Annotated in this window: 97 protein-coding genes and 6 pseudogenes (1 of these 103 cut by a window edge); 41 read left to right on the top strand and 62 right to left on the bottom strand. The window is 72.8% G+C overall.

The genetic code is table 11. The annotated features are described in order from the left end of the window. Positions 1-656, bottom strand: the 5' end (the start) of a protein-coding gene (locus ACWC94_RS22770; RefSeq protein WP_450798723.1) for a glycoside hydrolase family 2 TIM barrel-domain containing protein. The gene continues 2,458 nt to the left of window position 1, outside the view; only the first 656 of its 3,114 coding nucleotides appear in the window; its start codon is at positions 654-656; the stop codon falls past the left edge of the window. A 265-nt stretch (positions 657-921) separates the two neighbouring features. On the opposite strand from ACWC94_RS22770, the gene ACWC94_RS22765 reads away from it, so the two are divergent. Further along, a complete protein-coding gene (locus tag ACWC94_RS22765) occupies positions 922-3,303 on the top strand; it encodes a SpoIIE family protein phosphatase (RefSeq protein ID WP_450798722.1) in 2,382 nt (793 codons plus the stop codon). Positions 3,304-3,306: 3 nt separating this feature from the next. On the opposite strand, the gene ACWC94_RS22760 is transcribed toward ACWC94_RS22765, so the two are convergent. Further along, positions 3,307-3,855 carry an RNA polymerase sigma factor gene (locus ACWC94_RS22760; RefSeq protein WP_450798721.1) on the bottom strand — a complete coding sequence of 183 codons (549 nt, stop codon included), beginning with the start codon at positions 3,853-3,855 and terminating at the stop codon, positions 3,307-3,309. A 45-nt stretch (positions 3,856-3,900) separates the two neighbouring features. Between ACWC94_RS22760 and ACWC94_RS22755 the strand changes: the two genes are divergently transcribed. From ACWC94_RS22755 to ACWC94_RS22745, 3 genes are all read left to right on the top strand, one after another. Continuing rightward, positions 3,901-5,292 carry a serine/threonine-protein kinase gene (locus tag ACWC94_RS22755; RefSeq protein WP_450798720.1) on the top strand — a complete coding sequence of 464 codons (1,392 nt, stop codon included), beginning with the start codon at positions 3,901-3,903 and terminating at the stop codon, positions 5,290-5,292. Between the two features lie 150 nt (positions 5,293-5,442). Continuing rightward, positions 5,443-6,132, top strand: coding sequence for a DUF4232 domain-containing protein (locus ACWC94_RS22750; protein ID WP_450798719.1), 690 nt, complete (start codon positions 5,443-5,445; stop codon positions 6,130-6,132). 200 nt (positions 6,133-6,332) lie between these two features. Further along, a complete protein-coding gene (locus ACWC94_RS22745) occupies positions 6,333-7,571 on the top strand; it encodes a hypothetical protein (RefSeq protein ID WP_450798718.1) in 1,239 nt (412 codons plus the stop codon). Between the two features lie 150 nt (positions 7,572-7,721). On the opposite strand, the pseudogene ACWC94_RS22740 reads toward ACWC94_RS22745, so the two are convergent. From ACWC94_RS22740 to ACWC94_RS22730, 3 genes and pseudogenes are all read right to left on the bottom strand, one after another. Beyond that, positions 7,722-7,890: pseudogene (locus ACWC94_RS22740) on the bottom strand (universal stress protein); the annotation flags it as partial. A gap of 44 nt (positions 7,891-7,934) precedes the next feature. Then, positions 7,935-10,220 carry a ricin-type beta-trefoil lectin domain protein gene (locus tag ACWC94_RS22735; RefSeq protein WP_450798717.1) on the bottom strand — a complete coding sequence of 762 codons (2,286 nt, stop codon included), beginning with the start codon at positions 10,218-10,220 and terminating at the stop codon, positions 7,935-7,937. A gap of 281 nt (positions 10,221-10,501) precedes the next feature. Further along, positions 10,502-11,109, bottom strand: a pseudogene (locus ACWC94_RS22730) (AraC family transcriptional regulator); the annotation flags it as partial. On the opposite strand from ACWC94_RS22730, the pseudogene ACWC94_RS22725 reads away from it, so the two are divergent. Continuing rightward, a pseudogene (locus tag ACWC94_RS22725) lies at positions 11,059-11,166 on the top strand (phytanoyl-CoA dioxygenase family protein); the annotation flags it as partial. The pseudogenes ACWC94_RS22730 and ACWC94_RS22725 sit on opposite strands and share 51 nt — an antisense overlap. Positions 11,167-11,187: 21 nt before the next feature. Here ACWC94_RS22725 and ACWC94_RS22720 read toward each other — a convergent pair. Continuing rightward, positions 11,188-12,156 carry an aldo/keto reductase gene (locus ACWC94_RS22720; protein WP_450798716.1) on the bottom strand — a complete coding sequence of 323 codons (969 nt, stop codon included), beginning with the start codon at positions 12,154-12,156 and terminating at the stop codon, positions 11,188-11,190. A gap of 317 nt (positions 12,157-12,473) precedes the next feature. On the opposite strand from ACWC94_RS22720, the gene ACWC94_RS22715 reads away from it, so the two are divergent. Beyond that, positions 12,474-13,331 (top strand): hypothetical protein, encoded by an 858-nt coding sequence (locus ACWC94_RS22715; protein ID WP_450798715.1) that lies wholly within the window; start codon positions 12,474-12,476, stop codon positions 13,329-13,331. A 35-nt stretch (positions 13,332-13,366) separates the two neighbouring features. On the opposite strand, the gene ACWC94_RS22710 is transcribed toward ACWC94_RS22715, so the two are convergent. Both ACWC94_RS22710 and ACWC94_RS22705 read right to left on the bottom strand, forming a co-directional pair. Continuing rightward, positions 13,367-13,900 (bottom strand): flavoprotein, encoded by a 534-nt coding sequence (locus ACWC94_RS22710; protein ID WP_450798714.1) that lies wholly within the window; start codon positions 13,898-13,900, stop codon positions 13,367-13,369. Between the two features lie 9 nt (positions 13,901-13,909). Further along, positions 13,910-14,368: a nuclear transport factor 2 family protein gene (locus tag ACWC94_RS22705; protein WP_450798713.1), complete on the bottom strand. Its 459-nt coding sequence runs from the start codon at positions 14,366-14,368 to the stop codon at positions 13,910-13,912. Positions 14,369-14,504: 136 nt separating this feature from the next. Between ACWC94_RS22705 and ACWC94_RS22700 the strand changes: the two genes are divergently transcribed. Continuing rightward, positions 14,505-15,092: a TetR/AcrR family transcriptional regulator gene (locus ACWC94_RS22700; RefSeq protein WP_450798728.1), complete on the top strand. Its 588-nt coding sequence runs from the start codon at positions 14,505-14,507 to the stop codon at positions 15,090-15,092. On the opposite strand, the gene ACWC94_RS22695 is transcribed toward ACWC94_RS22700, so the two are convergent. After that, complete coding sequence (locus ACWC94_RS22695; protein ID WP_450798712.1) at positions 15,067-15,267, bottom strand: ferredoxin; 201 nt, start codon at positions 15,265-15,267, stop codon at positions 15,067-15,069. The two genes, ACWC94_RS22700 and ACWC94_RS22695, sit on opposite strands and share 26 nt — an antisense overlap. A 12-nt stretch (positions 15,268-15,279) precedes the next feature. After that, positions 15,280-16,509, bottom strand: coding sequence for a cytochrome P450 (locus tag ACWC94_RS22690; RefSeq protein WP_450798711.1), 1,230 nt, complete (start codon positions 16,507-16,509; stop codon positions 15,280-15,282). A 380-nt stretch (positions 16,510-16,889) separates the two neighbouring features. Between ACWC94_RS22690 and ACWC94_RS22685 the strand changes: the two genes are divergently transcribed. Beyond that, positions 16,890-17,339, top strand: coding sequence for a nitroreductase family deazaflavin-dependent oxidoreductase (locus tag ACWC94_RS22685; RefSeq protein WP_450798710.1), 450 nt, complete (start codon positions 16,890-16,892; stop codon positions 17,337-17,339). 103 nt (positions 17,340-17,442) lie between these two features. Here ACWC94_RS22685 and ACWC94_RS22680 read toward each other — a convergent pair whose 3' ends face one another. Beyond that, on the bottom strand, positions 17,443-18,408 hold the full coding sequence (locus tag ACWC94_RS22680) for a cation diffusion facilitator family transporter (RefSeq protein WP_450798709.1): 966 nt from the start codon (positions 18,406-18,408) through the stop codon (positions 17,443-17,445). A 202-nt stretch (positions 18,409-18,610) separates the two neighbouring features. On the opposite strand from ACWC94_RS22680, the gene ACWC94_RS22675 reads away from it, so the two are divergent. Together ACWC94_RS22675 and ACWC94_RS22670 are read left to right on the top strand one after the other, a co-directional pair. Further along, positions 18,611-19,627 carry a glutathione S-transferase family protein gene (locus ACWC94_RS22675; RefSeq protein ID WP_450798708.1) on the top strand — a complete coding sequence of 339 codons (1,017 nt, stop codon included), beginning with the start codon at positions 18,611-18,613 and terminating at the stop codon, positions 19,625-19,627. 28 nt (positions 19,628-19,655) lie between these two features. After that, entirely contained in the window at positions 19,656-19,955 is a 300-nt protein-coding gene (locus ACWC94_RS22670; RefSeq protein ID WP_450798707.1) for a DUF4235 domain-containing protein, read from the top strand. A gap of 96 nt (positions 19,956-20,051) precedes the next feature. Here ACWC94_RS22670 and ACWC94_RS22665 read toward each other — a convergent pair whose 3' ends face one another. The 3 genes from ACWC94_RS22665 to ACWC94_RS22655 are packed head-to-tail and all read right to left on the bottom strand — an operon-like array spanning position 20,052 to position 21,723. Continuing rightward, complete coding sequence (locus ACWC94_RS22665) at positions 20,052-20,444, bottom strand: VOC family protein (RefSeq protein WP_450798706.1); 393 nt, start codon at positions 20,442-20,444, stop codon at positions 20,052-20,054. Between the two features lie 50 nt (positions 20,445-20,494). Further along, complete coding sequence (locus ACWC94_RS22660) at positions 20,495-20,959, bottom strand: pyridoxamine 5'-phosphate oxidase family protein (RefSeq protein WP_450798705.1); 465 nt, start codon at positions 20,957-20,959, stop codon at positions 20,495-20,497. A 44-nt stretch (positions 20,960-21,003) separates the two neighbouring features. Then, the gene (locus ACWC94_RS22655) at positions 21,004-21,723 is read right to left on the bottom strand and encodes a TetR/AcrR family transcriptional regulator (protein WP_450798704.1); all 720 of its coding nucleotides are present in this window, start codon (positions 21,721-21,723) and stop codon (positions 21,004-21,006) included. Positions 21,724-21,847: 124 nt separating this feature from the next. On the opposite strand from ACWC94_RS22655, the gene ACWC94_RS22650 reads away from it, so the two are divergent. Then, a complete protein-coding gene (locus ACWC94_RS22650) occupies positions 21,848-23,353 on the top strand; it encodes an APC family permease (protein ID WP_450798703.1) in 1,506 nt (501 codons plus the stop codon). 17 nt (positions 23,354-23,370) lie between these two features. Then, entirely contained in the window at positions 23,371-24,996 is a 1,626-nt protein-coding gene (locus ACWC94_RS22645) for an amidohydrolase (protein ID WP_450798702.1), read from the top strand. Positions 24,997-25,029: 33 nt separating this feature from the next. Here the strand turns inward: ACWC94_RS22645 and ACWC94_RS22640 are convergent, their stop codons facing one another. Beyond that, positions 25,030-25,998: a GlxA family transcriptional regulator gene (locus tag ACWC94_RS22640; protein WP_450798701.1), complete on the bottom strand. Its 969-nt coding sequence runs from the start codon at positions 25,996-25,998 to the stop codon at positions 25,030-25,032. A gap of 71 nt (positions 25,999-26,069) precedes the next feature. On the opposite strand from ACWC94_RS22640, the gene ACWC94_RS22635 reads away from it, so the two are divergent. Next, the gene (locus ACWC94_RS22635) at positions 26,070-27,020 is read left to right on the top strand and encodes an NADP-dependent oxidoreductase (RefSeq protein WP_450798700.1); all 951 of its coding nucleotides are present in this window, start codon (positions 26,070-26,072) and stop codon (positions 27,018-27,020) included. Positions 27,021-27,174: 154 nt separating this feature from the next. Beyond that, positions 27,175-27,555 (top strand): anti-sigma factor antagonist, encoded by a 381-nt coding sequence (locus ACWC94_RS22630; RefSeq protein ID WP_450798699.1) that lies wholly within the window; start codon positions 27,175-27,177, stop codon positions 27,553-27,555. A gap of 3 nt (positions 27,556-27,558) precedes the next feature. Here the strand turns inward: ACWC94_RS22630 and ACWC94_RS22625 are convergent, their stop codons facing one another. Further along, positions 27,559-28,506: a ribose-phosphate diphosphokinase gene (locus tag ACWC94_RS22625; protein ID WP_450798698.1), complete on the bottom strand. Its 948-nt coding sequence runs from the start codon at positions 28,504-28,506 to the stop codon at positions 27,559-27,561. A 97-nt stretch (positions 28,507-28,603) separates the two neighbouring features. Here ACWC94_RS22625 and ACWC94_RS22620 point away from each other — a divergent pair. Next, positions 28,604-28,828: pseudogene (locus ACWC94_RS22620) on the top strand (DUF4230 domain-containing protein); the annotation flags it as partial. A 21-nt stretch (positions 28,829-28,849) separates the two neighbouring features. Here ACWC94_RS22620 and ACWC94_RS22615 read toward each other — a convergent pair. The 6 genes from ACWC94_RS22615 to ACWC94_RS22590 are packed head-to-tail and all read right to left on the bottom strand — an operon-like array spanning position 28,850 to position 32,651. After that, positions 28,850-30,622 carry a complex I subunit 5 family protein gene (locus tag ACWC94_RS22615; RefSeq protein WP_450798697.1) on the bottom strand — a complete coding sequence of 591 codons (1,773 nt, stop codon included), beginning with the start codon at positions 30,620-30,622 and terminating at the stop codon, positions 28,850-28,852. Beyond that, positions 30,622-30,972: a sodium:proton antiporter gene (locus ACWC94_RS22610; protein ID WP_450798696.1), complete on the bottom strand. Its 351-nt coding sequence runs from the start codon at positions 30,970-30,972 to the stop codon at positions 30,622-30,624. The genes ACWC94_RS22615 and ACWC94_RS22610 overlap by 1 nt, the downstream gene beginning before the upstream one ends. Before the next feature lie 7 nt (positions 30,973-30,979). Then, positions 30,980-31,717 carry an MnhB domain-containing protein gene (locus tag ACWC94_RS22605; RefSeq protein WP_450798695.1) on the bottom strand — a complete coding sequence of 246 codons (738 nt, stop codon included), beginning with the start codon at positions 31,715-31,717 and terminating at the stop codon, positions 30,980-30,982. After that, positions 31,714-31,974, bottom strand: a complete 261-nt coding sequence (locus tag ACWC94_RS22600; RefSeq protein WP_450798694.1) for a Na(+)/H(+) antiporter subunit B — start codon at positions 31,972-31,974, stop codon at positions 31,714-31,716. Before ACWC94_RS22600 ends, ACWC94_RS22605 begins: the two co-directional genes overlap by 4 nt. 33 nt (positions 31,975-32,007) lie before the next feature. Then, positions 32,008-32,460: an MrpF/PhaF family protein gene (locus tag ACWC94_RS22595; protein WP_450798693.1), complete on the bottom strand. Its 453-nt coding sequence runs from the start codon at positions 32,458-32,460 to the stop codon at positions 32,008-32,010. Further along, a complete protein-coding gene (locus ACWC94_RS22590) occupies positions 32,457-32,651 on the bottom strand; it encodes a hypothetical protein (RefSeq protein ID WP_450798692.1) in 195 nt (64 codons plus the stop codon). Before ACWC94_RS22590 ends, ACWC94_RS22595 begins: the two co-directional genes overlap by 4 nt. A 241-nt stretch (positions 32,652-32,892) precedes the next feature. On the opposite strand from ACWC94_RS22590, the gene ACWC94_RS22585 reads away from it, so the two are divergent. Together ACWC94_RS22585 and ACWC94_RS22580 are read left to right on the top strand one after the other, a co-directional pair. Beyond that, positions 32,893-33,528 carry a VanZ family protein gene (locus tag ACWC94_RS22585; protein ID WP_450798691.1) on the top strand — a complete coding sequence of 212 codons (636 nt, stop codon included), beginning with the start codon at positions 32,893-32,895 and terminating at the stop codon, positions 33,526-33,528. Between the two features lie 112 nt (positions 33,529-33,640). Next, complete coding sequence (locus tag ACWC94_RS22580; RefSeq protein ID WP_450798690.1) at positions 33,641-34,876, top strand: RICIN domain-containing protein; 1,236 nt, start codon at positions 33,641-33,643, stop codon at positions 34,874-34,876. Between the two features lie 9 nt (positions 34,877-34,885). On the opposite strand, the gene ACWC94_RS22575 is transcribed toward ACWC94_RS22580, so the two are convergent. From ACWC94_RS22575 to ACWC94_RS22565, 3 genes are read right to left on the bottom strand one after another with little or no spacing between them, the layout of a single operon-like run. Further along, positions 34,886-35,131, bottom strand: a complete 246-nt coding sequence (locus tag ACWC94_RS22575) for a hypothetical protein (protein ID WP_450798689.1) — start codon at positions 35,129-35,131, stop codon at positions 34,886-34,888. A gap of 35 nt (positions 35,132-35,166) precedes the next feature. After that, the gene (locus ACWC94_RS22570) at positions 35,167-36,192 is read right to left on the bottom strand and encodes a DNA topoisomerase IB (protein WP_450798688.1); all 1,026 of its coding nucleotides are present in this window, start codon (positions 36,190-36,192) and stop codon (positions 35,167-35,169) included. Between the two features lie 4 nt (positions 36,193-36,196). Continuing rightward, positions 36,197-37,000: an SDR family oxidoreductase gene (locus ACWC94_RS22565; protein ID WP_450798687.1), complete on the bottom strand. Its 804-nt coding sequence runs from the start codon at positions 36,998-37,000 to the stop codon at positions 36,197-36,199. 170 nt (positions 37,001-37,170) lie between these two features. Here ACWC94_RS22565 and ACWC94_RS22560 point away from each other — a divergent pair, with 170 nt between their 5' ends. Further along, positions 37,171-38,211 carry a PHP domain-containing protein gene (locus ACWC94_RS22560; protein WP_450798685.1) on the top strand — a complete coding sequence of 347 codons (1,041 nt, stop codon included), beginning with the start codon at positions 37,171-37,173 and terminating at the stop codon, positions 38,209-38,211. Positions 38,212-38,261: 50 nt separating this feature from the next. Further along, positions 38,262-38,927 (top strand): HAD family hydrolase, encoded by a 666-nt coding sequence (locus ACWC94_RS22555; RefSeq protein WP_450798684.1) that lies wholly within the window; start codon positions 38,262-38,264, stop codon positions 38,925-38,927. 228 nt (positions 38,928-39,155) lie between these two features. Here the strand turns inward: ACWC94_RS22555 and ACWC94_RS22550 are convergent, their stop codons facing one another. After that, positions 39,156-40,034, bottom strand: a complete 879-nt coding sequence (locus ACWC94_RS22550; protein WP_450798683.1) for an alpha/beta fold hydrolase — start codon at positions 40,032-40,034, stop codon at positions 39,156-39,158. A gap of 175 nt (positions 40,035-40,209) precedes the next feature. On the opposite strand from ACWC94_RS22550, the gene ACWC94_RS22545 reads away from it, so the two are divergent. After that, positions 40,210-41,241 carry an SDR family oxidoreductase gene (locus tag ACWC94_RS22545; RefSeq protein ID WP_450798681.1) on the top strand — a complete coding sequence of 344 codons (1,032 nt, stop codon included), beginning with the start codon at positions 40,210-40,212 and terminating at the stop codon, positions 41,239-41,241. A gap of 33 nt (positions 41,242-41,274) precedes the next feature. Continuing rightward, positions 41,275-41,514, top strand: a complete 240-nt coding sequence (locus tag ACWC94_RS22540; RefSeq protein WP_450798679.1) for a hypothetical protein — start codon at positions 41,275-41,277, stop codon at positions 41,512-41,514. Positions 41,515-41,966: 452 nt separating this feature from the next. On the opposite strand, the gene ACWC94_RS22535 is transcribed toward ACWC94_RS22540, so the two are convergent. After that, the gene (locus ACWC94_RS22535; RefSeq protein ID WP_450798677.1) at positions 41,967-43,259 is read right to left on the bottom strand and encodes an ROK family protein; all 1,293 of its coding nucleotides are present in this window, start codon (positions 43,257-43,259) and stop codon (positions 41,967-41,969) included. Positions 43,260-43,459: 200 nt separating this feature from the next. After that, the gene (locus ACWC94_RS22530) at positions 43,460-46,675 is read right to left on the bottom strand and encodes a cytochrome P450 (RefSeq protein WP_450798676.1); all 3,216 of its coding nucleotides are present in this window, start codon (positions 46,673-46,675) and stop codon (positions 43,460-43,462) included. Positions 46,676-46,924: 249 nt separating this feature from the next. Between ACWC94_RS22530 and ACWC94_RS22525 the strand changes: the two genes are divergently transcribed. Both ACWC94_RS22525 and ACWC94_RS22520 read left to right on the top strand, forming a co-directional pair. Further along, a complete protein-coding gene (locus ACWC94_RS22525) occupies positions 46,925-47,566 on the top strand; it encodes a PAS domain-containing protein (protein ID WP_450798674.1) in 642 nt (213 codons plus the stop codon). Between the two features lie 160 nt (positions 47,567-47,726). Further along, positions 47,727-48,221: an FBP domain-containing protein gene (locus ACWC94_RS22520; RefSeq protein ID WP_450798673.1), complete on the top strand. Its 495-nt coding sequence runs from the start codon at positions 47,727-47,729 to the stop codon at positions 48,219-48,221. Between the two features lie 98 nt (positions 48,222-48,319). On the opposite strand, the gene ACWC94_RS22515 is transcribed toward ACWC94_RS22520, so the two are convergent. After that, entirely contained in the window at positions 48,320-49,690 is a 1,371-nt protein-coding gene (locus ACWC94_RS22515; RefSeq protein WP_450798672.1) for an erythromycin esterase family protein, read from the bottom strand. 292 nt (positions 49,691-49,982) lie between these two features. Continuing rightward, complete coding sequence (locus ACWC94_RS22510) at positions 49,983-50,591, bottom strand: TIGR03086 family metal-binding protein (protein ID WP_450798670.1); 609 nt, start codon at positions 50,589-50,591, stop codon at positions 49,983-49,985. Between the two features lie 155 nt (positions 50,592-50,746). On the opposite strand from ACWC94_RS22510, the gene ACWC94_RS22505 reads away from it, so the two are divergent. The 3 genes from ACWC94_RS22505 (at position 50,747) to ACWC94_RS22495 (ending at position 54,538) form a co-directional block, all read left to right on the top strand. Beyond that, positions 50,747-52,000 (top strand): FUSC family protein, encoded by a 1,254-nt coding sequence (locus ACWC94_RS22505; protein ID WP_450798669.1) that lies wholly within the window; start codon positions 50,747-50,749, stop codon positions 51,998-52,000. A 104-nt stretch (positions 52,001-52,104) separates the two neighbouring features. Further along, positions 52,105-53,193: a hypothetical protein gene (locus ACWC94_RS22500; protein WP_450798668.1), complete on the top strand. Its 1,089-nt coding sequence runs from the start codon at positions 52,105-52,107 to the stop codon at positions 53,191-53,193. A gap of 112 nt (positions 53,194-53,305) precedes the next feature. Further along, on the top strand, positions 53,306-54,538 hold the full coding sequence (locus tag ACWC94_RS22495) for a lactonase family protein (RefSeq protein ID WP_450798667.1): 1,233 nt from the start codon (positions 53,306-53,308) through the stop codon (positions 54,536-54,538). On the opposite strand, the gene ACWC94_RS22490 is transcribed toward ACWC94_RS22495, so the two are convergent. Further along, on the bottom strand, positions 54,506-55,231 hold the full coding sequence (locus ACWC94_RS22490) for a DUF2470 domain-containing protein (RefSeq protein ID WP_450798666.1): 726 nt from the start codon (positions 55,229-55,231) through the stop codon (positions 54,506-54,508). The genes ACWC94_RS22495 and ACWC94_RS22490 overlap by 33 nt on opposite strands. A gap of 80 nt (positions 55,232-55,311) precedes the next feature. Next, entirely contained in the window at positions 55,312-55,917 is a 606-nt protein-coding gene (locus tag ACWC94_RS22485; RefSeq protein ID WP_450798665.1) for a TetR/AcrR family transcriptional regulator, read from the bottom strand. Between the two features lie 147 nt (positions 55,918-56,064). On the opposite strand from ACWC94_RS22485, the gene ACWC94_RS22480 reads away from it, so the two are divergent. After that, positions 56,065-57,684: a cytochrome P450 gene (locus ACWC94_RS22480; RefSeq protein ID WP_450798664.1), complete on the top strand. Its 1,620-nt coding sequence runs from the start codon at positions 56,065-56,067 to the stop codon at positions 57,682-57,684. Here the strand turns inward: ACWC94_RS22480 and ACWC94_RS22475 are convergent. The 6 genes from ACWC94_RS22475 to ACWC94_RS22450 form a co-directional block, all read right to left on the bottom strand. Then, positions 57,646-58,503, bottom strand: a complete 858-nt coding sequence (locus ACWC94_RS22475) for a pentapeptide repeat-containing protein (protein ID WP_450798663.1) — start codon at positions 58,501-58,503, stop codon at positions 57,646-57,648. The genes ACWC94_RS22480 and ACWC94_RS22475 overlap by 39 nt on opposite strands. Positions 58,504-58,556: 53 nt before the next feature. Next, complete coding sequence (locus ACWC94_RS22470; protein ID WP_450798662.1) at positions 58,557-59,774, bottom strand: glycosyltransferase; 1,218 nt, start codon at positions 59,772-59,774, stop codon at positions 58,557-58,559. Continuing rightward, complete coding sequence (locus tag ACWC94_RS22465) at positions 59,771-60,562, bottom strand: MerR family transcriptional regulator (protein WP_450798727.1); 792 nt, start codon at positions 60,560-60,562, stop codon at positions 59,771-59,773. The genes ACWC94_RS22470 and ACWC94_RS22465 overlap by 4 nt, the downstream gene beginning before the upstream one ends. A gap of 91 nt (positions 60,563-60,653) precedes the next feature. Continuing rightward, entirely contained in the window at positions 60,654-61,397 is a 744-nt protein-coding gene (locus ACWC94_RS22460; protein WP_450798661.1) for a PIG-L deacetylase family protein, read from the bottom strand. A 183-nt stretch (positions 61,398-61,580) separates the two neighbouring features. Then, on the bottom strand, positions 61,581-62,882 hold the full coding sequence (locus ACWC94_RS22455; RefSeq protein WP_450798660.1) for an alpha/beta fold hydrolase: 1,302 nt from the start codon (positions 62,880-62,882) through the stop codon (positions 61,581-61,583). 289 nt (positions 62,883-63,171) lie between these two features. Next, positions 63,172-63,465: an L-rhamnose mutarotase gene (locus tag ACWC94_RS22450; protein ID WP_450798659.1), complete on the bottom strand. Its 294-nt coding sequence runs from the start codon at positions 63,463-63,465 to the stop codon at positions 63,172-63,174. A 6-nt stretch (positions 63,466-63,471) separates the two neighbouring features. Here ACWC94_RS22450 and ACWC94_RS22445 point away from each other — a divergent pair. The 5 genes and pseudogenes from ACWC94_RS22445 to ACWC94_RS22425 form a co-directional block, all read left to right on the top strand. Then, a pseudogene (locus tag ACWC94_RS22445) lies at positions 63,472-63,840 on the top strand (FGGY-family carbohydrate kinase); the annotation flags it as partial. An 88-nt stretch (positions 63,841-63,928) separates the two neighbouring features. Then, positions 63,929-64,684 carry a (Fe-S)-binding protein gene (locus ACWC94_RS22440; RefSeq protein WP_450798658.1) on the top strand — a complete coding sequence of 252 codons (756 nt, stop codon included), beginning with the start codon at positions 63,929-63,931 and terminating at the stop codon, positions 64,682-64,684. Continuing rightward, positions 64,681-66,159 carry a LutB/LldF family L-lactate oxidation iron-sulfur protein gene (locus ACWC94_RS22435; protein ID WP_450798657.1) on the top strand — a complete coding sequence of 493 codons (1,479 nt, stop codon included), beginning with the start codon at positions 64,681-64,683 and terminating at the stop codon, positions 66,157-66,159. The genes ACWC94_RS22440 and ACWC94_RS22435 overlap by 4 nt, the downstream gene beginning before the upstream one ends. Next, a complete protein-coding gene (locus tag ACWC94_RS22430) occupies positions 66,156-66,797 on the top strand; it encodes a LutC/YkgG family protein (protein WP_450798656.1) in 642 nt (213 codons plus the stop codon). Before ACWC94_RS22435 ends, ACWC94_RS22430 begins: the two co-directional genes overlap by 4 nt. 269 nt (positions 66,798-67,066) lie before the next feature. Continuing rightward, a pseudogene (locus ACWC94_RS22425) lies at positions 67,067-68,220 on the top strand (betaine/proline/choline family ABC transporter ATP-binding protein). 38 nt (positions 68,221-68,258) lie between these two features. On the opposite strand, the gene ACWC94_RS22420 reads toward ACWC94_RS22425, so the two are convergent. From ACWC94_RS22420 to ACWC94_RS22405, 4 genes are all read right to left on the bottom strand, one after another. Beyond that, on the bottom strand, positions 68,259-69,176 hold the full coding sequence (locus tag ACWC94_RS22420; RefSeq protein ID WP_450798655.1) for an ABC transporter substrate-binding protein: 918 nt from the start codon (positions 69,174-69,176) through the stop codon (positions 68,259-68,261). Between the two features lie 110 nt (positions 69,177-69,286). Next, on the bottom strand, positions 69,287-69,958 hold the full coding sequence (locus tag ACWC94_RS22415; protein WP_450798654.1) for an ABC transporter permease: 672 nt from the start codon (positions 69,956-69,958) through the stop codon (positions 69,287-69,289). A gap of 64 nt (positions 69,959-70,022) precedes the next feature. Then, positions 70,023-70,766 carry an ABC transporter permease gene (locus ACWC94_RS22410; protein WP_450798653.1) on the bottom strand — a complete coding sequence of 248 codons (744 nt, stop codon included), beginning with the start codon at positions 70,764-70,766 and terminating at the stop codon, positions 70,023-70,025. Between the two features lie 189 nt (positions 70,767-70,955). Beyond that, the gene (locus ACWC94_RS22405; protein ID WP_450798652.1) at positions 70,956-71,528 is read right to left on the bottom strand and encodes a TetR/AcrR family transcriptional regulator; all 573 of its coding nucleotides are present in this window, start codon (positions 71,526-71,528) and stop codon (positions 70,956-70,958) included. Positions 71,529-71,688: 160 nt separating this feature from the next. Between ACWC94_RS22405 and ACWC94_RS22400 the strand changes: the two genes are divergently transcribed. From ACWC94_RS22400 to ACWC94_RS22390, 3 genes are all read left to right on the top strand, one after another. Next, the gene (locus ACWC94_RS22400) at positions 71,689-72,546 is read left to right on the top strand and encodes an AAA family ATPase (RefSeq protein ID WP_450798651.1); all 858 of its coding nucleotides are present in this window, start codon (positions 71,689-71,691) and stop codon (positions 72,544-72,546) included. Further along, a complete protein-coding gene (locus ACWC94_RS22395) occupies positions 72,543-73,895 on the top strand; it encodes a VWA domain-containing protein (protein ID WP_450798650.1) in 1,353 nt (450 codons plus the stop codon). Before ACWC94_RS22400 ends, ACWC94_RS22395 begins: the two co-directional genes overlap by 4 nt. A gap of 96 nt (positions 73,896-73,991) precedes the next feature. After that, entirely contained in the window at positions 73,992-74,966 is a 975-nt protein-coding gene (locus ACWC94_RS22390) for a pyridoxal-phosphate dependent enzyme (RefSeq protein WP_450798649.1), read from the top strand. Positions 74,967-75,124: 158 nt separating this feature from the next. Here the strand turns inward: ACWC94_RS22390 and ACWC94_RS22385 are convergent, their stop codons facing one another. Continuing rightward, positions 75,125-75,481 (bottom strand): cupin domain-containing protein, encoded by a 357-nt coding sequence (locus ACWC94_RS22385; protein WP_450798648.1) that lies wholly within the window; start codon positions 75,479-75,481, stop codon positions 75,125-75,127. 252 nt (positions 75,482-75,733) lie between these two features. After that, positions 75,734-76,378: a transmembrane-type terpene cyclase gene (locus tag ACWC94_RS22380; RefSeq protein WP_450798647.1), complete on the bottom strand. Its 645-nt coding sequence runs from the start codon at positions 76,376-76,378 to the stop codon at positions 75,734-75,736. Between the two features lie 794 nt (positions 76,379-77,172). Here ACWC94_RS22380 and ACWC94_RS22375 point away from each other — a divergent pair. The 6 genes from ACWC94_RS22375 (at position 77,173) to ACWC94_RS22350 (ending at position 83,515) form a co-directional block, all read left to right on the top strand. After that, positions 77,173-77,874 (top strand): RNA polymerase sigma factor, encoded by a 702-nt coding sequence (locus ACWC94_RS22375; RefSeq protein ID WP_450798646.1) that lies wholly within the window; start codon positions 77,173-77,175, stop codon positions 77,872-77,874. Beyond that, on the top strand, positions 77,871-78,212 hold the full coding sequence (locus tag ACWC94_RS22370) for a hypothetical protein (protein WP_450798645.1): 342 nt from the start codon (positions 77,871-77,873) through the stop codon (positions 78,210-78,212). Before ACWC94_RS22375 ends, ACWC94_RS22370 begins: the two co-directional genes overlap by 4 nt. 92 nt (positions 78,213-78,304) lie before the next feature. Beyond that, a complete protein-coding gene (locus ACWC94_RS22365; RefSeq protein WP_450798644.1) occupies positions 78,305-79,270 on the top strand; it encodes a pirin family protein in 966 nt (321 codons plus the stop codon). Between the two features lie 761 nt (positions 79,271-80,031). Next, a complete protein-coding gene (locus ACWC94_RS22360) occupies positions 80,032-81,831 on the top strand; it encodes a M6 family metalloprotease domain-containing protein (RefSeq protein ID WP_450798643.1) in 1,800 nt (599 codons plus the stop codon). Then, the gene (locus tag ACWC94_RS22355; protein ID WP_450798642.1) at positions 81,828-82,574 is read left to right on the top strand and encodes a hypothetical protein; all 747 of its coding nucleotides are present in this window, start codon (positions 81,828-81,830) and stop codon (positions 82,572-82,574) included. The genes ACWC94_RS22360 and ACWC94_RS22355 overlap by 4 nt, the downstream gene beginning before the upstream one ends. Next, the gene (locus tag ACWC94_RS22350; RefSeq protein ID WP_450798641.1) at positions 82,571-83,515 is read left to right on the top strand and encodes an ATP-grasp domain-containing protein; all 945 of its coding nucleotides are present in this window, start codon (positions 82,571-82,573) and stop codon (positions 83,513-83,515) included. Before ACWC94_RS22355 ends, ACWC94_RS22350 begins: the two co-directional genes overlap by 4 nt. Here the strand turns inward: ACWC94_RS22350 and ACWC94_RS22345 are convergent. The 18 genes from ACWC94_RS22345 to ACWC94_RS22260 all read right to left on the bottom strand — a co-directional run bounded on the left by ACWC94_RS22345 (position 83,496) and on the right by ACWC94_RS22260 (position 112,760). Beyond that, positions 83,496-85,802: a DUF6519 domain-containing protein gene (locus ACWC94_RS22345; protein ID WP_450798640.1), complete on the bottom strand. Its 2,307-nt coding sequence runs from the start codon at positions 85,800-85,802 to the stop codon at positions 83,496-83,498. The genes ACWC94_RS22350 and ACWC94_RS22345 overlap by 20 nt on opposite strands. Beyond that, positions 85,799-88,015, bottom strand: coding sequence for a hypothetical protein (locus tag ACWC94_RS22340; protein ID WP_450798639.1), 2,217 nt, complete (start codon positions 88,013-88,015; stop codon positions 85,799-85,801). Before ACWC94_RS22340 ends, ACWC94_RS22345 begins: the two co-directional genes overlap by 4 nt. Further along, positions 88,012-90,537: a putative baseplate assembly protein gene (locus ACWC94_RS22335; protein WP_450798638.1), complete on the bottom strand. Its 2,526-nt coding sequence runs from the start codon at positions 90,535-90,537 to the stop codon at positions 88,012-88,014. Before ACWC94_RS22335 ends, ACWC94_RS22340 begins: the two co-directional genes overlap by 4 nt. Next, on the bottom strand, positions 90,534-92,945 hold the full coding sequence (locus ACWC94_RS22330) for a putative baseplate assembly protein (RefSeq protein ID WP_450798637.1): 2,412 nt from the start codon (positions 92,943-92,945) through the stop codon (positions 90,534-90,536). The genes ACWC94_RS22335 and ACWC94_RS22330 overlap by 4 nt, the downstream gene beginning before the upstream one ends. Further along, positions 92,933-93,292, bottom strand: a complete 360-nt coding sequence (locus ACWC94_RS22325) for a GPW/gp25 family protein (protein ID WP_450798636.1) — start codon at positions 93,290-93,292, stop codon at positions 92,933-92,935. The genes ACWC94_RS22330 and ACWC94_RS22325 overlap by 13 nt, the downstream gene beginning before the upstream one ends. Continuing rightward, positions 93,289-93,633 carry a PAAR-like protein gene (locus tag ACWC94_RS22320; RefSeq protein ID WP_450798635.1) on the bottom strand — a complete coding sequence of 115 codons (345 nt, stop codon included), beginning with the start codon at positions 93,631-93,633 and terminating at the stop codon, positions 93,289-93,291. The genes ACWC94_RS22325 and ACWC94_RS22320 overlap by 4 nt, the downstream gene beginning before the upstream one ends. Beyond that, complete coding sequence (locus ACWC94_RS22315) at positions 93,633-94,142, bottom strand: phage baseplate assembly protein V (RefSeq protein WP_450798634.1); 510 nt, start codon at positions 94,140-94,142, stop codon at positions 93,633-93,635. Before ACWC94_RS22315 ends, ACWC94_RS22320 begins: the two co-directional genes overlap by 1 nt. Next, positions 94,139-95,305: a hypothetical protein gene (locus tag ACWC94_RS22310; protein WP_450798633.1), complete on the bottom strand. Its 1,167-nt coding sequence runs from the start codon at positions 95,303-95,305 to the stop codon at positions 94,139-94,141. Before ACWC94_RS22310 ends, ACWC94_RS22315 begins: the two co-directional genes overlap by 4 nt. Beyond that, positions 95,298-95,666, bottom strand: coding sequence for a hypothetical protein (locus tag ACWC94_RS22305; RefSeq protein WP_450798632.1), 369 nt, complete (start codon positions 95,664-95,666; stop codon positions 95,298-95,300). Before ACWC94_RS22305 ends, ACWC94_RS22310 begins: the two co-directional genes overlap by 8 nt. Then, entirely contained in the window at positions 95,663-96,319 is a 657-nt protein-coding gene (locus ACWC94_RS22300) for a hypothetical protein (protein ID WP_450798630.1), read from the bottom strand. The genes ACWC94_RS22305 and ACWC94_RS22300 overlap by 4 nt, the downstream gene beginning before the upstream one ends. Further along, positions 96,316-97,704, bottom strand: coding sequence for an eCIS core domain-containing protein (locus tag ACWC94_RS22295; protein ID WP_450798629.1), 1,389 nt, complete (start codon positions 97,702-97,704; stop codon positions 96,316-96,318). Before ACWC94_RS22295 ends, ACWC94_RS22300 begins: the two co-directional genes overlap by 4 nt. After that, positions 97,701-104,993 (bottom strand): eCIS core domain-containing protein, encoded by a 7,293-nt coding sequence (locus ACWC94_RS22290; RefSeq protein WP_450798628.1) that lies wholly within the window; start codon positions 104,991-104,993, stop codon positions 97,701-97,703. The genes ACWC94_RS22295 and ACWC94_RS22290 overlap by 4 nt, the downstream gene beginning before the upstream one ends. Next, the gene (locus ACWC94_RS22285) at positions 104,990-105,256 is read right to left on the bottom strand and encodes a hypothetical protein (protein WP_450798627.1); all 267 of its coding nucleotides are present in this window, start codon (positions 105,254-105,256) and stop codon (positions 104,990-104,992) included. Before ACWC94_RS22285 ends, ACWC94_RS22290 begins: the two co-directional genes overlap by 4 nt. Then, complete coding sequence (locus ACWC94_RS22280) at positions 105,253-107,175, bottom strand: ATP-binding protein (RefSeq protein ID WP_450798626.1); 1,923 nt, start codon at positions 107,173-107,175, stop codon at positions 105,253-105,255. The genes ACWC94_RS22285 and ACWC94_RS22280 overlap by 4 nt, the downstream gene beginning before the upstream one ends. A gap of 2 nt (positions 107,176-107,177) precedes the next feature. After that, the gene (locus tag ACWC94_RS22275) at positions 107,178-108,494 is read right to left on the bottom strand and encodes a DUF4255 domain-containing protein (protein WP_450798625.1); all 1,317 of its coding nucleotides are present in this window, start codon (positions 108,492-108,494) and stop codon (positions 107,178-107,180) included. A gap of 1,012 nt (positions 108,495-109,506) precedes the next feature. Further along, a complete protein-coding gene (locus tag ACWC94_RS22270) occupies positions 109,507-110,244 on the bottom strand; it encodes a hypothetical protein (RefSeq protein ID WP_450798624.1) in 738 nt (245 codons plus the stop codon). 4 nt (positions 110,245-110,248) lie between these two features. Continuing rightward, a complete protein-coding gene (locus tag ACWC94_RS22265) occupies positions 110,249-110,770 on the bottom strand; it encodes a phage tail protein (protein ID WP_450798623.1) in 522 nt (173 codons plus the stop codon). A 10-nt stretch (positions 110,771-110,780) separates the two neighbouring features. Next, positions 110,781-112,760, bottom strand: a complete 1,980-nt coding sequence (locus tag ACWC94_RS22260; RefSeq protein WP_450798622.1) for a phage tail sheath family protein — start codon at positions 112,758-112,760, stop codon at positions 110,781-110,783. Positions 112,761-112,964: the final 204 nt, after the last annotated feature.

Here is a 112,964-nt window from a genome sequence, read left to right as displayed (position 1 = left end):
GTGCCCCAGCGGGCCACGTGCACCGGTTCGGTGATCACGAGCCGGGCCTCGCGGTAGATGCCGCTGCCGGAGTACCAGCGGCTGCTCGGCAGTCGGTTGCGCACCTGGACCGCGAGCACGTTCGGGGTGCGGCCGTCGGTGTGCACGAGGTCGGTGAGGTCGAGGGCGAAGCCGGTGTAGCCGTAGGGGTGGTGGCCCGCCAGGGTGCCGTTGCAGGAGACGTACGCGTCCATGTAGACGCCGTCGAACTCGACCGATATCCGCCGGCCGGCACAGGCCGGCGGCAGGGTGAAGGAGAGCCGGCACCAGCCGAGGCCGCCCGGGAGGAATCCGGTGCCGCTGGTGGTGCCGTGGTCGGTGGTGGGGGTCTGCTCGATGGACCAGTCGTGCGGGACGGCGACCTCGCGCCAGGCCGAGTCGTCGAAGTCCGGCTCGGCGGCTCGCGCGTAGGCGCCGGTCGGGTCGGTGATGCCGCCCGGGTCGACCAGGGCGAAGCGCCAGCCGTCCCGCAGGGGGACGGTGTGGCGTCCGACGCCGCCGGCGGACGCCTCGGCGGCGTCGGCGGCCACAGCCGCAGCCGCCGGGATGCTCAGCAGCGCTCCGGCCGCGGGTGTCGCGGTGGCGGCGACCAGAACCGATCGGCGAGTGACCGTCATGGCGGCTCCCCCTCATCAGGGCCCAGAAGTACTCACAACTCATCGCGAACAAACAGATTCTGACGGGCCGCCCTACACGATCGTCAAGGGTGCGGCAGCCACGACCGCCGCCGGGCCGCAGATCGGCCGGATCACCGCCTCGACCGTGTTCGACCGACCGGCCAGGTCAGCGGAGGTTGTGGTTCACAGGAGTCCCGGAAGCACTACGCTGGAACACGAGAGGTGCCACCTGTTCACTGTGAGTGTGCGCTTGGGAGCGGCGACGATGAGCCGGGTCTATCCGTTCGACGACGCGGCGACGGCCCGGGCTGTCATCGACGACGACGGCACGCTGGTCGAGTGGAACGAGGGCGCCAGGCGCCTGCTCGGCCACCCCGCGGACGCCGTCCTGGGCCGCCCCGCCGCCCGGCTGCTCGCCGGCGACCACCCCACGGCCCTGCCCACGGGCACGCGCTGGGAGGGGACCGTCGGACTGCGCCACCGGGACGGCCGTACCGTGCCGGTCTGGCTGCTCGCGCACCGCCGGCCGCCGCACGACGGACACGGCGGCGGCTGGCTCGTCGTCACCCCGCTGCCCGCCGCGCAACCGCCCGCCGAGGACGATCCGCTCGCCGAGGCGGGACTGGTCCAGTCGCCGTGCGCGGTCGCCGTGTACGACGCGGAACTGCGGCTGCGCGGGATGAACGAGGCGATGGCCGAGGTCGTCGGGCTGCCGGAGGAGCGCCTGCGCGGGCTGCGGCTCGCGGAGATCGGCGGCAAGCCGCAGACCGACGAGCTGGAGCAGGGCATGCTCCGGGTGCTGACCACGGGCCGGCCGCTGGACGTGCAGACCTTCATGCGCACCGGCGGCGAGGACCGCGCTCATGCCTGGCTCGCCCGGATGGCCCCGGTCAGGGACGCGCGGGGCCGGGTGCGCGGGGTGTGCCTGGCCGCGCACGACATCACCGACAACCACCGCGCCCGGCAGCGGCTGCAGCTGGTGAACGAGGCGAGCGTACGCGTCGGCAGCACGCTGGACGTCACCCGCACCGCCCAGGAGCTGGCGGACGTGTGCGTGCCCGCGCTCGCCGACTTCGTCACCATCGACCTGCTGGACCCGCAGGAGTACGGCGGCGAGCCCCCGGCCCGCCTCTCGGCGCCGGTCACCCTGCGCCGGGCCGCCCATCGGTCGGTCCTCGACGGCGTGCCGGAGGCGGTGATGGAGCCCGGGCAGACCGAGGAGTACCCGGCCGGCTCCCCCCAGGCGGACTCGCTGACCGCGGGCCACACGATCACCGCCACGGTGGCCGCCGGCGACCTGCAACCGTGGCTGACCTGGAACCGCGCGCGGGGCGAGCAGGTGCGCAGATTCGGCATCCACTCCTCGATGTCGGTGCCCATCCGGGCCCGCGGGCTCACCCTCGGCGTCGCCGTCTTCACACGTCACCGGCGCCCGGACCCGTTCGCCGCGGACGACCGGCTGCTCGCCGAGGAGATCACCACCCGGGCCGCCGTCTGCATCGACAACGCCCGCCGCTACTCCCGCGAACGCGAGACCGCGCTCGCGCTCCAGCGCAGCCTGCTGCCCCGCACCCTGCCGCGCACGGCCGCGCTGGAGGCCTCCTCCCGCTATCTGCCGGCCGCGCGGGCCGGTGTGGGCGGCGACTGGTTCGATGTGATCCCGCTGTCCGGGATGCGGGTCGCGATGGTCGTCGGGGACGTCGTCGGACACGGCGTGGAGGCCTCGGCGACCATGGGCCGGCTGCGGACCGCCGTGCGCACCCTCGCGGACATCGACCTGGCCCCGGACGAGCTGCTCACCCACCTGGACGACCTGGTGGTCCGGCTGTCGGAGGAGTCCGGTGGCGACGGCAGCCCCGGCGAGGTCGGCGCGACCTGCCTGTACGCCGTCTACGACCCGGTGTCGCGGCGCTGCACCCTGGCGCGCGCCGGGCACCCGCCGCCCGTGCTGCTGCGGCCGGACGGTCGGCCGCACCTGCTGGACCTGCCCGCCGGTCCCCCACTGGGCCTGGGCGGGCTGCCCTTCGAGTCCGCCGAGGTGGCACTGCCCGAGGGCACGGTCCTCGCGCTGTACACCGACGGTCTGGTGATGTCGCGGGGGCGGGACGGGGACGCCGGCCGCGAGCTGCTGTACGAGGCGCTCGCCGGGCACACGGGCTCCCTCGACACGACCTGCGACCGTGTGCTGCACGCGCTGCTGCCGCCGGGCGGTGTCCCCGACGACGTGGCGCTGCTGCTGGCCCGCACCCAGGGCCTACCGGCCTCCCAGGTGGCGACCTGGGACATCCCGGCCGACCCGGCGCTGGTGGCACCGATCCGCAAACAGGTCGTGGAGCAGCTGGACGCCTGGGGGCTGAGCGAGGCGGCGTTCACGGCGGAACTGGTGGTCAGCGAGCTGGTCACCAACGCCATCCGGTACGGCTCGCATCCCATCCGGCTGCGTCTGATCCATGACGCGACCACGCTGATCGTCGAGGTGTCCGACACCAGCCACACCGCTCCGCACCTGCGCCGGGCCAAGACCTTCGACGAGGGCGGCCGTGGCCTGCTGCTGGTCGCCCAGCTCACCCAGCGCTGGGGCAGCCGGCACACTCCGGAGGGCAAGACGATCTGGGCGGAACTGCCACTTTTCGAGGAGGACCAGTAGGGTTCAGGACCCCGCCAGCCAGGGCCGCACCTGTTTGCGGGCCTCGTGCAGGCGGGACTTGAGCGTGCCGAGCGGGACGCCGATGCGCTCGGCCACGTCGGCGTAGTCCAGCTGGCAGATGTCCCGGTAGACCAGCGGCGCGACCAGGTGCGGATGCGTCCGCTCCAGCCGGTCCAGCGCCTCCAGCAGGTCCACCCGGGAACCGGCGATGACGCTCGTGGTGCGCGGGTCGACGGCGTACGACGGCTCGATGGCGGCCGGCTGCTCGGCGGCCCGCCGCTTCAGCTCGCGGTACTTCTGGCGGGCGCAGTTGGCGACCACCGTGTACAGCCAGGTGCTGAAGCGGCTGCGGCCCTCGAAGCCGGAGATGTACCGGGCCACCTGGAGCAGCACGTCCTGTGCGGCCTCCTCGGCGTCCTCCCGGCACGGCAGGAAGCGCCCGCAGCGGCGCAGGACCTCCGGCTGGATCTCGGTGAGCAGCCGGTCCAGGGCCGCGCTGTCGCCGGCGGCGGCCCGCCGGGCGAGGTCTTCCATCGGCGCCTGGTCCTGCACCAGGGTCCCCCTTCGAGTCGATCTCAGGCCAGGCATGATAGCCGTATGCACTACCTGGAGCGGATCGGCCGCTACCGCCTCGAACGGCCGCTGGGCACCGGTGGCTTCGCCACGGTGTGGCTCGCCCATGACGACGAGCTGCAGGCTCCGGTCGCGGTCAAGGTCCTCGCCGACAACTGGGCCCACCGGCTCGACGTCAGGGACCGCTTCCTGTCCGAGGCGCGGCTCCTGCGCCGGGCCGGCTCCAGCCGGGTGGTGCAGGTCTACGACATCGGTGAACTCCCCGACGGCAGGCCGTACTTCGTCATGGAGTACGCCGACGGCGGCACCCTCGCCGACCTGCTGGCGGGCGGGCCGCTGCCGGTGGGGCACGCGCTCGCGCTGACGGCCGAGGCCGCCCGGGCCGCCGCCGCGCTGCACGAGGCGGGCATCGTGCACCGGGACATCAAGCCCACCAACGTGCTGCTGCACACCGCCCCGGACGGCACCCGGCGGGTGCTGCTGGCCGACCTGGGGCTCGCCAAGAGCCTCGCGCAGGCCTCCGTGCTCACGCTGGCCGCGGGCTCGGCGGGCTATCAGCCACCGGAGCAGGCCGAGCCCGGTGAGGGCATCGACGAGCGTGCCGACGTCTACAGCCTGGGGGCGGTCGGCTACGAGCTGGTCACCGGGAGCGTGCCGGGCCCGCCGGGCAGGGTCGTACCGCCCGGGCGGCTGCGGCCGGACCTCGGCGAGGACGTGGCGCGGGCGCTGCTGCGGGCCCTGGAGCCGGACCGGGCGCGGCGCTGGCCGGGCGCACAGGTGTTCGCGGACGAGCTGGACCGGCTGGCGGCGGCCTCGCCGGCGCACCGGTCCACCCGGCGGCTGGACGGGGTCCGCGGCCGGCTGAACGCGGTGACGCTGACCCTGGCCGCGGTCCTCGCCGCGGCGGTCACCGCGGCCGCGGTGACCGTGCTGATCCACCACGGCGGCTCCTCGGACGAGATACGGCTGACGGACTCGACCGGGCGCGTCGTCGTCAGGGTTCCCGCCGGCTGGAGCCGCGAGCTGCGCGACTCCGGCTGGGACCCGAGCGCTCTGGGACTCGGCAAGGGGCACGAACCGGGGCTGGTGGTCGCCGACGACCTGAGCCGGTGGCCCGATCTGGGTCAGCCGGTGGACGGCGTGTTCGTCGGGATGAGCGAGCACGGCGACGTCAGCGCGAAGGTGAAGGCCCTCGCCCACTCCGGCTGCCACTACTCCGGCAGCCGGACCTTCGCCGACGGCGACTGGCACGGCCTGGTGCGGGCCTGGAGCGGCTGCCCGGACGGCGGCTCGGTCACGGAGTCGGCACTCGCCCCGGCGGACGGCGCCGCGCAGCCCCAGGTGTACGTACAGGTGCGCGAGCGGGGCGCCACGGACGCGACCGACGGGGTACTCCGTTCGCTGAGCGTGACCTGACGCGCGGCTGGCGGCGGTCACGGCGGGGAAGAAGTCCCTCCGTGCCGAACTTTTCCGGCGTTCGGCGCATCGGAGTGTGAGGACGGCGCACTCGGCGCCGTCAGGCACGCGGTCCCCGCGTGCCGTGACCATCCAGGAGTGTTGAGCGACATGGTGTACACACCCCGGTCCGCGCGGCGCGGGACCCTGCTCGTGGGCACGGTCGCCGTGCTGGGCCTCCTGACCGCCTGCGGCAACGGCCAGGACGTCCACAGCAACCCACCGATCACGGCCTCCGGGACGGCCGCCCCGGCGACCGGCACCACGAAGACCCCGGAGTCCACCACGTCCGCCCCGGCGACGCCCCCGAGTGCCGCCCCCTCGTCCTCGACCACGAAGGCCACGGCGTCCACGGGCGGCGGTACGGCCACGCCCGCGGCGAGCACCCGCTGCCACACCTCCCAGCTGCGCGCCTCGGTGGGCCGCAACGACCCGGGCGCCGGCCAGGAGAACTTCCCGGTCGTCCTCACCAACAGGTCCGGCCGGACCTGCACCCTGCACGGCTATCCGGGCACGGCGTTCGTGACCGCCTCCGGCGCCCAGCTCGGCCCGGACCCCCGGCGCGGGTCGGGCTCCCCGGCCACCGTCACCCTCAGGCCCGGGCAGAGCGCCTGGGCCGGGCTGACCTTCTCCAACCCCGGTGTCAGCGGCGCCCGGACGGCCACCCCGGCCGCGCTGCTGGTCACGCCGCCGGACGAGCGGGACGCGCTGAAGGTCGTGTGGACGGGCGGCGCGGTGCCCGTCTCCGGCGACTCCTCGTCCGTCTTCCTGTCGGTGCTCAGCCCGGGCACCGCTCCCTGACCCCTGCCGACACCCCCGGGACGAACCCCGCTGCCCCGCTCCCCCGGCAGCGGGGTTCGTCATGAGCGCGCCACAACTGTCACAGGACGGCAACAGGCTCCGTGGGCCGCGATCTTTCCGCCGGACCGCCTCATCGAACCCGTCGACCCACACCGGAGAGCAGGCCCCCAAGGGCCGTGATGAAGGAAATCGGGGAGAAGATGAGCGGGATCTCACGCAGGCGGGTGCTGACGGCGGGCGCGGCGGCGGGCGCCCTGGGCACGCTGGCCGCGTGCTCGTCGGGCACCGGCCTCTCGGTCGACGGCCCGGCGGACGGCAAGGGCACCGCCCAGGCCCGGCCGGCCAAGCCGATAGGCGACGGCTCCACGGCCGACACCGGCGCCCAGCCGCACCAGCCGAAGCCCGAGCGGCTGAAGCCGGGCCAGAAGCCACCGCAGTTCGTGGTGTTCTCCTGGGACGGCGCGGGTGAGCTCAGCAACAACCTGTTCTCCCGGTTCCGCAAGGTGGCCGCCGACCACGGCGCGAAGATGACGTTCTTCCTCAGCGGCATCTACACGCTGCCCGAGTCCAAGAAGCACCTGTACCGTCCGCCGCAGCACCCGGTCGGTGCCTCCGCCATCGGCTACCTCGCCGACCGGCACATCCACGCCACGATCCAGCAGGTGCGGGCCGCCTGGCTGGAGGGCCACGAGATCGGCACCCACTTCAACGGGCACTTCTGCGGCGCGACCGGTGTGCGCAACTGGTCTTCGGCGGAGTGGCGCAGCGAGATAGACCAGGCGGTCGGCTTCGTCACCAAGTGGAAGACCAACACCGGTTTCACCGACCTGGAGCCCCTCCCGTTCGACTACCGCAAGGAGCTGATCGGCGGCCGTACGCCGTGCCTGGAGGGCCAGTCCAACCTGCTGCCCACGGCCGCGGCCCTCGGCTGGAAGTACGACGCCAGCTCCCCCGGCGGGCTCCAGATCTGGCCGGGCAAGGTGCAGGGCGGGAAGATCTGGGACTTCCCGCTGCAGTCCATACCGTTCCCCGGGCACTCCTTCCAGGTGCTGTCGATGGACTACAACATGATGTTCAACCAGTCCGGCGGCAACCCCCTCGGCGACCGCACCCACTACGACGCCTGGCGCGCCCAGGCCCGCGACGCCTATGTCGCCGGTTTCCAGCGGGCGTACACGACCAACCGCGCGCCCTTCTTCATCGGCAACCACTTCGAGCGCTGGAACGGCGGCATCTACATGGACGCCGTCGAGGAGGCGATCGGAAAGATGGCCGCGTACGGCGACGACGTGCGGTTCGTGTCGTTCAAGCAGCTCGTGGCCTGGCTGGAGGCACAGGACCAGGCGGTGCTGCGCAAGCTGCGCACGCTGGTGCCCGGGCAGTCCCCGGCGGGCGGCTGGGCGGAGTTCCTGGGTCCGGCGGGCAGCCGGTCTTCGTAACGCGCTCGTCGCCGTGCTCGCTGGTCGGGTTCCTCGCGGCGGTGCTGGTGCTCGCTCACTTCTGTGATGCGGAGGGGATGTTCCAGGCCTGCGGGGCGGGGACGGCCCGAGGGGCGCGGGGCCGTCCGGTGCGGCTCGGCGGGACTTCGGCGGCCGATCTGCTGGAGGCGGCGGAGCGGCTGGACCGGCCGTGTGCACGCGAGGGCGCCGGTTCCGGCCAGACCAGCAGCACCGGGCAGGGCGCTTGGTCGACGGCGAACCGGACGGCCGGGCCGAGGCTCCTCGGCCCGAGGCGGGACCGGTCGCCGTCCCGGGCCACGGAGCTGGGCACGATCCCGCCGCCACCGCCGCGCCGTCCCTGAGTCAGCGGCGGCGGTGCCCGCTGTCTCCGTAGCCTCCGTAGCCCCCGCCGCAGTAGTACGGGTACGCGGAGCAGGGATCGACCGTGGCGGACGGGGTGGACGACGGGGCGGACCCGGTCGCCTTCGGGGTCGGGCTCGGGGCCGGCGACGAGGCGGTCCCGGAGGCCCTGGACGTCGGTGTCGCCCGGGGAGCCGACCGGTGCGGGGTGGTCGGCAACGGGCTGCTGCCGCTGTCCCAGTTGACGTTCTGCATCTGCAGATCGGGCTTGGCGGTGTCGACGGCCCAGCGCTGGGCGGTGCCGGCGGCGCGGGTCTTGAGGACCAGGGCGCCGGAGCCGTCGGTGGCGGCCGGGGTGAGGGCCAGGTCCTGGTTCCAGCGGGGGACCAGGGCGCCCTGGAGGGTGAAGTCGTAGCGGATGTTCCGGGCGTCCTTGCCGGTGGCCGAGCAGGGGGCGAGGCGGACCGAGTAGCCGAGGTGGGAGTCCAGGCACAGGTCGGGGGCGGCGGAGTTGCGCAGCAGTCCGTCGGTCTCGTACGTCCACTGCTGGTCCGGTGCCGCGGAGCAGGTGGCGAGTTCGGTCTCGGCGCCGTTGACGGCCTTCTTCCCCACGACACCGACGCACAGGCCGGAGGCGAGGTTGTGCAGCCGGCCGTGCAGGGTGCCCTGGCCCGCCGCGTTGGCCCCGGCCCAGGACGCGCCGGGACTCGCGGTGCCCTTCCCCGGCGCCGGCGAGGAGGTGCCGTCGCCGGCCGGTGCGGGGCCGTCGCCGGAGCCGAGCACCGACCACAGGACCAGGGGCAGCACGACCAGGCCACTGACGGTGCCGACGGCCAGGACGAGATTGCGCCGCCGGGCACGCCGAGCACGGGCGGCTCGCTGGGCCGAGCGTCCGAGGACGACGGTTTCCCCACCGCCGGCCTCCGTTCCGGACCCATCGGTACGACCGACCGCACGGCGAGGCGAGGCCTCAGCCCCCGCACGTGCCGGCGCGCCGGAGCCACCCCCCGGCCCGGCCTCGGCGGGGCCACCCCGATGCCCGGCCCCGGCAGGGCCACCACCCTGGTGCCCGGCCTCAGCGAAACCGGCCCCACCCGGTGCCCCGCCAGTGCTGGCTCCGCCCGTCGATTCCGCAGGTCCACGCCGACGCGACGGCTCGGCGGAGCCGCCCCGGCGCCCCAGCCGCCCGGCGAAACCGCCTCCGCCCGGCACCCCGGCAGAACCGGCCCCGCCTGTCGCCCCGGTGGCGGGACGCCGATGCCCGGACTCCCCCGAACCACCACGACGCGTGAACCCGCCAGCCCCGTCCGGACTCCCGGTCCCGGCGATCCCACCCCCGCCCGGCGCCCCGGCAGAACTGGTTCCACCGGTGGAACCAGCCCCGCCCGGTGGCTCGGTGGGGTCGGCGTCGTCGGGTGGGCCGGGTGCCCAGAAGGACTCTCCCGGTGGGGGTGCGAGCGTCGTCGGTCGAGGGGGCGGGGCCGCCGGGTCCTCGGCGCGGCTTGCCCGGGAGTCCAGGTAGGCGCGGGCGCCCCAGCCGAGGACCGCCTCGGCGAGGGCGAGGCCGAGTCCGGTGTTGAACGCGGCGAGCTGGTCGGCGGTCCGGCTGCAGTGGCCGCACCGCCCCAGGTGCTCACGCAGATCCGGGTCGATGTCGACGCCGCCGCGCCGGAACGTCACGTCGAGCATGCGCAGGTAGCGCTGGCACTCGTCCTCCGGAGCGAGTTCGCGGTGGACCTGGAGGCACTCCTCGCGCAGCCGTTCACGGGCCCGGCGCAGCTCGACCGCGGTGTCCTCCTCGTCCAGGCCGAGCAGGGCCGCGGGTACGGCGAGCGGTTCGGCCTCGACCTCCGTGTGCCACAGCACGGCCCGGGAGGTCTGGGGCACCCGCTGGAACGCGCGGGACAGCAACCGCCGGCCGGGCGGCGGCAGCAGCCGGGCGGCGGCACGTTCACCGGTGGCGCCGGACCGCAGGCCCGGGTGGAGCAGTTCCTGACGGCCGTCGGCGTCCCACTCGGCCGCGATCCTGCGGACCGCGACCAGTACCTGGGGCCGCCAGGCGGCGGTCGGGCCGACCTGCCGGAGCGATTCCCCGAACAGCCGGGTGAAGGCGGCGGTGGTGAGCATGCCGGCGGCACGCGTCCCGTCCGTGCACAACCGGGCGTACGCGAAGGCCGCTTCCCAGTGCCGGTCGAGGAGTTCACCGACGGGATGGAGCGCGGGCGTCCCTCCCGTCCACTTCTTCAGCTCGGCACTGAGTCGTTCGTCCGACAGGCCTGCCTCATTCACGACCGCATTCCTCCAGACGGATACGTAAATTAGTCCATACCAAATGGTATGGAAGGCGGTGGGCTGCTCGAACGTCCACCTGAGGCAGCTCTTTTGAAGCGTGGGGGGTGTACGGGGGAGCGGCCTGGCGCATACAGCGGAATTGCCCTCTGCCTGCGCGCCGACGGTGCACACTTTTACACAGCCGCACACGCGCGAACAAGGGATCTTTCGACAATCGACAAATGCGTGCGAGAACTTCCCTTATTGACATGCGGTCAATTGAATCCCTTTTCCTCCCCCTACCGCCTTTCGCCCGTCCGGTAGGCGCCGGGCGGCACTCCGTAGCGCTCCCGGAAGACCCGGCTGAAGTGGAAGGGGCTGGTGAATCCGGAGGCCACCGCCACTCGTTCCACCGGGACGGGGACAGCGCGACGCTCCCGGCGAGCGAGCGGACGGTGTGCGGGGCGCCGGGGTCGGCGGCGATCAGTTCCTCGGCGCGCCGCACCCGGGCGTCGGCATCCGGCGCGGGCGGCGTGTCCGGGCGCCGGCGGCGAGCAGGACGGCCTCCTCCAGCGCGCACAGGGCGAGTTCCCGCGCGAGGCTGCCGTGCGCCACCCCCACCGGGTCCGGCTCGCGCGTGGGTGTCCTCGGCCGGCCCGCGGGGGTCGGCGAGCATCCGGCCGAACACCGCCTCGATCCGCCCGTGCGGGGCACCGGGTACGGCCGTCACGGCGTCGGACACGGCCTACGGGGCGAGCCAGGGCGTCCAGGGCGGCCGGGCCCGGCAGTGCGCCCACCAGAACCGCCAGCACTCGGCGCCGGACGCCATGCCGTAGCGGTGGCCGGTCCCCGGTGCGGGGGGTACTACCGGACGCTCACGATGTCGGGTGAGCGGGTGCCGCTGCCGGAGAGCGAGGGGGCCGGCCCGTGCGGCACCGGGTTCGAACCGCACGGACCGCACTGAGCACTCGCCCTTTTCAGCTTTTCAGTGGCCGCTGATCGCGCGCGCCGTGTAGGGCTCCTGCAGTTCCTCGGTCTCCTTCTCGGTCAGCTCCAGGTCCACGGCGGCCACCGCGTCCTCGATGTGGTGGGGCTGGGCGGCGCCGACGATCGGGGCGGCCACCGTGTCCTGGTGCAGCAGCCAGGCGAGGGCCACCTGGGCGCGGGGCACGCCGCGGTCGTTCGCGATCCGGGTCACGGCCTCCACGATCGAGCGGTCGCTCTCCAGGTACAGGCGGCTGCCGAAGTTGTCCTGGGCGCTGCGCTCGGTGACCGTGCCCCAGTCGCGGGTGAGCCGGCCGCGGGCGAGCGGGCTCCACGGCAGCGCGCTCACCCCCTGGTCCGCGCAGAGCGGCAGCATCTCCCGCTCCTCCTCGCGGTAGAGCAGGTTGTAGTGGTTCTGCATGGACACGAACTTCGTCCAGCCGTGCCGCTCCGCCGTGTACTGCAGCTTGGAGAACTCCCAGGCGTACATCGAACTCGCCCCGATGTAGCGGACCTTGCCCGCCTTGACCAGGTCGTGCAGCGCCTCCAGGGTCTCCTCGACGGGAGTCGCGTGGTCGTAGCGGTGGATCTGGTAGAGGTCGACGTAGTCCGTGCCGAGGCGGCGCAGGCTGTGGTCGATCTCGGCCATGATGGCCTTGCGGGACAGTCCGGCTCCGTTGGGGCCCGGCCGCATCCGGCCGTTCACCTTGGTGGCCAGCACGATCTCGTCGCGGTGCGCGAAGTCGCGCAGGGCCTTGCCGACGATCTCCTCGCTGGTGCCGTCCGAGTAGACGTTGGCGGTGTCGAAGAAGTTGATGCCCGCCTCCAGCGCCTGCCGGATGAGCGGGCGGGACGCCTCCTCGTCGAGGGTCCACTCGTGGACGCCGCGGTCGGGCAGGCCGTAGGTCATGCAGCCCAGACAGATCCGCGACACGTCCAGGCCCGTCGAACCGAGCTTCACGTACTGCATCGTTGCTGCTCCTGCCTTCGGGACGATGGTCACCGACGAGCGTACGACGGGGCCCGGCGGTGGCTTGGGCCGTTGGCCTGTCGGCGCCGGCCGGCTGCGGTCCCAGTGGTTCCGGCGACTCGGGAGCCTCCGGTGGTCGTGGCGGTGGGGAGGAACCCGGCCGGCCCGCCGCCCGCGGCGGAGCCGCATCTGGGCGCGTGCGTTGCTGCCCCCAGGTGACCGTCCGGCGTGGGAGCCGGGGATTGTCGTACCGTCGGATCATCCTCGGCGCAGACGACCGGCATCCGGCCGGTCTCGGCCGCCCGGAGGAAAATGCGGTGCCGACTCGTCCCACCACCCTGAGAACCCTGGCCGGAGCAGCGCTGCTGCCCCTGGCTCTGGTCACCCCCGCCTGGGGGCACCCCGCTGCCGCACCGGCGCCGGCGCCCGAGAGCCCGGCCACGCTGTGCGCGGCCGCCGGCACCCTGCGCGGCGCACACGGTGAGGAGGCGCAGGTCAGCCTGTGCACGGACACCGGCTCCCCGAGACTGACCATCGCGGCCCCGGCCAGCTGCCGGCGCGCGGGTGTCCGGGTCCGGTACGCCTGCCGCACCGAGGGCACCTGGACGGTCCGCCACGCCGGCAAGACGCTGGACACCGGAACCCTGCCCGGCTCACGGGTGTATCCGGGTCCGGGCACGTACGACATCAGCGCCACCGTACGGGTGCGGTCGACGCCCTCCGGAGTCGACCTGAAGGGCACGGTGCAGACCACCCTGTCGCTGACCACGCCCAAGGCCAAGGCCACGCACGGCATCACCGTCGACCGGACCACACTGCGCCGCAATGCCACGACGACGCTGACCTACACCGTCCGCCGGGACGCAGACCAGGGCGACGGCAACGCGCGGCTCGGGCTGATCGGCGAGGAGGACACCCGTGTGCGGATCGCCACGGCCGACCGGCGCTGTGTCAACCCGCTGGTCGGCCGCTACCCGGCGAAGACCCGGCTGGCGCACTCCGTGGACTGCGCGCTGACCGAGCTGCAGCCCGGCCACCCGGAGAAGGTGACGGTCCGCATCACGGTCGGGGCGAAGTGCTCCACGGTGGTGTCGAAGCTCGGCTACTGGCTGCCGAAGGGCCAGGACCTGGAGACCGGGGGCATGCTGGCGGGACCGACGCTGACCTGTCGCTAGGCTCTCTCGTTTGGATCATCCCGGCGTCGCAGGGCCTAGCGCGGCGGGAGCAGGTCCAGGGCCCGTTCCCACGCGAAGTCCGGCCGACGGCCGTCCGGCCGGACGTCGCCGTCGTAGGCGTCGCCGAAGCGGACCCCCATCCCGCGCAGTCGTCGCAGGCTGTCCTGGTAGGCGGGATGCGCGGCCAGCGCGTCGGCGACACAGGGCAGGACGGCGATCGGTACGCCCAGGCCCACGGCCTCGCACAGGGTGCCGAGCGCCAGGGTGTCGGCGATGCCGGCCGCCCACTTGTTGACGGTGTTGAAGGTGGCGGGTGCCACCACGACGGCGTCCGGCGGCGGGAAGGGGCGGGGGTCGGCCGGCGTACGCCAGGCCGACCTGACGGGACGGCCCGTCTGCGCCTCCGCGGCGCCGCTGTCGAAGAAGCCGGCCATCGCGACGGGGGTGGCGATCACCCCGACCTCCCAGTCCCGTTCCTGGGCGGCGGTGATCAGCTTGCTGACGCCCGCGGCGATCCCGGCCGCGCACACGACGACGTAGAGGAAGGGCTTCTCGGCCTGTTCGGTCATCCGGGAACCCTACTGAAGCGGGAAGGACACCCCTCGCTCGGCCTCGGGGCGGGGTCCGTGGATGCGGCGCTCCTTCTCCTCGATGGGTACGTCGTTGATGCTCGCCTCCCGCCGGGTCATCAGGCCGTGCTCGTCGAACTCCCACAGTTCGTTGCCGTACGAGCGCCACCACTGGCCGTCAGCGTCGTGGGACTCGTACTGGAAACGGACGGCGATGCGGTTGCCGTCGAAGGCCCACAGGTCCTTGCGCAGCGCGTAGTCCAGCTCCCGCCGCCACTTGGCTGTCAGGAACGCGACGATCGCCTCGCGGCCGGTGACGAAGGTGTCGCGGTTGCGCCAGACGGAGTCCTCGGAGTAGGCGAGGGCCACCTTGTGCGGATCCCGGGTGTTCCAGGCGTCCTCGGCGGCCTGGACCTTCTGCGCTGCGGTCTCGCGGGTGAACGGCGGCAGGGGCGGGCGGTCGGCCATGGTCTCCTCCTGGGCTCGTACAGTATCGGAGAACGAGCGTTCTCCAGATGGCTGCTACCGTAGGAGAACGATCGTTCTCTCGTCAAGGAACGCAGCGGTCCGTCAAGGAACGCGGTGAGGAGTCGTGGTGTCGCCGATGGACAGCGCGGTCGCCCGGGACCGGGCGCTCGACGCCGCCGAAGACCTGTTCTACGCCCGCGGTGTCCAGTCCGTGGGCATGGACGAACTGCGCGGCGCCTCGGGTGTCTCGCTCAAGCGGCTCTACCAGCTCTTCCCCGCCAAGGAGCAGCTCGTGGCGGCCTGGCTGGCGCGACGGGACGAGCGCTGGCGCGGGCGGCTCGCCGCGCACGTGGCAGGGCGGCGGGACCCGCGGGAGCGGATCCCGGCCGTGTTCGACTGGCTGGAAGAGTGGTTCGGCGAGGACGGGTTCCGGGGATGCGCCTGGATCAACGCCCACGGCGAACTGGGCGCCACCTCGGCCCTGGTGGCCGAGCAGGTGCGCGCCCACAAGGAGGCGTTCCGCGGCTACCTCGCCTCGCTCGTGGACGACGCCGGGCTGCCCGCCGCGCTGACCGGGCCGCTGTTCCTGCTGGCCGAGGGAGCCATGGTGACGGCGGGCATCACCGGGAGCACCCGGCCGGCGGCCGAGGCCCGCGACGCGGCACGGGCACTGATGGCGGCCGGCGGCCGGGGCGGACTCAGCCGGCCGTCTCCGACACCGTGATGGCGCCCACCGGGCAGGCGCGGGCCGCCTCCCGGACCATCGGGTCGCCCGCGCCGTCCTCGCGTCCGGGCAGCAGGGTGCTGTAGCCGTCGTCGTCCTGGGTGAAGACGCCCGGTGCGGCCAGCGCGCACTGGCCGGCCCCGATACAGACGTCCGTGTCGATGTCGATGCGCATGAGGAGAGCCTCTTACCAGGTCACGGGGAGTTCCAGCATCCCCTGGATCGTGTCGCCGGGTTTGAAGCGGACGTTCTCGGCCGGGACGGCCAGCCGCAGCCCCGGCAGCCGGGCCAGCAGGGTACCCAAGGCGATCTCCAGCTCCGCGCGCGCGAGGTTCTGGCCCAGGCACTGGTGGATCCCGAAGCCGAAGGCCACGTGGTGGCGGGCGGGGCGGTGGAAGTCCAGGCTGTCGGGGTCCTCGTACTGGGCCGGGTCACGGTTGATCACCGAGGTCGAGAAGAGCACGCCCTCCCCGGCCCTGATGGTGGTACCGGCGATCTCGATGTCCTCCCGTGCCACCCGCAGCATGCCGTCCGCGATGGACAGCATCCGCATCAGCTCCTCGACGGCGGCGGGCAGCAGCGCCGGGTCGGCGCGCAGCTCGGCCAGCCGGGCGGGGTGCTGAAGCAGGGTGTAGGTGCCGAGAGAGATCATGTTGGCGGTCGTCTCGTGGCCCGCGACCAGCAGGATGATGGCCAGCAGGACGATTTCCCCGCGGTCGAGGGTGCCCTCGCGCAGCTGGTGGTGGACGAGCTCGTCGAGGATGCCGTCGCCGGGTTCGGACTGCTTCGCCTTGTCGTCGACCAGTTCTCCGAGGTAGCTCTCCAGGCGGTCGCGGGCGTCCCGGGTGTCGGCGGCCGTGGGACCGCGCAGCAGCCGGCGGGACTGTTCCTCGAAGTACTCGTGGTCGGCGTACGGCACTCCGAGCAGGCGGCAGATCACCATCGAGGGCACGGGCAGCGCGAACGCGGAGACCAGTTCGGCGGGCGGCCCCTCGGCGATCATCGCGTCCAGCAGCCCGTCCACGGTCCGCTGGATCCACGGCCGCAGCTCGGTCGCGCGCCTGACGGTGAACGACGGGATCATCACCCGCCGCTGCCGCTGGTGTTCGGGATCGTCCACCCCGAGCAGGGCCACCCGGCGGTCGCGGACGCCCGCGAAACGCTCGGTGGGCACGGGGAAATCGGGGCGGCGGCGGTCGCTGGACAGGCGGGGGTCGGCGAGCAGGGCGCGGGCGGTGGCGTGTGCGGTGACCGCCCACACCTCGCGGCCGTCGAAGAGGGTGACACGGGACAGGGCGCGCCCGTCGCGCAGCGGCGCGTATCCGGTGGGTGGGTGGTACGGACAGGTGCGGTCCTGCGGGAAGGCGACGGGGTCGGCCGGGGTCGCCGGGCCGGTGATGTCCGTCAGTTCCGTCATGGAAAGACCTCGCAGACGAAGAAGTGCGTGGTGCCGATCTTCATTAGATGCCTCAGGCACCTATGGGTCGACGGCAAGTTCGGCCACTTCGGTGATGTGCGTGATCTGGCCGAAGACGAGTGGCCGCGGGGGCGGGATCCGGTCGAAGTGCGGACACGTCCGCCCGGTCGGGGACGCCGGTCGGGAAGCCGGTCGGGGCGGCCGACGGCGCTCGTCGGGCGGGGCGAGGGCACGCGCGACGGCGGGACCGTCCCCGTCCGCGTGACGCCAGGTCGTCACCCCCTCGGCCCAACTGGCCCGCGGTGCGGATGATTCGTGGGGCCGCCGGTGTTGAATGCCGGTGGCAGACAGCTGTTGGACCGACGAAGGGGACGGATCCCATGCCTCTTGAGGGCGAGTACGAGCCCAGCCCGACGCAGTGGGTGCGCGAACAGGTCGAGCTGTACGAGAGCTCCGGCGGGACGAAGGGCACGACGCTGCTGGACACCGGGCTGCCGGTCGTCGTGCTGACCTCGCGGGGCGCGAGGAGCGGGAAGATCCGCAAGACGCCGCTGATGCGGGTGGAGCACGACGGCACGTACGCGGTGGTCGCCTCGCAGGGCGGCGCGCCCAAGCATCCGGTGTGGTACTTCAACATCACCTCCGATCCGCATGTCGAGCTCCAGGACGGGCCGGTGAAGCGGGACATGAGGGCTCGTGAGGTCACCGGTGAGGAGAAGGCGCGGTGGTGGGAGCGGGCCGTCGCCGCGTATCCACCGTACGCCGACTACCAGGAGAAGACCTCGCGGGAGATCCCGGTCTTCGTGCTGGAGCCCGTCGAGGAGAGCTGACCGAAGGGGGCTGACGGGGCGGAATTCGCGCCGCGCACCGGCCGGTTTCAGAAATATCCGCGCCGGTCAGGTGTGAACCCGCCTCGGGGCGGGCACCCGTGCCTCAGGCCCCGCCGCGTTCCCCCGTCGCGGCGGGGCTCTGCGCTGCCTCGCCCGCCGGCCGGTCGGTCACGTCCAGGAAGATCTGGTCGGCCTCGGGGAAGGTCCTCGCCAGGGACCGCTTGATGCGTACGGCGACCTCCTCCACCCGCTCGCTGTCCAGGCCCGGCACCAGGTCGATGCGGGCGGCCACCAGGGTGGAGTGCAGGCCCATCTTCATCGTGAACAGCGCCTCCACGCTGTCGATCTCCGGCTGCGCCTGCAGCAGCGAGCGGATACGGCCGCTCAACTCGGGGTCGGCGGCCTCGCCGATGAGCTGGTCACGGGCATCGCGGCCCAGCCGGTAGGCGACGTACACCAGCAGCACGCCGATCGCCAGCGAGGCCGAGGCCTCCCAGGCGACCTGCCCGGTCACCATGTGCAGGGCCATCCCGGCGAGGGCGAGCGTCACGCCGAGCACCGCGGTGCCGTCCTCGGCGACCACCGTGCGCAGCGCCGGGTCGCTCAGCGAGCCGAGGCCGCCGCCCTGCCGGCGCACCTGGTGCAGGGCACGCAGCAGCGATGCGCCCTCGGCGACGAGGGCCACGCCCAGCACGACCAGGCCCGCCACATAGCCGTCGAACGTCTCCTGGACGCCCTCGCTCAGCGCCTCGGCGCCCTGGAAGAAGGAGAAACAGCCGCCCATGACGAAGATGCCGACGGCGGCGAGGAGGGACCAGAAGAAGCGTTCCTTGCCATAGCCGAAGGGGTGCCGCCTGTCCGCGGGGCGGCGGCTGCGGCGCAGCGCGGCCAGCAGGAACACCTCGTTGAGGCTGTCGGCGACGGAGTGCGCGGCCTCCGACAGCAGCGCGGGCGAGCCCGCGAGGACACCGCCGACGGCCTTGGCGACGGCGATCACCAGATTGGCGGCGAGCGCCACGAGGACGGTGACCCTCGTGTGCCGGTCGGACGTGGGGCCGGCGCCGGGCACGCCACAGCTCCGCCCGCCGCGGTGCGCGGTGGCCGGTGTCGTGGACGTGGCGCCGGCCTCGGCCGTCCGTGCCGCCTGCTTCCGTTCCGGGGATGTCCCGCTCACCTGACGACGACTGCCCCCCAGCGGGCGGATCACACCGTGCGGGCGGCGGAAAACGGGGAACGCGAAACCGGGGAGTACCGGGCGACGAGGAGGAGACATGGGCGGCGACGGCAACCGTGCCTACGGGCACAAGACGTTCAGCCGGTCCAGGAGCCATTTCACGGACCGGATCACCGCCGACGGACGGGACGGCTGGCCGGTGGAGGGGGGCCGTTACCGGCTGGTGGTCTCCCGCGCCTGTCCGTGGGCGGGCCGCGCGGTGATCTCCCGGCGGCTGCTGGGCCTGGAGGACGCACTGCCGATGGCCGTCGCGGATCCGATCCAGGACGACCGCAGCTGGCGGTTCACCCTGGACCCCGGCGGCCGGGACCCGGTGCTCGGCATCCGGTACCTGAGCGAGGCCTACGACCGTCGCGAACCCGGTCACCCGGGCGGGGTCAGCGTGCCCGCGGTCGTGGACGTGCCCAGCGGACGGCTGGTCACCAACGACTACCAGCGGCTCACCCTGGACCTGGCCACCGAGTGGACGGCCCTGCACCGCCCCGGCGCGCCCGACCTGTACCCACGGGCCCGGCGCGAGGAGATCGACCGGGTGATGGCCGAGGTGTACGAGGACGTGAACAACGGTGTGTACCGGGCCGGGTTCGCCACGCACCAGAAGGAGTACGAGGAGGCGTGCACGGGTGTGTTCCGACGGCTGGAACTGCTCGCCGAACGGCTGGCCGGACAGCGGTATCTGGTCGGCGACACCCTCACGGAAGCCGACATCCGGCTGTTCACCACGCTGGTCCGGTTCGACGCCGTCTACCACGGCCACTTCAAGTGCAACCGCTGGAAGCTGGCGGAGAACCCGGTGCTGTGGGCGTACGCCCGGGACCTCTTCCAGACACCCGGGTTCGGTGACACCGTCGACTTCGACCACATCAAGCGGCACTACTACCAGGTGCACACCGGGATCAACCCGACCGGGATCGTGCCCGTCGGCCCCGATCTCGACGGGTGGCTGATTCCGCACCACCGCGAGGAGCTGGGCGGCCGGCCGTTCGGCGCCGGCACGGCGCCGGGACCGGTGCGCCCCGGCGAACGGGTGGCCCCCGAGGGGCGGCCCGCTTGAGGACCGTCCGACAAGGAAGGAGTCACACATGGCCAAGAAGAAGAAAAAGCTCCCGTTCGTCTACCAGCCGATCGGATTCGTACTGAGCTGGGCGAGTGGCGCGCTGGCCGGAATCGCCTTCCGGCAGGCCTGGAAGGCGATCCGGCACGAGGACGACGCGCCCGACGCCCTCGACCTGGACCGCGGCTGGGGCGAGATCCTGCTGGCCGCGGCGGTCGAGGGCGCGATCTTCGCCGTGGTCCGCAGCGCGGTGGACCGCACGGGTGCGAAGGCCATCGCCCGGTCGACCGGGCAGTGGCCGGTGGTCGACGCAGGGGGCCGGGACTGAGGTGCTGTCCGGCACAGCGCCGTAGGGGTGCGGGGCCTGCCCGGCCGGCCGTGCTGGAGCGGGCCGGGCCCCGCGCCCCTTCCGGCACTCTTGTCCTCAGCCCTGTTTCGGAGCTGCCCTGGGCGCCAGGCGCAAGGTGAAGGAGTGGCCGGCGGGGTCGGCGTAGCCGCGTTCCTCGTACGGGCCCGGCGCGTCCTTGGTGTCCAGCGGGCGGCCGCCGAGGCCCACGACCCGGCGCTCGGCCGCGTCCAGATCCTCGACCAGGAAGTCCAGATGGACCTGGAGGGAGTTCTCCGGGCGCGGCCAGCTGGGCGGGGTGGCGTTCACATCGCGACGGAAGGCCAGCCGGATGCCGTCGGCCCCCCGGACCTCCACCAGGTCGGCCGACGCGTCCGTGCACTCACCCGCCAGCAACTCCTTGTAGAACTGGGCCAGTTTCTCGGGCTCGGCGCAGTCCAGCACCACGACGCCCGCTTTCACCACTGCCATGCTTCCTCCCGGGGATGTCCTCCTCCTGCGGATATCCCCGCTCACCGCGTTCAGTCGGCGAGCAGCCACCGTCCGTCCCGCATCAGCTCCCTGCCACGCAGCTCGTTCTCCTCGCGCCAGGCCTGGACGCGCTGCGGAAGGATCCTGAAGTACAGGTAGCGGGTGGACAGCTGACGGGGGTCGAAGCCGGTCTTGCCGGCGAACACCTCGGCGTCCTCCTCGGGCAGCTCCTCCGGAATGACCGCCTGGGCCGTACCCTCGATCATGACGACGTCCCGCGTCGGGCCGAGGCCGAGACGGGCCCGGCCACTGGCCACGAGGTTGCGTCCGGTGGGGCTCTCGGCCGGGGTGGCGATGAGCAGGGTGGCGCCGTCCCACACGAAGGACAGCGGCACGAGATAGGGAGCTCCGCCGTCGGAACCGGCGGTGGCGACCCAGACGTCGACGTCGTGCTCCAGCCGGTGCAGGGTGTCCTTCTTGCGCTCCGCGGGGGTGCGGGCGGGTGGCGGGGTCATGTCGTACTGCCTCCTCACGATACGGATCCCGTCCAGTGTGGCCGTCACTCCCCCGTCCCCGCACGAAGGTGATCAAGGCGTGTCCGAGCGGCCGTCAGCAGCAGTTCGAGGGCTGCCGGGTAGGAGCTGGAGCGCATGCTGGCGACCAGATGGGGGGCGGTGGCCGCGATGTGCGGGTGCGTGTCGGCGGGCAGCCGGCCGTAGGTACTCCGCCACACCTCCGCCTCCGCCTCGCGCGCGGCCTGCGGCAGGGCGGTGCCCGCGGAGTCCAGGGCGCCGAAGGCGAGGGCCTGGTCGACGAACGCGTGGTAGATCCGCACCGCCTCCGGGCCCGGGAACCCGGCCCGGCGCAGCACGCCGAGGATGCTCTCCACGGCCTGGATCTCATGGGTGCGCCCGGTGACGCGGTGGGCGCTGAGCATCGCCGCCCGGGGATGGGCGAGGGCGTCCGCGTGCATGCGCAGGCCCAGGTCGCGCAGGTCGGCCGGCCAGTCACCGGTGGGCCGCCAGGTGCGCAGGGTACGGCCGATCAGTTCGTCGGCGACGGCCAGCATCAGGTCGTCGGTGTGCCGGAAGTACCGGTACAGGGAGCTGGGGTCGGCACCGAGGGCCCGGCCGAGGCGGCGCACCGAGAGGGCGTCGGCGCCGTGCTCCTCGATGAGCCGCAGGGCGGTGGCGACGATCAGTTCCTCGGACAGCACGACGCCCTGTTTGGTGGGGCGGCGACGCTGCCGCGCGGCGGACGGGACGACACGGTCGGTCATGGGGCCTCCCAGGGGACGTGCCCGGCACCTTACGACAACACCGTTGACCTGGGGAGTGCTCCGGCAGTTTCATGTCCGGTCACCGGGGCCGTCCGGTGCCCCGCGTGCGAGCGGAGAGCCGGCCATGAGCGAAAGACCCTTCGGAGTGGATCCCCCCGCGCGGCCCGAGCTGCGCAGGTCCCTGAGCGTGGTGGACGGCGTCGCCGTCGCCGCCTCCAGTACGGCCGCCACGACCAGCATCGGCATCGGGCTGGGGGTGACCGCGGGCGTGGTCGGCCCGCATCTGCCGGCCATCATGCTGCTGGCCTTCCTGCCGGTCCTCGGTATCGCCGGGGCGTACTCGCGGCTGAACCGGGTGGAGCCGAACGCGGGCAACGGCTATGCGTGGGTGGGCCGTTCCCTCAGCCCCTGGCTGGGATTCCTGGTCGGCTGGGTGAACGTCGTGGCGAGCGTGGCGTTCCTCGCCTACACCACGGCGGTCACGGGTTCGGCGCTGCTCCAGCTGGCCGGCGAGGCGGGCCTGCACCGGATCGGCCCCCTCGGTCTCGACGCGGACTCGACGGCGCAGACGACGGCGGTGGGCGTCGTCGTCCTGGTCGCCGTCACCCTGACCGCCGTGACCGGTGTCCGCACGGCGGCCCGGCTGCAGACAGGGCTGCTGGTCTTCGAGTACCTCGTCCTGCTCGGGTTCTGCGGCTACGGCATCGTCACCGGACCGCACTCCTTCCGCCTCTCCTGGTTCGACCCGCTCGCGATCCCCTCGGCGACCGCGCTGGCGCAGGGCCTGCTGCTGTCGGTGTTCTGCTACTGGGGGTTCGAGGCGGCGTTCACCGTCAACGAGGAGGTGCGCGACCCGGGGGACGCCTCCCGGGCCGGAACCATCACCCTGGTGACCATGCTCGGGCTGTTCCTGCTCGGCTCGGTCGCCTTCCAACGGGTGCTGTCCCCACAGGAGTTGGCCGGTCACGGGGCGCAGGGGCTCGCGTACTACGGAGACCGGCTGGCCGACCGGCCGCTGGCCGCGCTGCCCCTCGTGGCGCTGATGTTCTCGGCGGTGGCCTCGCTCCAGGCCGGGGTCATCCCGACGGCACGCGGCATGTTCGCGATGAGCCGGGACCGTACCCTCGGTCCGGTGTGGTCCAAGGTCAGTGCCCGGTACGGGACTCCGGCGGCCGGGACGCTGCTGATCGGGGCGCTGTCCGTCACGGTGGCGGCGGGCGCGCTGGTGATCCCGCGCCTCGCCGACATGATCGACGCCGTCGTGAACGCCGTCGGTGTCGTCGTCGCCCTGTCCTACGCGCTGACCGCGCTGGCGGCCGCCGCACGCTTCCGCGCCCTGCTGCGCACCGACTGGCGGCAGGGTGTGCGAGCGGTGCTGCTGCCCACGCTCAGCGCGCTGGCCCTGCTCGGCCTCGGCGGCTATCTCGGGTGGTCCTTCTACACCTCCGCCGACCACTTCGCAGTGCGCGCCGACAACGGATGGTTCCTGCTGCTCATGCCGGTCGCGATGGTCGCGTCCGGGTTCGTGGCGGCGGCGTATGCCAAGTGGGTGCGCGGGTCGGCCTACTTCCGTACGGGTGCGGGCACCGACACCGACTCGCCCGAGCTGCTCACCACCTCCTCCCACTGACCGACAGGAAAGGCATCATGCACGCTGATCTGCTGTTCACCGGCGGCCCCGTCCTCACCCCGCACGGCCGTACCGCGACCGCCGTCGCCGTCACCGGGGGCCGCATCACCGCGGTCGGCGGCGACGAGCTGCGCGACCTGGCCGGGCCGGGCACGGAGGTGGTGGACCTCTCCGGACGGCTGCTGCTGCCCGGCTTCCAGGACGCGCACGTCCATCCGGTGCCGGCCGGGCTGGAGCTGGCCCAGTGCGACCTGAGCGGCGCCACGACCGCCGAGGAGACCGTGGCCGCCGTACGCGCGTACGCCGAGGCGCACCCCGAGCGGGAGTGGATCCTCGGCGGCGGCTGGTCGATGGAGGCGTTCGCGGGCGGTACGCCGACGAAGGAGCTGCTGGACGCGGCCGTACCGGACCGGCCGGTGTATCTGCCCAACCGGGACCACCACGGCGCCTGGGTCAACAGCCGCGCCCTGGAGCTCGCCGGCATCGACCGGGACACGCCCGACCCGGCCGACGGACGGATCGAGCGGGACGCCTCCGGGGAGCCGGCCGGCACGCTGCAGGAGGGCGCGATGCAGCTGGTCGCCCGGCTCACCCCGCCCGCCACACCGGCCGACCGGCTGGCCGCGCTGCTGCACGCCCAGCGGCATCTGCACGCGCTCGGCATCACCGCCTGGCAGGACGCGCTGGTCGGTGACTTCCTCGGCATGGACGACCCGGCCGAGGCGTATCTGACAGCGGCACGGGACGGCTCGCTCACCGCCCGGGTGGTGGGCGCCCTGTGGTGGGACCGGGACCGCGGGGCCGAGCAGATTGCGGAACTCCAGGACAAACGAGCCGAGTTGACTCACGGCCGGTTCCGGGCCGGCGCCGTGAAGCTGATGCTGGACGGGGTCGCCGAGAACGGCACGGCGGCGCTGCTGGACCCCTATCTCGACGGGTGCGGCTGCGTGACCGCCAACCGCGGCAAGAGCTTCCTCGACCCGGCTCAACTGCCCAAGTACGTCACGGAGTTGGATGCCATCGGCTTCCAGTGCCACTTCCACGCGCTGGGCGACCGGGCCGTACGCGACGCACTGGACGCCATCGAGGCGGCCCGTGCCGCGAACGGGCCGAGCGACACCCGGCCGCACCTCGCGCACCTGCAGGTCGTGCACCCGGACGACGTGCCGCGTTTCGCCCGGCTCGGCGCCACCGCGAACATCCAGCCGCTGTGGGCCACGCACGAACCGCAGATGGACGAGCTGACGATCCCCTTCCTCGGTCCCGAACGGGCCGCCCGGCAGTATCCGTTCGGCGCTTTGCTGCGGTCGGGGGCGCGGCTGGCGGCGGGCAGCGACTGGCCGGTGAGCAGCCCCGATCCACTCCAGGGCGTCCACGTCGCGGTCAACCGGGTCGAGCCGGGCGGTACCGGACCGGTGTTCCTGCCTGAGGAACGGCTCGGCCTCGCGGACGCGCTGACCGCGTACACGGCCGGATCGGCGTACGTGAACCATCTGGACGACACCGGCCGGGTGGCCGTCGGAGCGCTCGCCGATCTGGTGGTGCTGGACCGCGACCCGTTCGCCGGACCGCCGGAGGCGATCGAGGGGACGGCCGTGGCGCTCACCTATGTGGGCGGGGAGCGGGTGTACGCGGCCGAGTGAGCCCGGGGGCGGGCCCGGCCCCGCCGCAACGGCTCATCGGGCCTGCTGGAAGGTGCGGCGGTACGCCTGCGGGGACACGCCGATCGCCGCGTGCAGGTGCTGCCTCAGCGAGGCGCCGGTGGCGAAGCCGACCTCGGCGGCGATCCGGTCCACCGGCAGGTCGCTGGCCTCCAGCAGGTGCCGGGCGCGGGCGACGCGCTGCTGGATCAGCCAGCGGCCGGGGCTGAGGCCGACCTCGTCGCCGAAGCGGCGGGCGAAGGTGCGCAGGCTCATCCGGGCGTGTCCGGCGAGGTCGGACAGGGTGAGCGGCTCGTCCAGGCGTTCCAGGGCCCAGGCCCGGGTCGCGGCCGTGCTCGCGGCGCCGCTGACCGGGACCGGCTGCTCGATGTACTGGGCCTGGCCGCCGTCCCGGAACGGCGGGACGACACAGCGGCGGGCCACGGAGTTGGCGAGCTCACTGCCGTGGTCGGTGCGCACGAGGTGCAGGCAGATGTCGACACCGGAAGCGGCTCCGGCCGAGGTGAGGATGCGGCCGTCGTCGACGAAGAGGACGTCCGGGTCCAGGTCCACCGCGGGGAAGCGGCGGCGGAACAGGTCGGCGACCTGCCAGTGCGTGGTCGCGCGGCGGCCGTCGAGCAGGCCGGCCTCGGCCAGCACGAAGGCTGCCGTGCAGATCGACACGATCCGCGCGTCCGGGCGGATACGGGCGAGGGCCGCGGCGACCTCGTCCGGCAGCCGTGCGGGGATGTACGCGGGCGGCATGGAGGTGACCACCACCGTGTCCGCCGTCCCGAGGATCTCCGGGCCGTGCGCGACACCGATGGTGAAGTCGGCGTTGGTGCGCACGGGGGCGCCGTCGACCGAGCAGGTGAGTACCTCGTAGTGGCCGTCGGCGGCGCCGAGGATGCGGCTGGGGATGCCCAGCTCGAAGGGGTAGACGCCGTCCAGGGCCAGGACGACCACCCGCTCCGGCCGCCGGGTGCGCAGCTCCATGTCATGCATGGCACGATCCTATCGAAGCTTGGCAATCATGCCATTTCCCGAGCGGGCGGCGCCCGGCAGGCTGGGTGACCATGAGCGATGTGAACACGATGCGAGCCATCAGCCAGGACGTCCTCGGCGGTCCCGAGGCCCTGAAGGAAGTACGGGTCGAGCGGCCGGAGCCGGGCCCGAACCAGGTGCTGGTCCGGGTGCGGGCCGCCGGGGTCAATCCCACCGACTGGAAGCACCGGGCCACCGGCGGGTTCCTGGGCGAACCGCCGTTCGTCCTCGGCTGGGACGTCTCCGGCGAGGTCGTCGCGACCGGGATCGGCGCGGCCGCCTTCCGGCCCGGCGACGAGGTCTTCGGCATGCTGCCCTACCCCTACGGCCACGGCTCGCACGCCGAGTACGTGATCGCCCCGGTCCGCGCCCTGACGCACAAGCCGGCCACGATCGACCACACCCAGGCGGGCGCGCTGCCGCTGGTGTCCCTGACCGCCTGGCAGGCACTGACCGAGCACGCGGACCTGCGGCCCGGGCAGCGGGTCCTGATCCACGCGGCGGCCGGCGGCGTCGGGCACGTCGCCGTGCAGATCGCCAAGGCGCGCGGCGCGTATGTGATCGGCACGGCCAGCGCGGGCAAGCACGACTTCCTGCGGGAGATCGGCGTGGACGAGCCGGTCGACTACCGGACCACCGACGTCACGGAGGCCGTGCGGGACGTGGACGTGGTCCTGGACACCCTGGGCGGGGACACCTCCGTCGACTCGCTGAAGGTGCTGCGGCCGGGTGGTGTCGTCGTGTCGATCCTGCCGATGGGCTCCGAGGAGTTCTACGACGAGGCCGAGCGGCTCGGGGTGCGGGCCGTGCGCATGCTGGTGGACGCCGACCGGGCCGGGATGGAGAAGATCGCGGAGCTGGCGGAGTCGGGGAAGCTCAAGGCGACGATCGCCGGGACGTTCCCACTGTCCGACGCGGCGAAGGCGCACGAAGTGGGCGACACCGGACGGACCACAGGGAAGCTGGTCCTTCTGGTCGACTGACGGGTCGACTGACAGTCGTCTTACGGCGGTTACCGGGCGACAAGCGCCAAACTCGAAGACATATGTCAATCGAACATGCTCAAATTCCTTCCATCACGGGTAACTTGACGATCGGGAGACCGACGTCCGGACACGGGTGGGAGGTGATGCCGGCGTGCGAGACGAGCCTGCGGCGTTCACCCGTCACCTCCGCGTGTACGAACACCGGGCGCACACGGTCCTGGAACTCCGGGGCGAGATCGATCTGCTCTCGGCCACGGAGATCGGCCCGCTCCTGGACCGGGCCACCGCCCGGCCCGGTGCCCGGGTCGTCATCGACCTGCGGCCGGTGGAGTTCTTCGACTGCTCGGGGCTGCGGCTGCTGTACCGGGCCCGCGCCCGGGTCCTGGGCGGCGGCGGGCAGCTGCACCTGGTGTGCACGCACCCGCTGACCCTGCGCGTCTTCCGGGTCACCGGGCTGTCCAGGCTGTTGCCCCCGCACCCCACGCTGGACGCGGCCCTGGCCCGGTCCGGGGCCGCGTCCGGCTCACTGTGAGCGCTACGACTGCTCGAACAGGGCGCTGACGGATTCACCGTTGTGGATGCGCCGTACCGCCTCGGCGAGGGCCGGGGCGATGGACAGCACGCGCAGCTTGTCCGTGCGCTCCCCGTCCACGGGGACCGGCACGGTGTTGGTGCAGACGATCTCCAGCACGTCCGGCTGCTCGCTCAGCCGCTTCAGCGCACCGGCCGCGAACAGCCCGTGCGTGCAGGCCACCCGGACCGACCGGACGCCCGACTCACGCAGTCTGCCGAGGAGTTCCAGCACGGTGCTGCCCTTGGCGATCTCGTCGTCCAGCACGATGACGTCCCGTCCGGCGACATCGCCGATGACGGAGCTGATGCTCACCCGGTCGTCCGCGAAGCGCTGTTTGGCACCCGCCGCCACCTGGGCCCCGACGAGCCGGGCGAAGGCGGCGGCCTCCTTGGCGTTGCCGAGGTCCGGCGAGACCACCGTGGTGCGCGTGAGGTCGTACCGGCGGAAGTGCTCGGCGAGTTCACGCAGGGCGTTCAGGTGGTCGACCGGCACCGAGAAGAAGCCGTGCACCTGCGGGGAGTGCAGGGTCATGGCGAGCACCCGGCTCGCGCCCGCCGCCACCAGCAGGTCGGCGACCAGCCGGCCGCCGATGGAGATCCGCGGGGCGTCCTTCTTGTCGGAGCGGGCGTAGGAGTAGTGCGGCATGACGACGGAGATCCGGGCCGCGGAGGCGCCCCGGGCGGCGTCGCACATCAGCAGCAGCTCCACCAGGTGCTCCTGCACGGGGCGGACCAGCGGCTGGATCAGAAACACGTCCCGTTCACGGCAGTTGGCCTGAAGCTGCACCCCCAGACAGTCGTTGGCGAACCGGCTGACCCTGGTCGGACTGAGCGGCACCCCGAGGTGGGCGCAGACCTCTTGGGCCAGGCCGGGGTGGGCACTGCCGCTGAAGACGGCGATGTCTCGCACGATCCGCTCCTCGCAGAATCGTCACGGGCTGGGCCGTCATGCTACTGGCGCCCCCCTGCCCCGGCGCGTGCGTCAGGGCTGCGATCGCGTCAACACATCCGTCTGGCAGAAAAGCCGTTACGACGCCGCCTCGGGCACCTTCCAGGTGGTCGTCGACCTGGACAAGGACGCGAAGTTCCTGCCCGACGCGATCCGCGGCACCCGCACCCCGTACGTCGGCGCGGGCATCGTGGACGCGTACGTCGACCTCGGCCGGGTCGGCGAGAGGGACGTGCCGGTCAACGGCGACCGTACGTCCGCCACGCTCCGGCTGCCGTACGCGCGGCCCACCCCGGCGCGCTGATCAGCCGCCCAGCACCCCCGGCAGGGCCAGCGCCCCCAGTACCGTGGCGCCGAGCAGCAGCCAGGCCACGTAGTCGCCGACGTGGCCGGACTGCAGGCGCCTGAGGGGCCGGGCCCAGTCGGGGGCGGCGGTCCACCGCGGGCGGGTCACGGCCAGCGCGGCGAGGGCCACGGCCAGCGCGGTGGAGGTGACGCCGAGCAGGACGCCGGGGAGCGTCCAGCGGACGGAGGCGTGGGCACCGCCCGAACCGGCCTCGTTGACGGAACGGGCGACCAGGTCGCCGAAGCCGGGGCCCGCACCGACGGCGAGGGCGGCGGCGAGGAGCAGGGCGGGGACCGTCGTCATGGTGTCCGGGATCCGGCTCAGCAGGCCGCTCGTCTCGGGTTCCTCACCGGATCCGCTGGTCTCGAGGTCGGAGTCGGCGTCCTGCGGGCGCGGCCCGAGGCCGAGGAACACCCGGGCGGTGACCCGCAGCACGGCACCGCCGGTGATCGCGGAGGCGGCCACGTACACCACGGTGAGCGGGCCGCCGACCGCCTCCTCGGTGATCGCCTTGCCGAGCGCGATGCCGAATGGGGGCAGGCCGGCGAGGCCGAGGGCGCCCACGGTGAACAGCACGGCGGTGGCGCGCAGTTCGCGGGCCCGGCCGTGCAGGGCGTGCTCGTCGACGCTGCCGTACCGGTCGAGCAGCACCCCGGCGCAGGCGAACAGCGCGGCCTTCACCCCGGCGTGCCCGAGGATGTACAGGGCGACCCCGTCGTCGCCCTCCGGGGTGAGGACGCCGAGGCCGACGAGGAACAGTCCGGTGTGGGCGACGGTGGAGTAGGCCAGGAGCCGTTTGATGTGCCGCTGGTACCAGCACATGACGGCACCGGTCGCGGCCGTGAGGGTGCCGAGGGTCACCAGGGCCCGGGTCAGGTCGGCGGCGGGGATGCCGCCGGGTCCGGCGAAGACGGTGCCGTACACGCGCCAGACGCCGTAGACGCCGAGTTCGACCATGACGCCGGACAGCAGCATGCAGACCGGGGTGGGGGCGACGGCGTGCGCGTCCGGGAGCCAGAAGTGGAAGGGCACCGCTGCCGCCTTCACCAGCAGTCCGGTGAGGACCAGCACGAAGGAGGCGAGGACCAGCGCGTCCGGTCCGCCGTGCCCGGCCGCCGTGTCGAGGCCGCGGCCGATCTTCGTCATGGCCAGTTCGCCGGTGCGCGCGTACAGCAGGGCGATGCCCATGAGCATGGTGTACGCGCCGAGGGAGTTGACGACACCGAAGGTCAGCGCGCCCTGTACGGCCTTCGCGTCGTCGATGCGGTATCCGGTGAGGGCGTACGCGGTGACGCTCATCAGCTCGAAGAACACGAACGCGTTGAACAGGTCGCCGGCGATGGCGAACCCGCACATGGCGCCCTGGAAGACGAGCATCAGCGCGGTGAAGGCGCCGCGGTGGCCGCGCGGGGGCTCGTCGAAGTAGCGCCAGGAGTAGGCGAGGGCCGCCAGCGTCAGCAGGGAGACCAGCGCGGCCATGCCGAGCGCGGGGCCGTCGCCGACCACGACGATGCCGACGCTCTCGCCGCCGACGGGCAGCCAGCCGCCGACCCACTCGACCATCGGCGGTGCGGAGTTCAGCAGCAGGAGCAGTGCGAGGGCGGCCGTGCCGCCGGAGACCACGAAGCCGGTGATCTCGGCGGCGATCCTCGGCAGACGGCGGCCGGTGGCCACCAGCAGGGCGGCACCGAGCAGCGGGATCGCGACGAGCAGCGGGAGCAGGTGGTGCATCAGCCGCGCAACTCCCGCAGTTCGTCGGGGTCGACCGTGCCGTGCCGCTTGTCGATCTGCAGGACGAGCGCGAGCAGCAGCGCGGTGACGGTGGCACCGACGACGATGTCGGTGAGGGTGAGCGCCTGTACGACCGGGTCGACCAGCGGCCGGGAGCCGGGCTGGAGGTCGGAGAAGACGGGTGCGGTGGCGCCGTCACGGTAGCCGACGGCCAGCAGCAGGACGTAGGTGGAGGACTGGCACACCGCGAGACAGCCGACGGCGTGGATGAGGTTGCGGCTGGTGGCGAGGCCGTAGCAGCCGGTCAGGAAGACGTAGGCGGCGACCAGGTAGGGAAGGACGTGCGTCACGGTGTACTCAACTCCCGTGCTCCTCCTCGATCTCGACGGCCTGGTCGAGGAAGTTCGCGAGCAGGACGACGACGGCGCTCGCCACCTCCATGCCGATGGCCGCGTTCAGCAGGGGGACGGTGCCGCCGGACGACAGGGTGTTGAAGGTGCCGTACGGCAGCAGGGTGTTGGCGAGGAACGCGGTGCCGGCCAGGATCCCGGCGACGCCCAGTACGAGGTACGAGGAGACGGCGAGCGCGTCGGAGGTCTCGTAGACGGCGAGCGGCCGGACGCGTTCCAGCGCGCGGTAGTCGGCTCCGAGGTAGAGCAGGTGCAGGGCGGTCGCGGCGACGACCCCGCCCTGGAAGCCGCCGCCGGGGCTGAGCTGGCCGTGGGCGACGACATAGAGCCCGGTGACGAGGGCGACGGGGAGCACGATCAGCGCATAGCGGCGAACCGGCCGGGCCACCTCGGCCGGTTGCGGCCGGGCCCGGTGCTCGTCGCGGGCCTGGCGCAGCAGCACCACGCAGCCGAGGACGGCGGCGAACAGGATGCTCATCTCGCCGAGGGTGTCGTAGGCACGCTGGTCGAAGTTGACCGAGGCGATGGTGTTGGCGGTGTGCCGGGTGAGGGAGGCGTGCACGGCCCGGGTGCCGTAGGGGTGGCTCCGGCCGCCGAAGCCGGGCAGGTCGAGGCAGGCGGCGACGAGCAGTGCGGCGAGGCCGGCGCCGCCGACGGCCAGCAGGACGAGCCGCAGCCGGTTCACCGCGCGTCCTCCTTGTCACGGCCACGGCGTCTGACCTTGCGCACGCACAGCATGATCAGCAGCGGGGTGAGCGCGGAGCCGACGGCCAGCTGGGACAGGCCGACGTCCGGGGCCTGGAGCACGGTGAACAGCACGGCCAGGACGGACCCGAGCACGGACAGCACCAGCGCCTGGCGCGCGGGGTCGCGCTGGGCCACGGCCGCGGTGGCGGACGCGGCCGTCAGCAGCAGGGCGACGACGATCACGGCGTCGTCCATACGTCACCTCCGCCCCGACCCACCGACGGCCCCTCAGCCACCGCGCACCCCCCGGAACCCGCCCGACAGCGCGCGCGAGGCGATCATGTTGCCGGAGATCAGCAGGGCGCCGATGACCAGGAGCTTCACCATCGCCCGGCCCGGGCCGGTGGCGGCGCACACGGCGATCACGACCACCGCGCCCGCTCCGGCGGCGGTCCAGGTCAGCCCCCAGGCGCTCGGCCGCCCGCCTTCCAGGTCGTCGGAGAGGAGCCGGGCGAAGACGAGGGTGCCGACCGGGCCGAGCAGGGCCAGCAGCAAGGCGAGGTCGACGTAGGACGGGCGGCCGTAGCCCTGGGAGAACAGCAGCAGGGCCGGGCACAGGACCGAGGTGGTCATGTTCTGGGCGACGACCCGGCGGGCCGTGGGGCCGGTGGTGACGCCCCACAGGGCGGCCGCCCCTCCCCCGCCCAGTTCGACGGTCGCCGCGAGGATCCAGCCGTTCACCGCCAGGTCACCGCCCGCCGGCCGGTCCGGGCCAGCAGCGCCCCGACGGCCGCGGCGCTCCCGCCGACGATCCGTTCCAGGGTGTCGACCGTCGTGATGAACACCAGCCACAGCAGCGCCAGCGCCCCCCACCAGGCCAGGAGTTCACCGACGGCGAGGAGCGCCGTGCGCGGGGACGTACGCCGGGCCATCGGGCACCTCCTCGGTCTTCCATGTCCGCATATGCGGCGATATACCCCATTTGTCGCTCGGGGCATCCAAGCACCGCCGGGCCCGCGGCGGGGCGGCGGCGCGCGGGTCCGCGGCCGGAGTGCCCCGGGAGCGTGAACGGAAACGCCGCCGTGCGCCCGGAGCCGTCCGGGTGGGGGCATCCCGGGCGGGTTGACGGGTAACCGCCTCACGGAACCGGGAAGTTGGAGACCGGAGGACCACATGGCCCGCACCGTCCCGCACCTGCCCGCCCTACTGCGCCTGCCGGGGAAGCGGCGGCAGGCCGAGCAGCCCCGCCCGCGGCGGCCGAAGGACCGTACGGGCCGCTTCGCCTCCCGCCTGCCCTCCGTACTGCGCCCGCCCGGCGGCAGGGTCCGCCCGCCGGCCGAGCGGCACGCGCTTGCCCTGCCCCTGCGGCTGCTGGCGATGGCGGTCGCCTTCGCCTGCATGGTGGCGTTCGCCGCCGCCCTGGCCCGGATCACCCTGGAGCCGTCGCCCGCCTCGGTGCATCTGACGCACAGCAACCTGCACCCGGGCCGCTCCCTGCGGGCCTACGTGGAACAGGCGCGGACGGCGGACGCGGTGCGGCAGATCGGCGGGAACGTCCTCCTCGGCGTCCCGTTCGGGGTGCTGGTGCCGGTCCTCGCGCCGCGGGCCCGAGGGGTGCTTCGGGTACTGGCGCTCACGGCGCTCGTGATGCTGATGGTGGAACTGGCGCAGGGCGCGCTGGTCACCGGGCGGGCCTTCGACATCGACGACGTGCTGCTCAACACGGCCGGGGCGCTGTTCGGCTGGCTGCTCCTGGGACGGCGGCTCGGGCGGGCGGTGCACCGGCGCGTACGCCCCTCGGCGGACTGACCGAGTGTCAGCAACAGGTCTGTACCAGAGTATTGACGCCGTCTTATCTCACCCCTTAAATCAAGAGGCATTCCCGTAGGTCCCCTCAGCCCCCCACGCCGAACGGAGAGTCATGGTCTCCCCACGCCTGCTCCGCAGATGCCTCCTCGCCGCTCTGTCCGCCGCCCTGGTCGGTTCCGCGGCCGTCGGCCCCGCGCACGCACGGACCGCCGCGCCGGCGGCGGCGACCGTCACCGCCTTCTCCGACACCTTCGACGGGCCCGCGGGCTCCGCGGTCGACTCCTCGAAGTGGACACTGGAGACCGGCGACAACGTCAACAACCACGAGCGGGAGTACTACACCCCGGGCACGCGCAACGCGGCCCTGGACGGGCAGGGCCACCTGGTGATCACGGCCCGCAAGGAGAACCCGGCCGGCTACCAGTGCTGGTACGGCAGCTGCCAGTACACCTCCGCCCGGCTGAACACGGCCGGGAAGTTCAACGCCCGGTACGGGCATGTCGAGGCGCGGATGAAGATCCCGCGCGGCCAGGGCATGTGGCCGGCGTTCTGGATGCTCGGCACGCCCGTGAACTGGCCCGACTCGGGCGAGATCGACGTGATGGAGAACGTCGGTTTCGAGCCGTCGACCGTGCACGGCACCATCCACGGCCCCGGATACTCCGGCTCCGGCGGCATCGGCGCCGGCTACACGCTGCCGGGCGGACAGGCCTTCGCGGACGCCTTCCACACCTTCGCGATCGACTGGGCGCCCGGCTCGATCACCTGGTCCGTGGACGGGAACGTCTACGAGCGGCGCACGCCCGCCGACCTCGGCGGAAAGGCGTGGGTGTTCGACGACAAGCCGTTCTTCCTGATCCTGAACCTGGCCGTCGGCGGCTACTGGCCGGGCGACCCGGACGGCGGCACGCAGTTCCCGCAGCAGCTGGTGGTGGACTCGGTGTCGGTGACGACGAGCGACAGCGCGGCCGGGGCGCCGATACGCGGCCTGGCCGGCAAGTGCGCGGACGTGGCCGGGGCGAACTCCGCGAACGGCACACCGGTGCAGCTCTACGACTGCAACGGCACGGCCGCCCAGCAGTGGACGGTTGGCCCGGACGGCACGATCCGGGCGCTCGGCAAGTGCCTGGACGCCACCGGCAACGGCACCGCGGACGGCACGCCCGCCCAGCTGTGGGACTGCACCGGCGGCCCCAACCAGAAGTGGACCGTCACCGGGGCGCACGACATCGTCAATCCGCAGGCGGACAAGTGCCTCGACGTGACCGGGAACAACTCGGCCAACGGCACACGTCTGCAGATCTGGACGTGCACGGGCGGTGCCAACCAGAAGTGGACGGTCGGCTGAGCCGTCGCCTCAGTGCAGCGTCCAGGTGTACTTGCCGCCGCCCACCCAGCGGATCGAGTCCGGGTCGTCCAGGTCGTGGATGGGGATGCCGTAGGAGGCGGCGGTCTCCAGCACATCGGTGACGGTCCTGGCCTCACCGACCACGTGACCGTCGATCTCCATGATCCTGAAGGGCGGTTCGCCCGGCCTGCCCGGGCACACCCCGTGTACCAGCACCCGCGGATGGGCGATGTGGGGAACACCTTGTTCGGTCATGCAATTCAGCGTAGAACGCAATGCGGGCCGACGGCTCATCCGCGGGAGCCGTCCAGGAGATCGAGAACCGCCGCCTCGACCGCGCCCTGGGTGGCCGGACGCCCGAAGTCCCCGTGTTCCCCCAGCCGGGTGAGCGCGGGGGCGACCGTGACCCCACGGTCGAACAGCTCGAAGACCGCGGGATCGATGTAGGAGGACCGGCACACCGCGGGGGTGTTGCCCAGGTAGTGGCTGACCTCGCGGACCGCACGGGTGACCTGCCGTCGCCGGGCGGTGTCGCTCGCCCGGGCGTTCTCCGCGGTCACGGCGACCGCCACGGCGGCCAGTACGGTGGCGTGCCAGGTGCGGAAGTCCTTCGCGGTGACATCGGTGCCGGACAGCCGGCGCAGCGCCTCGTTGAGGTCGTCGCCGTGCAGCTCGTGCCAGCCGCGCCGCTCGAAGAAGACGAGGAAGCGGTCGCCGCCGCGCGGGCGCCGCAGCAGGGCGCGGGCGACCGCCTGGACCCGCTCGTCGACGAGGGCACGGACCAGCTCGGTGCCGCCCTTGGCCGGATAGCTGAACGTGATCGCGTCGCGGCCGCAGGTGACGTGCTCGCGCAGCATCGTCGTCAGGCCGTAGGTCGCGCTGGTACGGGTGTGCCGGTCGCTGCCGATCCGGAAGAAGCCGAGATCGAGCAGGCGGACCGCGCAGGCGGTGACCCGGACCCGGCTCAGCCCGCGCCCCGCCAGGTCGCGGGCCGCCTTGGCGCGCAGCTCCGGCAGGGCACGCGCGACCTGCCGTACGTGCTCGTGCTTGGCCTGCTCCTGCTCGGCCCGGAACTGTTCGTGGTACAGGTACTGGCGCCGCCCGGCGTCGTCCGTGCCGACGGCCTGGAGGTGGCCGTTGGGCCAGGGGCAGATCCACACGTCGCGCCAGGCGGGCGGGATGGTCAGGGCACGGATGCGGGCGAGCTGCTCGCGGTCGGTCAGCGGCTCCCCGCCGATGTCGACGTAGCGGAAGCCCCTGCCGCAGCGGACGCGCTGGTAGCCGGGGTCGTGGCAGGAACTGGTCCGCAGTCGCATCGGCTCAGGGACGCCGCCAGTCGTCGCCGGTCAGGTGGGAACCGGCCTGCGGGCCCATACGGAGCATGCCGCCGTCGACGCTCCAGGAGGCGCCGGTGACGTACGAGGCGTCCGGGCTCGCCAGGAAGGCGATCACCGCGGCGACCTCGCGGGCGTCACCGGGCCGCCCGAGCGGCACGCCGGGCCGGCGCACGGTGTGTACGTCGATGTCCTCCTGGCCGGTCATCGGCGTGGCGATCTCACCCGGTGCGACCGCGTTCACGGTGATGCCGTACTCGGCGAGCTCCAGCGCCATCACCTGGGTGAGCAGGCCGAGCCCGCCCTTGGCCGCGCAGTAGGGGGCCGCGCCGACACGGGGCTGGTGCTCGTGGACGGAGGTGACGTTGACGATCCGGCCGCCGTCGCCCTGCCGGATCATCCGCCGGGCCGCGTGCTGGCCGCACAGGAACGGGCCGACGAGGTCGACGTCCAGGACGCGGCGTACGTCCGCCAGGGTCAGGTCCAGGTAGGGGGTCATGGTGCCCGTACCGGCGTTGTTGACGAGGACGTCGATGCGGCCGAGCTCGCCGCAGAGCTCGTCGATCGTGTCGGCGGCCTCGGGCAGGCGGGTGAGGTCCAGCTGGGCCACGGCCGCGCGGCGGCCGGTGCGGCGCACTTCCTCCGCCGTTCCTTCGGCGCCCTTCTCGTCGGTGTGCCAGGTGATGCCGACGTCCAGGCCGGCCTCGGCGAGGCGTACGGCGGTGGCTCTGCCGATGCCGCTGTCCCCGCCGGTTATCACGGCTGTGCGCTGCGTGTCCGGGGTGGGCATGGCGAGCCTCCTGCGGGACGTGATCCTGGACGAGTCACCGCAGTACCCGGGGGTGGGGTGGGCAAACGGGTTCTGGTTGCGTGGCGACGGCCGTCGCGGGCCGCGGGTGCGTCGTGGCTCGTCGCGCGGTTCCCCGCGCCCCTGCAGGCGCCTCGTGCCACCTTGGTTGCATGGATCCCGTCGCTGCTCTGGACCGGATCGCCTTCCTGCTGGAGCGGTCGCTCGCACCCACCTACCGGGTCAAGGCCTTTCGTACCGCCTCCCGGGCGCTGGCCGTGCTGCCCGAGGACGAGATCGCCGAGCGGGCGGCGGGCGGGACGTTGGAGGCGCTCAAGGGGGTCGGGCCGAAGACCGCGCAGGTGGTCCGTGAGGCGTTGGCCGGGGAGGTGCCGGGGTATCTGCGGAAGCTGGAGGAGGAGGCCGGTACGGCGTCCCGGTCCGGCCCGGGAGCGGGGTTGCGGGCGTTGGTCCGCGGGGACTGCCACACGCACTCGGACTGGTCCGACGGGGGAAGTCCGATCGAGGAGATGGGGCGGGCGGCGGCCGCTCTCGGGCACGAGTGGACGGTCCTGACCGACCACTCCCCCCGGCTGACCGTGGCCCGCGGTCTGTCGCCGGAGCGGTTGCGCGAGCAGCTGGGGGTGGTGGCGGAACTGAACGCGCGATGGGCGCCGTTCCGGCTGCTGACCGGCATCGAGTGCGACATCCTGGAGGACGGCTCGCTGGACCAGGAGCCGGAGCTGCTGGAGCGGCTGGACGTGGTCGTGGTGTCCGTGCACTCCAAGCTGCGGATGGACGCCCGGTCGATGACCCGCCGGATGGTGGCCGCCGTGCGCAGTCCGCACGCCGACGTGCTCGGGCACTGCACCGGGCGGCTGGTCACGGGCCGGGGGCGTCCGGAGTCGGAGTTCGACGCGGACGCGGTGTTCGCCGCCTGCGCCGAGTCCGGTACGGCCGTGGAGATCAACAGCCGTCCCGAGCGGCTCGACCCGCCCCGCCGGCTGCTGCGCAGGGCCGTGGCCGCGGGGGTGCTGTTCTCCGTGGACACCGACGCGCACGCGCCCGGCCAGCTGGACTGGCAGATCCTCGGCTGCGCCCGGGCCGAGGAGTGCGGGGTGCCGGCCGAGCGGGTGGTGACCACCTGGTCCGCCGACGAGCTGCTGACCTGGACACGGGAGGGGCGGGTGCCGGCGCGGGTGGCGGGTTCCTGACCCGCCCGCGTGGTACCCGGTGGCCGGCAGGCGCCAGGGAAGGAGCCGGGATGGAGCGAGCCGCCGTCTTCGATGTCGACGGGACCCTCGTCGACACCAATCACCTGCACGTCGTCACCTGGTGGGAGGCCTTCCGCCAGGCCGGACACGACGTGCCCATGCACGCGGTGCACCGGGCCGTCGGCCTCGGGTCCACGGATCTGATCGCCCACCTGCTGGGCGACGGCCGCGACACGGACCGGGACGGCGAGCTGAGCGCCGCGCACACGGCCCTGTACGGCCAGTACTTCGACCGGCTGCCCGCGCTGCCGGGGGCCGGGGAGCTGCTGCGCCGGCTGCACCGGGACGGCTGGACGGTCGTCCTCGCCACGTCGGCGAGTGGCACCGAGCTGGGCGCCCTGCGCCGGGCCATCGACGCAGACGAGGCGATCGCCGCCACGGCGAGCGCGGAGGACGTGCGGGAGGGCAAGCCCGCGCCCGAGCCCGTGGAACACGCCCTGGAGCTGGCCGGCGTCCCGGCCTCGCGGGCGGTGTTCGTCGGGGACACCGTGTGGGACATGCGGGCGGGCAGCAGGGCGGGGGTGCGCTGTGTGGGGGTGTTGTGCGGCGGGATTCCCCGGGCCGACCTGGAGGAGGCCGGGGCCGGGGCGATCTATGCCGGCCCCGCCGATCTGCTCGAAGGACTCGACGGGAGTCCGCTGGCCCGAGCATCATAGGGAGTGGCGCAGGTCACATGACACGCCGGAACACCACACAGTGGTTGCCCATTGAACTAGCTCTGGGTACGGATGGGACAGTGTCCCCGGGCCTCACCCTTTGCCCACAGGGACGATCGTTCGGCTGAAGCCCTGTGGAGCCTTTCGCCGAGAGGCGACCACCGTCCGTGCCCACCACCTGACCGCCCCGGTCGTGATTCCCCCGTCACGGCCGGGGCCCTTGCGCGATCAGCGGCCGGCCGCCGCGGCACCGACCGTACCGGCGGCCCGTACGGCCCCGGCCTCGACGAACTCCCGCAGGTCGGCCGTGAGCCGGGCGGCGTGCGTGGCGAACAGGCCGTGCCCGCCGTTCTCGTACACCTTCAGGGCGCCGTCGGGCACCAGCCGGGCCACGCGCTCACCGGTGAGCGCGAGCGGCGCGGAGGTGTCGTGGGTACCGTGCACCACCAGCACCGGGAGATCCAGCGCCGGCAGCTCCTCGGTCAGGTCGAGCGAGGCCACCACGGCCCGGACGCCGTTCGCGGCCCGCGGGGTGGCGCTCAGGCAACGGTCGATCAGGTAGCGGACGTAGGGCGGGGACATCTGGTTGCCGGGCAGGTGGGCGGCGAAGAAGTCGTCGGCCAGAGCGGTGAAGTACGCGGCCCGGTCCCGCCGGAACACCTCGTCGTCGGCCCGCACGGCCTCCGGGTCCACACCGTCCGGGGTGCCCGGCGAGCGGACGACCCCCGGGGTGACTCCCGCGACGAGGGCGACACGGGCCACGCGGGCGAGACCGTGCCGGGTCACGCAGCGGACCACCTCGCCGCTGCCGACCGAGTGGCCGATCAGCGTGACCCCGCGCACGTCGAGGTGGTCGAGCAGACCGTTCAGGTCGTCGGCGAGGGTGTCGAGGTCGTAGCCCGACCAGGTGTCGTCGGAGCGGCCGTGGCCGCGCCGGTCCAGCGCGACGCAACGGAAACCGGCCTCCGCGAGGGGCAGCATCTGGTACTCCCACATTTCGTGGCCCACGTACGCACTGGCGACGAAGACGGCGACGGGCCCGTTGGCGGGACCGTGGTCGACGTAGTGCAGACGGGTACCGTCGACGGGGCTCTCGAAGTACGGCATGGGTGCCTCCTCGGGCGGTGGACCGGGTGCGACGCGGCTCGGTCGCGCTGACGTCCTCGATCCTCCCGGGAGGGTGCGCAGGGGTCGATTACCTGTCGCGTCATGCCGGGGTGTGCGCGCGCCCGGGCCCGGGTACCCGGCCGTCCGCCGAAACGTGGGCCGAGAGGAGCCTGAGGTGAGCAGCGCAGCGGGCAGCAGGGTCGTCGTGACGGGTGCCACCGGCAATGTCGGCACGAGTGTGGTGCGGCTGCTCTCGGAGGACGCCGGGATCAGGTCGGTGCGCGGACTGGCCCGGCGTACGCCCGAGTGGTCGCCGCCGAAGACCGAGTGGTCCGCGGTGGACATCGCCGCCGACCAGGCGAACCTCGCGGAACGGTTCGAGGGCGCGGACGCGGTGGTGCATCTGGCGTGGGCGTTCCAGCCGACACACGATCCGGCGGCCACCTGGCGGACCAACGTACTCGGCGGTATCCGGGTGTTCGAGGCGGTCGCCGCGGCACGGGTGCCGGTGCTGGTGCACGCCTCCTCCGTGGGCGCGTACTCGCCGGGCCCGAAGGACCGTGCGGTGGACGAGTCCTGGCCGACGCACGGCTGGCCCGACGCCGCGTACTGCCGCGAGAAGGCCTATCTGGAGCGCACGCTGGACGTGTTCGAGCGGGACCATCCCGAGGTGCGGGTGGTGCGCATGCGCCCGGCGTTCCTGTTCAAGTGGCAGTCCGCCAGTGAACAGCGCCGTATCTTCGGCGGGCGTTTCCTGCCGGGTCCGCTGGCCCGCCCCGAGCTGATGCCGTTCCTGCCGGACGTCCCCGGGCTCAGGGTGCAGGCCCTGCACACGGACGACGCCGCGGAGGCCTACCGGCTCGCGGTGGCCTCGGACAGCGCCCGGGGTGCCTTCAACCTCGCGGCGGATCCGCCGCTCGACGCCGGTGTGCTCGGCGAGCTGCTCGGCAGCCGCCCGGTACGGCTGCCGCGCGCGGCGGCCCGGTCGGCGATCGCCGCGGCCTGGGGGCTGCACCTGCTGCCTGCCTCGCCGCACCTGTTCGACGCGGTGCTCCGGCTGCCGCTGATGGACTGCGGCCGGGCACACACCGAGCTGGGCTGGCAGCCGCGGCGCACGGCGACGGAGGTGCTGCAGGAGTTCCTCGACGGCCTGCAGAAGGGCGGGGGGATGGAGACCGAGCCGATGCGCGGGCGCAAGGTCGGCTGACGCGCCGTACGCCCACGTCCGAGGGAGAACGCCATGGCCGCACAACGGGAGACCGATCCGGGTCACGACAGGGGCCCGGTCCCGAGGGACATGCCCGACCAGCAGGCGGGCGCCGGCGAGGACCCGTGGGAGGTCGCGCCGGACCGGCCGGGTGCGGAGGACACGGCCGACGACGTCCCCGACACGGACGAGGCCGGCTCGGGTCCCCGCGGCGCGCCCCACCCGGACACGGCCCACCCCGAACACCCGTCACCGGACGAACCGTCGGACTGAGCGGCGGGGAACGGTGCTCGACGGGGTGCCCGGCCCGCAGAGGTCCCGCGGGGCGGTCCTTCGTCATCGCGGGGCGAGTCCCCGCCGGGCGCACAGCGAGAGGACCTCGTGTGCGGGCGGCCAGTGATCCGGCCTTGCGTCGGGTCTCCGGCGCCGAGCACCGTCGAGTGGGAGCCTGCGACCACCCTGCGTGTCGCGGCGAGCCAGGCCCGGGCGGGGAAGGCGCTGACATCGGGAAGCCCCGGCCGCAGGAAGTGGCCGGGCCCCGCCGGTATCGGCGGCGCCGGCGCGGAGGTCACGGTCTTCGGCGGGAGTCGGCCACGGTGGTGCCCGACCCCGGGCCGGGTGGTCAGGCAGCCTCGACCGCCGGCGGGTGAGCGCGCGTGGCGCGAACACCTAGGGGGTTCTGTCCGCACCTGCGGTCGTGTCCGTGGGGAGAGGCACTGAACCCGTCAGCGCGGCGTCCGCTCCCGGAGCGCCGCGCGCCACGCCGGCAGGCGGGCCTCGGTGACCGGTTCCGGGCGTCGGCCGCCGCTCGCGAAGAACTCGGCCAGTGGCAGGATCGCCGCGCCGACGGTGACCGCGTCCGGGCCGAGCCGCCCGAGGTCGATGGTCACCCGGTCGGCCGGATGGCGCAGCGCGTACGTCGTCGCGTGGCGCCGTACGGCGGGCAGGAGGCGGGGGCCGAGCTGCAGCCCGGCCCAGCCGCCGATGAGGATCCGCTCGGGCTGGAAGAGGTTGATCAGGTCGGCCAGGCCGGCACCGAGGTACTCGGCGGTCTCCTCCAGGACGGCCAGCGCCACCGGGTCGGGCTCGGTGCCCTCGGGCGGGTAGGCGGCGGCGAGCATCGCGGTGAGCGCGGTCTCCTCGTCGGTGCCCTCGGGGGGCCGGCCGCCCTCCTCCCGCCAGCGGGCGAGCAGCGACTCGGCGCCCGCGTAGGCCTCTAGGCAGCCCGGCGCGCCGCAGCGGCAGCGGCGCCCGCGCACCCGTACCGTCAGGTGCCCCCATTCGACGGCGCGCCCGTGCTCCACCTCCGGGGTGACCACGCAGGCGCCGACGCCTGAGCCGAAGAGCACGACCACGGCGTTGCGGGCGCCGCGGCCGGCGCCGAACCACATCTCGGCCTGGCCCAGGGTCTTGGCGCCGTTGTCGATGAAGTACGGGACCTCGTCGGGGAGTGGGGAGGCCGAGCGGAGCAGCCGCTCCAGCGGGACCGCGTCCCAGCCGATGGTCTGGCCGTGGACGACGGCCCCCTGGTCCGGGGTGTGCTCGACGATGCCGGGCACGCCGACGCCGACACCGAGCAGCCGCTCGGGCGCGGCCTGTTCGGCGCCGAGGACCTCGGCGACGCCGTCCCGGATGTGGCCGGCGATCACCTCGCCGTCGTAGCACCTCTGCGGGGTCAACCTGCGTTCGGCGCGGGCGAGTTCGGTCAGGGCCAGGTCGAACAGCTCGACGCGGACCCTGGTTTCGCCGACGTCGACGCCGATCATCCGGCCGCTGTCCGGGGCGACGCGCAGCAGGGTGCGGGGCCGGCCCCCGTCGGATTCGACGCTGCCGGCCTCCTCGAGCAGGCGGTCCGTGATCAGGTCGGCGACCACGTTGCTGACCGAGCCGCTGCTCAGGCCGGTCGCCGGACCCAGCTCGAACCGGCTGAGGGGGCCGTCGAAGTACAGCTTCCGCAGCACGGCCGTCCGGTTGCCCCGCCTGAGGTCGCGTACCGTGCGCCCGTTGCGCTCCGCCATGAGGCTCCCTTCACGAACCGTGTCCGACCTGCAACATACTCCTTCGGGCAGGCGGTGGGCGCCATTCTCCCGACCCTTAGTTCACGATCTGAGCTAAGCGGAGGCAACCCGACGGGGCGCGGGGACCCGCGAGCGACCACGACGTGCCCGCGGCCCGCGACACGAGCCCTCGGCCCGACGGCGCTCCCCGCACCCCCGGCTCAGCCCGCCGCGTACACGTCCTCCACGTAACGCCCCTCCGCGACCAACGCGTCGAGCCACTGCCCGGCGTCAGCCGGACCGGCGCCGGGAACGCGGTCCCGGTACAGCGTGCGGAACGCCTCGCGGACGCCGGGAGCCATCCGGGCGCCGTCGCCGCAGACGTACACCCGGGCGCCGGCGTTCAGCAGCTCCCAGATCTCGTCGGCCTCGGCGGCGATGCGGTGCTGCACGAAGGCGGCGCCGTTCTCGGGGGCGGCGCTGAAGGCCGGGCGCAGCGAGACCGCGCCCAGCGCCTCCGCGTCCCGCAGTTCCCCGGCGTGCAGGAAGTCGGCGTCCGGGGCGTCGCAGCCGAAGTACAGCAGGGCGGGAGGGAGGTCGGTGCCCGCGGTGCGGGCCGCGGCGCGGTCGGCGACGGCGCCGCGGAACGGGGCGAGTACGGTGCCGGCCGCGACCATCACCACGGGTGCCGAGTCATCGATCCGGAAGGCCTCGCGGCACGGCTGGACGCGGGCGTACACGGTGTCGCCCGGCCGGACGGAGGCGAGGTGGCCGGAGCCGACGCCTCGGTAGCGGCCCCGGCCGGAGCGGGCGGGCGCGTCGAGTACGGAGACCATGAGGTCGACGTGCCCGGCGTCGACGGCCGGCGAGGAGGACACCGAGTAGTGACGGGGCCGCAGCGGGGTCAGCAGGTCGAGCAGGAGCGGCCAGTCCAGCGCACCGCGCACGGCGGGGTGGTCCTCGGCCAACTCCACCAGCGTGCGCGGGTCGTCGCCGGTCAGGGCGGCGAGGGCGGCGCGCTCGGGCGGGCACGGGTTGGCCTCGGCGAGCAGGGTCAGCTGCCGGGGGGTCGGCCGCTCCTGCAACTCGACGTGGTGGGTCAGCAGTTGCCGTACCGTGAGCGGGCGGTCCACGGCGAGGGCTCCCCCACGCTCGGCTCCGCTCGCGCGGGGGGACCCCCATCGGCGCGGGCGGGTGGCGGAGATGTCCAGGACGGCGTCGGGGTCGAGGCCGAACGCGGCGACGGCGCGGTCCACCAGGTCAGGGGCGTTGGCCGGCAGGACGGTCAGGTGGTCGGCGGTGCGGTAGGTGACGCCGTCGGGCAGCGCGATGCGCAGGAACCGCTTGGTGCGCGGGTGGCCCGGCGCGGTCAGGTCGTACGCCTCGGCCACGGCCATCGGGACCAGTTCGTGCCGCTCGGCGAGGGCGTCCAGCGGGCCACCGCTCAGCGTGCGCACCTCGTAGGCGTGGGCGGGTTCGCCGGCCGTGCCGTCGGTGGCGTCCGGGTCGCCGTACTCGGTCAGGAGCGCGGTGCGCAGCCCGGCCGTGAACTGCCGGACGGCGCCGGTGAGATCGCCGGAGGCGTCGGCCGCGGCGCGGTCGGTCAGGCGGGTGGCGCCGAGTTCGGCGAGGCGGGTGTCGATGCGGGTGGGGACGTGCTGGTAGGTGGCGGCCCAGTTGCGGTCGCCGACGCCGAGGACGGCGTAGGTGACGCCGGTCAGGTCGGGCGTGCCGTCGAGCCATGCGGTGAAGGCGGCGGCGTCGTCGGTGGGGCGGCCGTTGTACGAGGCGGCGGTGATGACGACGGCCCGGTCGGTGGGCAGTCCGTCCGCGTAGGCGTCCAGGGCGGCGACCTCGGTGGCGCAGCCCACGGCGGCGGCCTCGTCGGCGAGCTGGGCGGCGAAGGCGCGGCAGGTGCCGTAGTTGCTGCCGTGCAGGAAGAGGACGCTCGTGCCGGGGCGGACCCGGGAGGGGAGCGTGTCCGGGGCGGACGTCAGGCCGTCCTGCGCGGGGAGGGTGCCGGGCAGCGGGGCGTGGACGCGGTCGGCGGGGGTGCGGGGGGTGAGGGTGAGGGTGAAGCCCTCGGGCTTGAGGGTGAGGGTCTCCTTCACGGTGAGCCGGTAGCCGGCGTGATCGTGCAGTCGGTAGCGGTGCACCAGCATGGCGAGCAGCATGGTCGCCTCGTGCAGTGCGAACTGCCGCCCGATGCACGCGCGTTCACCGGTGCCGAAGGGCTTGAAGGCGTGCACCGGGCGGGCCGCCTCCGCCTCGGCGCTGAACCGCTCGGGGTCGAACAGCTCGGGGTTGTCGCCCCACACGGGCTGCCGGTGCAGCATCGGGGTGAGCACGGTGACGGCCTGGCCGGCGGCGAGCGGGATCCGGCCGCCGAGCAGGGTGTCCTCACGGGCGTGCCGGCTGAAGGCGGCGGCCGTCGGCCACAGCCTGAGCGCCTCGTTGAGGACCTGGCGGGTGTAGGTGAGCCGTCCGATGTCGTCGTACGACGGCTCGGGGTCGGCCGCATCGCCCCACAGCGCGTCGGCCTCGCGCTGCACCAGCCGGAGCACGGCGGGGTGCTGGGCGAGGTAGTACAGGGCGAAGGACATCGCGCCGGAGGTCGTCTCGTGGCCGGCGATCAGGAAGGTGATGACCTGGTTGCGGATGTTGGCGGCGTCCAGGGTGGTGCCGTCGGCGGGGTGCGGGGCGCTGAGCATCAGCCCGAGCAGGTCCTCGGCGCCGCTCTGGTCGGTGCCGGTGCGGGAGGCGATGACGTCGTCCACGACCCGGGCGAGGTGGTCGGCGTCCGTCCGGAAGGCCGCGTCGGCCGCGGAGTGGTCCTGGCCCGGGGTGCGGGCCAGCTGGTTCATGCTCCACTCCAGGCAGCGGACCATCGCCTCCACGAAGGGGTGCGGCTCGGTGCGCCCGAAGGAGCCGAAGTCGTAGCCGAAGCCGGCCAGCCCGATGGTGTCGAGGGTCATGCGGGTCATGTCGTCGGGCACGTCGACGGGGCGCCCGTCGCGTGCCGCGCGGTCCCAGGAGTCGATGAGCCGGCGGGCCACCTTGAGCATGACCGGGTGGTAGGTGCGCAGGGAACCGAGCGCGAAGGCGGGCATCAGGATGTCGTGCGCCTTGGCCCAGTTGGGCTCGTCGTTGTAGGCCGTGAACAGGCCGTCGGCGGCGAAGGAGCGGACGTTCTCCAGCGCGGGGCCGACGTGCTTGGCGAACCGCTCCTCGTCGGCGAGGTCCTCGACCAGGCCGGCGTCGGCGACGAACAGCACGTCCCGGCCGTGCAGCCGGCGCACCAGCACCGGACCATGGGTGCGCATCAGGCCCATCACCTGCTGCAGGGGAGTACGGCCGGGACCGGTGGCGGTGATGTCGGCGACGGGGACGCCGGGCAGGGTACCGGCGGGGTCGGGGTGCACTGCGGTGGGGGGCATGGCGCGGCAACTGCCTTTCGCGGTAACGGAGTACTCGCGGTAACCGAGTACCGGGTTCCAGGGTGGTCGACCGGCTGGGTGTGCGCGGGCCACCGCACTACACGATCGTGTAGTCAAAAATCGGTCACGGGGCTTGCGCCGACGTCGGACCAGGGGCTCTGGGACACGCGCTCACGGACCGTCGGATTTGCCGCTGACCTGGATCTCCGTCTTGGATGAGGGGCTGTCCGGGCACTTCGGGAGGTAGGTGTGGATGCGGGGCGGGCCGACGGGGTCGTGTGGCGCAACCGGGCCCTGACGCTCTTCGACCGGGTGTCGGTGCCGGTCGCGGTGTGCGATGTCCACGGCCGGGTGGTGCTGGCCAACCCCGCGATGGCGGCCGAGTGCGGTACGACGCCCGGGCGGCTGCGGGGCCGGGACGTGCTGGAGCTGTTCCGGCCGCAGGAGGCCACGCAGGTGGAGCGGATCGCCGAGGCGCTGCGGCTGCGCCACCGCTCGCGCTACCAGGTGTCGGTGCGCTGGGGGGCGCCCGGCGGGAGCGAGCGGTTCGGGGAACTGACGGCCGATCCGGTCAGCGACAGCGTGGACGAGACACCGGCCCTGCTGGTGATGCTGCGGGTGCGGGGCGAGTGCGCGCCGGCCGGGCCGGAGCCCGTGCGCGTCACGCCGGTGGAGGGCCGGGTGCTGGCCCTGCTGGCGGGCGGCGCCACCACCGCCGGCGCCGCCCGGGAACTCGGCCTCAGCAAGGACGGCGTCGCCTACCACCTGCGCCGCCTGTCGACCCGCTGGAACGCCGCCAACCGCACCGAACTGGTCGCCCGCGCCTACGCCCTGGGCGTCCTCACGCCCGGCGTATGGCCTCCGGAGCCGAAACCGACGCACACGGGGTGAAGGCGCACCGGCCTCCTCGGAACAGGCCGGCACGGGGCCGGGCACACGGTGGCAGTGCACCGGCCCGAAATCCATTGGCCCACCCTGCCCACGGCTATCTACGCTAGCCGTGAACCTAGACCCCCTAGGTTACGCCGACGCACCCGGAAGGACTCCCGCCATGAGATCTCTCACCGAGCAGGACATCCGCAACTCCTTTGTCAACTGCTCCAAGGGGGAGGCCAAACGGCTGACGGTTCCCCGGGATCTCGGTGAACGCCCTTGGCACGACCTGGACTTCCTCGGCTGGCGGGACCCGGGTGCGCCCGACCGCAGCTATCTGGTCACCGAACGGGACGACCGGCTGGTCGGCGTCGCCTTCCGCTTCCAGGCAGCCCCACGCGGGTTCCTGCACCGCAGCATGTGCTCGGTGTGCCTCACCACGCATCCCCGTGGCGGGGTCTCGCTGATGGCGGCGAGGAAGGCCGGCGCGGCGGGCCGCGAGGGCAACTCGGTCGGCCTGTACATGTGCACCGACCTGGCGTGTTCCCTGTACGTGCGGGGCAGGAAGGTACCGGAGTCCGGGGCCCGGTTCGAGGAGAGCCTGACGACGGAGGAGCAGATCGCCCGTATGACGGGCCATGTGTACGCGTTCGTCGACAAGCTGTACGCCTGACGGTCCGGCAGGCGGTCCGCCCCTGTTCCTCGACGACTCGCCGGCCCGGCGGCGCGCCGGTCTCCGGAGCGCTGCGGCGATCTCGCGGAGGTCGCCGGCTACCGGTCGCGCAGCCGTGCCGCCCCGACGCGATGGAGGTGGACCAGCACGTCGTGGCTGCGGGCGAGGGCGATGTCCCAGGGGCCGTCGGGGTAGGCGGTGCCGATGCTGCGGGTCGGCCGGGCCCGCTCCAGCCAGTCGCGTGCGGGTGAGCGGAGTGTGCGCAGGTCCACCAGGTAGTCGCCGAGGCGCACCCGGTCCAGGGTGGCCTCGTTGGTGCCGGGACCCGCGGGGCCGAGCGTGAAGCGGTGGACGGCGTCGTCCGTGCCGGTGGCGTTGAAGGAGCCCCGGTCGAAGGTCAGGCCCACGCTCACATAACCGGCACCGAGGCGGTCACGCAGGAAGGCGCCCTGCATCTTCGGGTACTGGGCGGGCTGCTGCGGCACGTACCCGACATGGGCGTCGTGCGCGGACAGCAGTACCTTGCCGCCGGTGCGCCGGTGCCACCGCGCCACGTTCGCGGCCATCGTCGCGTCGCGGTAGCGCATGCCGGCGGCCAGCTGGGCGGGGTCGCCGAAGTCGTAGGCGTACTGGCGGGCGACCTGGTCCACCGCGGTGGCGCTGCGCACGGCCTCCTCGTACGCCGCCCGGTCCGTGCCCGGCCCGAGCCGCCTCAGCAGCTCCAGCGCACGACCCGTGCGGTGGGCCATCTCCTTGCGCTCGGGGTACGGCGTGTGCAGGTAGTGCTCGATGTACGGGCCCGTGGCCACGGCCGGCCGCAGCCCGCGGTACGACGCGGCAAGCTGGGCCGAGGCGTCGGGGTGGGTGCGGGCCACATAGTCCGTGACCGTGTCGTAGACCTCGGGCCCGGCCCAGCCGATGTCGTCGCCGAGGAAGCGGACGGGGTCGGCGGGGTGGCGGACGTTGTAGGCGCGCATCCACTCCACGAGGCGCAGATAGTCGGTGTTGTTCCACCACAGGTAGTCCCGCTGGAACTCCTCGCGCATGATCCGCCGGGGATCACCCGTGCCGTGCACCACGTAGTCGTCCAGCCGCCGCCCGGTGCTCCAGGGGGCCTCCAGCGCGAAGGTGCGGAAGCCCTTCCTCTCGACCAGATGCCGGAACACCCGGTCCTTGAGGGCGAAGAACTCGTGCGAACTGTGCGTGGCCTCGCCGAGTCCCACCACCCCGGCGGCGCCGATCATCCGGTCCAGGGCGCCGAGGTCGCGGTCGGGACCGCCGGGTTCGACCGTGCGGAGCGGGTGGGCGGCGCGGTCGAGGGCGGAGACGACCGGGCCTTCGCCGGTCGCGGGGACGCTCGTCCGGGCCGTGGCGGGCGTGGGCGGGGCGGCGGTCGCGGGTAAGCCCGCCCCGGCCGCGAAAAGACCTGTCAGCAGGGCCAGGACGGTGGTGAGCCGATGCCGTGTCATGGCTCCAGGCTGCCGGGCCGGCGCCGGCCCGGACCATGCGGCTGCCCACCGCTCCACGGCTCCGGGCACCCCCCTGCGGGCTCGGGGGCTGCCCGGTGTCCCACCCGGTCGGAACAGTGGGGGGCGCCCCCCTCCCGGTCGCCGCGGACGGCTGCCCGCGGGCCCACCCGGCCCCGACGCCGGGACCCGCACGGGGCCGCACGGTCAGCGGACCTCAGCCACCGACAGGTCGCCACGTAGGTCGCCCGGGATCCCACCCCGATTCGCCGCGCAGGGTTGCCCGGGCCCGAGGTCAGGTGAGCTCAGGCGTCCACCGTGGGTCCCGGCCGAGGAAGGCGAGCAGGGCCGCTGCCTCGTCCAGGGGATCGTCGGACGGGAGGGCCGGTGCGAAGACGCCGTACTCGCGCAGTCCCGGCACCAGGTGGTCGGCGGCCGGCCGCAGGCCCGCGGCCAGCGCCGGTGCGAGCGGCCGGTTCTGCCCTGTGGCGACGGCGATGTCCCAGGCGTGCACGGCGGCGTCCAGCGCACCCGCGCCGGCGGCCAGCGGCAGGGGCAGCGGGCCCAGCGGCGTCGGCACGGACTCCGCGTCGGCGGGCAGCTGCGCGTAGGCGTCGGCCACGGCGTCCAGGACCTTGTCCAGCTCGGCCACCGGATCGCCGTGGAGGGCGTCGGCCGGCTGGAACGAGTCCTCGCCGGGCCGGTCGGCGACCAGCGCAAGACCGTACGCGTGCTGGTCGATCCGCGCGTGGTTGAGCACCTGCCGGACGGTCCACTCGGAGCACGGGGTCGGCCCGCCCCAGGCCTCCTCCGGCACCTCGGCGACCACCTCGCGCAGATAGGCGTGCGCCTGCTGGAGCAGCGCGATGCCCTCCGGCTTCCCGCCGCCGCGGTTCTCCCCCATGCCGACCCCTCCCGTAACGTCTCGACGGCCTCGCGAAGGCCTCTCGGTCCGGCGGCCTCCGCACCCCTGAACTCACTGCACGCACCCTTGCGGACACCTACGGTCCGCGATCGAACCACGTTCGTCCGGCCCGCGGAAGGGGAACAGGCCAAGGGATGCACGACGTACGCAAGTGGACCACGGGACTCCTGCGCCTCCTGGAGCGCCGTCGGCAACCGGTGGTCGTCCAGACACTGCGGTCGGCGACCGCGGCGACGATCGCCTACGTCGTCGCGCTGCGCCTCAGCCCCGAGCCGGCCCCGCTGACCGCCCCCCTGACCGCGCTGCTGGTCGTCCAGGTGACCTTCTACGCCACTCTCACCAACGGCATCCGCCGGGTGAACTCGGTGGTGGCGGGGGTGCTGGTCGCCATCGCCTTCAGCGTGCTGGTGGGGCTGACCTGGTGGAGCCTCGCGCTGCTGATCGTGGCCTCGCTCGCGGTCGGGCACCTGGTGCGGGTCGACGAGTACGTGGCCGAGGTGGCGATCAGCGCCATGCTGGTGCTCGGCGTGACCACCGTGGGCTTCACCGCGTGGGCACGCATCGTGGAGACGCTGATCGGCGCGGTCGTCGGGACGGCCTGCAACCTGCTGCTCCCACCCCCGGTGTGGGTGGACGAGGCGGGCCGCTCGATGGAGGACCTGGCGCGCCGGATACGGCAGCTGATGCTGCGCATGGGTGAGGAGGCCGCCGGCCGGATCCCCTGGGAGCGGGCGGCCGAACGGCTGCACGAGGCCCGCCGGCTGGACCAGCACATCGCCCACGTGGACGCCTCGCTGCGGCAGGCCGAGGACAGCCTGCGGCTCAATCCGCGCGTCAAGGAGGGGCTGCTGCACCGGGTGGTGCTGCGTACCGGCCTGGACACGCTCGAGATCTGCACGGTGGTCCTGCGGGTGCTGGCCCGGTCCTTCACCGACCTGGCGAAGGCCCGCGGGGCCGAGGACCTGTTCCCGTCCCGGGTCGGGGTGACCGTGGAACAGCTGCTGTCGGAGATCGCGGACGCCGTGGTCAGCTTCGGGGTCCTGGTCACCACCCATCTCAGCGAGGACGCCGAGTCGGCGGAGGCCCGTCTGTCGGCCGAGCTGCACACGGCGGCCGGCACCCGGGACCGGCTGGCCGAGCTGCTGCGCGAGGAGATCGGCAAGGACTGGACGAACTGGCAGCTCCTCGGGGCCGTGCTGACCGAGACGACCCGGATCATCGACGAGCTGAACACCGAGCACCGCACCCGGCGCCTGCTCGAGGAGCTCGACCGGGTCTCCCGCGAGCAGCGGGCGAAGCTGCCGCGGATGACCCGGCTGCGTGAACGGCTCGGGGTGCAGGAGGAGCTGTGGCGGAACCGTACGGGGTTCGGCGAACGTTATCCGTGAGGAAGCCGCCGGGCGGGGCCCGGCGAGGAAGGTGCCGGGCGGGCAGCCGCCCGGGCGAAGGGGCGTGCCGGGCAGTGCCGGCGCGCGAGGCGAGGGGACGACGGATGACCGATTCCGGGGTGCGGATCGACGGGAACACCCTGCGGTTGCCGGGCGGGGTGGCGGTGCGGTTCGTCCGCACGCTGCGGCTGCCGGAGACGGGTACGCATCCGCTGCCGCCGGGGCTGGGCGAGTTCCCGGTCCGGCGGGTCGCGGACTACGCCGACACCGTCCCCCAGGAGTGGCGGGCGCGCGGCGGGGTGATGCTGCCGGTGTACCTGCGCGAGGCGATGTGGCTGAGCTTCTCCGGCACGAGGGAGCCGGCGGCCCTCCAGGTCGGGGTCGGCAAGGTGTGCGCGGTGTCCGGGCGGCCCTGGAGCGGCCGTCTGGCCCGGGATCCGCAGAACTACGTGGTGCTGCCCCGCCAGCCCTGGCTGGACGGCATCAACTCCGGGAAGGGGACCGTCCGCCAGTTTGTCGCCGTGCCGCTGGGTCTCGGCGCGACGGTGGAGGGGCAGGTCACCGGCGAGGAGGTGTGGGGCGGGGTGCAGCTGCAGTCGTTCCCGCTGAAGGAGCCGGTGCTCGCCGAGTGGCGGCGCCGCGAGCGGGAGCGGGAGGAGGCGCGCCGCAGGGCCCTGTCGGCCGGGCCTGTGGGCGGGTACGGCGGCCCGGCGATGCCGATGACGGCGTCCGCCCCGGGCGGTGCCCCGCTGGTGCCGGCCGCTCCCGGCGCGGCCCCGCCGCCGGCCGCGGGTGCGGGACCCCGGCGTGCCGCGGCCATGGGCCTGGGCGTCGGCGGCTCGATGCGGCAGGAGGTCTACCAGGACGAACGGCCGCTGACGGACTGGTCCGAGGAGGCCGCCGGGCGGGTGTTCGTGCACCTGGTCACGCCGCCGGAGTGGCGGCGCATCACCGGTGAGGCACCCCCGCCGTCGCCGGTGGACCGGGCGGCGTACACGCGCGCGGGACTGCCCTGGTACGACTACTACGACGCCGACGCCGAGGATCTGGCCCCCACGGACACCCTGGAGGCGGTCAAGCCGGTCGGCGACTGGCTGGGGGACGATCTGGACCCCTGGCAGCCGCCGTCCGCGGGCCAGGTGGCCCCGCTGAAGGACGCGCCGGGCAAGCCGGTCGAGGACGGGGAGTGGTGAACCGGCCGCCTGTTGCACCCAGCGCAACCCCCGTTGCCCGTCTTGCCCTTGGTGGCGGGTTCGGGCCAGGGTTGCTGACACGAGCGGGGCAACCGACGACCTGAGGTGCGGCATGGGCGGACAGGCGCGGGCGGCGCGAGGGGAATCTCCCCCGAGCGGGCGAAGGTCCGGAGGCGGCTGGAGCCGGCGCCGGTTCGTCGGGGCCGCGGCGGGTGCGGCGGCCGTGGTCGCGGTGCCGTCACCGGCGGCTCCGCCGGACCACCCCCCGGCCGTGGCGGACGAGCCCGGCGCCGCCCCGCCTCCCCGCGAGGGGTCCGGGCGGCGCCCCCTGTATCTGGGCACGTACACCTCGGTCGACGGCGGCGGCACCGGCATCGGGCTGGCCTCCTACGACCCGTCGACCGGCGGGATCAGCGGTTCCGGCACGCTCACCGGTGTCCCCGACCCGTCGTATCTCGCCGTGCACCCGGACGGCCGCACGCTGTACGCGGTGGACGAGCGGGAGGACGGCGGTGTGACGGCGGTACGCCTCGCGGACCGGCGGCCGCTCGGCGCCCGGAGTACGGGTGGGGCGGGGCCCTGCCATCTGTCGGTGCATCCCTGCGGACGGTGGCTGCTGAGCGCCAACTACGGTTCGGGCAGTGTCGCCGTGCATCCGATCGACGCCTCGGGTGCCCTCGGCGAGCGCACCGACCTGGTCACGCACTCCGCTCCGCCACCGGGTCCGGGGCAGCGGGGGCCGCACGCCCACCAGGTCCTCACCAGCCCGGACGGCGGTCATGTCCTCGCGGTCGACCTCGGCACCGACACCGTCTACAGCTACCGCCTCGACGCGGCGGAGGGCACCCTGACGGAGGTGGCGCAGGCCCACACGCGACCCGGCGCCGGACCGCGCCATCTGACCTTCCATCCGGGCGGGCGGTACGCGTACCTGGCCAACGAGGTGGACGACACGGTCGCCGTCTGCGCCTACGACCCCGCGTCCGGCCGGCTGACGGTCGGCGAGCCGCAGCCGACGGGCTCGGACGGCGGCACCAACTACCCGGCGCAGTTCGTGGTGACGGCGGACGGCGGGTACGCGTTCCTGGCCAACCGGGGCCACAACAGCCTCGCGCGGTACGCGATCGAGGCCGGCGGCGGAAGGCTGCGGCTGCTCGGCACGGTGCCGGTGGGCGGGGACTTCCCGCGGCAGATCGCCCTGTCGCCGGACGGCGGGCTGCTGTTCGCGGCAAACCAGCACTCGGGTACGGTCACCGTCTTCCACGTGGACCGGGAAAGCGGCGGACTCCGGTCGGCCGGTGAGCCGTTCGCCTCACCCGTCGCCGTCTGCGCGCTGCCGCTGTAGCGCGCGGGGGCAGGCGGCCCCGGCGGCCTGGGCCAGCAGGGCGTGCATGCGCTCGGTGAGCTGGGCGACGTCGTCGGCGGGCGTGTGGAAGGGCAGCCGTACGTCGCCGTGGGCGCGGGTGCGCTCGATGCGCAGGGTCAGTCCGTGCCGGTCGACGGCGAGGGGCAGGACACGGGTCGCGGCGTGCAGGCTCTCCGGCCGCACCAGGCGGGTCAGCCGCTCGACCGCGTCCGGGTGGGCGTCGGCGAGGTGGGTCAGGAGGCGGGCCTCGGCCTCGGCGAGCGGGTCGGGCCGGGCGGCGGCGTACTCGTCGAGGTCGAGGACCACGGCCCCGGAGGACTGCCGCAGCACCACGCGCGTGGGCCGGAACAGCAGGGTGCCGCGGTCCGGGGCGAACCAGCCGGCGAGGTGGAGCCGGGCCCGGATCCGGCTCCGTACGGGTACGGGCGCCACGTCGGCGAACTCCAGCACGGCGGAGGGTTCCTGGCGTGGGGCGCAGATGGCCGCGGTGAGCAGGGCACTGCCGTCGGGCACCGTCAGCCGCACGGCGCCGTCGTCGGTCACGGTGTGCGCGCCGACGTACTCCTCGCGGGCGCCGTCCGCGGTCACCGCGCACGACCAGGCGGCGGCCAGCACCGATCGCGCCCGTTCCGCCGCGCCGGGTGCGGCCGTCCAGTCCTGCGTGTCACCCATCCGAGACCTCCTTAGGTAAGCCTTGCCTAACCTATCGAAGATCGGGGCGCACGCCAACCGCTCCCCTCAGGGGAAGGGAATCAGGCGATGACACCCAACAGCGCCCGCGCGCACAGGTCGCGCACCTGCTCACGGGTCAACTCACCGTCCCGCAGCCACTCCAGGCACACGGCCGTGGTGAAGGCGAGCCAGCCCCGCACGGCCAGGCGCACCCGCGGGGCGCCCTCGGAGACGGGCCCGAACTCGGGGTCGGCGGCGAGCGCGGCGAGGATCTGCTGCTCCTGGGCGGCCAGGGCCCGCTGGTAGACCCGGCGCACGGCCTGGTCGCCGGCCGCGTCGGCGCGGTGGAAGGCACGGAAGCCGTGCGCGTGGGCCTGGACGTAGGCGAGGTAGGTGTCGAGGCCGGCGGTGAGCTGCTCGCGCACCGGCACACCGGGCACGGCCGCCGTCATCCGCAGCATCCGCCGGCTCTCGCGCTCCACGACCGCCGCGAAGAAGTCCCGCTTGGTCGGGAAGTAGTGGTACAGCAGCCCGCGGGAGACCCCGGCGATCTCGGCGACCTGCTCGATCCACACGTCGTCGTAGGGGCTCTCCGAGAACAGCTTCGCGCCGACCGACAGCAGCTGCTCACGGCGTTCCTCGGTGCTGAGTCTGCGCCGGGCGCGCTCCCCCTGGTTCGCGGGCATGGCGTCACTTTACTTGACGCGGATTCAACAAGCGGCCCACACTGGAACACGTTATTGAACCCACGTACAACACGCGCGTCGCGGATGCACGTCACACAGGTGCACGTCACAGATCAAGGGCCCGCTGGATCAAGGGAGATCGGCGTCATGACGGAGACGGCGGAGAAAACGCAGACGGCGAAGGCGCCGACGGGGCCGGGGCTGCCGAAGGGTTTCCGGAGCGCCGAACAGGGCTGGCCCGAGCTGCACCGCATCCCGCATCCGCCGCGCCGGGTGCCGCTGCTCGGCGATGTGCTGGGCGCCGACCGGCGCAGCCCGATCCAGGACTCCATGCGCTTCGCACGCGAACTGGGGCCGATCTTCCGGCGGCGGGCGTTCGGCAAGGAGTTCGTGTTCGTGTGGGGCTCGCGGCTGGCCGCGGACCTGGCCGACGAGTCCCGGTTCGCCAAGCACGTCGGTCTCGGCGTGGCCAACCTGCGTCCGCTCGCCGGGGACGGCCTGTTCACCGCCTACAACCACGAGCCCAACTGGCAGCTGGCGCACGACGTCCTGGCGCCCGGGTTCAGCCGGGAGGCCATGGAGGGGTATCACGGCATGATGCTGGCGGTCGCGCGGCGCCTGACCGACCACTGGGACCGCGAGGCGGCGGCCGGACGGACGGTGGACGTGCCCGGTGACATGACCAAACTGACCCTGGAGACCATCGCGCGCACCGGCTTCGGGCATGACTTCGGCTCCTTCGAGCGGGACCGGCCGCACCCCTTCGTCACCGCGATGGTCGGCACGCTCACCTACGCCCAGCGTCTGAACAGTGTGCCCGGGCCGCTGGCCCCGCTGCTGCTGCGTGCCGCCGCCCGGCGCAACGCCGCCGACACGGCTCGCCTCAACCGCACGGTCGACGACCTGGTCGCGGCCCGCCGTCGCTCGGGCCGGGCAGACGGTGACCTGCTGGACCGCATGCTGGAGACGGCGCACCCGGAGACCGGCGAGAGGTTGTCGGCGGAGAACGTCCGCAAGCAGGTGATCACGTTCCTGGTCGCGGGTCACGAGACCACCTCGGGCGCGCTCTCCTTCGCCCTGTACTACCTCGCCCGGCACCCCGAGGTCGCCGCCCGGGCCCGCGCCGAGGTGGACCACGTATGGGGCGACACCGAGCAGCCCGGCTACGACCAGGTCGCCAAGCTGCGCTACGTCCGCCGGGTGCTGGACGAGTCGCTGCGGCTGTGGCCGACCGCGCCGGCCTTCGCCCGTGAAGCCCGCCAGGACACGGTCCTCGCCGACGAGCACCCGATGCGCCGGGGCGCCTGGGCACTCGTCCTCACCCCGATGCTGCACCGCGACCCGGAGGTGTGGGGCGAGAACGCCGAACGCTTCGACCCGGACCGCTTCGAGGCGGCGGCCGTACGGGCCCGTCCCCCGCACACCTTCAAGCCCTTCGGCACCGGCGCGCGCGCCTGCATCGGCCGCCAGTTCGCCCTGCACGAGGCGACCCTCGTCCTGGGCCTGCTGCTCCGCCGCTACGACCTGTCGGCAGACCCGGCCTACCGGCTGAGCGTGACGGAACGCCTGACGGTGATGCCGGAGGGGCTGCGGCTCGGGGTGGAACGGCGGGCGGCGCCGCTCAACGGGTCCGGCGAGAGGCGCCCTGACGGGGCACGGGGCGGTACGGACGACGGCACCGTGCGGCACTCGCGCATCGCGGCACCGCCGCCGCCGAAGGACCCGGCGTCAGCGACCCGCTGTCCAGTGCACGGGCCGGGTGACTGACGCCGGCAGACGGGTGCCGGCGTTACCGCGGGCCGCGTTGAGCTGCGGCTGGGTCAAGAAGAACGCGCCGGTGAGGTCCGCGTCGGTCAGGTCGGCGTCACGCAGATCCGCGCCGATCATGTCCGCGTCGCGCAGATCGGCGCCGGTGAGGTCGGCGGCGATGAGGTAGGCGCCGCGCAGGCTGGCCCCGCGCAGGTCGGCGCCCCGCAGCCGGGCCCCGATGAGGTCCGCGCCCCGGCGGTCCTTCCCCTTGCCCCTGCCCTTCTTGCCGCTCTTCGCGTCGGCGACCCCGGCCCGGGCCAGCTCGCTGGTGCGCAGGAGGAGCACGTTGACCTGCTGGCGGTGCGCGGCCACGTCCAGCGCGGCCAGCTCCTCGGGGGTCTGCCGGGTCAGCCGCTCGGTCTCCTCCAGCGCCCGCCGCAGCTCGGGGCGGACCGGACGGGCGGCAGGCAGGCCGAGTGCCTCGGTCAGGTACCACAGCAGCTCGTGCAGCTGCCGTACGACCGGGAACACGTCGAACATCCGGCGGGCCTGCTCCTTCGAGCCGGTACGCCAGTCCTGTCCGCCGAAGGTGACCCGCGAGACCTTCTGCCCGGCACCGAAGCAGTCGTACACCGTGCAGCCGGTGAACCCCTTCTTCCGCAGGTCGGCATGGATGCCGCAGCGGTGGTCGCCCTGGAGGTTCGGGCACGGCTTCCCGGCGGGCTTGTCCCTCGCGAAGTCGGCGGACGCGGCGAAGGGCAGGGCGACACAGCACAGCCCGAAGCAGTCCGCGCAGTCCCCGCGCAGCTCGGAAAGGTCCGGTACGTGGTCTGGCATGAGGGACAGCCTACCGGGGACGCCTCATCCCCGATCTTGAGGGATCGTGCAGGTCAGCGCTGGGCGAGCTGTTCGACGGCCTTCCGCACCCGGCTCGCGCCGTCCTCTGCGGCGAGGTGCGCCGCGGTGGTCGCGGCGGCCCTGCCGTACGCCTGGTGCCGCACCGCCCGGTCGAGGGCCCGGGCGAGCCGGTCGGCGCTCAGACCGGCGAACGGGATGGGCTCGGTGGCGGCGCCGATCGCGGCGAGCCGTGCCGCCCAGAACGGCTGGTCCGCCGTGACCGGCACGGGAACGGCCGGGACCCCGGCGCGCAGCGCGGCGGCCGCGGTGCCCGCACCCGCGTGGTGGACGACGGCGGCGAGCCGCGGCAGGAGCAGGGCGTGCGGCACCTCGCCGACGGTCAGCACGTCGTCGTTGCCGTCGGCGGTGAGCCCGGCGGCGCCCGACTGCAGGATGCCGCGCAGCCCCGCGCGGCGCAGGGCCTGGACGGCGATCTCGCTCAGCCGCTCGCCCTCACCGCTCGCCATGGACCCGAAGCCGACGAGTACCGGCTTCGGCCCGGCCCGCAGGAAGTCCTCCACCGCGGCGGGCAGCTGCTCACCGGCGCCGACGTACGGCCAGAAGGTGCCGGCGACCTCCAGTCCGGGCCGCCAGTCGGCGGGGCGTGCCACGAGGGCGGTGCTGAAGCCGTGCAGCACGGGCCAGTTCTCCCGCTCCCGGCGCCGGCGCATCGCGGCCGGGGTCAGGGGCGGCAGCCCGAGGTGGCGGCGCAGCTCGGCGACCGCCTGCCCGAAGACGCGGTCGGCCATGCGCAGGGCGAAACGGCCGGCCGCGCGGTTGCCGGCCCGGCCCAGTGACCGTACGCCCGTGACGACGGGCGGGAAGTCGCCGGTCGGTGCCGTCGGCTGGAGGTACACCCCCAGGCTCGGTGTCCCGGTGGCCTCGGTGAGATGCCAGCCGAGCGGGGCCGTCGTGGCGGACAGCAGCAGCAGATCCGCGCCCTCGGCGACCACCTCGGCGAACCCCCGGCCGAGCTCCGTGACGAAAGAGGCGGCCGTGCGCATCAGTTCGCGTCCGCCGCCGGCGCCGCCGTGGGCCCCCGGGTCGGCGGGCAGCCGCCGGAAGCCGAGGCCGGCGCCGCGGGCGAGGGGGGCGAAGGTGTCGGTGGTGGCCAGCGTGACCTCGTGCCCGGCGTCGGCCAGCGCCGCCCCCAGGCCGGTGTACGGCGCGACGTCGCCGCGTGATCCGGCCGTGGCGATCAGGATTCTCATGGGTGCTCCTCGTTTTCGGTGCGGGAGCCGTCACGGCGCGCGGCGTTGGCGTGGATCGCCTTGCTCACATAGGCGGCGAGACCGGGGCGTCCCTGTGACGGCGGGACGAGGAGGGCGAAGGCGCGCGGGTCGGCGGCGAGGTCGTCCGCGAGGCGCCGGTGCATGTCCGGCGGGCACGGGGCGAACCAGCGGGTGAGATGGCGGCGGTGCTCCTCGGCGGCCCGCTCGCCGTCGGCGGGTTCGTCCGCGGCGAAGGCGGCGAGCAGCTCGCCCCGCCAGGCGGCGGCCTCACGCATCAGCTGCCGCCAGTCCTCCTTGGTGTGGGCCCCGGCCCGTGCCATCGCTGCGCGGTACGCCGCCGAGTGCCGCCACTTCAGCTGTGCCTCGGTGGCGTAGCTGAGGTCGAAGGAGATCTCGCCGAAGACCTCGAAGCGTTCCTCGGGTGTGAGCGCCACCCCGGTGCGCTGCACCTCGATGGCCTGTTCCGCCACCTCGGCGAGGCGCTCCAGCCGGTCGATCTCCTCGCGCAACCGCCGTTGCCTGGACCGCAGATGGTGCAGGGCGTTCGCCTGCGGGTCGCGCAGGATGACGGCGATCTCGTCGAGCGGGAAGCCCAGTTCCCGGTAGAACAGGATCTGCTGGAGCCGGGCCAGGTCGGCGTCGCTGTACGAGCGGTAGCCGGCGCGGCTGCGTTCGCTGGGGGAGAGCAGTTCCTCCCTGTCGTAGTGGTGCAGCGTCCGCACGGTCACCCCCGCGAACGCCGCCACCTGCCCCACCGAGTAACCCATGTGCCTGCCCTTTCGTCCGCTCACAGCCTCAAGCCTGACGTAAGGGGAGGGTCAACTCGGCACGGTCGACTCGGCGCGGTCGCGGGCCGGTTCAGCGGCCGAAGACCTCGAAGGCCACCGCTGGTGTGCCGCCGAAACGCTCGGCGAGGGCGGTGGTCTGTGCGGTGAGGAAGTCGCGGGCGTAGGTCTCGGGGTCCTGGTCGGTCAACGCCTCCAGGTAGGTGCGGTGTTCCAGCAGCGAGGCCACCGCCCGCTCCAGGCCGGGGGTGGCGTCGACGGCGTGGGTGGGGCTGCTGGAGCCGGCGACGGCGACCCAGCGGACGCCGTTGAAGGGTTCGAGGCCCTGCTCGGTGAGTTCGGGAAAGATCCAGCGGTTGCCCGCGTCGGCAGCGGCGTCCAGGGTGGCCCGGCCGACGGCCACGTGGTCGGGGGTGTTCCAGGCGAGGGCGCCCCAGGTGTCCCGGTGGTTGAGGGTGAGGACGAGTTCGGGGCGGTGGCGGCGGATGGCGGCGGCGATGTCCCGGCGCAGCGCGGGGCCGTACTCGATCACTCCGTCCCGGTGGCCGAGGAACTCCACGGTGGTGACGCCGACGACGGCGGCACTGGCCCGCTGCTCGCGCTCGCGCAGAGGGCCGCAGGTGGCCGGGTCCAGGGTGTCGATGCCCGCCTCGCCACGGGTCGCCAGCACATAGGTGACCTCTCGGCCGGCGTCGGTCCAGGCCGCGATGGCCGCGGAGCATCCGTATTCGAGGTCGTCGGGGTGGGCCACCACGGCCAGGGCGCGCTGCCAGTCGTCGGGCAGGGGCCGGAGTTCGGTGATCTTCGCCTCGGTCATGGGCCGCAGGGTATGCGCTCCGCCGGGTGCCGCGCCGCCTTTTCGGGTGCCCTCCCCCGCGGTCCGGCGACTGCGGGCCGTACGTGGCTGGTCGGGCCCACGCGGCGGTAGCCGCGCGTCGGACAGAGCCCCGCGCCCCTGCGGAGACCCGCCCCTGCCCCGCGCCCGACGGCTCCCCGCGCTTCACACCTCGTCGCGCGCCAGTGCCAGCAACCGGTCCAGGACCCTCGGCGCGCCCGCGCGGAGGCCGTCGTGTTCGAACTCGTCGGTGACCCAGGTGCGCAGGCCGCGGAGAGCGCGTGCGGTCTGGAGGGAGTGCGCGGTGTCGATGTACATGTCGTCGTGGTAGATCGCCGCGGCGACCGGGACCTCGTTGGCGGCGAGGCGTGCGGGGTCGTACAGGGGCTGCCAGTCGGTGCGGGCGGCGAGCAGGTCGGCCGTCTCGCGCAGCGGGCGCAGCGCCGGGTCGTTCTCGAACATCCACGGATGGATCGTCTCGCCGGTGAAGAGGACCGGCGTGTCGCCGGCGAGCGCCTTGGCCGCGTCGAACTGCGGGAACTCGGCACGGACCCGCTCGGCGGCCCAGGCGGTGGGGCGGGTGTCCTGGCCGTAGATCGACTCGTGGACGAGCGCGTAGAGGGGGTGTGCGGCGTACGACAGGAGGGACTGGGCCTGTTCCTGGAAGGCGTCCGACAGCTCCGGGCCGCCCAGGGTGCGCACGAAGGCGTCCTCCAGGAGGTGGTGCAGCCGGTGGCTGCCGTCGCTGGTGCCGAGCATCAGGCCGAGGGACTGGAAGGCCTCGACGGTGAACCGGTAGCCGTTCGGGAGGACCACGTCGTGGGTGAGGAGGTGGTCGGCGATGTGGCGGACCCGTTCCACGTCCTGCGGGTAACGGGTGTAGTGCGCGGTGACCTTGCGTTCGATGCGTGGGTAGGCCGCCCGGTAGACGTCGTCGGCGTGGGCGTGCAGGGAGGGCAGGCCGCCGGTGATGACGGCGGTGGCGAGGCCTTCGGGGGCGAGGGAGAGGTACGACACCGTGCAGAAGCCGCCGAAGCTCTGGCCGAGCACGGTCCACGGGGCGCCGCCGGTGACCTCGGGGCGGATGGTCTCGCAGTCCCGGACGATGGAGTCGGCGCGGAAGAGGGTGAGGTAGTCGGCCTGCCGGGCGGGGCCGCCGCGCAGCGGGAGCGTCTGCCGGGTGGCGGGTGTGGAGCCGCCGGTGCCGCGCTGGTCGAGGAGGAGGACGCGATGGTCCTTCAGGGCCCGGTCGAGCCAGGCCTGACGTCCGACGAAACGATTCGCCCCGAAGCCGGGACCGCCCTGGAGATACAGCAGCCACGGCAGCTCCTGCCCGGCCTTGTCGCTCGCGACCGCCTCGCGGGCGTACAGCTCGATCGTCTCGCCGTCCGGGTCGGCGTGGTCGAGGGGCACGGTGAAGCGGCGGTCGGTGAGGATCACGCCGGGCTGGCGGTAGCTGAGGCTCAACGGGTCTCCCGGGACGGGACGGATGCGACGGACGGGTCCCAGTTCAGCACATGCCGGGGCGCGCGCCGAGCCCCGGGATCATGGATTGTTACTGAACTTCCGGTCAGCTGCGACGAGGGCGGGAACCACCGAGGGGGCGGCGGGCGACAACGGCGTCGCGGCCGGCGGTGTACCAGGCGGCGTACTGGTAGCCCTCGTGGGTGAGCAGCCCGTTCTTCTGGAACGCGTTGTTGTCGACCAGCCCGTCGTACGGTGCGTCTTTTCATGAGTGGCTGCGGGGAGGGGGGAGTCAGACGAGGTGGAACACTTCGGTGAGCGGTTTCATGGCCTCGTCGGGACGGGTGCCGTCCAGGGACTCGAGGAACGGCGCCTTCTCCTTCTGCCGGCGGGCGTTGACCTCGGTGGTCTCCATGGCGGCCTTGGCGGCCTCGAAGTCCTCGGTCTCCAGGTAGCCGACGAGCAGGCCGTCGTCCCGCAGGAACAGCGAGTAGTCGTGCCAGCCGGTCACCCGGAGCCGGACGGCGGCGTGCCGCTCGCGGTACTCGTCGACGCGCTCCGCCCTGACCTTCAGCAGGAAACACACACGCTGCGGCCGGTGCCGGCGGCGCGGGCCGAGGTCACCCGGTGCATCCTGGATTCCCTCGCCCACCGGCGGGCCGTCACGGACGCGCAGCGGCTGGCCGACCATCCGGCGGACGTGGTGTACGCCGTCGTCGGCGGCACCCGCAACGCGCTGCTGTGCCAGCTGACCGCCGACGCCTGCGGGCTGCCCGTGGTGGGCGCGGCGGAGGCGGCGGCCCTGGGCGACCCCCTCGTCCAGGCCCGGACCCACGGGCCGGCCGGCGACCTGGCGGCGATGCGCCGGCTGCTCACCCGTACCCAGCCGTTGACCCGGTACACGCCCCGTGGCGACGGCGCCCGCCGGCGGGAGGCCGAGGCGCGGCTCGCCACGCGGTGAGGCATCCGCCCCGGCGAGGCCGTCTCCCCCTCGGCGGTGTCCGCCCACTACCCTGCACTCGTCCGATGACCGATCCCGAGGAGCCGCGATGCGTGTCGCCCTGTTCCTGACCTGTGTCAACGACACGCTCTATCCGGACACCGGCCGTGCCGTGGTGAAACTGCTGACCAGGCTGGGGGTGGACGTCGACTTCCCGATGGGCCAGAGCTGCTGCGGACAGGCGCACTACAACACCGGCTACCGGCACGAGGCGGAGCCGCTGGCCCGGCACTTCTCCGATGTCTTCCGGGAGTACGAGGCGATCGTCACCCCGTCCGGGTCCTGTGGGGCGATGGTGCGGGAGCTGTATCCCCGGATGGGCGAGCGGGCCCGGGCCGAGGGGCGCGGGGACTCCCTCGCGCGGACCCTGGCACCGGTGGTGCCGAAGACGTACGAGCTGACGGAGTTCCTGGTGGATGTGCTGGGCGTGACGGATGTGGGCGCCCACTACCCGCACACGGTCACCTACCACCCGACCTGCCACGGACTGCGCGGCCTGCTGCTCGGGGACCGGCCGCGCAGGCTGCTCCAGGCCGTCAAGGGGCTGGAACTGGTCGAGTTGCCGGGTGCCGAGGAGTGCTGCGGGTTCGGTGGCACGTTCGCGGTGAAGAACGCAGAGGTGTCGGCGGCGATGGGCGCGGACAAGGTGCGCAACGCCGAGTCGACCGGCGCGGAGGTGCTGTGCGCGGCCGACAACTCGTGTCTGATGCACATCGGCGGCACCATGAGCCGGCTGCGCACGGACATGCGGCCGGTGCACATCGCGGAGATCCTGGCGAGCACGGAGGAGGAACCGGCGGCATGAGCGGAACGTTCGTCGGCATGCCGGCCTTTCCGGAGGCGGCGCGTGCGGCGGTCCACAATCCCACCCTGCGCGGCAATCTGCGGCACGCCACGCACACCATCCGCGCCAAACGGGCCCGTGCGGTCGCCGAGTTGGACGACTGGGCGGAGCTGCGCGAGGCGGGCCGCAAGATCAAGGACCACACACTGCGCCATCTCGACCGCTACCTGGTCCAGTTGGAGGAGTCGGTCACCGCGGCAGGCGGTACGGTCCACTGGGCCGTAGACGCCGACGAGGCCAACCGGATCGTGGCCCGGCTCGTCAAGGAGACGGGCGAGTCGGAGGTCGTCAAGGTCAAGTCGATGGCCACGCAGGAGATCGGGCTCAACGAGGCCCTTCTCGACGAGGGCATCCGCGCCTACGAGACCGATCTCGCCGAGCTGATCGTGCAGTTGGGAAAGGACCGGCCCTCGCACATCCTGGTGCCGGCCATCCACCGCAACCGCGGGGAGATCCGGGACATCTTCCGCTCCGAGATGGGCGCGTGGGGCCGGCCTGCTCCCGAGGGCCTGACGGACACACCCGCCGAGCTCGCCGAGGCGGCCCGGCTGCATCTGCGGGAGAAGTTCCTGCGGGCCAAGGTCGGTGTCTCCGGCGCCAACTTCATGGTCGCCGAGACCGGCACCCTGGTGGTCGTCGAGTCCGAGGGCAACGGCCGGATGTGTCTGACCCTCCCCGAGACACTGATCTCGGTCGTCGGCATCGAGAAGATCGTCCCCACCTGGCGGGACCTGGAGGTCTTCCTGCAGACCCTCCCCCGTTCCTCCACCGCCGAGCGCATGAACCCGTACACGAGCATGTGGACCGGCACGACCGACGAGGACGGGCCGCGGACCTTCCACCTGGTGCTGCTCGACAACGGCCGCACCGACACCCTCGCCGACCGGGTGGGCCGCCAGGCCCTGCGGTGCATCCGCTGCTCGGCCTGCCTGAATGTGTGCCCGGTGTACGAGCGGGCGGGCGGCCATGCCTACGGCTCGGTCTATCCGGGTCCGATCGGCGCGATCCTCAGCCCCCAACTCCGGGGCACCGCAAGCGACATCGACGCCTCGCTGCCGTACGCGTCGAGCCTGTGCGGGGCCTGCTACGAGGTGTGCCCGGTCGCCATCGACATCCCCGAGGTGCTGGTGCATCTGCGGGAGCGGGTCGTGGAGGGCGGCCCGGCGGTGCGGCAGGGCAACAAGGTGATGCTGAAACCGGCCAGGGGACACGCGGCCGAGCGGGCGGCCATGCGCGCGGCACGCTGGGTGTTCGCCCGCCCCGGCGTCCTGCGCGCCGGTCAGCGGCTCGCCTCCCGTACCCGTCGGCTGCACCCCCGTACCCTGCCCGGCCCGGGGAAGGCGTGGAGCGGCACCCGGGATCTGCCGGCCGTGCCGGCGGAGCCGTTCCGGGACTGGTGGCAGCGCACGCGCGGCGGAAGGGACGGCACCAAGTGAGCAGCAGGGACAGGATCCTGGGCCGGGTCCGGCGGGCCCTCGCCGATGTGACACCGGACGAACGGCCGTACCGGGAAGCGGTGCCCCGGGACTATCTGCGCGAGCACGGGGAGCGCACGACCGGGCAGACGGTGGAGTTGCTGGCCGAGAACCTGGCGGACTACCGGGCGATCGTGCACCGCGCCGACGCGGAGGAACTGCCGCTGCTCATCATGCGGCTGCTGGCCGAGCGCGGCTCCCGGGAGGTGCTGGTGCCGCCCGGGCTGCCGCCGGAGTGGATGGCCGCCGCGGACCCGGTGCGGATCCCCGACCGGGCGGTGAACACACCGCAGCGGCTGGACCGGGTGGACAGCGTGGTGACGGGATGTGCCGTGGCGATCGCGGAGACCGGCACGATCGTCCTGGACGGCTCCCCCGACCAGGGCCGGCGCCGTATCTCGCTCATCCCGGACCACCACATCTGTGTCGTGCGCGTGCCCGGCCAGGTCGTCTCCTCGGTCCCGCAGGCCCTGGAACGTCTCGACCCCGCACGCCCGTTGACCTGGATCTCCGGCCCGTCGGCGACCAGCGACATCGAGCTGGACCGGGTCGAGGGCGTGCACGGTCCGCGCACACTGGAGGTGGTCCTGCTGAGCTGACCCGATGCCACACGGGCTGTGTCACCGGGTCGCGCGGGCCGTTCTCGAGGCGGCCGGGCCCGGTGGGCACGCGGATGCGGTACGCGGTCTGCCGGTCGGCAAGGGGCGCGGCACCCGCGCCGGCGACGAGGGCCACAGGTACGTCCGTTCCCAGAGCCGTGGCCAGAACCGTCCTACGTCGCACTTCGTCAGTCACGCCGTCATCCCTTCGGCCGTTCGTTTCACTCCGCCGGAGGGCATACGGGGGGCGGCGCCGTTAGCGTGAGGGAATGATCCGCTTCGAGCACGTCACCAAGCGGTATCCGGACGGCACGACGGCCGTGGACGACCTCTCCTTCGAGGTGGCCGAGGGCGAGCTGGTCACGCTCGTCGGTCCGTCGGGCTGCGGCAAGACGACGACCATGATGATGGTGAACCGGCTCATCGAGCCGACGTGCGGCCGGATCCTCGTCGACGGCGAGGACATCGCCGGCGTCGACCCGGTGCGGCTGCGCCGCCGTATCGGGTACGTCATCCAGCAGGTGGGCCTCTTCCCGCACCGCACCGTCCTGGACAACACCGCGACCGTGCCCGTGCTGCTCGGCTGGAAGCGCGCGAAGGCGCGGGCGCGGGCCGCCGAACTGCTGGACCTGGTGGGACTGGACCCGAAGACGTACGGGTCGCGCTACCCGGAGCAGTTGTCCGGCGGGCAGCGTCAGCGGGTCGGCGTGGCGCGGGCGCTCGCGGCGGATCCGCCGGTGCTGCTGATGGACGAGCCGTTCGGCGCGGTCGACCCGGTCGTGCGGGAGCAGCTGCAGGACGAGTTCCTGCGCATGCAGGCCGCCGTGCGCAAGACGGTGCTGCTGGTCACGCACGACATCGAGGAGGCCGTCCGGCTCGGCGACCGCATCGCCGTGTACGGACAGGGGCGGATCGAACAGTTCGACACGCCGGGCGCGGTGCTCGGGGCGCCCGCGACCGGGTACGTCGCCTCCTTCGTGGGGGCCGACCGGGGCCTGAAACGCCTGTCGGTCACCGCGATCGAGCGGGACGACCTGGAACAGCCGCCGGTGGCCCGGCTGGACGAGCCCGCCGAACGGGCCGTCGAGCGGCTGCGGGCCGAGGGCGCGCGGTGGACGGTGGTCCTCGACGGACACGGCGATCTGCACGGCTGGGCCGGTATCGACGAACTGGCGGCGGGCGGCAGGGTCGGGGACCTGGCCCACCGGATGACCGCGTGGGTACCGGTGGGTGCGCCGCTAAGCAGGCGTTCGGGGTGATGCTCCAGTACGACGCCGGGTGGGTCGCGGTGCTGGACGGCGCACGCTTCCTCGGGGTCCTCACCCCGGCGAAGCTGCACGAGGCGCTGCGCCGCTCGGTGGACGCGGACGCGCGGGGCGTGACCCGGGGACAGGTGCCGTTCGACTCGGTGGCGGACGCGTGACACCTCTTGTTCGTGGCACCTCCGATCTCATGGGTGTCCTATCTCAGCAGCCCCTTTTCTGCGAGGTAGGTCCGGGCCACGGCGGCGGGCAGCCGGCGCCAGCTGTCGACCTGCTGGTTCATCTCCGCCAGGTCCTGTGTGGTGAGGACGTCGTTCAGCCTGCCCAGCGCCTTCGCCACGCGGTCGCTGCCGGCGCGGGAACGGTTGACGACCGGGACCACGTAGTCGGCGTTCTGCAGATGCCTGTCGTCGGCGAGCAGGACCAGGCCGAAGGAGTCGAGCGTGGCGTCCGTGGTGGTGGTCAGCACCATCTGGTCCCGGCCGTCCTGCACGGCCCGCTTGGCCTGCGTGGTGCCGACGCCCTTGGGGTCGACGCCGGTGATGTCGATGCCGTACACCTTCTTCAGTCCCGGTTCGCAGTACGGCCGTTGCACACACTCGTCACCGGCGGCGAGCCGTACCCTCAGCCGCGCGGCACCGAGGTCGCTCAGGGTCGTGAGGTGGTGCTCACGGGCGTAGGCGGCGCTGACCGCGAAGGCGTTCTGGTCGACCGCCCGGCCGGGTGGGAGAACGGTGAGCCCGCGGGGCGTGGCGAGCGTACGCAGGGCCTTCAGGGTGGCGGCGAGGTCGGGTGAGCCGACCGGTTTCGCGTCGGCGCCGTGGGTCTTGGCGTTCAGCCAGTCGGCGAAGGTGGCCGCGTACTCGGGCACGACGTCGATCTGGCCGGATTCGAGGGCCGGTTCGTACAGCTCGCGGTTGGCGACCGTGAGGATCGAGGTCCGGTACCCCGCATGGTCGAGGAGCTGGGCGTACAGCTGGGCGAGCAGGTCGCTCTCGGTGAAGCCGGCCGTGCCGATGGTCAGGTGGTGGCTGTCGCCGGGTGGCGCGGTGACCTGTCCGCGGTTCTCGAGGGAGGGGCCGGTGGAGCAGGCGGTGAGGACGAGGAGGGTGACCACGGCGAGGGCTGTCCCGATGGGCCGTTTCGGACGTGCGGCGCCTCTGCTCCTCGGCCGTTCGGGGCCGACGCGGGCTCGGCCCGCCGACCGGCCCGGGCCGACACGGCCGGTCACCGGCCGGTCCTCGCCCACGCCGGTGCCAGCCGTTCCGCGAGCTCGAAGACGCCCTCGACGACGAGCGCGAAGACGGCGACGAGCAGGGCGCCCGCGACCACCTGGGGGGTGCTGGCGAGGTTGAAGCCGGCGGTGATGATCCGTCCGAGGCCGCCGCCCCCGGCGAGCGCGGCGATGGTGGCGGTGGCGACGAGCTGGACGGCGGCGATGCGTACCCCGTTCAGGACCATGGGCAGCGCGAGGGGCAGCTCCACGCGCAGCAGCGTCTGCCGTCCGGTCATCCCCATGCCCCGGGCCGCCTGGACGATGCCGCGGTCGACCCCGCGCATGCCGACGTAGGCGTTGGTGAGCAGCGGCGGGACGGCGAACAGCACCAGGGCCACCACCGTCGGCCCCTCGCCCCACCTGCCGACCGGCGTCAGGAGCAGCAGGACCAGGACGGCGAAGGTGGGCACGGCCCGGCCGATGTTGGAGATGTTGACGGCGAGCGCACCGCCCTTGCCGAGGTGGCCGAGGACCAGGGCGACGGGCAGCGCGATCAGGCAGCTGAGGACCAGGCACACCGCGGTGAGCACCATGTGCTGGAGCAGCCGGTGCCGGATGCCGTCGTCGCCCGACCAGTGCGCGGGGTCGGTGAGCCAGCCCCAGGTCGCGGTGAGCGTCCTCATGGCGGCCTCGGCCCCGTCCGTGCAGCACCCACACCCGCCCCGGCCCCGACCGTGCGAGCGGCGCTCATGCGCGGCCCGCCTTCGTCCCGACGGGCCGCATGGGTGCACGCCCCCGCCGGGGAGGCACGCGTGCGCGGCCCGCCCTGGTCCAGGGGGTGATCAGCCGTTGCACACCCAGCAGGAGCAGGTCGGCGGCGACGGCGATCAGCACGCACAGCACGGACGCGGTGAGGACCTGGGCCTTGAAGTAGGTGTTCATGCCGGCGTAGATGAGGTTGCCGAGGCCGCCGTACCCGACGATCGCGCCGACCGTGACCAGCGAGACCGCCGAGACCGTGGCGATGCGCAGGCCGGCCATCGCGGCGGGCAGGGCGAGGGGCAGTTCCACGGTGAGCAGCAGGCGGATCGGACCGTAGCCGAGGCCGCGCGCGGCTTGCCGGGTCTCCTCGGGGACCGCGCGCAGGCCCGCGAGGATGTTCCGGACGAGCAGGGTCAGCGAGTACAGCACGAGCCCTGCGACGACGAGGGTGGCCGAGAGCCCGTACAGGGGCAGGAGGAGGGAGAACATGGCGAGCGACGGGATGGTGTAGAGGATCGTCGTCACGGCGAGGACCGGACCGGCCGACCAGCTCCAGCGGCGGGCCAGCATCGCGAGCGGCAGGGCGATGACCAGACCGATGAGGACGGACAGGGCGGTCAGCCGGAGGTGCTGGACGACCGCGTCGAGCAGGATCTGACGGCGGGTGCTCAGATAGGCGCCACAGATCCACTCGTTGCGCGCGAGGCAGTCGTCCGGAGGCGCGGTCACCGTTTCATTGGACCGGTCGGGCGAGCGGATCGGCACGTTGGGCTGGCCCGTACGGGTGCGCTCCGCCGCAAGGGGCGCGATCCGCCGTCGCCCGGGTGGGGCCCCGTCGTGGCTCATCGCGTTCTCGCGGCGGCAGCCGCATGTCCGGCACGGCCCCGCGCCTCTTCGGGGCGCTCTCCCTCCGGGGGGTCAGTCCATCCCCGCCGCGTCCAGCAGCGCCGTCACCGTCGCCGTCGCCAGTCCGTCGTCGAGGCGTTCCACTCCCGCGCCGGCCCGGGCGCTGGCGCCGTCGAAGACCAGCAGGAGCTGGCGGGCAAGCAGTTCGGGGTCGCGGGCGCCGCCACGCTCCGCCTCGGCGCGGAAGGCCGCGGCCAGCCGCTCCTTGACCGCGCGGGCGACCGCACTGGCGGGGTGTTCCGGGTTCTTCAGCTCCACCAGGACGGCCAGGTAGGGGCAGCCGTGGTAGCCGGCGTCGACGGAGGCCTGTTCCAGGCGCTCGAAGACGTACCGGATGCGCTCGCGCGGGGTCGCCGCCTCCGGGTCGGGGTGTGCGAACCGGGCCTCGTACCAGGGGATGCGCCGCTCCAGGCTCGCGGCCAGCATCGCGTCCTTGCTGTCGAAGAGCTGGTACATCGACCGCTTGGAGACACCCGCCTCGCGGCACAGCGCCTCGATGCCGACGGAGACGCCGTCGCGGTAGGAGAGCCGGGCGGCCGCGTCGAGCAGCCGGTCGCGTGGGGACAGCTTGTCTGTGGAGGCCATGCGGCGAGGTTAACCGGACGGCGGACGAAGTGAAACCGATCGGTGTACTCACCTTTCCCTCATCCGTGCGGCCGCCCCCTCGAATCCACGTGACACAGGCGCTGAACAAGCGCTTAGATAGGGGCGACCGGACCCCGCTCCCGACCCGCCGGAGGCCCCGTTGTTCACGTCCGTCGACGACGTCTCCGCACGCCTCGCCGAGACCGGCTACCTCGCCTCGCCCGCCGTCGCCACGACCGTGTTCCTCGCCGGCCGGCTGGGCAAGCCCCTGCTGGTGGAGGGCCCCGCCGGGGTCGGCAAGACCGAGCTGGCCAAGGCCGTGGCCCAGGTGGCCGGGGCGCGGCTGGTGCGGCTGCAGTGCTACGAGGGCGTGGACGAGTCCCGGGCGCTGTACGAGTGGAACCACGCCAAGCAGCTCCTGCGGATCAGCGCCGGCCGCGACGAGAGCTGGGACGAGACCCGCACCGACATCTTCAGCGAGGAGTTCCTGCTCCCCCGGCCGCTGCTCACCGCCATCCGGGGCGACGAGCCGACCGTGCTGCTGATCGACGAGACCGACAAGGCCGACGTCGAGATGGAGGGTCTGCTGCTGGAGGTGCTCAGCGACTTCCAGATCACCGTCCCGGAGCTGGGCACGGTCACCGCTACCCGCCGCCCGTTCGTCGTCCTCACCTCCAACGCCGGCCGGGAGCTGTCCGAGGCGCTGCGCCGCCGCTGCCTGTTCCTGCACATCGGCTTCCCGGAGGAGGAGCTGGAGCGCCGGATCGTACGGCTGAAGGTGCCGGACCTCAGTGCGGCGCTGGCCGAGTCGGTGGTCCGGGTGGTCGGGGCGCTGCGCGCGATGGACCTGCGCAAGGCGCCGTCCGTCGCCGAGACCGTCGACTGGGCGCGCACCCTGCTGGCCCTGGGCGCCGACACCCTGGACGAGACGGTCGTACGGGACAGTCTCGGGGTGATCCTCAAGCACCAGGACGACATCCAGAAGGCGGCGGCGAAGCTCGACCTGGACGCGCTGTGACCGCGGTCGCCGAGCGGATCACCGGGCTGGTCGGGGCGCTGCGCGCCCACGGCGTGCGGATCGGCACCGGCGAGACCGTGGACGCGGCCCGTGCCGTGGAGGCCCTGGGACTCGCAGACCGGGAACGGCTGCGCGAGGGGCTGGCCGCGACGCTGCTGCACGGCCCCGGTCAGCGGGCGGTGTTCGACCCGGTCTTCGACCTGTACTTCCCGCGCGGGGTCGGCGGTCCGGACGGGGAATCCGGGGACCGGGAGGCGCTGCGCGACCGCCTGGCGCAGGCGCTGGCGGCCGACGACCGTGCGCTGATGGCCCGGTTGGCGCAGGAGGCGGTCGACGGCCTGGGCGGATACGGCGGTTCGTCCGGCTCGGACGGCTGGTCCGCGTACCAGACCCTGGACCGGCTGCGCCCGCAGACCCTGTTGGCCCGGGTACGGGCCGATGTCCGGGGCCGTGAGGGGAGCGGCGCGGGCTTCGCGGACCGGTTGCTGGACGACGAGATCCGGCGGCGGATCGAGGCCTTCCGGCGGATGGTCGGGGCGGAGGCGCGCCGCCGGGTCGCCGAGCGGCGCGGGCGGGACGAGATCGCCCGGCGCGGTGTCGTACCGACCGCCGACCGGGTGGACTTCCTGTACGCCAACCGGAACCAACTGGCCGAACTGCGCAGGGCCGTTCAGCCGCTCGCGCGCAAGCTGGCCACCCGGCTGGCCGCACGCCGCCGCCGGGCCGCGCGCGGGACCGTCGACCTGCGCCGCACCCTGCGTTCCTCGCTGTCCACGGGCGGGGTGCCGATGCGGCCGGTGCTGCGCCGGCGCCGCCCGGTCCGGCCCGAGCTGGTGCTGCTGTGCGACGTGTCCGGTTCGGTGTCCGGCTTCTCGGACTTCACGATGCTGCTGGTGCAGGCGTTGCACGACCAGTTCAGCAAGGTCCGGGTGTTCGCCTTCGTCAACCGGCTCGACGAGGTGACCGGTCTGCTCGGCCACGGCCGCGCCGACCCCGACGGCCTGAGCGCCCGCATCCGCGCCGAGGCCACGCTGACCGGCTGGCACGGCAGCAGCGACTACGGCGTGGCGCTGGGCGAGTTCGCCGAGCGGTACGGCGGCGCGGTGGGCCCGCGTACGACCGTGTTCGTCCTCGGGGACGCCCGGACGAACATGAGCGACCCGAACCTGGCCGCCGTACGCGAGGTCGCCCGGCGGGCCCGCCGCGTGTACTGGCTCAACCCCGAGCCACGCGGTCAGTGGGGCACCGGCGACTCGGCCGCGCCCGCCTACGCCGACCTGGTCGAGATGCACGAGTGCCGTACGGCCCGTCAGCTCAGCACGCTGATCGCCCGGCTGCTGCCGGTGTGATCGACTGGTCCCGAACGACCGCGATCCGCACCCGCGATCCGCACTCTCGATCCACACTCTCGATCCGCACCTGCTCCGCACCGAAGGGCGTACGCCATGAGCCACTCCCCCGTACCGCTCGGCACCTTCCCCACCCCCGTCGAACCGGCACCCCGGCTGGCCGCCGCGCTCGGGCTCGGCCCCGAGGACCTGTGGATCAAGAGGGACGACCTGACCGGGCTGGGCGGCGGCGGGAACAAGATCCGCAAGCTGGAGTGGACGGTGGGCGCGGCCCTCGCCGAGGGCGCGGACACGCTCGTGACCACGGGGGCCCCGCAGAGCAACCACGCCCGGCTGACCGCCGCGGCGGCCGCCCGGCTGGGCCTTGCCGCCGTCCTCGTGCTGCGCGGCACGCCGGGCGCCTCGCGCTCCGGGAACCTCGCGCTGGACGGGCTGTTCGGGGCGCGGCTCGCCTGGGCGGGGGAGGTGGACCGGGCGGGGCTGGACGCGGCGGCGGCCGAGGTGTGCGCGCGGCTGCGGGCCGGCGGTGCCCGGCCCGCGCTGATCCCGTTCGGCGGGTCGGGTGTGCTGGGCGCCCGTGGCTATGTGCGCTGCGGTGAGGAACTGGACGAGCAGGTGCCCCAGCTGCGGACGGTGGTGGTCGCGCTCGGCTCGGGCGGCACCATGGCCGGGTTGGTCGCGGCCCTGGGCACCGGTGCGGTGCTCGGCGTCGACGTGGGCGCCCTGGCCGATCCGGCGGCGGCCGTGGCGGAGTTCGCGGCACCGCTCGCCACGGAAGGGGTCACGGCCGAGGGGCTCCGGGTGCGCCGGGACCAGGTGGGTGCCGGGTACGCGACGCTGACCGGCCCGGCGAGCGAGGCGCTCCGGCTCGCCGCCCGCACCGAGGGCCTGGTCCTGGACCCCGTCTACACGTCCCGGGCCCTCGCCGGCCTCCACGCGGCCGTCCGCGACGGTGACATCCGCCCGGGCGAGAAGACGGTGTTCCTCCACACCGGCGGCCTACCCGGCCTGTTCGGCCACCCGGACACGATCACCTTCGCGGAGGAGGGGGCGGGGGTCTTCGAAGGATGAGGAGCTGAGACCTTGGCCGGCACTGCCTCCGGTAGCAACGGCCGGCGGCGCCCCTGCCTCGGTGGCGGACGAACGCGGCGCCGGGCACCGGTACGGCAACCGGGTCGCACCGGGTGCGACCCGGTTCTGCGAGCGGGCGGACCGCCGTGCCCGCTCGGTCAGCCCTTCGCGTACTCCTTCGCCATGGTCCCGGCGAAGTCGAAGACGACGACCTGTTCGTCGCCCACCACCCAGGCGTCGTGGCCGGGCGGGCACACGAACACGTCGCCGGGGCCGATCTCGGCCTCGCCGCCGTCGTCCATGCGCAGGTGCATCCGCCCCCGCACCACATAGCCGTTGTGATGGATCATGCAGCTCTCGGTGCCCGCGATCGGCGCCACGGACTCCGACCAGCGCCACCCCGGTTCGAAGGTGCCCACTGCGAAGTCGAGCCCGGTCAGGTGGAGCGCCTCGAGGTGGCCGCGGGGGAAGTCCCGCCGTTCGTCCGGCTTCTCGACCGTCTTCACCTCCAGCATGACGGTGTCCTCCCTTCCGGCCGCTGACCGCGGCCGGGGCCGGCCACCGTCCCCCGGCGGCCTCGGACGGCACCGGCGCTGCGGCGGCGGCCGTACCCCACGCCACCATCGTCGACCCGGCGCCGGCGCGGCGCCATTCGGTCGGACAACGATGTCGCCGTACGGTCCCGGGCCGACGGCAGGTGCGTCGCCGTGCGCCCCGGCGGCCCTGGTGCGGGGCGGCCCGGCGGGAACCTCCCGCGGTCGGCGCCCTTACGCCGGGGCGGTGACGGGGGTGGTTCGCTCGCCTCGGCGTACGGCGGACAAGGCGGCGGCGTAGGCGAGATCGAGCAGGAAGCATCCGACGTAGAGGTAGTGCATGAGGGCGCTGTCATGGCGGGGCACCGAGTCCGGGTCGGTGAGCATCGCCAGGGAGGCGCAGGCCGTCCCGAGGAGCTTGGTCACCGCGATGCCCATGGACTGCCCGCGCGTGCCCCGGCGGGCGGCGAGCATCGCGAGGAACATGCCGGACATCGCGAGGTTGCTCCCGAACGCGGTGATGGCACCGCCTCCCGCGTCGAACTGCTCCGAGGCGAGGTTCATGCCCGGGTAGGCGAAGCCGAGCAGCACGGCGAGCGCCGGCAGGAACAACCGGCCGGGTACGTACGGGAATTCGGCCCGCCCGAACCGTACGAGTGTGTAGCCGACGGCGAGGTCGAAGCAGAACCACACGATGTTGACGACGTGCATGAGCCCGGACGGGGGCCGCACGAACGCGAACATGAACTCCCAGCTGATGTTGGTGGCGAAGGCGACGACGGGCATCCCGAACGTACGCTCCCGCAGCCCCGTCCGGATCAACAGCACATAGGCCGCCGTCCAGAACAGCCCCGTACCGAGCAGGAACGCCGTATGCATGGAGACCCCCGTCGGCCGGCCACTCCCTCTGCACCCGTGCCTACTCTGACACGGTGACGGCCATGGACACAGCGAGATCGCGCATCCTGCGCCCCGGCGGTCCGGCGCCCCGGTAGGTGCCACCGCCTGATCACCGGTCCAGGGAAATTTCCCGGTCGTCGCCTGCAACCTCGGCGGGGGTCGGACGTCTGTCGGGGTGGAGGCCTCCACTTCGACCAGATGACCGAACCCGAACGACCGAAGGAACCCATGTCCGTACACCGTGCATCCCGGCCCAGCCGTGCCCGCAGGCTGCGTGCCGCCCTGGGGGTCTCCGCCGTAGGCGCGGCCCTGGCCGTCGCCGGCACCCTGACCGCCCAGGCGGCCCAGGGCGGCAGCCACGCCGCGGCCCACACCGGCGCCACCGCGACACCGAAACCGACGAACGACCACGCGACCCCGTCCCCCATACCCTCACCGGTCCACACCGCGACCCCCTCCCCCGTGCCCTCAGTGCCCGGCACCGCGACCCCCTCCCCCGTGCCCTCAGTGCCCGGCACCGCGACCCCCTCCCCCGTGCCGGCCACTGCGACCCCCGTGCCGACGCCGACGCACGCCGAGCCGAGCCCCGTACCCTCGCCTCCCGCAGGCGCGACCCCCAGCCCGATACCCGCGCCAAAGCGGCACCCGCACCTTCCGCACCACGGCCCCGTCACAACGGCGCCGGTTCCACAGCACCGCTGAGCACCGCCGAGTCGGCGACGGGAAGCGGGGCCGGCGCTCGGCGGCGCCCCGCTTCCCGTTCCGGGAGACCCATGACGACAGCCACACCACCGACGGCGGCCCTGCCCTGGAACCGGACCGGCGCCCCACAGCGCCCGGCGCCCGGGCGGCGGTTCATGCGGACGCTGGGGAGCCGCGTCCTCGCCCGCGCCGCCCGTACGGGCACGCCCGCCGACCCGGCAGCACCCGCTGCGGGCACGGAATCCGGCGGCGGCGCCACCGCCGTCCCCCTCCCCGGCCCCGAACGGCCGCCCGGGATCGAGGAGTTGTACCACCATCGCCGGCTCTCCCTGGTCCGGCTGGCGGTGCTGCTGGTGGACGACCTGCCCACGGCCGAGGACGTCGTCCAGGACGCGTTCACCGCGCTCTTCCGCCGGCACGGTCACCGGCTCGCCTCGCTCGACGACCCGGAGGCGTACCTGAGGACCAGCGTCGTCAACGGGGCCCGCTCGGTGCTGCGCCGCCGCAGAACCGTACGGGCGCACAGCCCCGCCCCCGAACAGCACGCGCCCGCCCCGGAGGAGGACGTACTGCTGCACGAGGACCACCGGGAGGTGCTGGCGGCGTTGGGTACGCTGACCCGGCGTCAGCGTGAGGTCCTGGTGCTGCGCTACTGGTCGCATCTGAGCGAGGCCGAGATCGCGGCGACCCTCGGTCTGTCACGGGGTGCCGTCAAGTCCACGGCCAGCAGGGCCCTGGACGCCCTCGGCCGACGTCTGGAGGGGCTGCGATGAACGACTCCGGTACCGGCACCGCCCAGACGCCGGTCGAGGAGAGACTGCGGGCCGCGCTGGCCGCGCGGGCCCGCTCCGTCGGCCCCGCCGACCTGCGCCCCCTGCGCCCGCCGACGGCCGCGGCCCGGCCCCGCCGGGTGCTGCTGCGCCGGGCCGTACTGGGCGCGCTGGCGCTGGCCGCCGTGGCCGCGCTGGTGTTCTTCACCACGCGCGGCGGCCCCTCCCGCCCGACGCAGCCGGCCCGCGTCCCGCGTCCGACGGTCGGTACGCCGTCCCCGGTGCCGAGCGCGGTCACCACGTCCACGGCCGAGCCGTCCCCGAGCGCGCCACCCCCGTAGCCCCGCACATAAGTCAGTTGATTGGCTTAACCAAGGAAAATCCGCGTTTCCGCACCCGCCGGTACGACGCTCGCCCCGCTAAGTTGGGCGCCATGAGCAATCTTGACCGCGCGCCCGTGCCCAGTGTCTGCGGCGGTCGCGGATTCGTCGTCGCCGAGCCGGTCCGTGAACTGCTGAGCCCCCGGCAGGTGAAGCTGGGCGAGTCGACCGAGGTGCGTCGGCTGCTGCCCAACCTCGGACGCCGCATGATCGGCGCGTGGGCGTTCGTCGACCACTACGGCCCGGACGACATCGCCGACGAGCCCGGTATGCAGGTCCCGCCGCATCCGCACATCGGTCTGCAAACGGTGAGCTGGCTGCACGAGGGCGAGGTGCTGCACCGCGACTCGACGGGCAGCCTGCAGACGATCCGGCCCCGGCAGCTGGGCCTGATGACCTCGGGCCGCGCGATCAGTCACTCCGAGGAGAGCCCCCGCCCGCACGCCCGCTTCCTGCACGGCGCCCAACTGTGGGTGGCACTGCCCGACGAACACCGCCACACCGACCCGAAGTTCGAGTACCACCCGGACCTGCCCACGGTCACCGCGCCCGGCCTGACCGCCACGGTGGTCCTCGGCGACCTGGACGGCTCCGCCTCACCGGGTACGACGTACACCCCGATCGTCGGCGCCGACCTCGCCCTCGCCCGGGGCGCGGACGTACGGCTGCCGCTGGAACCCGACTTCGAGTACGGCGTCCTGGCCATGTCCGGCGAGGCGCATGTGGACGGCGTGCCGGTCCTGCCCGGTTCGCTGCTCTACCTCGGCTGCGGCCGCTCCGAACTGCCCCTGCGCGCCGAGTCGGACGCCGGGGTCATGCTCCTGGGAGGCGAACCGTTCGCGGAGGAACTGGTGATGTGGTGGAACTTCGTCGCCCGCACCCAGGAGGAGATCGCCCGGGCTCGCGAGGACTGGATGAAGGGGGTTCGTTTCGGCGAGGTGAAGGGCTACGACGGGGCTCCGCTGCCCGCACCCGAGCTGCCGCCGGTGCCGTTGAAACCACGCGGAAGGGTGCGCTGACCTGGGGAAACTCCGGCATCGTTGTCCAGAGTCCCCACCGGAACGGCGCTTGTCATGCTGCCCTGAGACGTTCGCGGGAGCTGACCGTGGTTCCAAAGCGTGGGCAGCTGCGGGCAGCTTTACGCGGACGAATGCTGACCCAATGCTGACTTTACTGACAAGTCGACCGGCACGAGCGCGGTCATCTCTTTCAGCTCGCCGGGCGCTCCTGCTCCAGCCGCATCTGGCATACATCATCGGCGGCAACTACGACGTACTCGGCTGCAACCCGGCGGCCGACGAGCTCTTTTTACACCGCCTTCCACCTGGCCGAGTGCGGCGAACACCTCGTCACCGAACGTCGCGAGGTCCCGCGACGATTCGCAGCCGGCATCTTGGCGCCGACGACCAGCGCGTACACCGATGATTGCCATGGTGCAACCCCGTATGACTGCAACGCTGCCCGCCACGCGAAAGGGGGCGGCCGTGGCCGGGGCGATGGCTGGAATGCCCGGGTTGAGCAGCCGCGCCGCCGGCAAAGCAGTCGAGCGTCCGCGCAGTATGGGCGAAGCGAGAGACGGATCGCGGCGATGGTTGCGGTGCGTGGACATCCGGGACGACTCGCGGTCGACCCGCACGGCGCCACCCATACGGCACTTCCGATTTGCGGGCCCGGCCGTCTCCTCTAACCCTCGGAGCGAAGGCGTCGGCGACTGAGGACGACTGGACGACTGGATGCGACCCGGTGGCACTGCCCCCGGCCGGCCAAGGAGGAAACACACGTGTCCCAAGAGGTCAGGCCCGGGAAGGTGGCCGCCGTGTGGCCGGACTTTTGCCCGGTCTCCCCCAGTCCGGAGTTACGCGCCAGGCTCCGGCAGGAGGCCGAGGCAGCCGGTGCCGTCGACACCCGGCTGGCCGAGGTGATGGCGCTGGGCCGGGTTCCCCGCTGGCCCGGGCTCGACGACGCCATGGTCGTACCGCCCTCGGAGTTCCCGCCGGGCACGTCTTCCGGCACTGTCCGGGGTGCGGCCGCCGACCGACCACCGCTGCGGGGCACACTGAACATCGCCGTGGTCATGGTCGACTTCCCGGACCGCTCCATGCAGACGGACCCGAAGGTCATCGAGGACCTGTTCTTCTCCGAGGGCAGGCTCCCGGACGGCAGTCTGCGGGAGTACTTCCGGGAAGTCAGCAACAACCTCGTCGACGTGGTAGGCCAGGTCGTCCACACCCTGCGACTGCCGAAGAACCTGTCGTTCTACGCCAACGACAACTTCGGTATCGGCCGGCCCGTCGGAGATCGCCGGGCACCCATCATGGTCCAGGACGCCGTGATCGCGGCCAATTCACTGCTGAACTTCGCTCCGTTCGACAACGACGGCGACGGAATCGTCGAAGCACTGGTCGTCGTGCACGCGGGAGAGGGCGGCGAGGTCAGCGGGAACCCGGCGGACATCTGGTCGCACAAGGGCATACTGTCCAGCCCTCGCGTGGTGGACGGGGTCAAGGTGTTCCCCTATCTGACGGTTCCCGGGACGGCCAAGCTGGGACAGTGTGCCCACGAGATCGGGCACCTGCTGTTCGGCTTCCCCGACCTGGTCGACCCCGACGGCTTGTCCAGGGGGGTGGGCGACTGGTGCCTGATGGGCACGGGGTCCTGGGGCGGCGGCGGGGCCGTGCCGGTACATCCGTCCGCATGGTGCAAGGTCAACCAGGGCTGGGCGACAGCCAACGTCGTCACGTCGACGGGCGAGATCTCCCTTCCCGACGTGAAGGACTCCCGCGTGGTGCACCGCCTTTGGACGGACGGCGGCGCAGGCCAGGAGTACTTCCTCATCGAGAACCGCCAGCGCTCCCGGTTCGACCGATCCCTGCCGGGTGACGGACTGCTCATCTGGCACATCGACGAGAGCCGGGCCGACAACGCCGACGAGAGCCATCCCAAGGTGAGCATCGTCCAGGCGGACGGCAAGCGCGACCTCCAACTGAACGTGAATTCCGGAGACGTCGGGGACCCGTTTCCCGGCTCCTCGGACAACCACGCGTTCACCCCGACGAGCGTGCCGAACTCCTTCTCCTACGCCGGCACCGACACCTGCGTCTCCGTGTCCGAGATCTCCGCGTCGGGACCGGTCATGACGGCCAAGGTGGCAGTCAGCTGCCCCAAGCCCAAGGAGAAGGAAAAGGAAAAAGAGAAGGAAAAGGAGGGCAAGGAGCACAAGGACAAAGAAAAGGAAATCCTCAAGGATTCCAAGGACCACCATACGGACACGGGAAAGGAATTCAAGGACGAAGGAAAAGAAGGCAAGGAGCGCTTGCACAAGGAGTTGGAGGGGCACAGGCCGGTCGACCTCGCCGGCATCGGCAGCGCGGCGCTCCAGGAGGTGCACGCCCGGCTGTCCGCCGTCGAACAGGCGCTCGCTGGTGCTCCTCAGGAACGGGCGGAGCCCTTCATCGGCTCGGCGCTGCGCCCCGATCTACTGCCCCCTTGGGCCGCGGACGACCTGTCCGCACTGCGGCAGGCGGTCGAGAGCGGTGATCCGCAGGCCAAACGGGCCTACGACAACTGGTCCCCACGATGAGCGACGCCCTGATCGTCGTCCTCGCGGACCCGGCGGACGCGGGGGCTTCCGCCGTCGTCTCGACGCTGACCACGCGGCGGCCCTCCGAGCAGGTGGTGGTCGTCCGGTCCGACGAGCTGGCCCGGTGCCGCTGGCACCACACCGTGGACCCGCACGGTGTCACGGCCACTCGGGTCACCCTGCCCGACGGTCGGGTCATGGACAGTGATCGGATCGGGGCCCTCCTGCACCGGCTCTGCTACGTCCCGCCCGTCGGGTTCGTCACCGCCTCCGCCACGGACCGTCACTACGCCTACTGCGAACTCCGGGCCCTCGTGGCGAGTTGGCTGCTGGGGCTAGCCTCACGTGTCGTCGGCAGACCCATGACCCACGCCGGTCTGTCGCAGCCGTCCTCTCCCTGGCTGGGTCCCGCGTGCGCCCGGCAGAGCGGACTTCCGGTCGCCACATGGCCCGGGACCGCGCCCGACGGGCTGCCGCAGCCGTCCCCGGTTCCGGCGGAACGGCTGCTGGTCGCCGGAGAGACGGTCGTGGGCGAGATCGGCAGAACCTGCGCGGAGTCCTGTCGCGCACTCCTACGGCGGCTGGGCACCAACCTGGCCGAGCTGCACCTGGTGCGGCAGGAAGTGCCCGCGCTGGTGGGGATCGATGTGTTTCCACCCCTGGAGCTGCCGGAGCACCGCGAGGCGGTCGCCTCCCTGTTGATCGACATCGCCGAGCGGCATCCGGGCAGGAGGGCCGCGTGATCGTCCTCTACGGCTGTCTCGACGACCGGCCGTTCGCCCAGGTGATCGAGGCCGCCGAACAGGCCGGCGTCGAGCACCACGTCGTCGATCAGAACCGCCTGGACCGGTTCCGCCTCGTCACCCGGACCGACGGACCGGGCGGACGACTGGACGCCGACGGCGTGTGCATCGCACTGGAGGACATCACCGCGCTGTTCACACGCCCGTTGCAGCCCCGGTTGCCGCCCGGCGGCGGCCCGGAACGGGCTCGCGTGGCCGAGGCGCACCAACGGCTCGTCTACTGGTTGGACGGCACTCCGGCCCTGGTGGTGAACCGGCCACATGCCATGGAGTCCAACTCGTCCAAGCCGTACCAGGCACAACTCATCGCGCGAGCCGGATTCCTGGTACCGCACACCCTCGTCACCAACGTGCCGGACGACGTCAGGGAGTTCGCCGCCCGCCACGGCCGCGTCATCTACAAGTCCGTGAGCGGGGTGCGGTCCATCGTGCGGGAACTGACGGCCGCGGACGAGGACCGGCTGGACCTGGTACGTCACCTGCCGACCCAGTTCCAGGAGTACGTGCCAGGCCCTGACGTACGGGTCCACGTCGTCGGGGACCGGGTGCTCGCCGCGCAGGTCGAGTCCCCCGCGGTCGACTACCGCTATGCCGCCCGCGACGGGGCGCCGTCGCCCGTCCTGCACCGGATCGATCCGCCCGCCGACGTCTCGGAACGCTGTGTCGCGCTGGCCGCGGCGCTCCACCTGCCCTTCGCCGGAATCGACCTGCGCGTGCGGCCGGACGGTGCCTGGGTGTGTTTCGAGGTGAATCCGATGCCGGGGTTCACCTACTACCAGGACCGGGCCGGTCTGCCGATCGCCTCCGCTGTCGTCGATCTGCTGGTCCGCGGCGCCGCCGCGGACGTCCCGTGTAGGCCGATCAGCCGGGCACGATCATGAACCACAGCTCGAAGGTGCCGCCGTCGCGGTCGTCCCCGGTGGGCATCCGCAGGCCGGTGCTCCCCTGGGTCCGGTCGAGGAAGGCCTCACCGTCGAGGTAGTGCTGTCGGTCGCCGGAGAGGATGGTGTTGCCCTTCACCACCAGCCGGCACTGCAGCATGGCCGGCATGTTCAGCGCGGCGAGTCTCGCCAGGACCGCCGTCACGAACTTGACGGCCTGAGCGGTCGGCGACCACACGATGGTGGAGACGGCCTCCGCGGTCACGGAGGCGGAGCCGTCCAGGGTGAGGCTCTGGTATCCGCCGATGCCCTGCATGCCCCAGGCGTTGCGGTCCGCGTCGGTCAGCGGGTACGGCAGATCCATCACGACGTGGCAGTTGGTCAGGCCCACCGTCGCCGGGTCGACGGCGTCGTCCACCTCGATGAGGACGCCCTTGGGAAGGCTGCTCGCCGTCAGTTGCAGGTTCTGCAGGTCCGCGCCCGTCGCGGCGGCATGGATGCTGGTGATGTGCAGGCCCGGCTGCTTCGCCAGTCCGGCGGGCCGCTGGCACAACCGGTCGATCGCCTCCTGCACGGTCGAGGCGGTACGCAGCTCCGGGCAGGTGGTGTTGGGGGCGTACATGGTGCGCTGCGCCGTCAACAGCGAGGCGGTGAAGACGGCCGGCAGCCCCGTCGGCGTCCCGGTGCGGTCCAGCAGCTCGGCACGCACGGTCTGGACCTCTTGACCGGATCCCAGCCGCCATGCGAGGGACGCCAGCCCGGCGGCATCCGTCTCGACGATCGTGGCGGCGCCCGTGGCGAACGCCCCGTTGCCGGATGTCACCGTGAACCGGACGCGTGCTCCCTTCACCGCAAGGCCGCCGTTGGAGACCCCCACCACGAGCGGCTCCGGCAGGTCGACGAGCTGGGCCGGGTCGGTGCCGGGCAGGGCGGTCTGACCATCGCCGCCGACCACCCGCATGGTGATCAGCTGGGTCAGGCCGGGGAACGTGTCGCGGCAGTCGTGCGGGTCCTTCCAGCCGGTGCCGTCGAACGTCACGGTCGCAAGCTTGGCGTAACGGTGACGGATGCCCTTCGGAGGCTGTGCCAGGGGCGTGCCGTCCTGCGCCCGCGGCCACAGTACGTCGGCGATGTGGGTGCGTGCCGGGATGAGCCAGTAGTCACCGGTGCGGTAGGTGGCGTGGTCGGCGAACCTGATCTGGACTCCCGCCTCCAGCGTGATCCAGCCGTCCTCGTCCGCCGGCCCGGCGGTGGGCGTCCCGAGGTCCGGACCGTCCCAGCGGCGGATCCTCGGCCTGACCGGGAAGTCGTCCAGGTGCGGGCGGCTCTCGGCGGGGCCCGAGAGCTGGAGCCGGTTGCCGCGGACCTCGGCGAGCCGCACCAGGGTGCCCGGCTCGCCGAGCAGTTCGCGGGTGTCGTCCGTCAGCTCGACGACCGCGCCCGTGCTGAATCCGAGGCCGTCGTCCCGGCCGGCTCCGGCGACGGTGACGAAGCCGTTGGCATCCGGCCCGTCCAGCCAGCGCACCGCGGTGGACGCGTTGTCCCGGGCCCAGCCGAAGGTCGCCCCGGCCGTCGGTCCGCCCTGGTGGATCTCGACTCGGTAGTGCTGGTTCTCGACCCCGCGAAAGCCCCCTGCGGCCGGTACGAAACAAGGACCGCTGCCGAGGAGCTGCGGCTGTGCCCGTACCTCCAGCAGCCCGGTGGACGGCTGGGTCATCGCCTGCCACGCGGGGGTGTCCGTAGCGCCGTCCACGGCCGCTCCCGCGTCGCCGAGCCGCAGCAGACCCACCTGCCACACGGTCTTGACCCGGGTGGTGGAGTCGGCTCCGCCCAGTGCCACCTCCCTCATCGACTCGTCCTCGACCGCGGTACGGTGCAGGTCCCACGCGTGCACATAGGCCAGGTAGCGGCCGGCCGGAGGGGTTCGACCGGGCTCGGTTCCGTCCTCCAGGCGGACGACCGCCTTGCCCGGCAGGTCGGGCTGGGACCACAGCGAGGTGCCCTGCGGCGGCCCGTCGCACTCCAGGAGGAGACCGTCCACGTAGTAGTGGCCGTTCGAGAGGAGCAGGTCCGTCCCGTCCTGACTGACCGTGAGGGCGAAGGCCGCCGCCGAGGACGGGCCGCCGGCCGCTCCAACCAGGTCGGCGCTGATGGCCGTACGGAAGTGGTCGACGATCTCCTGCTGTTCGTTCCAGTCGGCATCGAGGTCGACCCTGCCCTGTTGCCGGAACACATGGCGGAAGTGGCGGGTCACGTCGAAGGTCGAGCGACTGGTGTCGGCTTTCACTGGTTGCTCCTCGGGATGACGGGAAGGGCGGCCGCGTTCAGGCCGAACGGCAGGTACTCCTTGAGGGCGCTCGTCAGGTTCGCCAGGCGCTGGGGCCGCTGGGCGAGTCCGAACGCACCGATCTCCCCGCCGTGGTCGGCTCCCGTGAGGAGCTCCCCGGCCACGTCCGGAGTGAAGGACGCGTAGCCGAAATGGCCGAACTCCGTGGACAGGAACCGCGGTACGAGCCGTGACCGCTCCTCCGGGGATGTGCCGGTCGAGGCGTCGCCCACCGTGCCCTGCGGCAGGCACCGGTAGCGGCGCGGCGTGCGCGAGTCGGGCGGACCGGGCGGGACGTAGCTGAACCGGACGCATCCCGACTGGCTCCGCTCGGCGACGACCTGCGCGGTGAACAGCGTGTTCTCGGCGAAGAGTCTGCGGGCGGCGGTCCGTCCGAGGACGGTGCTGTCCGAGATGGTGACGTCGGCGGCCGGGGCGTCCAGCGCACTGCCGTCGGCCGGGTCCTGGACGACGGAACCCGAGAGGAGTAGCTGTCGCACGTCGGGGGGCAGCTGGACGGGCCCGGTCACGGACCGGTGGATCTCCACGGTCAGGCCGGCGTTGCCCGCTCCGACACGGACACCGCCGCGGGCCGGTACCAGGGTGCTGTTGCGGAGGGTGAGCCGGCCCAGACCGGCGGAGTCGGCGACGCGCAGGGCTCCGTCGACGAGCAGACCGTCGAGGACGATCTCCCCGGGCTGCGCACCCGGCTTCCCCGCGCTCACCTCGATGTCTCCGACGAGGCAGGGCCGTAGTCCGACCGGCTCGACGCGGCCGGGGCGGCGCTCGGTCCCCGCGGGTCCGCCGCCCGCAGCCTGGGATGCGGGCCAGTCCGCCGCGATGACCGCCAGCCTGTTACCGGAACCGATGCGCAGGGCACCGGCGCCCGTGAGGGTGTCGGTGTACCGGTGGCTGTCCATCACGGCCACGACACCGAACTTCCCGGTCTGGGAATCCGCGAAGGCGTTCCATGCGGCGACCGCACTCGCCAGGGTGGGGAAGATCGCGGGTTCGGCCCGTTGACCTGGTTCGGGCACGCGGACTCCGGCCTGCCAGTCGACCGGCCGGTCGAGTACCGCGTCCAAGGTGTCGCGGCGGCTGTACGCCCCCGCACCGATGTCCGCGGCCGCTCCGTACGCGTGGTCGATCCGCACCCGGTGGGGTGGCGGCCGGCCGTCGGGGAAGGAGACCCGTCCGAGTACCGGGTCCACGAAGACGTGACCGGGGTCGGCCGGTCGCCGCCAGGTGGTCAGGTCGCAGACATGGAGCCGTGACGGGGGCACCTCCTCGAGCGGGTCGTTCTCGCCTTGCGCGACATGGAGCGCGAAGACGGGATGCTCGGAGAAGAACCGCGTCCGAGGTGTGTGTCCGTCGGCTTCCGCCGCCCGCCGATCCTCCAGCTCGTAGTAGAGCGGCCGCCTGCGCAGCAGGCCGGGTACGTTCTCCTCCTGCGCGAACTGCTCGATGTCGTCCTCGTCGGCCGGGCGCACGAACATCGGGCGGTCGGCGCCTACGGGATCCACGAGATAGCGTCCGTCGTCGGCAGGTTCGGCCGCCGGGCGCGGAGTCGCGCGCTCCAGCCAGGCGGAGCCGATCGGCCAGACGAACAAGCCGATGCTCGCGACGTTGAACCAGCCCTGGTCGCCCCGCAGATCACGGATGTCGACCGTGCGGGGCAGGGTGTCGAACGGCCCTCCCCTCAGCTCCAGGCCGTCGGCGTCACGCAGATCGGCGGAGGCGGTACGGTGCGGACGCAGATGGTTCATGTGCTGGGTGGCGGACAGTCGCTCGAAGAACTCCACGGCCTTCGCCGGCCAGCCGGTCGTGTCGCGGGCGAGCTGTTCCAGCATGGCGGTGGTGCCCTTGCGGCTCCTGAACCGCATGGTGTTCGCCACCCAGGCCCGCCCGGTCGTGGCCACCGCCCCGCCCACCTGATGGACCCCGCGTACGCCGAGCAGGTCTCCGAGATAGGGGATGGCCCATTCCTCGCAGGTCTCGATGAACCAGTTCTCTCCGAGCCGTGCGATGTCGGCGTCGACGACCGCGATCTGCTCGGCCACGATGTCGAACAGCGCCCGCAGGGCGTTTCCGCTCTCGCTGTCGCGGCGGCGGAGCGCCGCGGGCAGCAGCGTGTAGAGCCGGTCGCCGGTGAAGGGAGGGAGGTCGGTGGTCACGAGCGGCGCTCCGAGAGATCGGTCAGCATGACGTCGGTCGGGGCGAGGGTGAGCAGTTGGTCGGGTTCGGCGGGGAGCGGTTCGGCCGCGGGGGCGGAGCGTCCTGCGGTCCGCAGCGCGAGCAGAACGGTTCCCCGCACGCCCTGGACGCCCTGCGCCACTGCGAGGACCTCGCTGGGCGCGACCGGCCGGCCGAAGTCCCGTGCCTCGAACGAGAAGGCCTCCACGAGTGCGTCGGTCACGGCCGCGAACACGGTGGCCCTGTCGTGCGCCGGGGAGGTGCGCACGGCGAGGTGCACGGTGAAGGGGCAGGGCCGGAACGAATCGATGCGGACCAGATGCCGGGGATGCCGGGCCGCGTCGATCCCGGCCACCAGATGGGCGTACAGTTGCGAGGACGGATCCACCGGCTGCCCGTCGCCGGTGGCCACCACGAGCCGGACCACGGCGCCTTCGCCGGTCCAGTCACTGTCGGCCTTCACCTTGCCGATGCCCAGGAAGCAGCGGGCGAAGTCCTCGTAGTCGCGCAGCGAGACGATCCGGTCCAGTGCGAGGACGGTGGCGGGAGCGTTCCCCCGGGCCCCGGCGAGCTGTTCGGGGTCCTCGGCTCCGGTGGCCGGTACCGGGTTGATGACTTCCTGCAGGCCCAGGGGCCGGGACAGCGGCAGACTGATCTGGCCCGGGCCGAGATTGCCTGCCGTTCCGGTGCCGACCCGGTACTCGGCGACGACGTTGTCCTTCCCGGTGGGCAGCCGGGCGCCGGTCCGCCCGTCTCCGAAACGGACTGTGACGGTGCCGTCGTCGGCCCGCCGGGTGATGAAGACCCGGGCGTCGGGGGGCTGGCCCTGCAGGGTGTCGACCTCGGTCCAGGTCACCCCGTCCACCTTGACGGTGAGCGTGCTCCGGCCACCGGTGGGCGTGGGTGCGGAGACATAGGTCAGGGGCTTGCCGTGCAGGGTGAGGCCGGGGAACGGCACGGAGCCGTCGCCGCTGCCCAGAATCTCGGTACGGGAGTCCCCGTCGGTGGCGGAGGCCACATTGGCGTTGATCCTGACGGAGCCCGGGACGTAGGAGTGCTCCAGGTCCTCGGTCAGCCTGAGAAGCGGCTGCTCCCCCGGGTCGACCGCACTGATCCGGCGCACTTCCGAGACCTCCTCGCCGGAGTCCGCGTGTGTGCCCCGTACCGCCACCAGACGACCGCGGGGCGGCAGGACGGGCACGGGCCCCGCCAGCGGGATCACACGACCGCCGACGGCGTCGGTGACGGGCTGCTCGGCCGGGGCCAGCTCGTCGGGCTGGGCGTAGACCGTGGTGTTGCGCGGGGTGAACAGGCTCAGATCGGCGTCGGACACGGTCAGCACGGTCACCTGGGCCTGCATCAGGAAGTCGTCGACCGTCTCCTCGGCCACGTCGAGCACGGTGAGCCGCTCGACCTGTCCCGGTGCGGCGAGCACCACCCAGCTGTCACGGGTGATCCCGGGGTGGACGCGGTCAAGTCTGATCCGGCCGCTGGTCAGCGGCGCCTCGGCCCAGGTGGCCTCGCGATCGGCGTACGGACCGGGCTGGAATTCCGGGTCGTCCTCGTCGGGTTTTTTGACCCACTCCCCCACGCGGAGGGCGACGGGCAGCGCTCGCCACGGCACGGCGTTGTGCCCGAAGACCGCGGCGCGGGTCCGCATCGCGTACACCCGCGCCGGATCGTCGAGGTGCGCGGAGCCGACCGTGCGCAGACTTTCGAGTCGTACCGCGGTGTGGGCGGCGACCGGACCCGCCGGGCCGACCGTGCGGACGTCCACGACTCGGCCTGCCGTCCAGTCCAGCTCCTTCGACGCTTCTACGGACCGGGCGTTGCGCAGCGCCACCCCGTCCCCGGGGGACAGGCCGGTGGCGGGGTCGGACAGCCGCAGTTCGGAGTCGGAGACCTTCGGCACCGCCCGCGTGGTGGCCGGGACACGCAGGGCGTTCCACTCGGGCCGTGCTTCGATCTCCTCGACCGTCTCGAACGTGCGGGGCAGGCCGCCCTGGAGCGGGATGCTCTGCGCCTTCGTTCCCACGGCCAGGCGTACCGAGGGCGGCGTGGTGACCGGGCGCATGGTGTCCGGCACCTGAGCGCCGGGGAGCAGTGCGGTCCGCGGGGGTTCGGTCAGGGTGAAGGCGAGGGCGGTCGAGGCGGCCACGCCCGGGCGCAGTTCGTAGCCGATGGCGCGGGCCAGTTCCAGCACGGACAGGCGCTCGGTCGCGGTACGGAGGAAACCCTCGTTGGCGATGCGCTCCTGGTAGAAGGTGAGGACGTCGAGCATGCACGCGCAGGCGTCGAGGACGGCGATCAGCGGGTCGCCGTCGTCGCGGGTGGACAGCCGGCGCAGTACCGGGTCGGAGCCCAGGGCACGGAGCATGGCGGCCTTGAAGCCGGCGTGTGTACCCGCGCGGTACGACAGGGCGCCGAGCCCGGGCGGGTTGAGGCGCGGGCCGCCACCGGGCGGGCCGCCGGTGCTCATGCAGCCGCAGTCGGCTTCGGTCACATTCCCCCCTCGGTCAGGATGCTCAGCCGGCCGGCCTCGGGACGGTTCGGGTCCATGTCGAGCCGGATCACTTCGAGGCCGCCGACGTCGACCAGGCCGCGCTCCAGCTCGCCTGCCGGCCCGTGGCCGAAGCGATGGCAGGAGACGATGGTCACGAACGACACCCCGGCGACCGCCATCGCCGCGCGGTGGATCTCGCTGAGGTAGAGCGGTTGGCCGAAGGTGAAGTTGTCGGGTGCGAAGAAGCCGCGACTTCCGTCGGCCCGGCGACGGTTGCCGAACACGTCGAGCAGTTCCCGCTCGACGTCCCGCCGGAAGTAGCCGGGGCTGACGCAGACGCTGAGCCGGAGCTCCAGGGCGACCGGGCTCGGGCCGGTCACCTCGAGGTCGTATCCGGCGATGCGGAACCGCTGCAGATGCGCCGTCACATCGGCGAGGAACACCGGGTCGTCGGTGACCGGGCCGCCGCCGACGCGGTCGATGGTCAGGAAGACGGTGTACCAGCTGCCGGTCCACCGGAAGCGGGCCTTGGCGTTCTGCACTTCGGGGTGCCTGACGGCGACGCTCTCCCAGTCCGCCTCGGTGACCGCGCGCTGCTGGCTACGGAAGGCGTTCGGAGCGAACTCGCGGATTTCGGCCATCGACTCGGGGCGGGCGCCCCCGAACCCGGGCAGCGGGTTGGTGACCCCCACGACACCCTCGCGCGGCCAGACGAGCCGCCGCAGGGTGTCGCGGCCGACGTTGCCCTCGGGTCCGTTGCCGACCCGGAACTCCGCGGTCAGCGTGGTCCCCGCCAGTGGGCGACGGCCGTGCGCATCGTCACCGAAGCGCAGTTGTGAGGTGTCGTCCCACTCCGTCTCCACCACGAACCTGCGGTCGAACCGGTCGCAGTCCAGCAGGTCCAGCCTGGCGTCCCAGTGCTGGTCCCGTTCGGCCAGTCGCACCTGGGGCAGCGCGGTTCGCGGGGAACGGACCCGGGCGTCCGTGGCAGGGAGCGTGCGGGCCCTGGAGTCCGGATACGGCTCGGCCTGGGTGATGGGCGCGCCGGGCAGCACGGGCCGGTACCGGCCGGTGTCGGGGACCGGCGGCAGTGGCCAGCCGGTGACACGGCGGCCGTGGTCGGCCAGGACGACGTTGCCGCGCGCCACGGCCAGAGGTGTGTCGCGCTTCGAGCGGGTGGCCGCCGATGTCACCCAGAGCGGGAAGGCCAGGGCGTCGGCGTGGTGCCACCGGACGTCGCACACGGCGACGTTCTCGATGGGGTCCGTCCGCCTGCGCACCTCGACGAGCCGGACGGCCTGGCGGTGGGCCGGGTCGGCGTCCGCGTCGAGTCCGGTGACCGGGTCCGCCCTCTCCTCCAGCAGCAGCACATCACCCGGGCCGAGGGGGAATCCGGTGTCCACGAAGGTGGTTCCGGTGCATCCGGCGGGCAGGCAGTACGCATCCGCGCTCCAGGTGTGCACATCGATGGAGGATCGTACGCCGGACAGCACGAGCGGATGCATGGTCTCGAAGGTGACGACGTCGCCGAGAGCCGCCGCCTCGTCCTCGGTCAGGGTGCACCCGTCGTCACGGTGCCCGAGCAGAACGGGGGTGTGGGCGGGCAACAGCTGCCCGTCGGCCTCGGAGCCGGGCTTCACGTCGATCGCGACCCAGGTGCGGGCGTTGCATCCGTCGTGCACCGCGTGGTCGAGCAGCCGCGCGTGTCGGCGCGCGGAGATTCTGCTGCGTGCAGTGCCGAGATATGCCTCGGTGGCGACGGCGTCCTGGAAGTAGCTGAGTTGGTCGCCGATGTGCGCGAACAACTCCACGAGCGAGACCAGCGCGTCCGCGGGCCCGCGGTCCGCCCACGTCGGAAGGAGAGTGCCCAGCCGGTCGAGCATGAGGCGGCGGAACCCCTCGTAGTCCTTGGCCAGGTAGTCCAGGACCGGCGGGGCGGGCACGGCGGGCGGCTCCTCGGGGCGTGGCCGGCAGTCGAAGACGTCCAGGCATCCGATCTTGAAGGAGAAGGGTACGGAGCAGAGCAGCGGATCGAAGCCTTCGGGTGTCTCGGTCGGCGTGGCCGGCTTCACCAGCCGGAGCGTGTAGGTGGAGAAGTCACCCGCCCGGTCGGCCTCCACTGTCAGGACGTTGCCGGATGCCCGGGCGGCCCGCACGGTGATCGAGGTGATCCGTTCACCGCCCTCGATGACGAGGTCCGCGACGGTGAGCGGTTCGGTGGCGGGAATCCCGTCGGGCTCGCCGGGCAGCGGCCGCAGGAAGTGGACGAGCAACCGCCGCTGGTCGGCGGGGTCGACCTCCAGATAGTCGATGCCGTTGTGTCCGGGGCTCTGCGCGACCCTGCGCCGGCGTGTCTCGTCGGCGCAGGTGAACACCGTCCCGTCGGCCGTCCCGCTCACAGCGACCACCCGAATTCCTCGGTGACCCGGCGATCGGAACTGCGGACCGTGTACGCCACCAGTACCCGCAGGCTCTCCCCGTCGCTGTGCACGGCGACCTCGTCGACCTCGATGAGGTCACCGAGCCAGCGCTGCAGGGCCCCCTGCACGGTGAGCTGAGTGGTACCGGCCAGTGCCACGTCGGCGGGCGCCAGGATGAGCTGGAGCAGTCCGCTCCCGAAGTCGGGGCGGTTCACCCGTTCACCGGGCTGGGTGAAGAGCACCTCGCCGATCAGGGCCCGGATGTACTGTTCGTCCGTGACGGCCGCGGTGCGCCCCGAGGCGTCGACGAGGGGCGGGATCCGGATGTGGGTCATCGCGCCACCACCTTCTGCTGTACGGCGACGACGGTCACCGGCCCTTGCGGGAACTGTTCCGCGCTCTGGCAGACACCGGTGCTGGTGTCGACGAGGGCGGGCTGCCCGTTGACCAGCACACGGGTGGCGGGTACCGCCCAGGTCACGCGGACACAGGGCTGGGGCTTGGTACCCGGGCCCGCCGGCACCTGGAAGGGGCATCCGTTGACCGTGGTGGTGTCCCCCACCGTCATCAGCGCGGTGCCGGACGCCAGCACTCTGGAGTTCGTCGTGGTCGTGCGGGTCGGCGCCCCGTGCGTGCAGTCGATCACGGCGCCCGTGTGCAGGAGGCGTCCGGGCATCAGGTGACCACCAGCGCGCCCTGGTTGACCGAGACCGACGAACCCGCCATCACGATGGTTGCGCCCTGTCCGTTGCTGATGGTGATGCCGCTGTCGTTGACGGAGATGAAGGCACCCGTCGCCGCTTTGATGAGGATGCCTCCGGTGGCTCCCGGTGCGTCAGAGACGACCAGACCGTTCTGCAGAGCGGTCTGCAGCACGATCGGTGTCGCGCCCGGTGGCGCGGCGAGGGCCGTGGCGGGGACCTCGGCCACGCTGCCGTACCAGCAGCCGGACCAGATGGGGTAGTCGGCGTTCCCCTGCTCGTACTCCACCCACACGCCCGCACCGAGGGGCGGCAGCATCCAGGCGCCGTGCTGGGCGCCGGCGGTGGGGAAGCTGGGCATCGCCCAGGTGGAGGGGCCCGGTCCGGTCACATCGGGCACCTGAACCTGGATGCGCCCGGTCCGCAGCGGATCGACGTTGTTGACCACCGTGCCACGGTGCTTTCCGTAGTAGCGCCTGCTCATGGAATAACCGTTTCCGAGAGGGAGACCTGGGCGTTGCGACTCAGGGTGAACCGCTGTGTGAACTCGCCGGGTTTGAGGCTGCTGGTGACGCTCTTGACGTAGTACTCGCCGTCGTAGGCGGGCCCGGCGCCGCGCACGCCGACCAGTCGGCGGGCTTGGAGCATGCGGCCGTAGCGCAGCACGTCGAGCGAGCCCGACGCCGAGATGACGTTGGCCCCCTGGGCGGCCCGGGCGGCCGCCCGCGCCGTCGTGCGGACGATGTCGAGCTTGGCGGTCGCGTCGTCCCGGTCGTTGGCACCGGAGAATGCTCTGCGGCCGGCGTTGATCGGCCTGATCGCGAGGGGCACCGGGATCTTCCGCCCGAGGGGCGGGTTCAGCGGGGTGATGTCCGGTACCGGGACGGGGATGGTCAGGTGGGCCGCCGGGAGGTGGCCCAGGACCAGCGGGAGGGAGCGTGCGATGCCGTCGAACGAGAACGACAGCGATTCGACGTTCGTCGCCGCGTCCATGTTGACGCTCAGCGCCGGCTGCGCCTGGCCGGCACGGATCTCGGGCCCCCAGTAGGCGAGGTTCTGCCCCGGCTGCGGTCCCGGCTCGACATAGAACACGTGCCCGACGTCGTCGGCGAGCCTGGTGATGTGCTCGTAGTCCGTGCCCTGCTGCTGAGGGATCGTCTCCAGGGGGTTCGGGGTCAGCAGCAGCACGCTGGGCACGATCCTCGGAACGACGCCGTACAGCGCGTACTTGGCGAGCAGGAAGCCGACACAGAGTTCGGGGGGCATGGCCGGGAGCTGGAGCCAGCTCATGTCGACGAGGTCCATCATCTGCGTGACGTCGACTCCGGTGACGGTGAGGGTGGAGCGGGCCGCGTCGTTGCTCGGCGTCACGTCATGGCGGGTGATCACCCCGTCCATCAGGACGGTGGGGACACCGTCGATGTGGACCACGAGGATCATCCGGTTGGGAGGATCGAGGGCGCGGCCCGGCAGGAGCTGACGGTTGAGTACGCCGTCCTTGTCGAGGGCGAAGGTGAGCTGGAAACCGCTGCGTTGCCCGGCGGACACGGTGATCTGTGCTTCCGTCAGTGCCTCCGCGACCTGCGCGGGTACCGGCTGGACCCGGACGGCGCCCAGCATCAGGGTGAAGGTGATCCCGCTAAGCACTGGTGACCCCTTCGGGAATGCCCTGATCGGCGCAGACACGCAGTACCCTGCCGGGCTCGTCGGTCAGCGCGGCCGGACGTGTCGCGAGGTTGGCGTCGGCGAGCCGCCAGAACAGGGTCGGGTCGCCGAAGACCTCGGCGGCGAGCGTGTCGATGCGGTCCCCGTCCCGGACCCGGACCCGTCCCACGGCCTGCAACTGGTCCGGGCGGGGCACGAACCGGCGTCTGAGGTGCACCGTGACCGTCCCGTCGGGATTGCTCAGCTCGGCCGTGGGGGTGTCCCGGTAGCGGCTGTTCGGTGCCTGGTGGACCGGTTCGGCGCCCGTGACGGAGGCGAGGAAGGCGGTGATGTCGGCGGTCATGGCAAACGCTCGATTCCGAGTGCGGCGAAGCGCGCGGGGGCCTGCCGCGACGCGAGTTGCTCAAGGCGCCGGTGGTGGGTCATGGCGAGGCTGCCGGCCACGGTGCCCGCTCCGACGTCGTTGACGGTGGAGACGTGCAGCCCGAGGTGCACCTTGGCCCTGATCGGGTTGAGGTTGGTGTCGAAGCTCTCCTCGGTGATGGAGAACTCGGTGATCCGCACCGGTGTGATGTGCTCCTTGGACCAGACGAACAGGGTCAGCGGTGCGGGTGCCGGAGCGATCTCCAGGGAGCCGGCCGCTGCCAGTGCGGCCGCGGCCCGCACCGCGTCCGCGGTGGGGTACACGATGGTCTCCAGGACGGCCAGCTGGGCGCGCAGCCCCACTTCCACCACCGTGCGATTGGCGTCGGGGAACTCCAGCTGGTCCGCCCCGTCGAACTCGGCGTCCAGGCTGATGGTCTGGGCGGGCGGCCCGGTCAGCCGGAGCACCTCCGCACGGGCTCCGGCGTCGCCGCCCGCACCGCGGACCTGGAAGGTGCGCGTGACGCTGTCGGGGTTGTACTGCAGGGCGATCACCCGGCGCACCGCGCTGCTGGTCGGGTCGAGCAGTACGATCCCGCCGCGCACGACGCGCGGGGAGGAGGGCGACGTCATTTCTGCCCCCTCAGGCGGCGCAGGAGGTCCAGGATGTCGACGGGGAGGGTCGCGGTGGAGACCCCCTGTCGACGCAGTTCGTTCTCGACCCGGTCGGCCAGTGTGTCGCCCTCCTTGCGGAGTTCCCCGGCGAAGAGGAACCGGGTGCCGAGGTTGGCCAGTTGCCGGGCCGTTTCCGCGGGGATGCCGAGGTCTCGGTAGCGCTGGTACCACAGGCGTGTGAACAGTTCGGCGGTGACGGCGTCCCGGGTGCTGATTCCCCCCGCTCCGTGCTCGACGAAGGTCTTGCGCAGTCCGGGCCAGTCGACCAGCGGGGGGTGGGCCTGCGGCGGTGCGAACACGCCGGGCGGGAGGGTGGCGCCCGGTCCGGGGGGACGCAGAGGGGGCACCAGGCCGTGCGGGTCCCGGCGGTACGGGTCCCCGTGGAACGGTTCGGGCATGTGCAGCCGCAGATCGCGGAGGTCGGGCACCGTGCCGGGCCCGACGGGCGTGCGCCTCGGGTCGATGTGCAGCTCCAGCTTGGGAATCGGTCCGGCGGGTGGTGCGGCGGCCGGTGGTGCGGAGGGCTCCCGCAGTTCGGCGAGCCGGATGCCGACCCGGCGGTTGGGCCCGGGGGTGTCACCGAACTCGTTCGTCGCCCCGTGCGCGTGGAGCCGGACGACCGAGCCCGGGGGCAGCAGCGTGGTGAGCGCGGCGGCCACCACGAAGGCACGGTGCGCGGACAGATGGACGTTGTGCTCGGAGTCGCCCTCCTGGCTCGCGTAGCCGTCGACGTCCGCAGCCAGCGGACGCCCGCCCTGGAGGGCGGGCCGCAGCGCTTCCAGGTCGAAGCTGGAGAACGACGTCGAATCCTGCTGGAAGAGCACCTTCGCGTCCTCCGTGGGCGGCCGGGTCCGTACCACGTCGAAGGGGGCGGCCGGCGGTCCCAGTGCGGGCCGTGCCGCCGGGCGTTCCTGGCGCTGCAGCGCCGTACGGCCCGCCCTGCGCTGCTGGAGCACATGGACCAGTTCATGGGCGAGCACCTCGCGATCGGCATCCGCGCCGAGGACCAGATGCTCGCCGACGGTGTATCCGCGGGCCTGTACCGCTTCGGCCGCGCGGGCGGCCGTGGCGTCATCGTGCACGCGCACCCGGCCGAGGTCCGCGCCGAAGCGCCACTCGAAGAACAACCGCTCGGTCCCGTCCAGCGGGTGGCCTGTTCCGGGCATCCGGCCGTGCCACGTGTCTGCCGGGACCTCACCCCCGGGAATGCGGCCAAGGGGGGCCGACGAGCGGAGTGCCCGCCGTGCCACCCGGTCGGCCTCCCGTTCGGCGGGCCGGTCGGGGCCATGACCGCCTCCCGGGTGGTCCCGGTGGACGCGCGGCAGACGGGCGAACTCGGTCACGGTGTGCTCCAGACGATGGCGCGGGCCACGGCGTGCTCGATGCGGCCTGCGATCCACCGCGGGGACCAACTGGGGTCGAGGCTGATCTGGACGCCGCTCACCTTGTCGACGACGATCTCGCCGGTGCGGGCTTCCTGGCCGCCAGGAAGCCGGATCAGCACCGAATCGATCCTCGCCTGAGCCACGTTGGCGGGCTGCTGGTGAACGGTGCCAGGCAGGTCTCCCGTCAGCCGCAGGCCGGCCAGTGCGTCGCGCGCCAGGGTGATCTTCCCCTGGATCTTGCCGTCCGAGGCCTGGAAGAGGTCGACCGGGACCGGATCGGCACTGCGCAGCGACACATCGAGGTCGATGGAGCGCAGTTCGATGGGGCTGGGGGTGCTCTGGGGCGGATTCCCGCCCGGCTGGTCGAGCAACTGCCGGGCCGGGCCCTCCACGTGGAGCAGCCGCCAGATGCGGATCCGCTCAGAGGCTTCGGCCTGGCGCAGTTCCTGACGATCGAGCGCCCACACCGCCAGCGGAATCCGCGTCGAGCCCTGGGCGGTCGGGATCTCCACCGCGCATTCCAGCTCGGACGGAGAGCGATGCAGGGCGAAGTTCAGCAGCCCTCGGGCTCTGCCGATGAGCTGCCGCTCCATCTGGCGGTATTCGAGACGTCCGTCAACGACACTCAGGTCGACCGGCGTGTCGGGGAGCCGCAACAGCTTGGACTCGGACTCGTGGATCGTCAGTCCGATCCGCCCCTGCAGCGAGTCGAAGACTCTCTCGTAGGGGCCGAGGCGCTTCAGTGTCGCGGTCCACGGCAGCGGCTGCCCGGGCTTGGGGGCCGCGTACGAGAAGTCGACGTGGAACCACGCGCCGTGGATCTCCAGCTCGCCCACCTCACCGCGGGCGGCCCGCCCCTTGCCCGGCAGCGTGACGGCGAAGCTGTCGGGGACCGTCGCCTGCTCCACCGTCACCTCCGCACCGGCCTCGGCGTTCTCGTACCGCAGCGACCTGAGGCTGAGGGCGGTCGCGGTGAGCTGGCCGGTGCGCGTGTCGAACCGCGTGTGCTCAGCGCGCACTCCACCCGCCTGTGGACGCTCCTGGCCGGTGCCGGCGATCCGGAGCCGGTGCCGGGGGTAGCTGCGAAAGACCGCCTCGATCGCGCTGAGGCTGGGCCGGTGCAGGTCGAGGACGAGGTCGCCGCCGGTGAGGTAGCGCACGTCGATCCGCTCGACGGCGACGACGGCGTGCGCCTCCCGCAAGATGCCCGCGACCCGGGCCTGCAGTTCGGGAATCAGCAGGGCGTCGGCGGTCCTGGCCCCGGTGACCGGGTCGGTCGCGCCCCCGACCCGCAGCTCCAGCTCGGGGATGACCCAGCCCCCGGAAGGGGACGTGGAGGCGGCCAGGGACACGCCGTCGGCAGGCAGGACGAGGCTCGCGCCGTGCAGCACTCCCGTCTGCCCCGGCTCGATCCAGATCTCGACGGGCCGTTCGTGCCCCTCCGGGTCGGGTGCGACCACATGGGGCAGCGTCACCTTGATCCCGTCGGCCTCGATGGCCTCCACGCCGACTTCCCGCAGGACGATCCGCCGAATGGCGGAAGCACCTCGCCCGGCGGCTGCCCGTTCGGCGGAACTGCGCAGTTCCACGCGGAGCTTCGCGGCGATGCGGCGCAGGATGACACCGTGTCCGCCGGGCAGGCTGTCGAGTCGCAGGTCCGCGGACCGGTAGTGGACTTCGTCCACGGCGAGGTCGCGGATCCGCAGCCCGGGCTCGGTGCCGGGCCCGAAGGTGATGCTTTCGGGTCCGATGTCGACGACGCCGGTGTCGAGCCCGCCGACGACGACGTGTGCCTCGGCCTCCTGGGCGGACTCCGTCGCTCCGGTCCTGCCGGGGTCCGCCCATGCCAGTCCCGTGTCGGCCCGACCGCGCACACGCAGCGCAACATGGCCGTTGGCGAGGAACGTCGCGGCCAGCGAGGTGGCGTGGACGGTCGCCTCGGCGTACAGATGCGCGGCGAGCTGTCCGTGGAACTCCGCTGTCGCGGACGCCGCGTTGAGCGTGCCGGAGCTGACTCCGCGTTCCGCCGTCCAGTCCAGCTCGCGCAGGACGATGTCGCGGATCTCCAGTGGCGCACGCCCGCGTTGCCGTGGGGTACCCGGCCGGCGCCCCAGCTCCAGGTGGAGTCGGTCCTGGTGGTATGCCAGTTGTGCCGCGGTGATGGACCCGACTCCCAGGTGCTCCACGTGTACACGGGTGGGCCGGTCCTTCCCGGTGCGGAGCGTGCCGTTGACCCGCAGGTCACTGAGCACGGTCGGCCCGGTCGACTGGAGCCGTGCGTCGTCGGCGGTGTGCCAGTCGAGGTTGCCGAGCCGGAGTTCGGGGACGTGCAGACCCCGTACGGTCCACTCCCCGTCCTTGTGGTGCACCGATGCCTCACCCACGAGGAGCCGGGTGATGCTCAGCCGCCCGTTGCGGGTGCGGAAGCCCTGCTCACCGACCTGGGTCAGCTGAAGGCCCCGCAGGTCGACCTGCTCACCGCCGTCGACGGCGTCGGTGCCCGACGTGACCACCAGGGTGCCGGTGACGCGGGGCGCGCCCTCCGGGGTGACGCTGGTCAGCGTTCCCGAGCCGTCCAGGGCTCCCAGGGCCACCTGGAACCTCAGTCGGTCGAGGCCGCCCAGCTCCATCCGGCCCAGCTGCCGCACCGATGCGGACTCCCCGCCGCCGACGGCGAACTCCAGTCCCTGGACGTCGACACCGAGCAGCGAGCCCGAGGCGATCTCCACCCGCAAGGCGGGGCCGCGCGCGAGACGCTCGTACATGAGGTGCCCGGCACTCACCCGGTCCAGACGCAGGTGCGAGAGGTGCACGAGCCAGCCGGCGGTGGCGTCGGCCCGCGGATGCGTCGCCCTGCCCTGGAGGAGGACCCCGTGGATACGGGTGACGCCCTCGGAGTGCACCCAGGCGTCGGTGCCGCGGTAGTCGATCCCCGACACCGTGGCGTCGGCCACCTTGAGCACGGGAATGTCGATGCTCTCGAGCGGGCCGTCGTGCCCCAGGCCCAGCCGTCCCGTCACGCCGCTGACCCCGATGTGGTCCGCCCGTGCGCCCGTCCTGTCGACGGCCGGTCCCTGCACGGTGAATTCGCCGGCGTGGAACTCGAACGCCAGTCCTCCGGGGCCGTACGCCGGATCGTCCACCACGGTTCCGCCGAGGCGCTTGCCCTCGATCTGCTTCGCGGTGAACAGACCTCCGTACGTGACGTCGTGAGCCGTCACCGACTCCGCCCCGGCGCCGATCGCCGCGACCTGGGCCGGCGAGGGACCCAGCAGCAGGTCCACTCCCACACCCTGGGCTTCCACGGTCCGCGCGCGCAGGCCGAAGTGGGCTCTCAGCGCGTCCCGCTCCGCCGAGTGATCCAGCTGTTCCTGCGGGGTCAGGGGCGGTCGCTGCCGGTTGCGGGCGCGCTCCTCCACCCGCTCGTAGTCCATGACCCGCCCGAGGAGTGTCGCGAGCTGATCCCGGCCGGTGGCCGGGGTGCCTGGCGGCAGGCCGTCCAACTGCTTGCGCAACGAGGTGGCGCTGGGGATGTCGGCGAGGTACGCCAGGTCCGTGATCACGGCCTTCTCGGCGCGCAGCGGCAGGGACGCCCTCGTCGCGTCCGCACCCGCCCCGCCGGCGGGGTGCCCGCGCTTGCGGAACTCGGCGATGCGCTCGGCATCAGTGACGAAGACCGAGGACAGGGGTGGCGTGTCCGGGGTGAGGAGGGGCCCTTCTACCTCGCCGCCGAAGCCCTCGAACGTCACCTCCTTCGCCCGCAGCGATCCGTCCAGGCCCTCCACCACGATCCGTTCGGCGTCGATGACGGCGCCGCCGTACAGTGCGCGCTCCAGTCCGGCCGCCTTCCGGCGGTCCGCGGCGCTCAGGCCGCCCGGGTCGCGAACGTAGTCCCAGCGCAGTCGGGTCAGTTGCTCCTCGCTCTCCGCGACCTCCTTCAGCGACCGATCCACCTGAGCCAGCTGTTGCTCGATCGCGCGGGTCCGCTCGGCGTTGCCCTCCGGGCGCTTCCTCTCCCGGGCCAGCCGTCGTCGCAGCACCTTCTCCAGTGCACGGAGATAGGCGGGGCGGTTCAGGCTCGCGCCCGCGAACAGGTTCTCGAAGCGCACGGAGTGCGCCGTGGCTCCGGAGCCGTGGGCGAGCCCTTCGAACGTCAGGCTGCCGACGGTGACCTCCACGCTCTGCAGCGGGAACGTCAGGGGCAGGGGTGACGTGTGGAGGAACCCGGCCACCTTGCTGAAGTACGTCAGGATGCGCAGGACGAGGGGGATCGGAAGGCCGAGGCCGTCTGCCGGCGGGTGCGGTACGGACTGCCGGGCGCCGGTCGCACCCAGATGTACCTCCAGCCGGTCGGCGACGATCCTCGATGCCCCGAGCAGGAGGTCCTCGCCCGTTACCAGCAGGTCCGTCAACTGGGCCTGGGATAGGGTGAGTTGGGCGTCCGAGGGGGCATCGACCAACTCCGCCGGGAAGCTCGCCACGCCGTGCAGGCCGCTGAGCGTGATCCGGCCGACCCGTAGTCCGACCCCGGTGGAGACGTGGTCGAAGGGCCCGAGGTCCAGCGTGCCGACCAGATCGATCCGGAGCAGCCCGGTCCTGCGCCCGTAGTGCAGCGTCAGTCTGCCGCCGCCACCGACGGCCAGGCCGTCCACTCCGACGACGTCTTCGTCGAGACGTGCGTGCCCCAGGATCCGGCCGAGGCGCGGGACGTTGACCCACAGCCAGCCCCCGGCCTGACGGATCAGGCTCCTGAGATCGGCCGGTGGTTCCGGTTTCAGCACGATCGGGGTGTAGTGCGTCCGCTCGGGCTCCGCGTACAGCTGGAACGCCTCGACCATGGGTCTGAGTTCCGCCTTCTCGAAGGCCCGGGTCTGTCGTGACCGTTCGAAGACGAAGCGCCGCAGGCCGAGTTCGATCGCCAGGCGTACCAGGGTCCGCAGCTCGGGAGCTCGGCCGGGGTTCCACAGCCGGTCGTCGCGCAGACGCTCCTGGAGCCCTTCCCGCTCGTGTCCGTCCCGGTCGGTGAAGAGATGTGCCCCAGCCGACCGTCGCATCTCCTCCGTCAGGGCGGCCGTCAGCGCTTCCCATCGCCCGTCGGCGGCCAGCTCGTCGCGGTCGGTCCGGGGCAGCGCCCGGACCAGCTGGAAGGCGACGAAGGCCTCGTGCGCGGAGAGCGACCACGGGGAGAAGAGGACTCCGATGACGGGGATCTGCGACCAGAAGTTCCGCGAGATCAGGTCGTCGATCTGCCGCCGCAGGTGCGCGGTGTCGCGCAGCCCGACGATCTCCCGTACGAGGCCGAGGTTGTCCGAGTCGAGCAGGAAGCGGTCGGGCAGGCGGACCAGGACGGTGGAGAGCATGCCGAGTTGGTCGAGGCGGCGCACGACCGCCCGCCGCAGCGCATCGCGGCGCGCTGCGGGCAGCCGCTCCCCGGCTCCGTGGATACGCAGCAGCAGGCCGGGCGCGCGGGCTTCGTCGACGCCCCGGCGCGCGAGCTCCACGATCCCGGTCCAGACCTCGCGCCCCTCCCGGCCGCTGAGCGGCTCGGCCAGTTCCGAGGCGACGTCGGCGAGCCGGCCCTCGGGAGACCGCTCGACGGCGACGCCCTCGTAGCGGTCCCGCTTGTCGTCGGGGATGTGGTCCTCGAGGCGCCGGAACCACTTTCCGCCGTCGAGTCGCAGCCAGCGGTCCTGGTCCGCCGGAGGCAGCCGCCGGACGATCTGGTAGGCCAGCCACGCGTCGCGGGCTCCGCCGAGGCTGCCGAAGAATCCGTACGACAGCAGATCCTGCAGGTGGGCGAGGTTCGCGGCGACCGGCCGGTGTCTGATGACTTCCAGCAGCACACGGCCGAACGGGTTCGTCTCGGAGCGCTCCTGCTCGGGCAGCGCCTTGATCAGCCGCCGCACGACACCGCCGTCCTCCATGGCCCGGACCACCTCGAGCAAGGGGCCCCACAGCGGCCGTTCCGTGGGCGTGCTCGGCATCTGCGCCAGGTCGTCGCCGAGAAGCGAGCACAGGAGCAGCAGGGCGTCGTGCACGGCCCGTCCGCCGGAGTCACGCAGGAGTGCGCCCACGCGTGCCGCCAGGTGCGCCCGTCGCACGCGGGCGCTGGATGGTCCCTCGCCCGGCGCGGCGGCCGTCACGGTGCCGGCCGCGGCGGGGCGCCTCTCCTCCCCCGGCGGCTGCGGGGTCTGCATGACCTGCAGGATCTGCGTGCGCAGCGGCCCTTGGAGGACTTCCTGGAAGGCGCTGTCCGGCAGCCCGCGCAAGAGATCCCCGACGACGGCGCGCTCCTCCGTGCTCGCGGCGCTCAGGTCCATGCCGTCGAAGAGACGGGGGCCCAGTCCGTGCCGGTTGGGGCCGGGCAACGCGCCGTAGCAGGCCAGCACCGACTGCCGGTGCGAGCGGCGCTGGGCGTCGCTCAGATGGCTCGTGAGACGGTCGAGGTACGGGATGCCGACGGCCGCGCAGATCGTCAGGGCGATCCTCAGCGGGTGCCGGTCCAGTACGGCCAGCGCGTACGAGACGTCGTCGGACCCGACGGGCCAGCCGAGCCGGTCACGGATGACGTCGATGTCCTCGGCGTACACGGTGGAGACCTCGACGTCCTCGCCCGTGGTCCGCGTCCGGGGCCCGGCGAGGACTCCAGCCGTGGCCGGTGCGCCCGTGTCGGCCGCCGTGGCGCTCTCCGGGAGCCGGGCGACCGGTGCGGCGAGGTCCCGGCCCTCCGCGAAGTCCGCGGCGGTGCGGGCCGCTTCGGCCTCGGCGTCGGCGATCGTGGTCCGGCGCGCTCCGGCCGGGCCCGCCGTCCGCTGCGCGAGGTGGGTGGCCTCGTGGGCGAGCAGCGCACGGCCGGACGCCGTCGCCGGGTCGTAGCGGTCCGGATGCAACCAGATCACGCCGCCGGTCATCAGGCCCCGCGCGCCGCGCGGCGCCGTTCTGCGGGCCGCCTCGCCGTCCACGACCACCCTGGCCGCCGAGAGGGAGAACCCCAGTCGGCCGGCAAGCCGGGTGAGCAGACGGGCGGTGAGGTCGGCGCGCACGCCGTCGGCGTCGACGACGATCGGGGCCCGTGAGGCCGTCGGCGCCGCCTGACGGCCGGTCCGCCGCAGGTTGCCGCCGGTGTCGCGGGCCGGTCCGAGCCGGTCCGTGCGCGCGGTCAGCCCCGCGGACGGGTCCCGGCGGCTGCCTGGGGTGTCGGGGGCGCGGTGCGCGGACCGCCTGCCTCCTTTCTCCGGTCCGTTCATCCGCCCAGCCCCGCGTAAACCGTACGAGCCAGTCCTTCCGCGATCTCTTCGGCGCCGGCGCCGGGTGCGACCGTCAGGGTGAGCGGTCTGCTCGGTGGGCTGACCTCGCCGGTGGTCCAGCCCGGCGGAACCCCCCGTTCGCGCAGCCGGCGGGTGAGCGCCGCTTCGAAGGCCGGACCGAGCAGGTCCGGCCGGCGCAGTTCCACGCCGCGTACGGCGATCTCGCCGATGCGCAGTTCGAGGCCGCGCCGGTCGCCGGTCATGTCCAGCCTCCCGCCTCCACCTCGGTGAGCGGCCGGTCGAGCTTGGCGTACTCGTTGCGTGCGGCGTGCAGGACGTGGGTCATGGTCACCGGCTCGTCCCGGTCAGCGGCCAGGAAGGCCGCGTGCAACGCGATGTTGCGGATGCTGCCACCCGTGACGTTCAGCCGGGCCAGGGTATGGGGGTCCAAGCCGTTCGTCGGTACCTCTGCCGGAAAGACGGCACGCCAGATGTCCGCGCGCTGAGCCGCGTCGGGGAAGGGGAAGTTCACCACGAAGCGCAGGCGCCGCAGGAACGCGGGGTCGACGGCGGAGCGCATGTTCGTGGTGAGGATGGCCAGACCGCGGTAGCTCTCCATGCGCTGGAGCAAGTAGCTGACCTCGATGTTCGCGTAGCGGTCATGGCTGTCGCGCACTTCGGTCCGCTTGCCGAACAGGGCGTCGGCCTCGTCGAAGAGGAGCACGGCCCCACCCTTGTCGGCCGCGTCGAAGACCGCGCGCAGGTTCTTCTCCGTCTCGCCGATGTACTTGCTGACCACGGCCGACAGATCGATCCGGTACAGGTCGAGGCCCAGGTCGGTCGCGATGACCTCGGCTGCGAGCGTCTTGCCCGTGCCGGAGGGGCCGGCGAACAGCGCGCTGACCCCGAGCCCTCGCGCGGACTCCTGGGCGAATCCCCACTGGTGGTGCACCTTGGCCCGGCCGCGAACCTCGGCCGCGATGTCCCGCAGGATCGAGGTCTGCCCGGCCGGGAGTCTGAGGTGTGCCCAGCGGGCCCGTGGTTCGATGTGCTGGGCAAGATCGCCCAGCCGGGTCCTGGACCGGGTGCGGCAGAGGTCCCACAGCGTCCGGGGCGCCGCCGCGGCGTCCCCGGCCAGCTCGACGATGTCGGTGTAGCCCATGTCGAACTGTGTGGTTGCCTCGTCGATACGCCGGATCAGGCTCTCGTCGGGTGCGCCGGATGCGTCGAGCACGGACCGCCACAGGGCGCGCTGCTCCGCGCGCGGCGGACGTCGCACGGGGATCTGAACGGCGGCGCGGGGTACGGGCATCGGGTCCGGTGCCGCGATGACGACGGGAACGGTGACGCGGGCGGCCCACGAGACGACGGCGCGCCGTTCCGGCACGTCGCCGCCGTGACAGTCCACCACCAGCAGCGCTCCGTCGAGTCCCGCCTCCCGGGTCCAGAGCCGGGCCAGGGTGTCACGGTCGGCGACGTCCGCCGGGAGGTCCGTGGCGTCCAGGGCGTACACCGGCAGGCCGTCAGCCGCGACGGCCACCACCGCGGCGATGTCCCGGGGCTCGGGTCCGTGCAGGACGACGGCGGGTGGCGGGCCGTGCCGCTGGGGCGCCCAGGCGTCGCGCACCTCGCCGACGACCGAGGCGAGAGTCTCGGGCAGCGGCACGGTGGGCGCCTGAACCGGCCGGGCGTAGGGGCACAGCCGCCGGTCCAGCTCCGACACGCCCAGCAGATGGTGCAGGACGCGCTCCTCGATCCGCAGCGGGGCCTCCGTCAGCCGACCGTCCCCCACTTCCAGCAGTGGCCAGGCCCGCAACGGCGCATCCGGCGTCAGCGCGCTCCAGTGCGCGTCGTCGAGCGCGGCGAGCGCGAGCGCGAACGTCGGGCGGTCGTGGGCACCGCCGTTGGCCAGGGAGCACAGTGCGCCGATCCGCGCGTCCAGTTGATCGGCCGCGGTGAGCACCAGCACGTCCCGCTCGAACGGGCCGAGCCGGAAGTGCCGCTCCACCGCGTCCAGGGCCGCCTGGCCACGGAGCTCGGCAGCGGCGTCGCCCCGTGTGCGCTGCGCCTGCCGCAGTTCGGGGTCGTCCTCGCCGAGGAGGCCGAGGTGCCGGCGCAGCCGTGCCTCGATCAGGGTGATCTCGGCGGCGAGCAGGCGCTGGTTGGCCGTCACCCAGTCCATGGTCACAGTTCCACCCCTGGTTCGGTGTACCGGCCGGACGCGTCCCGGGTGAGCGGGCTCTCTGCGCCGTCGACCGAGAGTCGTACGACGTAGCGGCCCCGGGGAACGCGCTGGAACGGAAAGGAGATCGCCGTGGAGTCGGTCGATCCGGCCTGTACGCCGTTGTCCGGCGGAGCGTCCAGCGCGGTCCGGTACGCCGGGCGCCCGGTGGGCGGGCCGATCTCGTTGACCAGCAGGCTCACCCGCTGGATCGCGGTCACGGGGGGCTGGACGGACACGTCGACGGTGCCCGAGGCCACCGGCCGTCCGTTCACCGACTCGGTCGCCGAGATCCGTACGGTGGCGGTGATGACCGGCACAAGGACGAAGGCGACGCTGTTCGAGGGGTACGGGAGGAACCGGCCCTGGTCGGTGTCCGAGGGCGGCCCGCCGGCCGGGACGTCGATGCGGACCTGCACGGGAACCACCCCGGCCCTCAGCTGTGGCGCGATGTCCCGCAGAGCGAGGGTGATGCCGGACTCCTCGACCTGGTCCGCCGTCAGCGCGTGTTCGAACCCGCCCACCGACACCACGCCCGGGACACCGAATCCCCTTCCGACGAGCACCACGGTGCTGCCAGGGGTGATCGGGGCTCCCTCCGTGACGTTCTCCACGGCATCGAGCACGGGCGGCAGCTGAGCCCGGCTGGTGCCGGCCACCGGCTCGGCCACCGGCAGTGCGCGGCGGCGTGGCCGTCTGCTGTCGATGAGGACCGCGCCCGCCGTGAAGGCGGCGGTGAGCCGGTAGTGGGCCTGCGTCGCCGACCACAGCTTGGACACCTCGTCGGGTGTCATCGCGGCCGGCGTGATACGGATGAGATCCACCTGGTCGGCGAGTCCCGCCTGCCCCAACTCCGGGGGCAGCGAGGGGTCCTGGCCGACCGGGTCCAGCGCGTTCCTGATCACCTCGCGGCTGAGCACGGGCTCGTCGTGCAGGGCCCGCAGCGCGTGGCCGAGGATGATCTCTCCGGCGTACATGTCCGCTCCGTACGGCGTCAACAGATAGTGCAGGTCCAGGCCGAGTGGCGGGGCGTCCATCGGTGATCCGGCGGAGTCGGCCGCGGGAAGTCCCGCGCCGCGCCACGCCGGGTTCGGGGTGACCTGGTGGAGGAAGACGTTGAGCTGGGCCACTTCATTGCTGCCGACGGTGATCCGGTCCGGCGGCACAGCGGTCACCGTCACATTGGCGGCGGGTCCGGACAGCTGGGCCGCGGCGAGGTGCTGGGTCAGCCGGTTGCGGAGCACGGCGGTGACGGCGGCGAGGGCGAAGCCGGTGCTCAAGCGCCGCCCTCCAGTCGTGCCAGGTACCGGTCGAGGGCGGGCGCCGTCGACGCACGCTCCGGTGGGGCGGCAGGGGCTGACGGTGGGGTGGGCCGGGTGACGGCATGGATCTCGATCCGGCCGACGGACACGACGACCGGCGGTGGTGACGCTGACGGTTCCGTACGGGCCGTGTCGGCGGCCGGGACGGTCGCCGCACGGGATGCCGGGGGCGCGGGCGGGGTCCGACGGCCGACGCCGCCGGGGAGGGCCACCGCTCGTTCTGCACCCGCCGCAGCCGCGGAGCCCCGGGTGCGGCTCTCGGGCTCGTGGGCCCTGTCGAGCCCTTCGCTCCCATGTCCGTCGGGCCGGCCGACAACGTGGAGTCCGTCGGGGCCGGCAGGGGCAGACCCTCCGTCATGTTCCGCGTCCGGCCCGGATACGACAGGTCGTCCGGCCCCATGTCCCGTGACGGCCAGGGGTGTTGCGGTGACCGGGCGTGGGTGCCGCACCGGGTCGGCCGGGGGTGTGGGGCGTACGGCCGTGTCCTGCACGCGGGCAGACCCGGCCGGCCGGCCCGGTCGGGCACCCGGCGCGTCGGCAGGACGGCCGGGGGTGTCGGCGCCGGTCTGCCCCTTCTGGGGCGACACCGCCGCGGTCACCGCGGCCGGGCTCCCGCCCTGGGGGTCGTGGGCAGGCGGGTCCGCGGCAGGTGTGTCCCGCCCTGGACCGGTGAGAGGTGATGGTCGGGGACCGGCCGGAAGGGGCGCTGGAGGCGTGGAGTCGGGGGTCGAGGGCACGGCCCAGGACTCGCCGGGGCCGGTGCCTGGCGGGGCAGGAAGGCCGAGGGGCGGGCCACCGGCGTGGCCGGCTCCCGTCGGGGGGTGCGCGGTCGCGGAGCCGGGCTGCCGGTCGGTCAGGGCGTACGGCCCGAGAACGGGGCCGGCGCCCGGTTCGAACCGCGCTCTCGGCCTCGGCCGTACCGTGATCGCCTCTCCGACGGCCAGCCGTGCCAGGGCTTGGAGGAAACCGCTCATCCGATCAGCTCCAGATAGCCGGCACGACGCAGCGGATCGAGGCTGAGGCATTCGCGTTCGCTCCAGCCGTAGACGGCTGCGAGCCGGTGCACGTCCATCAGCAGCTGCCGTGCGCGGTCCTCGATCTCCTCCCAGTACAGCGACGCGGGGTCCACAGTCGCTTCGAAGGTGCCTCCGCAGTCCGGGCAGTCGGTCCGGATGCGCAGGTCGGCGCGTCCGTCGAGGCGGCGCAGTTCGGCGTCGAGTGCCTGGACGAGCTCGGCCTCGGGGATCGTGTCCCGCACTCGGTCGTACTCGGCGCCGAACCCGTCGGCGGACAGGCAGGCGTGCCACAGTACCCGGGCGGCCGAGTCGGTATCCGGGCAGGCAGCCGCCTGCTCGATGTCACCGACGGTGGGCACTCTGAACCGGAGGACGGCGTCGCCGAGGCGGAGTCGGCACACGGCGTCAGCCGGCTCTTCCCCCGGCTCGTCCGGGCCGAGCAACTCCCTTGGATCGAGGCTGACTTCCAGGCGCTCGCCACAGGCGGGGCAACGGACCTCGCCGTCGAACCGGCAGCCGAAGGTGGTCAGCCGGTCCCGCAGGAGCAGTTCGTTGCACCGTCCGACGCTCAGCCTGGCCAGCTCCTCCCGGGTTCGGTCGGGCTGTGAGGCCGCGAGCAGCAGGAGCCGCCTGGCCTCGGGGCGCGTTCGCCCCTGACTCCACACATCGAGGATCCGGGCTTCGTCCATCACATGCCTACGGTTCGACGAACGACGGCTCCGCGGGCTCGACCACCTCGTAGTCGCGCTCCCATCCCTCGTTCTCCAACTTGAGATGCTGAATGGCCACCGCATTGGCGTTGGCGTCGAGATCCGGCAGCGCCTGGAACTCCGAGACCCAGGCGCGGAACACCTTGTAGCTGAGCGCCAGTTGACCGGCCTCGTTGTAGACCTCGATCACCAGGTCCTTGCGGAAGTCCCTGAGCGAGCTCTCGGCACCGAGCGCGGATCCGAAGTTCCACACCTTGTTGGCCCATTGCTCGAACGCGGAGTCGTGCGTGACCCCACGTTCCAGTGTGATCGCCTCGAACTCGGTGCGTCCCGGGGTCTTCCGGCTGGTGCTCGGGTCTCCGCCGTCGCGGTGCTTGACCACCTCGGTGGTGCGCTTCAGGGCGCTGACCTTGCTGACCCCGGCGACATACCGGCCGTCCCAGCGAACCCGGAACTTGAAGTTCTTGTACGGGTCGAAGCGGTTGGAGTTGACGGTGAAGGAAGGCATGACGAACCTCTCAGCCCTGCGTCTGACCGGTCAGCTGCTGGATGCGGATGAAGACGAACTCGGCGGGCTTGAGCGGGGCGAACCCCAGGAGGACGTTCACGATCCCGCGGTCGATGTCGTCCTGGGTGGTGGTCTGGGCATCGCACTTGACGACGTACGCCTCGCGGGGTGTCGTCCCCTGGAAGGCTCCCTGGCGGAACAGTTCGTGCATGAAGGAGGTGAGGTTGAGGCGCAACTGCGACCACAGCGGTTCGTCGTTGGGCTCGAACACGGCCCATTGGGTTCCGCGGAAGGCACTCTCCTCGATGACCTTGGCCAGTCTGCGCACCGGCAGGTACTTCCATTCGCTGGCCATGGCATCGGCACCGTCGAGTGTGCGCGCGCCCCAGCTGACGCTGCCGTAGACCGGGAGGGTTCGCAGGCAGTTGAGGCCCAGCGGGTTGAGGACGCCGTTCTCCGCGTCCGTGAGCGGGCAGTCCAGGCCTCCGGCGCCCAGGAGTCTGGCTTCGGTGCCGGCGGGGGCCTTCCAGGGGCCTCGCGCGGCGTCCGTACGGGCCCACAGGCCGGCGACAGTGCCGCTGGGCGCGACGGTACGGAGCCGGAATCCATTGAGTGGGTCGGGGATGCGCAGCCGGGGGAAGTAGGCGGTGGCGTCGGGGCCCTTGGCGGTCAGGCCGGAGCTGATCCAGTCCAGCGCCCCGTCGACGTCGCGCACCGTCGGCGGCGGATCCACGATCAGCATCGCCCGGCGCTTGGCGCACAGCTGCATGGCGGCGGTGAAGACGGCGTTCGGATCCCCCACACCGGGATCCAACGCATGGGGGTCCGACGGCTTGGCCCGGGTGGCGTCCGGGATACTGAGGATCGTGAACAGATCGACCCGGTCGAGTGCATGGATGCCGGTGAACGCGTGCTCGTCCCCGACAAGCTCCTTGGCACCGGGCAACCGGGTACCGTCCGAACCGGCCGCCGAAGCAGTCTGGGCCTTGACCGAACGGCCCTTGCCGAGTCGGTAGCGGCCGACGTTGGCCTTGGCCGAGTCCAGTTTGAGCAGCGGCAGGATGCTGGCGCCGTCACCCTCGGCAAAGGTGATCACGGCGTCGACGCCGTCGGGTACCAGGTCGGGATCGAAGTCGCTCACGACCCGGATCCCGCCGCCGCCGGGCGAGGACACACAACGGACTCGGGTGCCTGCGCGCTGGGTGGACAACACCGCGTTGATCTTGCGTTCGAGCAGGGAGCACAGGCCCGCGACCGACGTGGGGACCGGCTCTCCCTGGCCGATGACGACGACCGAGTCGCCGCCTGCCGCTCCCACCGCGGGATCGCTGATGACCTTGAGCGTGAAGTTCTTGTCGTTCTTCAGAGCCGACAGATCGATGTCACCACCCGGCGTTCCGGTGGCCATGGGCCGGGCGGCACCCTCCACGACGTTCACTCGCACCATGCGCGATCCGTTGTCAGGGTCCGCCAGCACCGCTTGCGCGAACCGGCCACTGGCCGGATCCACGCTCACGCCCCGGAAGCGCTCGGTGGCACCGGTCGCCAGGTCGGTGACCGTCAGATTGAACGACTTGGTGTCCGCCGCGGGGATCTGGTCGTAGTCGACCTCGATCACCACGTCGTTGGCCCAGGCGCCCGGGCTGAGAGCGGTGATGTCCAGGGAGCCCTTGGCGCCGTTCTCGGTGCCGCTGCGCACGGAGACCTTTGCGGGCGCCGCATCGGGCTTCGGTACCCTGACCACATAGGCGTCGGAGCCGCCGTTGACGAAGAACTGGTGAATCGCGTAGCTCAGTTCGCTGTCCTGGTCGAGTCCGCCGAAGTCGCGTTCGTAGTCGCCGAAACTGGAGATCCGCGTCGCCCGGTGCTCAGGTCCACGCTGGGTGTAGCCGACGAACGCGGTGATCGAGGACGGCACGGCGACGACGGTCCGCGTACCGCTCTTCACTTCATCGATGTAGATGCCGGGATACGTCGGTACGACAGCCATGGGCGGAATTCCCTCTTCTCGCGACGCAGCAGCCCTCGGCTCCGATTTCGACATATCAATTACTGAGAGTCAAATAACCTCGACACAAAGTCATCAGTGTGGCCCGGTTGCCGTCACTTCCACCAGCTGTTTCCACAGGAAGCCGAGCCCGGCCCGGCCACGGGCGTGGCGCCGCCAGGGGCGCCCTGACGGAGTCTGGGGCCG

The organism is Streptomyces sp. NPDC001135, from assembly GCF_053598395.1.
Note: the sequence above shows the minus strand (reverse complement) of the source record. Positions and strands in the feature narration are given on the sequence as shown.

What these genes read in the sequence shown, in the direction of transcription:
- ACWC94_RS22515 (WP_450798672.1), bottom strand. Translation starts at nt 49,690, where the DNA reads ATGACACGGCATCGGCTCACCACCGTCCTGGCCCTGCTGACAGGTCTT.
- ACWC94_RS22560 (WP_450798685.1), top strand. Translation starts at nt 37,171, where the DNA reads ATGGATCCCGTCGCTGCTCTGGACCGGATCGCCTTCCTGCTGGAGCGG.
- ACWC94_RS22510 (WP_450798670.1), bottom strand. Translation starts at nt 50,591, where the DNA reads ATGGGGGAGAACCGCGGCGGCGGGAAGCCGGAGGGCATCGCGCTGCTC.
- ACWC94_RS22685 (WP_450798710.1), top strand. Translation starts at nt 16,890, where the DNA reads ATGCCTCTTGAGGGCGAGTACGAGCCCAGCCCGACGCAGTGGGTGCGC.
- ACWC94_RS22695 (WP_450798712.1), bottom strand. Translation starts at nt 15,267, where the DNA reads ATGCGCATCGACATCGACACGGACGTCTGTATCGGGGCCGGCCAGTGC.
- ACWC94_RS22315 (WP_450798634.1), bottom strand. Translation starts at nt 94,142, where the DNA reads ATGAGCAGGCGCTACTACGGAAAGCACCGTGGCACGGTGGTCAACAAC.
- ACWC94_RS22535 (WP_450798677.1), bottom strand. Translation starts at nt 43,259, where the DNA reads ATGGCGGAGCGCAACGGGCGCACGGTACGCGACCTCAGGCGGGGCAAC.
- ACWC94_RS22540 (WP_450798679.1), top strand. Translation starts at nt 41,275, where the DNA reads ATGGCCGCACAACGGGAGACCGATCCGGGTCACGACAGGGGCCCGGTC.
- ACWC94_RS22670 (WP_450798707.1), top strand. Translation starts at nt 19,656, where the DNA reads ATGGCCAAGAAGAAGAAAAAGCTCCCGTTCGTCTACCAGCCGATCGGA.
- ACWC94_RS22385 (WP_450798648.1), bottom strand. Translation starts at nt 75,481, where the DNA reads ATGCTGGAGGTGAAGACGGTCGAGAAGCCGGACGAACGGCGGGACTTC.
- ACWC94_RS22700 (WP_450798728.1), top strand. Translation starts at nt 14,505, where the DNA reads ATGGACAGCGCGGTCGCCCGGGACCGGGCGCTCGACGCCGCCGAAGAC.
- ACWC94_RS22665 (WP_450798706.1), bottom strand. Translation starts at nt 20,444, where the DNA reads ATGGCAGTGGTGAAAGCGGGCGTCGTGGTGCTGGACTGCGCCGAGCCC.
- ACWC94_RS22505 (WP_450798669.1), top strand. Translation starts at nt 50,747, where the DNA reads ATGCACGACGTACGCAAGTGGACCACGGGACTCCTGCGCCTCCTGGAG.
- ACWC94_RS22355 (WP_450798642.1), top strand. Translation starts at nt 81,828, where the DNA reads ATGAGCGACGCCCTGATCGTCGTCCTCGCGGACCCGGCGGACGCGGGG.
- ACWC94_RS22565 (WP_450798687.1), bottom strand. Translation starts at nt 37,000, where the DNA reads ATGCCCACCCCGGACACGCAGCGCACAGCCGTGATAACCGGCGGGGAC.
- ACWC94_RS22440 (WP_450798658.1), top strand. Translation starts at nt 63,929, where the DNA reads ATGCGTGTCGCCCTGTTCCTGACCTGTGTCAACGACACGCTCTATCCG.
- ACWC94_RS22650 (WP_450798703.1), top strand. Translation starts at nt 21,848, where the DNA reads ATGAGCGAAAGACCCTTCGGAGTGGATCCCCCCGCGCGGCCCGAGCTG.
- ACWC94_RS22675 (WP_450798708.1), top strand. Translation starts at nt 18,611, where the DNA reads ATGGGCGGCGACGGCAACCGTGCCTACGGGCACAAGACGTTCAGCCGG.
- ACWC94_RS22375 (WP_450798646.1), top strand. Translation starts at nt 77,173, where the DNA reads ATGACGACAGCCACACCACCGACGGCGGCCCTGCCCTGGAACCGGACC.
- ACWC94_RS22300 (WP_450798630.1), bottom strand. Translation starts at nt 96,319, where the DNA reads ATGACGTCGCCCTCCTCCCCGCGCGTCGTGCGCGGCGGGATCGTACTG.
- ACWC94_RS22265 (WP_450798623.1), bottom strand. Translation starts at nt 110,770, where the DNA reads ATGCCTTCCTTCACCGTCAACTCCAACCGCTTCGACCCGTACAAGAAC.
- ACWC94_RS22465 (WP_450798727.1), bottom strand. Translation starts at nt 60,562, where the DNA reads ATGGGTTACTCGGTGGGGCAGGTGGCGGCGTTCGCGGGGGTGACCGTG.
- ACWC94_RS22660 (WP_450798705.1), bottom strand. Translation starts at nt 20,959, where the DNA reads ATGACCCCGCCACCCGCCCGCACCCCCGCGGAGCGCAAGAAGGACACC.
- ACWC94_RS22290 (WP_450798628.1), bottom strand. Translation starts at nt 104,993, where the DNA reads ATGAACGGACCGGAGAAAGGAGGCAGGCGGTCCGCGCACCGCGCCCCC.
- ACWC94_RS22720 (WP_450798716.1), bottom strand. Translation starts at nt 12,156, where the DNA reads ATGCAGTACGTGAAGCTCGGTTCGACGGGCCTGGACGTGTCGCGGATC.
- ACWC94_RS22765 (WP_450798722.1), top strand. Translation starts at nt 922, where the DNA reads ATGAGCCGGGTCTATCCGTTCGACGACGCGGCGACGGCCCGGGCTGTC.
- ACWC94_RS22365 (WP_450798644.1), top strand. Translation starts at nt 78,305, where the DNA reads ATGAGCAATCTTGACCGCGCGCCCGTGCCCAGTGTCTGCGGCGGTCGC.
- ACWC94_RS22370 (WP_450798645.1), top strand. Translation starts at nt 77,871, where the DNA reads ATGAACGACTCCGGTACCGGCACCGCCCAGACGCCGGTCGAGGAGAGA.
- ACWC94_RS22495 (WP_450798667.1), top strand. Translation starts at nt 53,306, where the DNA reads ATGGGCGGACAGGCGCGGGCGGCGCGAGGGGAATCTCCCCCGAGCGGG.
- ACWC94_RS22475 (WP_450798663.1), bottom strand. Translation starts at nt 58,503, where the DNA reads ATGCCAGACCACGTACCGGACCTTTCCGAGCTGCGCGGGGACTGCGCG.
- ACWC94_RS22435 (WP_450798657.1), top strand. Translation starts at nt 64,681, where the DNA reads ATGAGCGGAACGTTCGTCGGCATGCCGGCCTTTCCGGAGGCGGCGCGT.
- ACWC94_RS22480 (WP_450798664.1), top strand. Translation starts at nt 56,065, where the DNA reads ATGACGGAGACGGCGGAGAAAACGCAGACGGCGAAGGCGCCGACGGGG.
- ACWC94_RS22575 (WP_450798689.1), bottom strand. Translation starts at nt 35,131, where the DNA reads ATGACCGAACAAGGTGTTCCCCACATCGCCCATCCGCGGGTGCTGGTA.
- ACWC94_RS22500 (WP_450798668.1), top strand. Translation starts at nt 52,105, where the DNA reads ATGACCGATTCCGGGGTGCGGATCGACGGGAACACCCTGCGGTTGCCG.
- ACWC94_RS22520 (WP_450798673.1), top strand. Translation starts at nt 47,727, where the DNA reads ATGAGATCTCTCACCGAGCAGGACATCCGCAACTCCTTTGTCAACTGC.
- ACWC94_RS22470 (WP_450798662.1), bottom strand. Translation starts at nt 59,774, where the DNA reads ATGAGAATCCTGATCGCCACGGCCGGATCACGCGGCGACGTCGCGCCG.
- ACWC94_RS22285 (WP_450798627.1), bottom strand. Translation starts at nt 105,256, where the DNA reads ATGACCGGCGACCGGCGCGGCCTCGAACTGCGCATCGGCGAGATCGCC.
- ACWC94_RS22590 (WP_450798692.1), bottom strand. Translation starts at nt 32,651, where the DNA reads ATGGCCCGGCGTACGTCCCCGCGCACGGCGCTCCTCGCCGTCGGTGAA.
- ACWC94_RS22320 (WP_450798635.1), bottom strand. Translation starts at nt 93,633, where the DNA reads ATGCCCGGACGCCTCCTGCACACGGGCGCCGTGATCGACTGCACGCAC.
- ACWC94_RS22415 (WP_450798654.1), bottom strand. Translation starts at nt 69,958, where the DNA reads ATGAGGACGCTCACCGCGACCTGGGGCTGGCTCACCGACCCCGCGCAC.
- ACWC94_RS22490 (WP_450798666.1), bottom strand. Translation starts at nt 55,231, where the DNA reads ATGGGTGACACGCAGGACTGGACGGCCGCACCCGGCGCGGCGGAACGG.
- ACWC94_RS22640 (WP_450798701.1), bottom strand. Translation starts at nt 25,998, where the DNA reads ATGCATGACATGGAGCTGCGCACCCGGCGGCCGGAGCGGGTGGTCGTC.
- ACWC94_RS22635 (WP_450798700.1), top strand. Translation starts at nt 26,070, where the DNA reads ATGAGCGATGTGAACACGATGCGAGCCATCAGCCAGGACGTCCTCGGC.
- ACWC94_RS22305 (WP_450798632.1), bottom strand. Translation starts at nt 95,666, where the DNA reads ATGACCGCCGACATCACCGCCTTCCTCGCCTCCGTCACGGGCGCCGAA.
- ACWC94_RS22550 (WP_450798683.1), bottom strand. Translation starts at nt 40,034, where the DNA reads ATGCCGTACTTCGAGAGCCCCGTCGACGGTACCCGTCTGCACTACGTC.
- ACWC94_RS22750 (WP_450798719.1), top strand. Translation starts at nt 5,443, where the DNA reads ATGGTGTACACACCCCGGTCCGCGCGGCGCGGGACCCTGCTCGTGGGC.
- ACWC94_RS22645 (WP_450798702.1), top strand. Translation starts at nt 23,371, where the DNA reads ATGCACGCTGATCTGCTGTTCACCGGCGGCCCCGTCCTCACCCCGCAC.
- ACWC94_RS22570 (WP_450798688.1), bottom strand. Translation starts at nt 36,192, where the DNA reads ATGCGACTGCGGACCAGTTCCTGCCACGACCCCGGCTACCAGCGCGTC.
- ACWC94_RS22690 (WP_450798711.1), bottom strand. Translation starts at nt 16,509, where the DNA reads ATGACGGAACTGACGGACATCACCGGCCCGGCGACCCCGGCCGACCCC.
- ACWC94_RS22460 (WP_450798661.1), bottom strand. Translation starts at nt 61,397, where the DNA reads ATGACCGAGGCGAAGATCACCGAACTCCGGCCCCTGCCCGACGACTGG.
- ACWC94_RS22485 (WP_450798665.1), bottom strand. Translation starts at nt 55,917, where the DNA reads ATGCCCGCGAACCAGGGGGAGCGCGCCCGGCGCAGACTCAGCACCGAG.
- ACWC94_RS22405 (WP_450798652.1), bottom strand. Translation starts at nt 71,528, where the DNA reads ATGGCCTCCACAGACAAGCTGTCCCCACGCGACCGGCTGCTCGACGCG.
- ACWC94_RS22530 (WP_450798676.1), bottom strand. Translation starts at nt 46,675, where the DNA reads ATGCCCCCCACCGCAGTGCACCCCGACCCCGCCGGTACCCTGCCCGGC.
- ACWC94_RS22615 (WP_450798697.1), bottom strand. Translation starts at nt 30,622, where the DNA reads ATGCACCACCTGCTCCCGCTGCTCGTCGCGATCCCGCTGCTCGGTGCC.
- ACWC94_RS22745 (WP_450798718.1), top strand. Translation starts at nt 6,333, where the DNA reads ATGAGCGGGATCTCACGCAGGCGGGTGCTGACGGCGGGCGCGGCGGCG.
- ACWC94_RS22705 (WP_450798713.1), bottom strand. Translation starts at nt 14,368, where the DNA reads ATGGCCGACCGCCCGCCCCTGCCGCCGTTCACCCGCGAGACCGCAGCG.
- ACWC94_RS22260 (WP_450798622.1), bottom strand. Translation starts at nt 112,760, where the DNA reads ATGGCTGTCGTACCGACGTATCCCGGCATCTACATCGATGAAGTGAAG.
- ACWC94_RS22325 (WP_450798636.1), bottom strand. Translation starts at nt 93,292, where the DNA reads ATGACCCACATCCGGATCCCGCCCCTCGTCGACGCCTCGGGGCGCACC.
- ACWC94_RS22580 (WP_450798690.1), top strand. Translation starts at nt 33,641, where the DNA reads ATGGTCTCCCCACGCCTGCTCCGCAGATGCCTCCTCGCCGCTCTGTCC.
- ACWC94_RS22600 (WP_450798694.1), bottom strand. Translation starts at nt 31,974, where the DNA reads ATGGACGACGCCGTGATCGTCGTCGCCCTGCTGCTGACGGCCGCGTCC.
- ACWC94_RS22555 (WP_450798684.1), top strand. Translation starts at nt 38,262, where the DNA reads ATGGAGCGAGCCGCCGTCTTCGATGTCGACGGGACCCTCGTCGACACC.
- ACWC94_RS22710 (WP_450798714.1), bottom strand. Translation starts at nt 13,900, where the DNA reads ATGACCGAACAGGCCGAGAAGCCCTTCCTCTACGTCGTCGTGTGCGCG.
- ACWC94_RS22655 (WP_450798704.1), bottom strand. Translation starts at nt 21,723, where the DNA reads ATGACCGACCGTGTCGTCCCGTCCGCCGCGCGGCAGCGTCGCCGCCCC.
- ACWC94_RS22390 (WP_450798649.1), top strand. Translation starts at nt 73,992, where the DNA reads ATGAGCCACTCCCCCGTACCGCTCGGCACCTTCCCCACCCCCGTCGAA.
- ACWC94_RS22585 (WP_450798691.1), top strand. Translation starts at nt 32,893, where the DNA reads ATGGCCCGCACCGTCCCGCACCTGCCCGCCCTACTGCGCCTGCCGGGG.
- ACWC94_RS22755 (WP_450798720.1), top strand. Translation starts at nt 3,901, where the DNA reads ATGCACTACCTGGAGCGGATCGGCCGCTACCGCCTCGAACGGCCGCTG.
- ACWC94_RS22280 (WP_450798626.1), bottom strand. Translation starts at nt 107,175, where the DNA reads ATGGACTGGGTGACGGCCAACCAGCGCCTGCTCGCCGCCGAGATCACC.
- ACWC94_RS22380 (WP_450798647.1), bottom strand. Translation starts at nt 76,378, where the DNA reads ATGCATACGGCGTTCCTGCTCGGTACGGGGCTGTTCTGGACGGCGGCC.